The sequence below is a fragment of the Occallatibacter sp. FHG110214_02 genome, assembly GCF_059115385.1.
On sequence record NZ_JBZYWK010000018.1, the window covers coordinates 1 to 103604 of the forward strand.

A 103604-nucleotide genomic window follows, 5' to 3' on the forward strand; every position below is an offset into this window, starting at 1 on the left:
CACGAAGTTGCGCAGTTCCCATTCTCATTCTCAAAATCTGCTATTGCACCGTCAGCACAGCTACTGCAAATGGAGCCATCGTGAACCGTGCGGCATCAACTCTGCCAGCGCGTGGCGCATCATCGCCCGTCGCATCATCCACGGTAAGAGACGAAGCATTTGCCAACTCACTGCTCAGCGCAAACGCTTTTTCCGTATTCGTCTTGTTCACCAGCAGCACCTTGCGCCCCTGTGGCGTAACAAATCCCTGCACATCCACATCATCCAGCCAGTGAATGTTGTCCACCATCTTGTCGCCTGGATGAAAGTTGTCCTTCAAGAGCTTTAGCACCCAGTAGCGAGCATTCGGCTTGCCGGTGTTGAAGTTGATCATCGACACACTCGGATACTGCGTGGGATAATCACCGTAAAGCTATACTTCTCCGCTCCCGGCTGCAGATCACCAATAATCCGGTTGACCCACGCGTTAATCACCTTCACTTCAATCTGGCTCGCGCCCGGCTTCAACACTCCAGTCACATCCACCCGATACGGCACATGCCACACCACGTCAAGGTCCTTGCCATTAACCTTCACCACGGCAAGGTTCTTCACCTCACCAAGCTCCAGATATAACTTCGCGCCCTTCACAAACCAATCCGCAGACGCATCCAGTATCTTCGTATAAGTGCCCGTGCCGGAGAAGTACTTCACCCCAGCATCCAGACTCTTCGTCCAGTCAATCAGCTTGTCCAGCGTCACCTGCGCAGGCGCGCCGCGGTCCGGCTGGAAGCTCACCGTCCACGGCCCATTCACCGTAGCCAACTGTGTCTCCGCAATCTTCGGTTCCACATGCGAAGTCTCAGAAGTCGTCTTCCTGAAACAACAAACACTGTCCCCCAGGGTTCCAGAGACAATGGAACCGTCGTCTGCCCCTCAGCAATCGTGTACGAAACCGGCTTCGACTTGCCCGTCTCCGCATACCAGAGTTCCGGAGCCTTGCCCGTCACGCGAAACTTCGCATCCACCGTCCGCGCCTGCGTACTGCGATTGTCCACAAAGTAGATATCGCCATCCGTCAGCTTGCGATGTACAAACCCCAAATGCGGCTCGTTATCCCCCACCTTGCCCGCCGGCTCAAAATCAGGCTTCACTTGCAGCACGGCAAACACATCCTCCAGCTTCTGTCCCGCAAACATCTTGCCCTTACCCACGGAATGCGTGCCAGTCCCATCGCCAAACAGCTCCTCATTCAGCCGCGCAAACTCCACCTGGTCATCCGCAAGGCTAGGATCGTCCACAGGCTTCGCACCCACAACCACCGCATCTACGACCCGCCCTTTGGCCGTGGCCGCCAGTTCGAAGCTAACCTGCCCCACGTCCTCGACACCTTCCTCGGTGGCTGTGGGCCCTCACCGGCCTCGCCCACCTCTCAAGCGGCATGCCCTGGGGCCCCTATGACGGCAACGGCTGGAGCACCAACTGGGAATGGAATAGCTGGGATGTTGTAACCGGCCCCATCAAGACAGGCGGACGCTACAACGACGGCGGCTGGCCCAGCGCCGTGAAGGACCGCACCCAGGCAATCGCCAACCTCCGCGCTCCCTATCCCGGAGAAGTCGGTCAGCGTAACGCCTTCCGCGGCGAGCGTTACTTCTCTATGAGCAACGGTCTCACCAAGACACTCCAGGTCTACCGTGACCAGCAGTTGAAATTTGCCTGGGAAGTCGTCAACTCCACCAACGCGGTCACCTTTGACCCCGTCACCGCCACCAGCGACCCCTTCGGAAGCGCCGCTACAACGGCGTGCTTCCGTCAACAGACAACGCCCGTGTAATGCAGTTCTCCCTGTGTTATAGCTTCTAAGCAAACTGGGCAGCCAACAAGAAAGGCCGGCGCAAAGCGCCGGCCTTCTTCTTTTCCCTCATCTGCAATTCAGCAAATCCGTGGCCCAAATCTGCCCGCCGCCAAACCAATTTACAAAGCCTTCTGGAAATTGCCTTCAATTCGGGCTAAGATGTTCGCATGAAAGCGCCCAGCGTCTTTCGCGCTTCTGGACTCCCGGCCTCGCCTGCCCCCGTCAGGGTGCAGGCTCCAACCATGCGCGTCTACTCGCATCAGGTTGTTCAGGGCTCTTTCCGCGGCGGGCTTGGATTAGTCACCGCGCACGCCAACCGGACAGCACAATCCACTTTGCAAATGCACGCAGCAATTCAGCGTCGCCCCGGCTCGGAATCTTTCCAGGTCAATCTCCGCCCAAGATCAGGCGGCTGGCCCCTGCCCCGTGACATTCAGGCAAAAATGGAGTCTGCTCTCGGCGCAAACTTCTCAGACGTCCGCATCTATGTCGGCTCAGAAGCCGCATCTATAGGAGCAGTTGCCTTCACATGGGGATCGGACATCCACTTCGCGCCCGGACAATACAGCCCTCACACGCCCCACGGCCAATTCCTTCTCGGCCACGAGCTAACCCACGTCGTCCAACAGCGCGCAGGCCGCGTCGCCAATCCCTTCGGCACAGGCGTAGCCGTAGTGCAGGACCACGCACTCGAAGCAGAAGCAGACCGCCTGGGCCGCGCTGCTGCTGCCAGTTGCGCGCAGCGCGCGTAAAGCTTCCACCTGCAAAACGTATACCGATAACAGGTTTTGGGATTTTTGAGTTATTCAGGAAAGATCAGCTCTTAGCTTTCATGGTTGCCCCCCAGGGATTTCTCATCCTTGAATCCAAAGAAGATACGTGACGAAAATTTTTCTATACCCCTATGGATACCCCACCAGAAAATTGGCATTCATACCCGGATTACATTGACAAACAAGATTTCCACAATATGTTGTGGTGTTAAAAAATAACCACCAATGTCGAGATGTGTGGTATGTTGAATTCATGCCGATCAATTTCGATCCTTGGCTCGACTACCCACCGCTCACCAAAGAACGCCTTGTAGCCCTCGCAACCGTGATGAGGGAGGCAAGAGACGGAACGGTATTGCTGCACGACCCCGAAGCAGGCGATACTCGCTGGAGTTTGGGATGCCGGATTTATGATCGAATACGGGCAAAGATCAGGAAAGCCACTCTTGAAATGCCTTGGCTCGCGGTAATCCCAGAGAGCCATCAACTTCGGTTCACCTTTGCCATAGATGGATTACCACTGAAATTTTATAAGGGTGAAGCTGAGGATGTGCCAGGCAAGTTTCTAGTGGGAAGTTTTGCAGAGTTACGCCAATTGAAGCTCGTCTTTGGCCCTCAAGATGTGCAATCGACGCATCTTTTACGAATAGCAATCGAACCAGATTCCTCTGGAAACACGAGTTCAGTGAGTCTGGTAGAAGTAGAAGAGTCGGGCGAAGCGGTACGTGTCTATGCAATTCCTCTGGATGCAGAGAACGTGGTGGTAATGAAGCCCAAGCCTATCAACCTAGCCCCTGTTATGCCTGAAATTATTGAAGAGTCTGCGGAGGACGTAAATCGTGAAGAAGATGGAGGCCAACTCGGAGCGTCAGGTACAAAGCTCTAGTGCCGCGTTTTGGGGTGAACGCCTTCAACTTGTTCGAGAGTTTCGTGGATATACGCAGAAAGATATGGGAAGCCTCCTTGGTATTTCTCATGCTCTGATTTCTGACTATGAAAAAGGGAAAAGGTTTCCATCAATAGAATTGCTCAATATATTGAGCACAAAAACTGATTTTTTGTCGGTATTTTTTTTGCGTCGCATCGAAGATCCTTTCCTCGAAACTCAATGCAGCTTCCGTCACAGGCGTAATACGGCAGGTAGACTCAAGGACCAAGTGCGCGCCCAGGCAACGTTGCTCGGAATCATCGTTTCTTCATTTAAGAGCATCATGCGCTTTCCTGAATTCGATGTGCCGTCGATTTCTGCATCTACAACGTCCGAACTGGAAGCTGCAGCGGAACAATGCCGTGTACATTGGGGACTCGACACTAATGCTCCCATTTTGCAAGTAGGCCGCGTCCTTGAGAGAGCCGGAGTTGTTATCGTCCCCAGCAGTGTAGATACAGCAAAGATTGATGCTTTTTCGCGTCACGGCCAAAACGCAATGATTTTTCTGAATCGCGGTGCAGGAACTCGGCCATCTCGATGGAATTTTGACCTTGCTCATGAGTGTGCTCATTTGGTAATCCACAGAGATATGCCAACTGGATCATTGGAGACTGAACGAGCTGCAGATCAGTTTGCAAGCGCCTTTTTACTGCCGGCTAAATCTTTCGGTCGTGAATTCCGCACAAAGCGATTTGATTGGCAGCATGTATTTGAGTTGAAGCAACGTTGGCAGGTTAGCGCTGCCGCAATAGTGCGTCGCGCGCGTGACCTTCACCTCATGGATGAGATGGCATATAGAAAGGCATTTCAGTATATGTCCTTTAAGAAATGGAGGACGACGGGAGAACCTTACGAACCAAAGTTTCAAGAGCCGGAACTTTTTATGGGGGCTGTCAACGCGCTGCTACAAAGCAAAAAGAAAACGCTTGCTGAACTTTGTGCAGAAATAGGCTTCACACAGAAGATATTTTCAGAAATTACAGGGATACGGGTTCAAGAGGCGACACCACAGGCAAATGTCCTGGCGTTCCCCTCGCCCCGTTAATTCAGCATGGCTAATATGCTATCTATCTTTTCGCTTCTGATTTTGCTTCGTTCGGATTGTGCTGTGAATCGGCGGCAGACACCCGCAAAGAGCAACCTTCATTGCACAACTTCTAGCCAAGCTTAGGGTGCTTAGTTTTGATCCAAGATTCAACCAAGACAAGAAATTCCTGCGCCCGTTGCAAGACTTCAGCGGCCTCCGTTGAGGTTGCAATCTGCGCTCCGGTGTAGTCAATGACGTTGCGCTTACGACGGGAAATGTCAAAGAATTGAACAAGCAGATCAGCCTCTTTGCCCAGTGCTAGGCCCGCGCACTCAAGAGTAATCGCATGATGCCCTGGCACAGCCCCAACTCTGTATCCGGCACACGCAATCGCCATCTTTGCGGTTTGCAAAGCGGCATTGTAGGCCGTAGCAAATCTTCGGTCTTCCGAGAGAGCAGGAATAGCTGCATCGGAAAGGTCGCGCCGGATAACTGCTCGCAGCTCATCCAGTTCTTGCTTACTTGTCTTGTGCGCGTGAACCTTACGCGCTGCGAGCAACTGTTTCCAACTCATTCTCAGTTCCTTTCAACATGACTTTCGGCCCCTGCATGACCGTCAACAGGAAGTGATTCTTTTGAGCGATGTTTTTCCTGAAATCTTCTTTGGTGAAAATCGTCGGATTGATTGCGCGGCCTGCAACCCCTTCGAGCTGCCGCAGCACAGGAACCATGTCCATCATGCTCACAGTCCCGATCAGCATAAGGTCTACATCGCTTTGCGCGCTCTCTTCCCCACGAGCCAGCGACCCATACATAAATGCCAACTGAATTTTCTTGCCCAATTTAGCGATAGCCTCCTGAAGCATTGGCACGATACCGCTGGTTTTCTCAATAAGACTGTGAAGCTCTGAGAAAATGGGAGATTCAGGGTTTGCCTTGATGTAGCTGCGACGACCATCGAGACGCTTTTCAAGGATGCCAACGCTCACGAGAGAATCAACATCTCTCTGCAAAGTGGAGGGTCTTGTCCCAAGATGCGTAGCCAATTCGCTCAAGTACCAGGACTTTTCAGGGCGCAGGAACGTTGCCGACAGCACAGCCTGACGGGTCGGGCTGAAGAGAGCCGAAAGCGTCGATTCCTTACGCATAATGCGTAAATATTTACGCATTATGCGTACATTGTCAAGCGGAATTTACCGCATTGCAATGATGCTCTTGCTGCCTACAGCTTGCTTAGAAGCCTACTTTTCAGCCTTATTCTGTTCAGAATACGCTATGGATTGACGGAAGTACGGTATAAGAACGCAACCGGCTTCTGTGAGCCTTAGTTCTTCCTGCGTTGACTGAAAAAGAAAACAGCAAAGCCGTTCTTCTAAAGCATGTATCCAGCTTTCCAGTTCGGAGCGAGTGATTTTCAATTTTTCAGCCGCACGCGCATAGTTCAACTCATCCGCGAGTGCAACTAAAATGCGCTGTGAATCAATATCGATAAATTCCAGTCCACCTCTGCTTACAGGTTTCACTTGGTCTGCTTTGCAAATCTGCACATCGAGAGGTCCGCCGACACCACACTTAGGGCAGTAATATATGCCCGTTGTAAGCGCTCTTCCCTCAAACTCTTCTCTGCGGAATGCACTTCCGCAATGGGCACATACGTGAACATGAACCAAGGGACTGCCTGAAGATTCTGGATGAAAGCTCACTGCATTTGCTTCCAGTTCTTTATTGCAATGTAATTTTGGCATTTCAATCCTCAGCTCTTAGTGATCCAACCGTAAACTAATTAACAAGGGCTCGTTTTCTTCCTCAAAGATCAGAACATTTTGTGTTTTTTCTATCTTGGATAAGTACCAGCGAAACGCTAAAACGATGGCGCATAATCCAGTCAGCAGCCATATCCATCCCCATTGCATTTGTAGCAATTCAGACTCGTATTTTCCTGCGCACATTGCGAGTGGTAAACCAACAATAATGCCACCGAAAAAGATGACTACCAAATGCGCTTGTTTGGGCATCCATGAACACACAAATGGCAGCTTTCTCAGAGTGAGCACGGAAAGGTCTGTAAGCATCGTGCCTACTAGTCCCAAAGCCACGAGGTGTACAGCCACCAGCCAATCATGCTTCATCCATAACGTCAGTCCCGCGATTACGATCCAAATTGGCAGCACACCAATGGTGAACAGGGCCTTCCGTCCGGCAGTTAGGTAAGTGTTTGTCGAACGGATTTGCGTTAGCTGGAATATCCAATTTGCTTTTAGCATCACCGGAATGCTTGCAACTGCGCGCGCACCCAACACGGCCAACGACAAAACAATTAGGGATGCCGCGAGAAATCCAACATCGAGAGCGCCATTATGACTGGGAGTTTGCTGATGCCCTGTCGGGACATTCAAATACAGCAGCAGCACGGTAAGACCAACGCTCAGAAAGAACCCCATTACGAGTCTGTGTTGTCGGCTGCGCGTGAGTGTTCTCCAGCTAAAGGTCAATACCGCCTGCTGAATCGGATTACCCACATCCGGGAGGTTCCGCATCCACTTGTGCATAAGAGGTTGAATCTCAGGCTCCTCAATGATTTGGGGCATAATGCGAAAATAAGCGGTCAAAATGGAAATCAAAGAACCTGCCACTGCAAGTGTCAATCCAACCCATGCGTATTGTGATAGCGCGGCGAACTCTGTGTGGACTGTTTCCTCCACGGAACCATTCAGATACTGAAACAATGCCAAAAACCAATAAGAAGGCAGGCAGTGCAATAGATGTTGATTCCGAGCATCCGCAAGGGCTGAAATTGATTCAAGTGATGGCTCAAGGATGAAATCTCCGAGGATTAGAACGAGACCAGCCATTTGCATAACTCCTGAGAGGCGAAGGAATAGCTGGCGTGGCAAGAGTAGCGAAGAGAGACCCTGGACAGTCAGGACGCCACAGAAAACGAAAGCACCCGCTAAACCTACCGTCAGCCAGTACGCAGCTATTGAACGCATAAGCCCGAATATGCCTCCGTGCTCTGGCTCAAACATGAGCGCCCAACCCACTCCTGTAAAGCAGTTAAGGGAAAAGACAGCCAACCCTAATGCTGTTGTGAGAGCAGAGAGTTTAGCCAGAAACAATGTCGAATGCTTTACTGGAAGCGGCCCCATAATCAGAACATCTTTTCGTTCAGGAAAGACGGATTCCCAACTCATTATGGAGAAGAGTCCAACCAGAACCATAGTGATCGCAATAAGAAAGTGTTCCATGCCCCAGAGTGACTCTTGTGGCAACCCGTTAATGAGAATCAACGGGGCAGTAATGGCAAAGCTGATGCCAGCCAGTACAGTGGCAAATCCACCGACGAGTTTTGAACTGTCCCCGTCCACAGCAAGCAGTTCAATATCAACCAAGCGTGTGAGAAATGTTCGCAACAATGCTTGAAATGTACTAGGCAATTCGCGATTAGGCATGGATCACATCTACAATCTGTCGCGCAATCGCAGCGGTATCCTGCTCTATTGCCAACTGGGCAAATATCCCCTCAAGTGTCGGGAGTTCCATTAGCTCTTGAAGCTGTCGAATGTCGTTATCCGCTACAATTTTCCCCTTATGCAGAATCACTACCCGAGTGCATAACCGTTCAACCGTTTCCAATTCGTGCGAGCTAAACAGTAGTGTTTTGCCTCTCGCTGCCAACTCCGCAATAAGGTCACGCAGGGTCAGAGCAGACCCCACATCAAGCCCAGAAAAAGGTTCATCCAGAAGAATCAGATCGGGATTATGCAGCAGCGCCGCAGACAATAACACTCTTTGCCTCATGCCTTTTGAGTAGCCGGAAATCGAGGCATCGCGGCTTCCCTCTAGACCGAAGAGTCTCAAAAGTTCCTCAATGCGCTGTCGGGCCATCTTCATTGGCAAGCTGCGAAGTTGCGCTACCATCGTTAAGTATTCCCTTCCGCTTAAATGCGTGTAGAGCTGCGGCTCTTCTGGGACGTAGCCTAGCTTTTCCTTGAAATTGCGCAAGTTTGCATGGATTGACTGGCCAGCAAATAGGATTTCGCCTGAGTCTGGTCGAATCAGTCCTGTAATCATCTTCATCGTGGTGGACTTCCCGGAACCGTTGGGGCCAAGATAGCCGGTTACTTGTCCGGCGCAGACCGTAAAACTCGCATTTGAGACCGCCGAAATTCCTGAGTAGCTCTTCGAGATGTTGCGGATTTCAAGCGCAAAAGGCATACCCCTATGTAGCACACTTCCTAGTTGGCTTGTCAAGTAGGACACTACATAGCTAAACTTTTACCCATGGCGGTGGAAATCAAACTCTCTCACACGGCTACGATGATTTTGCAAGCCATCAGCGTGGGATATGTTTATGGCCTCAGTGTGATGCAAGCGACCGGCCTTCCCAGCGGCACGGTCTACCCAGCAATGCGCCGTCTCGAACGTGACGGACTCATTGTGTCCAAGTGGGAAAAGTCGTCCATTGCAGAAGCAGAGCAAAGACCATTACGCAAGTATTACAAGCTCTGTGCGGCGGGCAAAGAAACTTTGGAATCGGCTCGTAAGCGCTATCCGCTTCTCTCAAAAATTATCGCCCCGTTTGAAATGGAGCAAGTATGAAGCGGCAGCACAATCAGAGGCTTGCTCAAACAATGCTGCTGATTGCGGCCTGCGTGGTGCCAACAAACCAGCGCCATGAGTGGCTGATGGAATGGCAGGGGGAACTATCTCAGCTTATACAGGAAAGCAGTACCGAGGAACTGGTAGAAGACTCGCCAGCGCGTTTTGCACTTGGATCCTTCCTCGATGCTTTTTGGCTCAGAAGAAATAGCTTTGACTCTGGGGTTAATCTGGCATTGATTCTCGCGCGGCCTGCAAAATGTTTGGGCGTTTTGGTTGTTTTAACGGTCGCGATTGTTTCGACGCTTCTTGCCTTTTCCGATCTCAGGCAACAAATCTTCCCATCCTCATTTCAGGGACCACATAACATCCAAATTGTGGCACAGACCTCTGTCTTACGAGACTCGAATCTTCTGGTCTCTGCGCAGAACTATCAGGTATGGCGCAGCAGCAACAATCCAGTTCTGGATAAGAGTATCTATTACCAGATTGGGAGCACTACCCTGTCGACTTCCACGGAGTCCAGTGAGCTTTTGATCGGATGGTCAGAAAGCGCGCCATCGCTATTCGATGCGAAGTCACTTTCCTCGGCTGTTCACCTTGCCAAACGATCCAATGCCACAGCACTTGTCCTTAGCTATGGTTTATGGAAACGCCGATTCGCCGGTGATTCTCACGTTATAGGAAGTCGGGTGTCGATTGCGGGTGCGCAGGCGATTATCGTCGGTATTGCTCCTCAATGGGCCACTGATCTTCCTGGCTCGGTTGATGTCTGGGGAATCGCAGATGCACAGAGAATGCAGGTTCTTGAGGCCCAGCATTTTGCTTATGGCTATGTCATAGCGCAAACGTCGTTTTCTGGCAAGAAAACTCACTACGAAGGCAATTCTTTGAATGTCCGCGATGTCGATGGATTGACGGAGCGGGTGGAAGTTTGCTCGCTGGACGCTCTAGCGAGCGAACACCGCAAACATTCACTTCAAACCTTCTTGGGTTCAATCAAAATCACAACGATTCTGATGCCCTTCATATTGACCATCTGGCCGATTTCATTTGCGTATTTTCGTAATTCTCAAATGGTGAATTGCCGATTCTTTGGATTTCTGTTGGCAAAGGCGATGCTGCTTATCCCGCTGATCTATTGCATACCTGTGAGCATCGCTACCTTCTGCGCTGGCAGTTCACTGGACGCAAGGGTGATTCTTCAAGCCACCATTACCGACACTATGGTTTTGTTATGTGGCTATTGGTGTTTCCACGACCAGGCGCAGCGTTGTCCGAATTGCTTGCATTTGCTGAGCAATCCGGCGCACGTCGGGGAAGTCTCGCGCAGCTTTCTTGCATGGAGTGGAACGGAGTTCATGTGTAGGGAAGGACATGGTCTCTTGCATGTGCCGGATTACTCTACAAGCTGGTATCCAAAGGCTTATTGGCTGAATCTGGACGCATCATGGAAGCACCTATTTCAAGCCTGAAACCCTCTAAATGTGTTTCCCATTATCTTTACGCACGGGACGTAATCCCCTGAGAACTATGGGAAGTTCGGCGTGGCCATGGTCGAAGTGCCGTATTTTACCTATGGCATCTGTAAGCTACAAGAGCTTCGTGTCAAGCGAGAATAGCCGTGCTATATAAACTGCTTTTCGCCCGTAAATAGACGGACGTATTTGCCGCTTATTCCATGCGGATTACGCGACGCTTTCCGACACGGTGCTTCGCACCGGATGTATCTCGACACTCCACCCCTTGTAGGGAACTGTGAGGAAACCTGAGAGCGCCGTAGAGCAACTTCTGTTGCATCCAAGAGATAGCAAGATGTAGGGTTCCCTAGGGAAACTTCGGTTTTCACGCAATTTCAGCCACAAGGAGGCTTAAAACGATGGCTTTGCTCGACAAAGAAAACCTCGCTGCGATGAAGGCAAGACGTGAAAAGTTTCGGCTGAATCATGTCGGAACCAAGCTGAATAATGCGGAGTTGAAGGAATTCACTGCGCTTGTCGAGAAGCGCAAGCAGACTCCTTCGGAGCTGATTCGAGAGCTGGTTTTCCGAGAGATTCAGCGAGACAAAGAAGGAGTACAGGCGAGTCCTGAATTAACCGAAATCATCGGGACAAGGCTGCTTCTTGTAAATACATTACACCCTCTTCTTACCACTACAAACGCCATGTCAACGGAGAGGTTCAACGACCTGCTCAACCAGATTGCAAAAGTCAAAAACGAACTCGCGCAAAAGATGGCACAAGGGGCGCAAAAGAAGCCGTAATACCCTCCGCTCCAACGCCCGTCAAGGCTCTGCGCTTCGCTCCGATGAACGCGCCACAAACTCGCGGCCTTGACTGTCGCTTCCGCTCCAGGTTCCTCCCAATTAAGAGGAGCATATATGCTCCTCTTTCTCTCGACGGAGAAGCACGGTTAAGCGAGCCTTCAGACCACTCAATCACACTGCAAAACTCTCTCTTTGTCCCATACAAAGCGGGTTCAAATCAAGGCGCATATTGCGCGGGATTCGTTAGCCTTTGTTCGGCTTCCGCTCTCCCTTCCACGCACTTATTCTCACAGCGAATAGAAGAGTAAGCAGGTAACGAATCAGGATGCGATTGTCGGAAGAAAGCGCAAGCGATTGCGTCATAGATGCTGGATGCAATCAAGTTGGATAAGCGATTCGCCTGCGTTCTCTAATCGCATCGCAATTCATCAGACAATCGAAATCTCCAGTGTTTATGCGGTTTTTTCGCGAATTTTATTGTTGACATAAAAGCGAGCGCTGCACATACTGAGCGAAGTTTAGTTGCCGGTGCATGAATACCTCTGCGCTAAGGAACAATGTCATGGCCTTCATTCACGTCTCGCCAAGAAAGTCATCGTCATTCCTGCACGGAATAACGCTCTCCCGAAAAGTCATTGGAGAGCGTAATCCGTCAATGCCTATGATTAGCGGTGAATGGAGCGCAACCGGCAAACTCAACTTCATCGCCCAGGAGAACCTTATATGGGAACGCGATTCTTATCTGGATCAAGAGCCGTAGAACAGCCATACGGCAAATGGGAAAATCACGAAAACATCGCCCAGCATCTCGATGACGTGATCTTCTTGCGCCTGCCAGAAGTGAGAGCCATCACGGGTCTGTCAAAGACAAGTCTGTATGAGTTGATCCGCGCCAAGGACTTTCCCGCTCCTATTCGGCTTGCTCCTCGTGCGGTCGCCTGGATCAAATCAGAAGTAACGCAGTGGGCGGAAGAACGTATCCTGGCCTCACGATCAAACTCTGAGCATCACGCTGGCAAGCGAACAGTGCAGCGAGTTCCATCGCAGGCATGGGCTTCATCGAAGAAATTCGCTTAGGCTGCGATTACAGTCCGGCCCTTAGCGAGTTGCGCGTCCAGATAGTCCGCCCACCACTGCATCATGGCCGTGCGCTGCGTCAGATACTTTGCATGGTTGTGCGCTGCGGCGACCTTATTCCGCTTCATGTGCGCAAGCTGCAACTCAATGTGCGCTTCTTCAAAGCTGTTTTCATGCAGGATGGTCGATGCCAGCCCGCGAAACCCATGCCCCGTCATGCGGCCCCGATAGCCCATTCTATATAACGCGAACAAGATAGTGTTTTACTCATAGGCTTGCTCTTGTCGAGAGCACCACGGAATACAAGCCGACCATTTCCAGTGAGCAGTTTGAGCGCCCGCAACACTTCCACGGATTGACGCGCCAGGGGAACGATATGCGGCGTATCCATCTTCATGCGTTCCGGCGGAATGACCCAACGTGCATTTTCCAGATCAAACTCCGTCCAAGGTGCTTCGATCAGTTCGCTGGTACGCACAAAGGTATAGGCGATCAGCTTCAGGGCAAAGCGCGTGATGGCATCACCATCGTAGTCATCCATTTGGGACAGGAGTTTCGGCAACTCTTTGGCATCCACACGGGCAAAGTTTTCCTCTTTAGCAGCCCTGAGAACGTCCGAAGGCTTAAAATCCATCGCAGGATTTCGCTTTGCCAGTCCATTGGCAACTCCGTACCTGAAGATTTGCCCCGTCGTTTCGTGAGAACGCTTAGCAACATCACGCGCCCCGCGTGTTTCAATCTCAAGCATCAGCTCTCGAATATCCGCAGCCGTTACCTCATCAATGAACTTGTGACCGAATGCCGGGAAGACATCGGCTTCCAAGCGCCGCAAGACTGTATCGGTATGGCGGGGAGATTTGCCGACAGACCACCACTCCCACCATTTGCGGGCTACCTTTTCAAATGAGTTCTCCGCCTCACGTTGGCGCTCTTCGGCCTCTCTTTGCTTGGCCTCCGCTTCGGCTTTCCGTTCAGCCATCGGATCAGTACCGGCGGCTAACATTTTGCGTGCCGCCAAGTGAAGTTCGCGGGCCTGGGCAAGACCCACCACGGGATACTCGCCCAACGCCATGAGCTTTTCTTTGCCATCGACACGATAGCGCCAGCGCCACAGTTTCGACCCGCCGGGGTTGACCAGCAGGAACAGACCATCACGGTCGTACATCTTGAATGGCTTTTTCCCCGGCTTCATTCCCCGGATTGCGGTATCCGTCAGCGCCATTCGCCACCTCTCCGGTGGGGTATCTCGTCGTACCCCACTTTTGAGGGAATTGTACCCCAATCCGTACCCCACTTTTTGAATGGCTCCAGACGCACGACTACACACGTCTTCGGACGGAAAATCCAAATAAATCTTTTATTTTCATTGGTTTTGATTAGTCTAGAAGGTTCAGAGAAGTGCGAAGAAGTGCATATTTGGTTGCCCCCCAGGGATTCGAACCCCGATATGCTGCTCCAGAGGCAGCTGTCCTACCATTGAACGAGGGGGCAACTAGCGCATAAAATGCGACTTGCAGCCTTTTTGTCAGCAGCGCCTCATCTGGCGACGGGCGTAATCAGCCAACTTGTTCATCATAAGGTATAAGCACGCCTAGGTCAAACAGCGCACACGCATAACATTCCCTTCAGTAAACACCGTGCCGTTTTCTCTTTTGCGCCACTTATAAACATCAATGCGCTGTTTTTATACCCCTATTACGCCATTACGTGCACAATCTGGATATAAGACACTGATTCCGGGAAAGTAGCGGAGAATTCCCCGAATCCGCTGGTAGGATAAGGCTGAGCATACGAGTGGAAATCCTTCTCAATCTCGCATGGTTTGCATCGGCAGTCGCACTTGTCGTCCTCTGGTTCCGTACCGGAGGCATCAACGGCAGCGACCGCCGTGGTCAGATAATCGCCATCGTAATGCTCATCGCAATTCTATTTCCAGTCATTTCCGTCAGCGATGACTTGATGACAGCGCAATGCCCCAGCGAGCCAGACAACTGCGTCAGGAGATACCACCTCTTCTCCTCGGACGCGCCCCAGGTTCTGCCGGTAACAGCCAGGGTCCCTCCCTCGGTCTTCACGCCCATTACGCTCAGTTTTTTGCATTACGTATCCCCAGTCTGGGCCGTAGGCCACCTTGCCCAGGCGCCCAAGCTGGCTTCCATTCAAAATCGTCCGCCACCAGAGGCATAATTCTCTCCGCCTGATTTTTCTCTGAAAGTTTTTTGTCAATATTCTCCTGAGTTCACCGTGAAATCACGGTGCAAGGCATGTGTATGAACAGAGTCCTCCCTGCCCTTGCTGCATCTGCAGCGGCAATATTATTTGCATTTGTTCCCATCCCCGCTGCCGCGCAGCAAAGCCTCACCTGGGACCAGGTAAAAGCTCGCTTTGAGAGTTCCAACCCGGCTCTGAAGGCGGATGCGGACAGCGTCAACGAGATGAAGGCCGCGGAAATCACCGCCAATCTACGCCCCAATCCGCAGATGACCATGACGCTCGACCAGACCTACCCGTTCGGCCAGCACTATGACCCGAACATCCCCGGCAGCGCCTACCGCCCGCTCTCCGATGCCCTCACCACAGGCAACATCAGCTACCTGCACGAGCGCGAGCACAAGCGTGAGCTTCGCCTCGAAAGCGCAAAAGAAGGCACCCGCATCACGCAATCGCAGCATGACGACCTCGAGCGCAACCTCCTCTTCAACCTGCGCTCAGCCTTCGTCACCACGCTCCAGGCAAGATACATCCTCGACATCGCCCACTCCGATCTCGCCTACTACGACAAGATCATCGAAACCAGCCGCGCCCGCTTCCACGCCGGCGACATCGCCCAAATCGATCTCGACCGCATCGAGTTGCAGCGCGTGCAATACGAGTCCGAGATTCAATCCGCTCTCGTCAACCTGCGCACCGCAAAAATCCAGCTCCTGCAGCTCCTCAATGACCGCACGCCGGTAGACCAGTTCAACGTTTCCGGCACATTCGACTTCAACGAAACGCTGGACCCGTTGCAAACCTATCGTGACGCCGCCATCACCTCGCGCCCTGACCTTCAGGCCGCCCTGCAAACCATCCAGCAGTCGCAGACCAACCACAAGCTCGCCATCGCCAACGGCTCCACTGACCCCACCTTCACCGTGGATGGTGGCGCAAACCCGCCGCTCGGCCCCTATGCAGGCGTAGGCTTCAGCATCCCGCTCCGCATCTTCGACCGCAACCAGGGCGAAAAGCAGCGCACGCAAATCGACATTGACCGCGCCACGCAAGCCAGTGAAGCTACCCGCGCACAAGTCTTCAGTGATGTGGACTCCGCCTACGCGCAGCTCGAAAGCACCATCGCCCTGCTCAAGCCATATAAAGCCAAGTACAACGATCAGGCCGTCCGCGTGCGTGACACCGTCAGTTACTCCTACCTGCACGGAGGCGCTTCCCTGATGGACTTTCTGAACGCACAAAGCGATTACCGCCAGGTTCAGCTTGCCTATGCGCAACTGATTGGCACATATCTAACCGCCGCTGGGCAACTGAATCTTGCCGTCGGACGCGAGGTGATTCCATGAAGCTGTCTCTGCTCGTCAATCAACGTTCCACAGCCGTCGCATCACTCGCCTGCGCCGCCGCATTGTTCGCTGGCTGCAAGTCCAAAGAGCAGCCAAAAGGAGACGGTGCGCCCCCGCCCGCACAGGTCGTTCAGCTCGCCGACATGAACCTCCTCACCATCGACAGCAAAGACGTCAGTAAGTTCCCTCTCGTCTCTGCCGACAAAATCGAATCCGCGCCAGACCTGAACGCTACCGGAACCGTCACGCCCGACATATCCCGCGAAGTCCCCGTCATCTCGCTTGCCAATGGCCGCGTTGTCGATATTCGCGCACGCCTCGATGACCACGTAAAGAAGGGCCAGATACTCTTCCAGGTGCAAAGCCCCGACATCACTAACGCATTCAACGCATACCTCAAGGCCTCTAACGACGAACAGCTAGCAAACAAAGCCGACGCGCGCGCCAAAGACCTCTTCGCGCACGGAGCCATCTCGCAGGCCATGCTGGAACAGGCTGATGATGCGGAGAACAACGCCAAGTCAGACCTCAACTCTGCCGAAGAACAACTGAAAATCTACGGCGTCAGCAAAGAGCACCCCAGCAGCCTCGCCAGCATCACCGCGCCAATCTCCGGCGTCATCGTCAGCCAGAACATCACCAACGCTGCCGCCGCAGGCGTCTCGCTCTCCGGTTCCGCAACAGCATTCACCATCGCAGACCTCTCTACCCTCTGGGTTCTCTGCGACGTATACGAAAACGACATCTCGAAAATCGCACTCGGGCAGGAAGCTCACATCAAGGTCAACGCCTATCCTGACAAGCCCCTGCTCGGCTACGTCAGCGACATCGGCCCCGTCCTCGACCCACAGCTCCGCACCGCCAAGGTCCGCATTCAACTCGACAACCCCGGCTTCCTCAAGCTCGGCATGTTCGTCACTGCAACCTTCACCAGCAAAAAGGCCGAGCAACACGCCGTTGTTCCCGCCGACGCAGTCCTCCATCTGCACGACCGCGAATGGGTCTTCGTACCCTCTGGCGAAAACCACTTCAAGCGCGTAGAAGTCCACTCCGGCCAGACGCTCCCCGGCAACCGCCAGGTCATTCTCTCCGGCATTGACCCCGGCCAGCAGGTCGTCACCAACGCACTCATGCTTGAAACCGCGGGGAACCAGTAATGATTCGCGCTCTTGTTGATTTCGCGCTCAAAAGCCGCTGGATTGTTCTCGGTGGAACACTCCTCCTGACCATATGGGGCGTCATTGCCTTCCGTGATCTGCCCATCGAAGCATACCCAGACGTCGCCAACAACTACGTGCAGATCATCACGCAGTGGCCCGGACGCTCCGCGGAAGAAATCGAGCGTCAGGTCACCGTGCCGGTTGAAATCCAGATGGCCGGCATCCCGCACCTCACGCACCTGCGCTCCAGCACGCTCGCCGGCATCTCCAGCCTCATGCTCATCTTCGACGACAACTCCATCGGAGACGTCAATCGCGAGCATGTCCTCGAACGCCTCAACCAGGTCAGCCTTCCTCCCGGCATCGTGCCGCAGATGGGCAGCGACTGGAGCCCCGTTGGCCAAATCTTCTGGTACACCGTCGAAAGCACTAACCCCGCTTACGATGCCATGGAGAAAAAATCGCTCGAAGACTGGACACTCGAAAAGAACTTCAAGAGTGTCACCGGCGTCGTAGACGTATCCAGCTTCGGCGGCCCAACGCGTGAATATCAGGTCAAGCTCGATCCGGAAAAACTCGTATCCTACGGCCTCTCAACCTCGCAGGTTGAACAGCAACTCGCCAACAACAACACCAACGGCGGCGGAAGCTTCATCGAGCAGGGTGCGCAACAAATCAACGTACAGTCGCTCGGACTCTACAAGAGCACGCAGGACATCGAAAACACCGTCATCAAAACAGCAAACGGCGCAGCCATTCGCATCAAGGACATTGCCACCGTCGAACAAGGCCCAAGGATTCGCCTCGGACAAATCGGTCGCTCATGGCACAACGCCAACGGCACCATCACCGACAATCCCGACACCGTCGAAGGCATCGTTCTTCTCCAGAAGGGCAGCGACTCCGACCCCGTTCTTCGCGGCATTCATGACGAAGTCAACAAACTCAACAACGGCATCCTGCCCAAAGGCGTAAAGGTCGAGCCATTCCTCGACCGCTCCAAGCTCGTCGCCTTCACCGTCGATACCGTCAAGGACAACCTCACCGTAGGCATGATCCTTGTCTCCCTCATCCTCTTTCTCTTCCTCGGTAACGTGCGCGGAGCCATCATCGTGGCGCTCACCATTCCCTTCGCGCTCATGTTCGCCGCCATCTGCCTCGACCTCACCCACACGCCCGCCAACCTGCTCTCTCTCGGCGCGCTGGACTTCGGCATGGTCGTCGATGGCTCAGTCGTCATGATTGAAAACGTCGTCCGCCACCTCGCGCACAAGGACGACACCCGCACGCCCATTCAAAAAATCCGCGACGCCACGCATGAAGTCCAGCGCCCCGTCTTCTTCGCGCGCGGCATCATCATCACTTCGTATCTACCCATCTTCACGCTGCAAGCCGTCGAAGGCCGCCTCTTCAAGCCTCTCGCGTGGACCGTCACCTTCGCACTCGTGGGTGCGCTCGTCTTCGCCATGCTCGTTGCGCCGGTAATGGCCAGCCTCTTCTTCCGCAAAGGCGCCAAGGAGTGGGAAAACCCGCTCATGCACTGGCTCATCCTGCGTTACCGGACAGCCGTTCGCGCCGCCATCGTTCATCGCAATCTCACCGTTGGCATCAGCTCGGTGCTTTTCGCTATCGCCCTCTATCTCACCTTCGGTGGCCCCATCGGCTCCGAGTTCCTGCCCCACCTCGACGAAGGCTCCATCTGGATTCGCGGCACGCTTCCGCCCAGCGAAGGCCCCTCTGCCTCCATCGACTTCGCCAACAAAACACGCGTCATCATCGCATCCTTCCCTGAGGTTATTCAGGTCATAAGCCAGGTAGGCCGCCCCGATGACGGCACCGACACCGCCGGCTTCTTCAACACTGAATACTTCGTTGATCTCAAGCAGAAAAAAGACTGGCGTCCCGTCTTCCATCAAAACAAGGAAGAGCTAATCGCCGCCATCGACAAGCAACTCTCCCGCTCTCCCGGCGTGCTGTGGAACTACTCGCAGCCCATCAGCGACAACATGGAAGAAGCCGTCTCCGGCGTCAAAGGCGAGCTCGCCGTCAAGCTCTACGGAGATGACCTGCGCACGCTAGAACACAAAGCTGAAGAGATCCAAAGCCAGCTCGCCGCCGTGCGCGGCGTAGGTGACCTCGGCATCTTCCGCATCGTCGGCCAGCCCAACCTCAACTACACCGTGGACCGCGCCGCCGCCGCACGCTGGGGCATCAACGTCTCGGATATTCAGGACGCAATCCAGACAGCCGTCGGCTCCAACGCCGTCACGCAGGTGCAGCAGGGCGAAGCCCGCTACGACGTAACGCTGCGCTATCAAAAGCAGTACCGCGACACGCGCGAAGCCATCGAGAACGTCCGCCTGCTCTCACCCTCCGGCGAACGCGTCTCCCTCGCACAACTCACCACAGTCTCCACGGACGACGGCGCGGAGCAGATTAACCGCGAAGGCGGCCAGCGCTACATCGCCATCAAGTACTCCGTACGCGACCGCGACCTCGGCTCCACTGTGGAAGAAGCCATCCACAAAGTCGAGCAGAACGTAAAACTCCCCGCTGGCTACCATCTCGAATGGGCAGGCGAATACCAGAGCCAGCAGCGCGCCAACAAGCGCATGGCGATTGTCGTCCCCATCACCATGCTGGCCATCTTCCTCATCCTCTACATGATGTTCAAGTCCTTCAAGTGGGCCATGCTGATTCTCGTCAGCGTTCTCATGGCCTCCATCGGCGGACCGCTTGCACTCTGGATTACCCATACCAACTTCTCGGTCTCATCCGCCGTCGGCTTCCTCGCGCTCTTCGGAGTCTCCGTGCAAACCGGCGTCATCATGATCGAGTTCATCAACCAGCTGCGCTCACGCCGCCTAGGCATGGAAGAGTCAAGCAAGGAGCACATCATTGAAGCCGCCGTCGAAGGCGCCGTCCTTCGTCTGCGTCCCATCATGATGACGATGCTCGTAGCCACGCTCGGACTTCTTCCCGCCGCGCTCTCGCACGCCATCGGGTCTGACTCACAGCGCCCCTTCGCCATCGTCATCGTCGGTGGTCTCATCGCCAACCTCATCATCGGCGTCTTCCTGCTGCCCACACTCTACGTATGGTTCGCGCGTCAAAACGATGACCTTCCAGCCGTAGACCTGAGCGAAGACTTCTAACAATCAGTCGCAAAAAGGTAGGCCGGGGTTTTAACCCGGCCTACCTTTTTGCACAAATAAGAAAGAGGCCTTGCCCCTTGAGGACTCCTACTCTTCCCGCAAAACCTCCAACGGCCTCAACCCAAGAATCCGATAACTCGCAACCCACCCCGTAAGCGTCGCCAGCATCGCCGTTCCCACCAGCGCACACAGCAAAGCAATCCACTCAACATGAAACCCAATCTGCATCCGGTGCAGCAACCGCTCCGTCAGCAGATTCGCAAAAATCGCTCCCACCAATCCCGCCAGCAATCCCAGCACGCTGAACTCCACGCTAAACGTGCGAACAATCCGTCCCCGCGTAGCCCCCAGCGTCTTCAGCACCACGGCCTCCCGCATCCTGCGGAACCGCGTGCTCGCAATCGACGAAGCCAGAATCATCAACCCCGCAAAAATCGAGAACCCCGCCAGGAACCGAATCACAAACGTAATCTGATTCACCACCGACTCAATCCGGTCCAGCACATCCGCCAGGTTGATCGTAGTTACCGTCGGATAAGCCGCAAAAAGCGCACGCTCCACAGTCGAAACCTGCTTCGAGTCCACATGCGCCCCACCGTACCATGTTGCCACTTCCCCCTTCAGCAATCCGGAAGGCAGCACAAACGGCACCCGCGCACTCAAATGCTGCCCATCTGCCTTATAAAGCGCAGCCACCGTCAACTTGTGCGTACCATTCACCGCGGTAGTCAGTTCCACCGTCGAGCCTACCTTGAGATGCGTCCTCTGCGCCGTGCCTTCACTCACCGCCATCTCCTGCGCCGACGCATCCGTCCACCACTTCCCTTGCGTAATCTTGTCCCCTGCGGGCAACGCATCCGCCCAACTCAACTCCGCATTCTGCAGCATGTGCAGCGGAAAATGCTGCCCCTTCAACTGCTCCACCGGCGTGCCGTTCAACGACACAAACTCGCCCTTCACCACCGGCATCAAGTCCAGCGGCTCCTTTACTCCCGGCAGCTTGTCAAAGAATGTCTTCAACGCGCCGGCCTCATCCGTCGTAACATCCACCAGAAAAATATTCGGCAGCTTTGGAGAAACCGTCTCGCGTATCTCGCGCAGCACCGACGACTGCATCAGATAAACCGCCAGGATCAGCATCACGCCCGTACCCAGCGCCGCCAGCACCGCAGCCGACTGGTTCCCAGGCCGGTACATATTCGCCAGCCCTTGCCGCAAAAATGAAGGCAAATGCAGCCGCACCCGGTTCAGCAAAAACCGCAGCACACGCAACAAAACCGCAGACAGCGCCAGCAACACCGCAAGCGCTCCTGCAAGCCCAATCGCAAACCAAATACCAACAACTCGCGAATCAGAAAGCGCCCACGCAATCCCACCCAGCGCCGCCAGCACAATCAACGAAAGTCCCAGTTGCAACCGCCGCGCCCACACCCGCGCAAACCAGCCCCGCGCTCCCTCCGGCCCCGACTCCACCAGCCGACGCAGCACCAGCACAGGCCGCACGCCCCGCACATCCAACAGCGGAGGCAAGCAAAACAACAGCGTAGTCAGCAGCCCCGTCCCCAGCCCCGCGCCAACCGACCTCCACGGAAACTGCAACACCGTATGCACCGGCAGCAACCTTCCAAACACCGCCGGAAGCGCTCCCATCACAGCCAACCCGGCAGCCACGCCAAGCAATCCCCCGGCAAGCCCCAGCCCCAGCATCTGCAAAAGAAATATGCGCAACAAATCCGCCGACCCCGCACCAATCGCCTTCAGAATCGCCAGCATATCCATGCGCTGTTCCAGGTGCGCATGCATCGCCATCGCCACGCCAATCGCACCCAGCACCATCGCAACTAAACAAATCAGCGAAAGAATCGCCGTCGCGCGGTCCAGCCCATCCGTCAGCGCCGGATTCCCCTCGCGATAATCCATCACCTGCGCATCCGGCAGCGCCGCTTCCAAATCATGCCGCACCGTCATCGGGGTCACTCCCGCAGGCAACACCGCAGGCAGCTTCAAAAACAATCGCTCCGTCGCACGGCTCCCCGGCGCAAGCAATTGCGTGCTCTCAAGTCCCGCACGCGAAATCATCACACGCGGACCCATCCCCGCACCCGCGCTCATGCGGTCCGGCTCCTGCTTCAGCACTGCGGCAATGCGAAACGGCTTTCCACCCAGTCGTAGCGTCTGACCTACATGCGCATTCAACCGAATCAAAAACTCATCAGCAACAACAACAGAATCCCCGCTCAGCGCCTGCTCCAGCGTCATCGCGGGCTCCAGCTCCGCCGCGCCATAATACGGATACTCCGCCGCATCCACAGCCTTCAAACTCACCAGCAACGGCACAGGGTCCGGCGGCACGCTCGCCATCGAAATCGTCTCCACCACCCACGTAGAACGGCTCCCCGGAATCTTTTTCTCCACCTCTGCAATCTTGCCAAGCTGAGCCTCCGTTGGCGCCCCAAAAATCCGCGCGCTCAAATCCCCGCCCATCAGCGACCGCGCCTCAGCCCCCAGCGTCCCACGAAAACTCTCGCTGAACCCGCGCACGCCCACCAGCGCAGCCACGCCAATCGCCACGCTCAGCACCACAAACACAAACTTCCCCGGAGCCGACTGCAAATCCCGCCACGCAATCGAAGCCGCCCGGCCCCAGCTCAACGCCCGCTTCTGCAACGCAGCCTCACCCATGCTGAACCTGCTCTTCCACATGCACCGCAGCCAGCGTATCCTCCACAACCATCCCGTCGCGCAGCACAATCTTGCGGTCCGCCATCTCCGCCACGCCCGCGTCATGCGTAACCAGCACCAGCGTCGTCCCCGCGCGCTTATTGCGGTCCAGCAGCAAATCCAGCACCAGCCGTCCGTTCGTCGAATCCAGGTTCCCCGTCGGCTCATCCGCCATCACAATCGGCGGCTCAACAACAAACGCCCGCGCCAACGCCACACGCTGCTGTTCCCCGCCAGAAAGCTGAATCGGATAATGATCCATCCGCTCCGCCAGACCAACCGACTTCAGCAGCTCCCGCGCCTTCTCAATCCCGTTTCCACTCGCATTCAGCTCAAACGGCAGCAAAACATTTTCAAGCGCCGTCAGAGTAGGAATTAATTGGTACGACTGAAAAACAAACCCCAGCTTCTTCCCGCGAACTGCCGCAAGCTGCGCCTCCACCATGTTGTGAATAGGCACACCATCCAGCCAGATCTCCCCTTCGCTCGGCGTATCAAGCCCTGCCAGCAACCCAAGCAGCGTGCTCTTCCCACTTCCACTCGCGCCCACAATCGCCACAAACTGCCCCGCCGGAATCGTCAACGAGATTCCTTTCAGAATCTCCACGCGCCGCGCCCCATTCTGAATCACCTTCTTCACATCGCGAACTTCTATCAAGTTGTCGCTCCAATCCGGACTCAAACGGAAATACGCACCTCGCGCGCCGCAGTTCCCCGCCAAACCTATTGAGGCCTGAGCTTTTACACTAATCCTGTGGACGTTCGCCGCGCACTCTTCGTTTCATTTGTCCTTATTCTCATCGCCTGCCCTGCCTTCGCGGCGCAGCGCCGCACGCTCGTCTGCTTCGGAGACAGCATCACCGCAGGCTATGGTCTGCAATCCGGCCAGTCCTACCCCGACGCATTGCAGCTCAAGCTCGACCGCAGCGGCTACAAGTACAAAGTCAGCAACCAAGGCACCAGCGGAGCCACCACCAAAGACGCGGTAGCAAGCCTGCCCACCATTCTCGCACTGCATCCCGAAATCACAATCGTGGAGTTCGGCGGCAACGACGGCCTCCGCGGCCTGCCACTCGATGCCACCCGCCACAACCTCGACACCGTTCTCACAGCCCTTGAAAACGCGCATATCAAGATATTGCTGGCCGGCATCACACTTCCGCCCAACTACGGCCCCGACTACATCCACGCCTTTGAAGCCATCTTCCGCGAAGCCGCCGCCAAGCACCACACCGCTTTTGTGCCGATGATTTACAAAGGCCTCGCCAACACGCCCGGAACCATTCAGGCAGACGGCATCCACCCCACTGCCAAAGGCTCCGAAATCATCGCCGACACACTCATCCCCGCACTACGCCCGCTCCTGAAGCGCTAGGCAATGTCTGACGAATCGTTTTGAAGGGTACGGGCTTTAGCCCGTACATAAGACTCAGCCAAATTCCGTAGGGCTTTAGCCCCTGCGGGATGCCTTTAGATATTGCGGGGGCCCCCGGTCTCTCGCCTTTGGAAACCGGGGATACCACAAAAGCAAACTCCACGCCCTGCTCTTACCCCAGCACAACCACCGGCTGAAACAACGTCCCCGCCACCCGTTGCGCAATCGCAGTCAAATCCCGCTGCCCAGCAAACACCTTCACCATCGCCGCCTGCGAAAACTCCGGCAGATTTGCCTGCGCTCCATTCCGCAACCGTCCCAGTGCCTGCGCATCCGCCGTAACCGCAGGCATCTCCGGCAGCAGAGCCCGCGGATGCACACACATCCCCTCAAGCCCCGCAACATCCCCTGCCAGCTCCTGCAACGCATCCAGCTTCTGCGCCTCCGCAAGCGTAAACACACCCGCCCGCGTTCTCCGCAACCTGCTCAAATGCGCTCCGCAACCCAGCATCGCACCCATCTCATGCGCAATCGAGCGAACATATCCGCCCGCACTGATGCTCAGATCAAAGGAAGCCTCATCACCACGCAGCTCCGTAATTGCAAACGAAACAATCGTCACCAAAGCAGCCTTCAACTCCACCGGCTTCCCTGCCCGCGCCAGCTTATATGCCGGAGTCCCCGCAATCTTCTTCGCCGAGTAAGGCGGCGGTATCTGCTGCATCGTCCCATGGAAGCGCGCCGCAACCAAACGCACCTCATCCAGCGTCAGCTTCGCGCTCACCACATCGCCCACGCGCTCACCCTCAGCATCGTAGGTATCCGTAGCAAACCCAAAGCGAATCGTGCCTGTATACGATTTCTCAGCAGAAGAAAAATACTGCGCCAGCCGCGTAAACTTCCCCAGCAACAGCGGCAACACACCCGTAGCCATTGGGTCCAGAGTGCCCAGGTGCCCAATCGACCGCTCGCCGGTAATCTTGCGCAGCCTGCTCACCACATCGTGGCTCGTCATGCCGCCCGGCTTATCTATTACTAACAATCCGTTCACTTACTTACTCTATCGAACGCGCCGCGCAAACGTCCCAGCGCCTACTCCCGCACCAGCGACAGAAACTCCGTCCGCGTCTCCTTCTGCCGGAAGCATCCCACCATCGCACTCGTTACTGTGGAAGAGTTCTGCTTCTCAATCCCGCGCATCATCATGCAAAGGTGCCGCGCCTCAATCACCACGCCCACACCTTGCGGAGCGATCGCTTCCTGGATCGCATCGGCAATCTGCCGCGTCATCCGCTCCTGCACCTGCAAGCGCCGCGCATACACTTCCACCAACCGCGCAATCTTGCTCAGCCCAATCACCTTGCCATTCGGAATATACGCAACATGCACCCTGCCAAAGAACGGAAGCATATGATGCTCGCACAGCGAGAACATCTCCACATCCTTCACAATCACCATCTCGTCGTAGTCCACATCAAACAACGCGCCGCGCAGAATCTCATTCGGGTCTTCGTTATACCCCTTCGTGAGAAACGCCATCGACTTCTCCACACGCTTCGGCGTAGAAAGCAGCCCATCGCGGCTGGGGTCCTCGCCAATGCGGCTCAGAATCTCGCGATACAAATCCTGCGTGCTTACATCCCCAAGCTCACCCGGCTTCTTCACAGCCTCCAGCATTGGTTTCTTTACTGCACCCGTTTGCGCCATCCCATATCCTTTCTCGAGCCCATGCGCCCTTCTCTCAACTCAGAGCCGGCGCATCATAGCACTGGAAGAAATTATTCTCCGTCTCTTCCACGCGCACATATTCCAATTCGCCAACCTTTAAGCTGCCCTTCAGCAGCCCAAAGATCGCCTTGCATAAATTCTCCGTCGTAGGAACAACCGAAGCAAACAGCGAATCAAGATTCAAGTTCGTATGGTCGAAGCGCTCCAGCACACGCGCCTGAACAGCCGCATCCACATCCACAAGGTTAATCACCATGCCGGTAGCCGCATCCACCTCGCCGCCAATCAGCACTTCCACAATGTAGTTGTGCCCATGCCCATGCGGATTATTGCACTTGCCATACGCATCGCGATTCTGTTCCTCCGTCAGCGAATCACAATGCAGCCGATGGCTCGCACTCATCATGTATCGACGTCCAAAATAAGCCTTCATCTGCCGCCTCGATACTCAGCAAAGATCTCCGGCGTTTCATACACGCGAATCGCAGACAACGTAGCGCCTTTCGCAGCCTTCACCGCGGGCTCCAGCCTGTTCCACGCCGCAATCGCAATATTCTCCGTCGTAGGATTCACGCTCGCAAACTCTGGCACTTCCAGATTCAGATGCCGGTGATCCCACGCCGTCATCACCTCGCTCTGAATCACATCCTTCAGCCACTTCAGGTCCACAACAAAACCCGTCTGCGCATCCGGCTCGCCGGCAACCGTCACCTCAAGCGTGTAGTTGTGCCCATGCCCATTGCGATTCGAGCAGCGCCCAAAGACTTTTTCATTCTCTTCCGCGCTCCACGCCTCGTTCCAATAAAAATGCGCTGCCGAAAACGTAGCCCGCCGCGTAAGAAAAACCATAAGACCCTCAAACTTTAAGATGCCCCAGCTTATTCTCCGGGTTCACCCAACTTTATTTCATACTCCACAACGTCATCCGGAGCAAAAGACACGCGGTTGCATCTCAACCGCGCGCACACGCTGCATCCTGCTCTCCCACGTCCAGCTAAAAGCTAATAGCTAGCAGCTATTAGCTGTTTTTCACTGCGCATAACTCCGGCCCTTCCAGCTTACCCGCTTCAACACACGATGCTGAAACCAGCTCCAGTACAGCAGATAAACCAACAGCGGCAACCCCAGCAGGGCCAGCGCACAATCCACAAAGGGAAAATTCGACTTCCTCACTCGTACATACACCCTCATCAATACCCGCACCCATAGAGCAGCCAACCCCACACATGCAGCCAGAAAACTCATATTGTGCGACCCGGAATACGCGTACCCAAAATACGCCGCCGCAGGCAGCAAAAGAAGCAACAAAACAAAATCCACGGCCCGCCACAACGCCAGCATCAGCGCATCATTAAACAGCAACGCAAGATTCTTCGTCCACCCCTCCATCATTGCCGCCGTCGAGCGATACATCCGCGTAGAAAGCGCATCCGCCGCATACCGAAATCGCAAACCAACCTTGCGCCGCTTCGCCAGCAAGGCAAGCTCCACATCCTCCAGCACGCGTCCCTTCACAGCCGCATGCCCGCCAATACGCCGGTAAGCCTCGCGCTCCACCAGCAGAAACTGCCCATTCGCCGCTGCCACGCGCTGGTTCGGATCAGAAACCTTCACCGGAGGATACGCCAACGCCAACTCGCTAAACACCAGTGGCATCAGCGCCCGCTGTACAGCCCCCGTCACAATCTGTCTCGGCGAATAACTCAGCATCCCCACCTTATGCCGCAGCGCCTCCGTAATCCCGCGATGCAAATCCCCCAACTCATGCACCGTATCGGCATCCGTAAACAACAGCCACTTCCCGCGAGCCTTCCGCGCCGCCGTCCAGATCGCATTTGCCTTCCCTGTCCATCCCGGCTGCAACTTGTCCGCATTCAAAACAGTCACGCCCGCAAAGCCGTGCGCAATCTCCGCCGTCTTATCCGTGGACCCATCATCCACAACAATCAGCTCCCAGTCGCGCCCCAGCAGAAACACATCCTCGCTCTGCGCCACCAGCGACTGCAGACACGCGCCAATGCAATCTTCCTCATCCCGCGCCGGAACAATCACCGTCAACTCAATCAACGGATCGGCCTCAGGCTGGTCAAAAACCGTTCCCGCCCGTGTATGAAACTCCACCGGCTCATCCGACAGCCCAAGCACCGGCTTCCAGTCTCCAGCACTCCGCTCTTCTTTTTCGTTTACCGGCTCGTTCGCCATCGTCCGCGGCCCTTTTCTTCTAAGACTCCCGCTCCGTATTATAAGTATGTGAGTTTCCGTCCCATCACCCTCGGTTTCGCCCAAAGCCTGCTGGCACTAGTGGCACTGGCATCCCTCTCGGCATGCAGCCGCGGAGCCCATCCGGCCCAGGTAGGCAAAACCGCACCCGACTTCACCGTCAAGGACAACACCGACTCCATCCACCTCGCCAGCTATCGCGGCAAAGTCGTCGTACTCAATTTCTGGTGGAGTCAATGTGTTCCCTGTATCGAAGAAACCCCCGGCCTCGAATCGTTGCATCACGACCAGCCCGACCTGGCCATCCTCGGCGTCAGCATCGACGAAAACGAACAGCAATACCGCCACTTCCTCCAGCGCTATCACGTAGATATCGCCACCGTCCGCGACCCCGATGAAACTGCCGCCAAGCTCTACCACACCGAAGCCTGGCCCGAGACCTACATCATCGACCGTCAAGGCATCATCCGCCGCAAAATCGTAGGCAACCCCGACTGGACTAACTCCGAAATCCGCTCCTACCTCAAGAGCCTGTAAAAACAGGGACCGAGGGAACAAGGGAAAAGAGACCAAGGATTTATAAATCAGCAGCAAGCACTATAAAAAACAAAAAATCAAAACCATAGCTATCCCACCCATCCGCAAAACCCGGACAAACAGAGCACCCGAACTTTGTGGAAACCGCATCGCAAGTCTGTCCCCTGTCCCCTGTCCTTGCTATCATCTTCCTATGACGACCGTTGAAATCCTCTATCGCTACGCTGCGCAGCCTTCAGAGCCCGTGCTCTTCGCCCTCTCCGCCGCGCGCGAGGTCTACGGCATCCGCAAGCTCATCTTCGACCGCGAAGCCCAGACCGTCCGCATCGAGTACGACTCCACGCGCCTCAACGCCGCCACAGTCACCAACCTCGTCCGCCGCGCCGGCCTCGACATCGTTGAGGAACTGCCGCTCATTCCGCCGCCTCCACCGGAGCCGGAAGCACTCCCGGAACCAGCCAAGGCGTAACGTTGCGTGAATGCCAAACCTTTGATACTCTTAAAAAGGTTCGTTGATCGGCACGATCCGAACCGCACTGCGCCCGTAGCTCAGCTGGATAGAGCGACTGACTACGAATCAGTAGGCCGGAGGTTCGAATCCTTCCGGGCGCACCATAAAAACCCTTAAAAATCTGAGACTTACGAGCCGCGATTCTCGCGGCGTTTTTATTTGTGCGTTCTGTGTCGCCCTCGTGTCGCCAAATTGAGGGTGGCGCTTTTCCGCGCCGCTGGCCGTGTCGCCGCGCGATGTCCTGACCTCCGGTTCTACAGGCGACCAGCTGACAAATTATTTTTCACAGGGCGAAAAATAAGCGAATGAGCGCCGGGAACCCTACTGCAATCAGCAGTTATGTACACTCATAAACGTTCAAACGTTTATAAATCCTTATATATCATATACTTACGTCTTGACGAGCGCCCCCGCCCTCTGCCATCCTGCGAGCATTGGAGGACAGACGGACGATGGCCGACACGCTCACAAATGACTTCGCAGCCGACCTTGCCGCTGAGTTCGTAGACAAGCCCACTTTGTGCGCGGGAATCGGAATTTCCACGCGCACACTGGACCGCTTAGAAGTGGCCCGTATTGGGCCGCCTAAGACCAAGATTGGCAAGCGCGTCCTGTACCGCAAGGCCGCCGTGCGCGAATGGCTCGCAAGCCGCGAACAGGGCAACGCAACGCGCGCAGCACGGGCGCGGCGCTAGGGCATCCATCGGCGGCGCTGGTGCGCCACCCCACACAGTCACTCACACGGGCGGCCAATGATAAACGGGAAGACAAAAGCCAAACCGAAAGACAAGCGCCGCACGCCGCGCAAGCCGAATCGGGCACAGACGCGGGCGGCGAAGGACGCGCGCGCATGGATGCTAGAAGACTGCGCCAAGAGCGGCCTTACAGCCGCAGACGTAAAGGCGCTAGGTTTTAAGGCGCTCGCGGATGAGGAATGGGAGTCACTAGGGCTGCCGCAGCGCCGTGACAAGAAGAGCGGCGCACCGTTGAACCTGTCACGGGACGGCTACCTGTTGCCGTACTCCAGCACCAGCGGCAAGCCGCTGCCCATGTTCCGCTTTCGCTACCGCGAGACAGAGCGCACGATTGCGAGCGGGTTTCTGCGCGGGCACACGCAAGTGGCCGCCAAGTACGCGCAGCCCGCAGGCTCTCCAGTTGAGGCATACTTCGCGGCGCTGCCCGGTGTCGAGTGGGGCAAGGTCGAAGCGGACCCGCTCTCGCCACTCTGGATTACAGAAGGTGAGAAAAAAGCGGCCATGCTGTGCAAACTGGGGCTTACCGCGATTGGACTGGGCGGCGTGTGGTCGTTTGGCTCGAAGGCCCATCTGCAAAAGCTGATTCCCTCGCTGCAAGCGTTCGCATGGCGCGGGCGCGACGTGACTATATGTTTTGACTCTGACATCGTGCGCGAAGACCTGATGCCTGCCTTGCTGCGGCTTGCGGACGCGCTCAAAAGTGAGGGCGCTACTGTGCGCCTGCTGCTACTGCCCGCAAAGGCGGACGGCGCAAGGCAAGGCGTTGACGATTACGCGGCGGGGCTCGGTTTCGGAGATGCCGCGCGCGACGCGCTCAAGAAACTGGAAGACGCGACGCCCGTACTCGACTCTTGCCGGGCGCTGCTCCAGATAAATTCTGAAGCGGTCTTCGTGGAAGACCCGCCCGGTGTTGTGCTCTTGCCGACAGCGGCGGACCCGAAGCCGCGCCGCTTGCGCACGGATGCCTTCGTGCGTGAAGTCTTTGCCAACCGCAAGCACTTGAAAGCTGTACCGGGCGCGGACAAGCCGCGCGAAGTATCGACGGCGCGGGAGTGGGTTGAGTGGCCCGCGCGCGCAACCGTGCGCCGTGAGACCTACGCGCCCGGCGAGCCGCTTATAGTGGGCGCACAGCTTAACCTTTGGCTGCCCAGTGGCATCGTGGCGCGCAAGGGCAGCACGGAGCCATTCGACAGGCTCCTTGAGCGTCTCGTCCCAAATGCAGACGAGCGCGGCCATGTGCTGAGGTGGGCCGCGTACCCGCTCCAGTATCCGGGCAGGCGGTCCAACTGGGCCGTTTTGTTATGGTCCACGGCGCAGGGCACGGGCAAGAGTGAGCTAGGCCGTATTCTCGGCGCGCTGCACGGCGCTTCTAACTTTGCCGTCATCGGACAAGCACAGCTTGCGGCGGTTTTCAATGACTGGCTAAAAGGCAAGACATTCATCATGGGCAGTGAACTGTGCGGCGACTCCATGCGTGACGCGCGAACATTCGCAGATACGTTGAAGCCGCTTGTCAGTGACTCGCCGTTGCCCATTAACGAGAAGTTTCAACCAACTCTGTGGCTGCCGAATGTTTGCAGCTTCTACCTCACGAGCAACCACGCAACCGCGCTGCATTTGACCGCTGAGGCGCGGCGCTACATGGTCATAGAAGGCACAGGCGAAAAGATGGTACCCGCCGAATACGCGGAGCTTGACCGCTGGCGCAAGAGCGGCGGTCTGGGCGCGTTGCTGTATGCGCTACAAGAGCTTTCGTTATCTGACTACCAGCCGGGCGCGGATGCTCCGCAGACTGCCGCGCGCGAAGACATGATTCAAGCAACCCGCAGCGATGAACAGCAATGGGCGCACGAGCTTGCCGAAGACCCCGCAGCGGTACTGGAGCGCGACGGCGCGAACCTGCGTGCGGAGCAATGGACGGTTGCGACGGCGCACGACTTGCTGCACCTTTTGAAGTCGAGAATCCCTGATACGCGCTGCACAGCGCAGCGGCTTGGTGGCTACCTCGCAGATGCACGACTGCCGAAGTTGAACAGCGGGAAGTTGATTCGACTGCCCGCGCCACTTGGCCGTGAGCGCATCTGGTGGGTGGGCGGCGCGCTGCGCGCGGCGAATGTAGACAACATGGAGCCGAAGGAAATCGCGGCCCTGTATGCGAAGCAGCGCCCGCAGCGGAAGGTGGGTAAATATGCCTGATAAAGCCTGTCACAATGTCACGCGTCACAACCCGTTTCTGAGGCAGTTGCGTGTGTGCGTGCGTGCGCGTGTAGTGCTTATATGTAATTTATGTTGTGACATTGTGACAGAAAATGAGAAATCACCGGTGTTTATGCGGGTCCGGGGCTTGTCACAACCCATGTCACAACCCTGCCATTTGTCACAGCCTTTGGTTGTGACAGCGGCCCAGATGGGGCTTACGCAATGACGACACGCGAGCAGGTATGGATGAGTTTCGCAAGCGGCGTGCTCGGCGCGATGCTGATGGGCCGCCAGTTGCCCCTTCGTCCCGACGAAGACGGACATTTTTCCGCAGACCTGGCCGCGATGTCTGCGAAGTTTGCAGATGCGGCAGTCAACGAGTGGGAGAGACGATTCAACTCTCGCCCGAAACATCAACGCACCCGCAACCCAAAGGAATCGAGGTAGAGATGTTAACGACTCGAATAGGCCCTTACGCTGGTTCACGCAAAACCGAGGATTCCCTCCGCGACTATGTGCCCGCCCCCGCTTGTGACAAGAAATTGCGAGCCTGCCGCTTGCGTTCGCGAGATGAGGCTTTTGAAGCGGGCTTGAATGAACCGGGAAGTCGTGTAGGCCACGAACGCAATCGTCATGCGCCTGTTGGCGCGAGCGATTCCGACCTCGACGATGGACCACTCGACGAAAATATGAACCCGAACGTGGATTCCGCAGGCTTATGCCAGTGCACATGCTGCCGCAAACGCCGCGCTGCCGCTGCCGCTGCCGCAGGTACAGCCGATGATGATGACGAACTTCCGATTGAGAACAGTATGGGTAATTTTTCCGCCGAGCGGGCAGGCGTTCGCGCCGACCAGTACAACGCTTACGGAATCGTTCCGGGGCCGCGTGACATTCCGCCTGGGCGCTTAGGAATCGCACTCAAAGCCAACGGGCGCGGCTCCAACTATCTCGAAGGCCCCGCCGACAAGACGCCGATCAACATAGCGGCGAAGATTAACTCACTCGACTCGCTGCGAGCAATCAACACTTTCAACCGCCGTCGCCACGGCCAGAAAGGTTAGTCACTATGCCCACCGTATCCGTTGAATCTCTTGAGGCCGACAGGCTCGAAGCGCTCGCTAAAAATTTGCTCGAAGAGGTCGCGCGATTCCGCACGGCAACCGCTCTTCCGAAGGCCGCTGCAACGCGCACCAAGAGCCTCTTGAATCTCGAAGCCATCATCGAGCAGTCGCGGAAGTCGGTTGCCAAGTTCGACGAGGCAGTCGCGCAGATATTCGCTGACATGCGGGCCGTGGCGAATGGTTCCGCAGTCCAGACGGTAGGCTTCGATGGCAAGCCCGGTTTGGTGCGGAACGAAGACGATGCTGCGGCAAAAATCATGCAATTGGCGGAGGATGCAAAAACAAACCTCTTGGCCGCTGCCCGCGCACGGCTCCAACTTCAATCACTTGAAGAGCGGCTGGCACAGTCAGCGCCTCCACCACCCGCATATTTGCCGTCGAGTGAAGGCGAACCTTCGGCAGACTGAGTTTGACGTTGACTCGCTGTGTTCTTACCTCCTTTCTGGCACAGCGAGCAGCCGCCGAGGTTCAGTCAGCGTTGCCTCGGCGAAACATTGCCAGCGCTTCCAAGGCCGTTGGCGATCGTGGAGCACGGGAGCTTGGCCGCCACCGTGCTCCACGTCAAAGATTGAAATTGCGGCGAGATTGGCGTCGCGCCGCAATCACGCACAGCAGACGTTTCGCTCCTGTTCCGTCGTGCTGTGCAACCCGTGCGGGAATCAAGTTGAGTCTAGTCCGCTCGACTTGATTCCCTCACTTTGAGGTTATCGATGGAAAAGCGCGTTGCACCGCCACTGAGATTCGTCATCGCCCGCTGCGTCCTCGACGAGCTGTGGTGCTCTAACTTAATCGACCCGGCAAAGATGAAGCAGTTTGCAACCGTTGCCGAGCGGATACTTACGCGGTACGCGCCCCGTGACTACGAGCGGGTGCTACCCAGAAGGAGGGAAGATGCAAAAGAAGTTGAGTAAAAGTGAGCGCAGCGCACGCATTGCAGCGGGACAACGCGCGAGGAAAGAACAACGCCAAGCGATGCTGCGCACACTCAAACTTATGCGTGAGCGTTGGGAAGCTGGCCTCATACCGTTCATACAATGGCAAGCGTTCGGCTATGTCTTCGGCGCGTTGCAAGCGAAGCTCTGGGGTTGGCAAGGCCCCATCAATGTCTCGTTTTGTGCCTGCCCTGACCCGCTGGCGATGCGCGCGCAAGTCTCGCGCCAGAATCCACCTGTGGGCGGTGAGCACCGCGCGCTTTGCATCGCGTTTTTCTATAAGCCGAAGGTGCGGAAGAAAAGGAGGGCCCGCTGATGGCATGGTCAAACCGAGTTACTCTGCCACGCCCCGCAAAGATGAGGCCCCGCGTGGTCTTCGTGCCGAAGGCGATGCGCAAGCAGATGGCAAAGCAGACGCGCAAGAAGTGAATCCGCAGCTATGGAGCGACAAATGGGAAAGCGCACAAACAAGAATCCAATCGAGATTGTGAAGCGCAAACGCACAACGCCGCGTACAGCGTTCCAAAAGGGAGCCCCGAATCCTCACGCATTTAAGCCGGGGCAAAGTGGCAACCCAACGGGCCGTGCCGCGAACGACTTGCGCCTCGTCTCTCGCTCATTGCGGGAGCAGCTTGCCTTGCGAGCACCGGGCACTATATGCAAGGGCCTCGGCCTGCCCATCACGTCATCATGGGGGCAGTGCGTGGCGGCATCGCTCATCCGCTCATCTGTCAGCGGTGACGTGCAGGCCGCGCGTCTGCTCTCCGAGTTGACTGAGGGCAAGGCTGGTGTGTCATTCCACCTTGGCATCACAGAGGATGAGCACACAGGCGAGCGCCCGCTTATCAACATTCAATTCACCGAGTCAGACGGTAACGGACGGCCTGTCTTCGATGACGTGCCCACCATCGACGCGGAGACAGCCGAGACCCGCTTGCTAGGCCCTGAGTGACTCGGCAGTGAGTGGCATCGAATGACAATGAGCGGCGGCCAACTGAATGTGTATCTGGCCGCCGCGTCTTTGTGTATTCCAAGTAAATGATTGATTCAAAACAATTTTATGCGACAAATTCCTTAGTTTTCTCCCCGCATCACCGTTCTGTGTCTCCGCAGTGTCTCCAAGATGCCCATTCCTGCCATTTGCAGCCCCGTAGAGAGGCCGCCGCGTCTCTGGTGGGCCTTGGGTGGGCCGTCTGGTACGTCCTAGCGCCTCTACGCGGCTACCTCTGCGCGGCAAGAGATGACTTCATCGAGCACCGGAGGCCCCTCGCAGTCTGCATCAAAGATCAAGCTGTCGATGATGGCCTCGGCCTCAGCGCCTCCGATTGTCTTCCGCTCGATTAACACGGCGGCGAAGCCCTGAATGGCAGGCCAGTATTGTGCGACAGCCAGCCGGGTCACCCGCTTGAAAGCCGTAAAGTGTTGCTCTGAAGGCATAAGGCTGTTCTCGCCGCCTGTGAGTGTGCGCAGGTGATATAAGTCAAGGCTAAAACCCTGCATATCGACATGCCCCCCTCCCAACGTGTCAATGCTGCGGTGGGCATAGCGTGCTTGCGCGATGCCACCCGCAAGGGTGTAGACCATACGTGCTGCGATGATGCGGGGTTTATTCTTCGATGAACCGCCGATGACATCCATATACCCGCCATAGCCCTCCGTTTCGGAAGCAACAATAGTTACCTCCTTTAAGACAAAGCCATACGCGCAGGCGATTACAGCGTGGCCTGCTTCATGGTGTGCAAACTGTTTCAGCGACCTGTGCATCGGCTTCATTGCCCACCTCCGTTGTGCTGCGCCTTCCGGTAGTTGCTGCCAGCGCGCGACAAGCGCCGCACTGCTGCGCGGCGTATGTCGTTCAGGCACACGCCACCGCGCTTTGCTGTACCTTCACAGGCGAGCGCCGCCGTCCATGTGTGGATGGCCTCGCCCCGCGCGCCGCTGTGTTGGTTCCACGTCCGCAGCTTGACCTTGCCGCTGGCCTCTAGGTTGTCCAACAAGACGAAGCCCGCAGCGTCCAGCGCGGCCCCGATGCTCTCACGCTCGCCCCATCCCATAGCTTGCCCGCAAGCGCATCGAACGGCGATAGCGCGGCGCACGATGTCCGCATAGCTTGTCTTGCGCTCAACGTCAAAGTTGACAAAATGCTTGAGGGCCGCCGCTCTACCGTTCACCATGTCAGCCCACCTTTGCAAACGGCAAGATGTCTGCAATCTTGTTAGTTGCCGCGCGCCGCGCGTCATCGTGCGCGTGTGCATAACGCTGTGTTGTGGCGGCCTGTGTGTGGCCTAGCAGACTGCCCACCACTTGTAGCGGTACGCCGTTCGACACAAGAAAGCTCGCATAGGAATGGCGCAGGTCGTGGACGCGCACAGTGGGCCGCCAGCGCGTAAGCATGATGGGCTTGCCCGTTTTCTTGTCTATGCGCGGCTGCCCTGCCCGCTTCCCTTTTGCCCACAGGCTCGGAACCTCTTGCTTCTCTGCAAGCCCCGCAAGGACGCAGACCTGCAACCAAGGACGGTCATACGACTTGCGCGCTTCGCCGCCCGTGACCTGGCCCCGCTTTCCTGTGACCTTGCGCTGTGTACCGTGAAACAACGGCCCCGTTGCGCCATTGGGCCTCATGCTCTTGAGCAGTGCGAGCGCCGCGTCATTCAAAGGGAAGCTCGCCGTGCGCTTCTGCTTTGTGTGCGCGCTCGGCTTGGTCCATACGCCGCGCTGCAAGTCAAACTCACTCCACTCGGCGGCCAACACTTCGCCAACGCGCGCGCCCGTGAGGATGAGCAACCGCAAGAGGTTCGCCCCGTCTGCATTGCTCTCGCCGTACTCATTCAAGGCCGCGTCAAGGTTCCGCATCTGCTCCACTGTCAACCATGCTTCGCGCTTCGCTTCGTAGTAACGCGCGACGCCCTTGGTGGGATTCTCAGACGCGACGCCCTCGCTGATGGCGTAAGAGAAAATCGTAGAGAGCAGCGCAAGCACGCGGTTAGCCCTGTACGGCGTCCGCTCCATCTTGCCGTGCAAATCTTCGACGTGCTTGCGCGTGACCTCAAGAACGCGGCGCTTGCCGAGCGCGGGCAGGATGATTTTCTCAACCATCGAACGGTCATCCCGCTTTGAGCTTTCCCGCTTCTTACGGAATCGCGCGCTGCCAAGGTATGCAGTACAAAGCTCATCCACCGTGGGAGCTTTCCGCATCGCGGCCTTGACCTCTAACGGGTCAACGCCGTTGCGGATTCCGTCACACAGCTTGAGAGCTTCGCTACGTGCCTTGTCGAGTGACAGCGCGGGATGCTGCCCGATGGTGTAGCGCCGCTTTGCGCCCTCGACTAGCGAGCCGTCAGCGGTCTTGACCCGTGCCTTGTACTCAAGCACGAATGACAGAACGCCGCCCGCAGTGATGCGCGCGCCGAATCCGCGAAGCTCGCTGTCCCACAGAATCACGTTGCCCTCTGCGGGCGGATTCCGCTTGAGGTCTTTCAGTGCCTTGTCAGTCAACCTGCTCATGCTGTGTCGCTCCTGTGTCGCAAAAAGTTGGCGATTGAGTGTCTCTCACAGTCTCTATTGTCAGCACGGTGACGGTGTATGTCAAAGATTTTTGTCTATTTATAAAATAAGCTCTGATTCTATGTCGCTTATGTTCGCGCCAAGGTGAGACTACGAATCAGTAGGCCGGAGGTTCGAATCCTTCCGGGCGCACCATTCCTCTCCCGATAGCACCAAATTCCCTACCCAACCTTAATCAACACCAACGCATTCGGCGTCAGTGTCAGGTGCAGTTCCCCATTCCGTAGCTGCGTCTCTTTCGGCGCGCCCAGTGCGGTATCCCGGTTCAATTCCTCAACCTGTGCCGCTGTCGGACTCACCGGACTCCCCATCTTCCGGTAAAACGGCATCACGTTGCCATGCGTGTCATCCACCACCTGCACAGACACCTTCGCATCCGGCTTCACGCCGCTGAAGGAAACCGTCATCTCCTTGTCATGCCCTTTCGCCTCTGGGTCTACCAGGTTCCAGAGAGCAATCGCCAGAGATCCATCCGCCGCCGTAGTCACCAGCGCATCCTTCGCCGGATTCGCAAGCCGCTTGTCGCCTAGCTGATGCAGCAGCGCGTAATCATAGAAGGCAGGCTTGTTAATCCCACCCATCGCCCGGATGCCGAAGTTCTGAAACGGCGCGGTCGCCGGCCCACCCTCTTCAAACACCTCGGAGAAAGTCCAGAAGGACAGATAATCCGCCAACCCGTCGCACTCGCGAATAGCCGTCGCAACCGCCGGCCCCACATACGGAGTCTCCCGCGCATCCTTCACCGGATACACATTCCACTCCGTCCACAACAGCGGCAAATGTGGCGTAGGCGACGCATCAATCTGCCGCCGTACCTTTGCCACCACCGCGCCCACGCGGTCCTCCGGCGCAATCACCTCATCCGTGCCCAGCAGCCGCTTCACCGGCTCATCCGCATATCCATGCGTGGAAACAAAATCCACCGGAACATGGTTGTCATGCGCATACTGCAGAAACTCCGGAATCCACGCCGCAGCCGCCGTAGCCGGGCCTCCCACACGCAGCCGCGAGCTCACCGACTTCACATCCCGCGCCGTATGCGCATACAGGTCAAAGTAGGATTCGTCACGCGGAATACCACCCCAGAAATCAATATTAGGCTCGTTCCAAACCTCGAAGTACCACTTGGAAACCTCATCAATCCCGTAGCGGTCCACCAGGTGCCGCACAAAATGCACCATCAGGTCATCCCACTTCTCCATGCTCTTCGGCGGAGAAACATTCTGCTTGTACCAGAAAGGATGAAGCGCATCCGGATTGAAGGCCAGCTTCTTAGGCATAAAGCTGATCTCCACCACCGGCCGGACCCCGTTCTGCAGCAGTCCGTCATACACCTGGTCCACGTAATTGAAGTTGTAGACCGCGTTCCCGTGCTCGTCCTCGTTGTAAACACCCAGTTCGTCATGCAGAATGGCGTGAAAACGAACATACTGCAGATTGGTAACCTGCTTCACCGCGCGCAAGTCGCTGCGATAGCTCTCCCGCAGCGAAAGAATCGCCCTGCCGGAGCCAAACATCTCTTCCCAGAAATGCGGAAACGGAGTAGCCGTCGCATGGGCATCCACATGAACCGTGCTCTGCGTAGCCTGCGCCCTCGCAAACCCCGTATTAGCTACCACAGCAAAAAAAGCAACCAGCACAAATACCGCATCACGCATGCACTTCGATGAAAACATACACCCACTCCCGGCTTTAACAAGACACTATCGAATTGTAGCCGCCCTCCCACATCCATTCCCCCCCTGTCCCGCCTGCCCCTGTTTCCGAGCGCAACATTTCCCTCACACGTCTATAAAGTTGTAGGATTGGGGACGAACGGGCCCCATCCAGCCCCGCAGAGGACAAAAAAATCTCAATGAAGCGCACATCCTTTTTCAGCCGCCGGCAGCAGAGCCAAATCAGCCGCGCCAACGGCTTTACGCTGATGGAACTCCTCATCGTGATGGCCATCATCACGGTGCTTATGCTCATCGCCATTCCGTCGTATCTCAACTACGTGCGCCTGGCCAATGAAACCTCGGCCATCAAGTCCATCCAGACCATCTCGCAGGCGCAGACGCAGTTCTCCATGCAGTACCCCGTCAGCGGCTACTCCTGCACGCTTGGCGCACTCGGCGGCGACCCGCACTCCGGTCCGCCATCGGCCACCAATGCGGAAATCCTGCCGCCCGACCTCAGCTCCGGCATCAAGTCCGGCTACCAGTTCACCATCTCCAACTGCGTCAAGAACTCGAACAACGGCAACGACCGCGTAACCGGCTTCACCATCACCGCGCAGCCCATCACCGTTGGCAAAACCGGCAACCGCACCTTCTGCAGTGACGAGTCCGGCCTCATCAAGTTCGACCCCACCGGCGGAACCAACTGCACGCAGTCCCTGGGCCAATAAATATCGCAATGAATCGAATCGTACGCATCACACGCGGCTGCCTCTTGGCAGCCGCGCTCTTCTCTCCAAGCCTCCACGCACAGCAGCCTGACGTGCACTCCATCGCTCAGCGTGTAGACAAGCACTACAACCAGCTCCACACCCTCAAAGCGCAGTTCACCGAGACCTATGAAGGCCTCGGTATGAAGCGCAGCGAGAGCGGCACGCTCCTGCTTCTCAAGCCAGGCCGCATGCGCTGGGACTACACCTCTCCCGCCGGCAAGCTCTTCCTCCTCGATGGCAAATACGCGTGGTTCTATACCCGCGGCGACGCCCAGGTGCAGCGTCTCGAAGCCAAAAAGCTCGACGACCTGCGCTCTCCCCTGCGCTTCCTGCTGGGCCACACGCAGCTTGAAAAGGAACTGACCAACCTGACCGTCACCCCCGCGCCTAACGGCCACTTCACCATCTCCGGCCAGCCAAAAGGTCAGGAGAAGCGCATCCCAAAGCTATCGCTGACAGTCACAGCCGAAGGCTCCATCTCAGCCATCGAAATCGACGAAGCTGACGGCGCCACCACCCGCTTCCTATTCGCGGACGAAGCCCCCAACGCCGCCATCCCCGAATCCGCCTTCCACTTCACGCCTCCCGCAGGAGTCCCAGTAGTAGACGCATTGCCACCAGTGTAAAAAACAGGGACTAAGGGCATAGGGACTAGAAAAACATGAAGTGAAACAATAAAGATGGGCTGCCGAGCGATACACGGCAGCCCATCTTTAAAGCTTGATTCCTAGTCCCTATGTCCCTGGTCCCTCACTCATATCTCAACGCCTCAATCGGGTCCAGATTCGCCGCCCGTATCGCCGGAATCATCCCGCTCACCAGCCCCGTCACAATCAAAATTCCCGTAGCCACCACCACACTCGTCGGCGAAATCAGCAGCCGGATATCCGCATCCTCCGCGTGCAGCGCAAGCTCGCTATAAAACGGAATCCGCCCCACCAACGCGGAAATCAGATATGCCAGCCCAATCCCGCCCGCGCCGCCAAGCCCCGTAATCACCAGCGCCTCGCTCACAAACTGCGTCAGGATATGCCACCGCTGCGCCCCCAATGCCTTCTCCACGCCAATCTCGCGCGTCCGCTGCTGCACGGCCACCAGCATAATGTTCATCAACCCAATGCCCGCAATCCCCAGTGTCAGTGCGCCCACCATGCTCAGCAACACCTGCAGCGCAATCGACAAAATCGTAAACTGGTGCAACTGCGTCATCAGGTTCGCCACAAAGACAGCGTTGTGATCCGAAGCCCGGAAGTGATGCGCCGCGGCCAGCGCCGTCCGTGTATTCTGCTCCACCAGTTGATAGTCGCCCGAGTAGTTAAACCACATCCCGCTCAGATACGTTGTATCTGCAAGGTCGCTCATTGTGCTGAACGGAATATAAATCTGCCGGTTGACGTCGTTATTCGCGCCGCCCTCCTGCATCTTCGGCGTCATCACGCCCACAATCGTAAACAGCACGCCATTCAGCCGAATCGTCTCGCCCACAGCCCACGCGCCGGAAAACAGCTTCGTCTTCGCCTCCGACCCAATTACGCAAACATGCGCCCGCTGCTGATCTTCCTGCCCGTTGAAAAACCTTCCCTGCTCAATCGTGATGTTCTGAATATCCTGCATCGTCGCGCGAACACCATTCACGCTCCACGTATACGAATGCAAATCGTTCCGCACCGTCACATCTTTCCAAACCACCGGCGTAATGTGATTGAGCCCCGGCACAGAACTACTCAGCCGGTCCACATCGTCCAACGTAAACTGCACCTTCACGCCAGCCTTATCGCCACCGGCTTGCTCGCTCGTCTTCCCCGGAAAAACTCCAATAATCTGCGTGCCCCACTGCGCAAAAATCGCTTCAAATGCCCGCTCAAACCCCGCGCCATAAGCCAGCAGCAGCACAACCGTAGCAATCCCCCAGGCCATCCCAACCATGGTGATAGCCGTGCGCCGCCGATTATAAACCATCGCCTCCCAGGCCTGCCCCAGAATGTCCTTCAACATCAGCTTCTAGCTCCTAGCCTCTAGCCTTTAGCTAAAGCAAATCCCACTCGCATTTCTACTGAGCAAACAAGCTGGCAGCTAGAAGCTAGCGGCTAGAAGCTAGCGGCTAGAAGCTGCCTTATCAATCCCACCGCAGCGCCTCAATCGGATCCATCTTCGCCGCCTTGCTCGCCGGATAAAGACCCGCCACAACCCCGCACAACACCAGCGCGCCCATCGCCATCGCCGCACTCCACGGAACAAGCCGCGGAGGGTCAAAACCATTCAGCCCCTTCAGCAGCGCCTGCAGCGCTCCCATAAACAGCGCCGAACCCACAATCCCAATCATTCCACTAACGCCCGTCAACAGCAGCCCTTCCCAGAAGAACTGCGTCAGGATACTCCGCTGCGTCGCACCAATCGCTTTTCGGAGTCCAATCTCCCGCGTCCGCTCTGTCACAGAGACCAGCATGATGTTCACAATCCCCACTGCACCAAGCGCCAGCGTTACCAGTCCCACACCACCCAGAAAGACATCCATCGCCGTAAAAATCGCGCCCACCATCTTCTCTTCGCGAATCATGTCGAACTCGCCAAAAGCGTCCTCCATCGACGCATCAAATCCATGGTTCGCCGCAATCACGCGATGCACCGCCGCCTTCGCTGCCGTCGCATCCCCCTGCTTCACCGGCTGATACTCAATGTTCGTCAGCGCATCCTTCGCAATGTTGTCACCCTTTACCGGATACATCTCCAGCATCGTCGTCACCGGAACAAAAATCCTCTGGTCGTCCGAATCGTTGTTCCCACGCGCCACGCTCTCCACCGTCCCAATCACATGGAACTCCGTGCCGTTAATCGTGATGGACTCGCCCAGCAGCGGACGCCCCGGAAACAACTGCCGTGCCGCCTTCCATCCCAGCACCGCCACGCGCCGCCGCTCGTCCAAATCCGACTGGTTAAGAAACCGCCCCTGCCCCATCGGAATAAACCGCACCGTCGGATAATTTGGGTCCGTTCCCACCACGCTGCCCGAGATGTTGCTCCACTGGCTCACCTCGTACAGGTCCGAGCGGTAAAGTTCCACCGTCAGCGCATGCACCTCCGGCAGTTTCTGAATCGCGTCCGCATCGCGCACTGTCAGTTGATAAGGCCGCATCCCCGTATGCTGGTTCGCCACGGCGGGAATTGTGCCGTTCCACATAATTACGAGGTTGTTTCCAATCCGCGCCAGGTTTTTATGTTGCCCCGAACGAAACCCCTCGCCCAGCCCCACCAGCACCAGCAGCGACCCCACTCCCCAAGCAATCCCAAACATGGTGAGAAATGAGCGCAGCTTATTCGCCATAATCGCGCGATAGACCTGCCCGAGCGTGTCAGCGAAACTCTGCATAACGGTGAGACGCGCCAAAGCACAATTCGCCCATGCGCGCTTGCAGAGAGATACGCTGTGCATAGCGGAATGGTTCCGTTTTGGCGGCTACTTGTTGTAGATGTAGAAGCCACGGCCGGATTTGCGGCCCAGCCATCCCGCATCCACCATCCGCACCAGCAGCGGGCAAGGCCGAAACTTGGGGTCGCCGTGGCCTTCCTGCAATACCCTCAAAATGTCTACGCAAACATCCAGCCCAATAAAATCCGCCAGCGTCAACGGCCCCATCGGATGCGCCATGCCCAGCTTGAACACCTCGTCTACGGCTTCCGGTGTGGCTACGCCTTCCATGACTGCATAAGCGGCCTCGTTGATGAGCGGCATCAGGACGCGGTTGGAGACGAAGCCGGGCGCGTCGTTCACCTCTACTGGCGTTTTGCCCAGTTTTACAGCGAGGTCGCGGACGGCAATAAAGGCTGCGTCGCTTGTAGCCATGCCACGAATCACCTCCACCAGCGCCATCACCGGAACCGGGTTGAAGAAGTGCATGCCGATGACCTGCTCGGGGCGTTTGGTGAGTGCGGCCAGCTTCGTTATTGAGATGGATGAGGTATTAGTGGCGAGGATTGCAGTTGCAGGCAGGATTGCGTCGAGCGAACGAAAAATCTCAGCTTTCAAGTCGTACTGCTCAGTTGCGGCTTCTATGGCAAAGTCGGCTTCGGCGAGCGCGTCACGGTCGATTGTAGCCGTGATGCGGGCAAGTATCGGCTCGATTTCGGATTCGGGCAGTTTGCCCTTGGCGGCTTCCTTGCCGAGACTGGCACGGATGGATGGAAGCGCACGGTCGAGCGCCGGTTGCGCCACGTCGCAGAGCAGGACGCGGAAGTCCGAGCGGGCAAAGACATGGGCGATTCCTGAGCCCATGGTTCCGGCTCCGATGACTGCTACAGTTGCAATCCCTGGCAAGCTGCCTCCTGACCAATGTGGAGTGTATCAGGGGACTTGCCGTCCAGGCGATTGCGCCTTCGACACCATTTTCAGCCGGTTGCACCGAGATATGTGCAGAAATGAGGTGCTTTCAGGTGTGATTTATTTCGATTAAATAATTGATTTTATTAAGTTTAACATGCTATTTTTCAGGAGTTTCGGGGGGGAGGGGGGGGGGTAGGTTCCTGCCGGAAAGCCAACGGCCCGATTCCATGGTGGAATCGGGCCGCTTTCTTTACTGAAGATAGTGTGGCACAAAAGGGGTTAAATGAGCGCAAAAGTTATCCACAGGTTCGGGATTTATTTTTGCGGAGCTACTTTTGAACCGGAACGCGAAGATCGCCCCCGGTCATCTCCTTCGGCAAGCCGAGGTCGAGCAGGCTGAGAAGCGTGGGCGAGATGTCGCGGAGGGCTCCGTCGGGACGCAGGCGGAAGTGCTCAGAGTTTTCCCCCACATAAATAAACGGCACCGGGTTGGTGGTGTGCGCTGTGTGCGGGCCACCGGTTGCGGGGTCCACCATCAGCTCGGCGTTGCCGTGGTCGGCGGTGATGAGCCAGTTTCCGTTGCGCTTCCGCACCGCGTCATAGATGCGGCCCAACTGTGCGTCCACAGCCTCGCAGGCCTTGATAGTCGGCTCCAGCTTGCCGCTGTGGCCCACCATATCGGCATTCGCAAAGTTCGCCACAATCAGGTCAAACGCAGTATCGTTCACCGCCTTCACAATCGTGTCGCCAATAGCTTCCGCCTTCATCTCCGGGGCAAGGTCGTAGGTAGCAACTTTCAGCGACGGCTGCAAAATGCGCTCTTCCCCAGGAAATGGAGTTTCAATCCCACCATTGAAAAAGTAGGTAACGTGCGCAAACTTCTCCGTCTCCGCAACGCGCAGGTTGCGCAGGTTATGCGCCGAGAGAATGTTCGCGAGGATGTTGTCCATCGACTCAGGCAGAATCACCAGCGGCAGCGAATAGAGCTTGTCATACTGCGTCATGCAAACGTAGTGCAGATTCTTCGGAATCTCACTGCGAGGAATAATCTCATCCAGCGACTCCCACGCATCCAGGTTGCGGCCACCCTGCTTGTTCAGGCCGGATTCGCGGGCAAGAACGCGAGTAATCTGCCGCGCACGGTCGGCGCGATAGTTGAAGTTGATGCAAACATCCTCATCGCGAATCTGCGTAACAGCCTTGCCCGCGGCATCCGTCACCACAAACGGAATAAGAAACTCGTCCGTAACGCCGTTGTTGTAGCTCTCCTTGACCTTGGCAACCGGATCAGCCGTCGAGCCGCCCTCCGCCTTGCCCGTAACCATCGCGTCAAAAGCCTTGCGCTCGCGCTCCCAGCGTTTGTCACGGTCCATAGCGTAGTAACGTCCGCTCACCGAAGCCAGCTTGCCCACGCCATACTCGCGAAACTTCTGCTGCAGCGCCTCGATGTAGCCCGCACCGGACGTAGGCAGAGTATCGCGCCCATCCATGAAAGCATGGACGTAAACACGCTCCAGCTTGGCCTCACGCGCCGCACGCAGCAAAGCATACAAATGATTCTGATGCGAGTGCACCCCGCCGTCTGACAGCAGACCAAAGAGATGAAGCTGGCGATTATTCTCCCGCGCGCGCTTGAGGGCATCCACAATAGCAGGATTGTTCTTGAACTCGTCATCGGCAATCAGCGCATCAATGCGCGTAATATCCATGCGCACCACGCGCCCCGCGCCGATGTTCAAGTGGCCAACCTCCGAGTTGCCCATCTGCCCATCCGGCAGCCCGACAAAATGCTCCGAAGCGCGAATCAGCGTATTTGGAAACTCACGCAGAAGCTTGTCGTAAGTAGGCTTGCGAGCCAGCGCAATAGCATTGTTAGCGGTTTCAGCACGATAGCCCCATCCGTCAAGGATGGTAAGAACGAGAGGACGCTTGGACACGACAGAGTGCTCCTAAATCGAACTTGGTTGCAGTGTCAGGATAAATGGTGGGTAGGGTTGGTGCGGTGCTGCGGCTCACAGGGCGTGAGTTGCGGAGATTATGCGACTGCAAGTGTGCGACTGCCGACTGGTTTCTTTGCCGGATGCACCTTGATTTCGATGTCGTAGCCAAGTTTGTTGAGACACTCCATTAACTTAGTCTCGGAAAGGTTGGTAAAGTCGCCGCGGATAATACCAGAAACTTTAGCTTGTGAAATCCCCATCTGTTTAGCAGCCTGCTGCTGCGTGAGACCAAGACGGCGCATCGCTAGAGTGATTTCAATGGCGAGGCCAGATTTAATCAGGAGCTCTTCAGCATCGGGAAAGCCGAGATCAGCAAATACGTTGCCGGAGCTTACTTCGTATTCAATTTTCTCCACTGTGCGCTTTGCCATCTCCTTTGCGAGTCTCCCTTGCTGCTATCAACCTGCTTGCGTGTCACCAATTCAGAATTTCCAAGTTGAACCGCAGTTATCACAGTGCGCTCGCGTTACCCACTCTTTTCTTGATAGTCCAGTGGCCAGTAGTGAAACTCCACCTGTCAACGCAGCCGCTGTTGCTTTCTTGCCAGAAATTCCAGCGTCTCTCCGAATTGCTTTCTTTCGGACGGTTCCCTGGGTCTGGCAATGCGGACAAATCATGTGTGGACTTAGTGGCCCATATGCCGCAACTTTAGGGTCTATCTTCGACCCTTGATTACCGAACCAAATAGCAATCCCAATACCTATCGGGATGCAACTCAGGAAGGAGTAGAACATCCCCTTTGAAAAACCAAAGGATGCAATCAGGATGGTTGGAAGAAAAACGAAGCCGATCATGCCTAGAGCTAACAGTAGACATCCCAAAAGGGTTTTGCTCTCTTGAACCTGGAAACACGCTGGACAAAGAGTGCGCTTTGAATCAGCAGGAATATCGACACCACACTTTCGACATTGCATTGTGTGATTCCTCGCCTACAAGCTACGATTTCCCTTGCCCCAACTATCGTTTGTTCCGCCGCATAGGGTCGGATTTCCATGCGCGTCCAGAAGGATTGCTCGGGTTTGGCGATCACGTTTCGGCAGCTTCTCAAGATGGCGCCGGAAACCTTGTCCTACCTTGTCTTGTGCAAAACCGCTGCTGCAATCTGGGCATAGTTCATCGGACAACTGATCGATTTCCTGATTGGAAGCCATAGCAAAAACTCTCCCCGAACATGGAAATGCGCGGCAGTACTCGCAGGCGAGACTAATCTGCCAATTGAAAACAATTAGTTAATGAATCTTCATTTGAATAAATACTAGGGTGGGAAATTATAAACGTCAATTTCTTTATATGGAGATTGGCATGTAGCTTTAGCAAAAAATTGCAGTTGATGGCGACGAACGCAACCGCAGATCCTTCACTCCGCCTGAAAACGGCTTCGCTCAGGATGACACGGCTATTTTTTGTGGCGGACCAGAGATGGGAAAACTGGCAGTATGGATATCCCAAGTCTCCAAAAGAAGGAGACCTGGGGCACCCAGCATTTGTGCAATGCCCTGCGGCTTTTTCTGCCGCAGGGTATGGATGGCACGGAGTTAGTTGCAGCACGGATGGCGCGCGGAGCGCGCAGTGGCTGCATGCAATGCTAGCCGTTGTAGTTGAGGCTTTCGATGCCGAGGAATTCAGCCCCCGATCCCAGCTCTTCCTCAATGCGAAGAAGCTGGTTGTACTTAGCGATGCGATCAGTACGGCTCGCGGAGCCAGTCTTAATCTGGCCCACCCCCGTAGCCACAGCCAAGTCAGCAATGAACGTATCTTCCGTTTCACCCGAGCGGTGGCTCATGACCGACGTGTAGCCGTAGCGGCTGGCGAGCGTGATAGCGTCCAGCGTTTCCGTCAGCGTACCAATCTGGTTGACCTTGATGAGAATCGAGTTACCCACACCCTCTTCAATGCCGCGCTGCAGGCGCTGCACGTTCGTCACGAAGATATCGTCGCCGACAAGCTGGATGCGGTTGCCAAGCTTTTCCGTCAACACACGCCAGCCGGCCCAGTCGTCTTCCGCAAGGCCGTCTTCCAGCGAAACGATGGGGTACTGCCGCGCCCAGTTGGCCCAGAAGTCCACAAGCTGCTCGCTGGTGTACTCGCTCTTGTCGCCCTTCTTGAAAACGTACTTGTTCTTTTCCTTGTCGTAGAACTCGCTGGCGGCGGGGTCGAGAGCGATGCTGATCTGCTCGCCGGGCTTGTAACCTGCGGCCTCAATCGCCTCAAGAATCAGCTCAACAGCCTCGTCATTCGACTTGAGCGAAGGAGCAAAGCCGCCTTCATCCCCAACAGCCGTGTTGTAGCCCTTCTTCTTGAGCACCGCCTTGAGCGCGTGGAAGGTCTCCGCCGACCAGCGCAGCGCATCGCTGAAGCGTTCCGCGCCGACGGGCATCACCATGAACTCCTGGAAGTCCACGTTGGAATCGGCATGCGCGCCGCCGTTCATCACGTTGAGCATCGGCGTGGGCAGGATGGCAGCATTCACGCCGCCAAGATAACGGTAGAGCGGAATCTCAAGCGTCTGCGCAACAGCGCGGGCCGAAGCCAGCGAAACAGCCAGAATTGCATTCGCGCCCAGCTTGCCCTTGTTCGGCGTGCCGTCGAGCGCAATCATTGTCTGGTCGATGAGGCGCTGGTTGGCGGCGTCCATGCCCTCAAGCTCAGGAGCAATCACGCTCTCCACATTGTCCACGGCCTGCAGAACGCCCTTACCGCCGTAAACGCTCTTGTCGCCGTCGCGAAGTTCGACAGCCTCATGCTCGCCCGTCGAGGCGCCGGAGGGAACAATGGCGCGGCCCAGCGCGCCGGATTCGAGGATAACGTCAGCTTCAACGGTAGGGTTTCCGCGGGAATCAAGCACTTCGCGTGCACGAATAGCAGCAATCTCAGTCATATCAGTCCTCGCAATGCGATGCAGCAGCCGGTCATTCAGTTTGGGACGGCGGTCAACAGGCACGGAGTTACCGGCAAGACTCTGAATCGTCGTCAGAAGCTCTGGTCCGCGCGCCATTATTCACTATCCCCAAGATGATTTCAGTTGAATTCAGTAAATGTTTCCACGGGCATTCTAACAAACCGAGCTTTACAGCTTGATGTGGCAGAGATCACTGCTTTGTGACCGCATGGCGCCAGTCCGCATAGAACCAGTCCGCGGGGTGACAAGGATGATTCTTGCCACAGAGGGAACTTCGCACGCAGGATTCCACGCGCAGGGATTTACACAGGGCTAAGCTCAATTTGGTGAGTTAGATTTCTGGATTCCCGCGCTTTTGCCACCACAACCGGGCTGCGGAAGCGGGGTCCAACTAGATCAAAGAAGAGCTTGGGCGGCATTGGTCCGCCGTGGATGCGGAGGAATTGGCAATGAGTTTTGAGATGCGGAGAACCGTTTTGCTGGGATGCACGATGGCTGCGCTGACCGTAACGGCACGGGCGCAGCAGCCTGCCCAGCCGGCGCAGAACGATCAGCAGGACCAGTACCAGGGGCAGTCTAACCCTCCCGTCGATGACGTGATTACAGTGGCTCCGCCGGCACAGATGAAGCCGAAGCCCGCGCCCGGCAAGCCTATGGCCGCGCCCACGCCGCAGGCGGACGCGAACAATCCCATCGTGAACGGAGCGGACCCGAATGCCGGAATGCCCGCCACGCAAGCCGCACAGGCCCCGCAGAATGCCGTAGCGTATCCCTCGCCTGCCCCGGACAATGGGCAGGATAACGGCACCGTGCAGGTAGCTCCTCCCTCGCCGCAGCCCGTGCTTCAAACGCGTGCATCTGGATATGACCCGGACGGTGACATCGTGCATCCCGCGGCCCTGCCTCCGGGAACGCTGGAGGAAGGTACGCAGCTTCGCGTACGCCTGCTGACAGAGCTTTCTTCCACCCGCAGCATCAAGGGCGACAGCTTCCGTGGTCGCGTGGATTCCGACGTAATGCAAGACGGCCAGGTGCTGATTCCTGCAGGCTCAGAGATTGTGGGCAAGGTGGTGGATGCCTCCGGCGGTCACTTTGCAGGCCACGGAACGCTGCGCCTGCGTCCGGAAACGGTGATTCTGCCGAATGGGCAGCAGTACATGCTGGTGGCGCGGCTGGCGAGCGCGGAAAACACGCGCATGCGCGTAGACCGCGAAGGAACCATTGAAGCAGGCACACGGTACAAGCGCGACGGCGTGGAATATGCAGGTGGCGTGGGTACCGGCGTAGTAGCCGGAGCCGTGCTTGGCGGCCCCGTGGGCGCTCTGGCTGGCGGACTGGTGGGTGCAACGCTTGTAACGGCTCACCTGATGCTCGACCATCCGCAGGCAACGCTGGAACCGGGCTCCACGCTGCTGTTCACGCTCAGCAACCGCCTCAGCCTGGTATCGGCAGCCTCCACAGGAAATTAAATAACTATAAAAAGTTCACAGGCTCGGTTTTTGCGCTGCGGGGTGGTGCAAAACCGGGCCTTTTCTTTTGTTTGCGCCTAGGATTTTTTCGCATCGAAATAGCCATTAGAAGAAAGAGTTTACCGGCCCTGTTAGGCTGAAAACTGAAGATAGATTCCGGCAGGAGATAGCTTGAAAAAGAACCAACTGATTCTGAGCCTTGTTGTGGCTGCGTTGCTAGTCGTTCTGGGCATATGGGCGTGGCATAAGACTCAATTTGATTTTGGAACGTTTCGCGCGCAGCTTGCGCAGGCTGACTGGAGCAGGATTGGCTGGGCGCTGGCGTGCATTTACGCCGGATACATCATTCGTTCCATCCGCTGGGCGCTGCTCATGCGCCACAACCGGCGTGTAGGCCTCTTCTCCTTGCTCGGCACGCAAGTAATTGGCTTTACCGCCGTGGCGCTGATTGGGCGCGTGGCTGACCTGGTCCGGCCATATCTGGTCGCCAAGAAGACAGATACACCCGTCAGCTCGCAGATTGCCGTATACATCGTGGAGCGGCTTTCCGATGCAGGCGCAATGGCGCTGATCTTCTCTGCCGTGATTGTGTTTTCACCCAACTCCTCGCTGGTGCACCCGGAGCTTGTACGCAAGGCAGGCTATTGGGGATTGGCCGCAACCATCGCCGGAGCCCTGTTCCTCGTAGGCTTGCGCCTTTCTGGAAATGTTCTCGCCTCCCTCATCGAACACGCACTGGGCGTTGTCTCGAAAAAAATGGCAGCCGCAGTCGGAGACAAAATCCGAACCTTCCGCACAGGCTTGGACACCATCCGCTCGTTCTCTGATTTTGCGGCCCTGATTTCGCTTTCCGTGGTGATGTGGCTGCTAATTGCAGGCTCGTATCTGCTCACCATGCTGGCCTTTGTAAAGAGCCCCGAGTTGGCCGCCATGACGCCCGGCAAAGGTGTTCTGCTGATGGTTATAAGCGGCGGAGCCAGTGCCCTGCAGTTGCCCGTAGTCGGATGGTTCACGCAAATCGGCATCGTAGCCGCTGCCATTCATAACTTCCTGAATGCCTCCATTGAGGCCTCCACGGCAAGCGCCGCTACCTTGCTGCTGGTTACGTTTCTCGGCATTGTTCCGGTTGGACTCATCTGGGCGCAGTTCCAGCATGTAAACCTGCGCGGTGTAGCCGAAGAAAGCGAGCATGCGGCAGAAGTTACCGAGGCGGATATCGCCACAGGAACCACGGAGTAAATCACAGCTTCATAAGCGTCCAATTCGCTATATAGTGGATGGAAACGAACGCATCTCATACACGGAGCCATGCCATGAGTCTGATCCCTACAGACAAGTTTGAGCAGAATGATCCGTTGGATATCGAAGGCGTAAAGGCCGAGGTTGTACGCAATGAGCGCGCAGCGGCCAGCGTATCCCCGATTAACGAGGCAGCACCCGCACGGCGCAGCCGCAGCGGACTGACAGTGACCGCTTCTCCTGACGACAGCACCCCCATCAGTTCTCCCCTGAACTCATCCTTGCCCGCAGGCTCTCCCCTTCCGGCTGGCGCGGGAAGCGGTAGAGGCAGAGAGATTGGCCGGGGCAACCCACCCGCGCGGGCATTGGTTGCAGCGCAGGACGATGCTCCGGAAGATGTCTCAAAGGCCCAGCGCGCGCTGAACTCCATGAAGCAGGCGTTGCCGCTGGTGCAAAAGCTCTTGCCGCTGCTGGATGGCAATGTGCTCGCAGCCGTCAGCAACCTGCTTGCCCCCAAGCCGCATGTTCCGCAGCAGGTAAACCTGGCTCCGCTTGAGTCGCACATGACCGAGATGCAGTTGATGCACCACGACCTGCGCAGCACAGTGTCCGAGCAAAACACCAGCCTCAAGCGAGTGGAAGACCAGCTTGAGATGGTCAAGGAAGCCACCGACCGCAACACGCTGGAACAGCAGGAGCTTCTCGAAGACCTGCGCAACCTGGGCAACAAGTTCAACCTGGTCGCAGCACTGATTTTCGGCCTGCTCATTATCTCGGTGGTTCTGAATGCCCTGCTGTTCATGCACCTGAAGCAGGCCCTCCCATAGAGCCGTCCGGGCGGCTGTGGAAATCTCTTGTCAAGCCCCAACCCGAAAAGTATTTTCTAACTCCTTTATCATCAACACAAAAATCTTCAAACAGTTTGCGCTCAATTACGCAAAACCTGCCACAATAGAATCAGCAGCAGAAAACGGCCCGATTCCCAAGGAATCGGGCCGTTTTATTTTTCGCAACAAATCCGCCACAAATCCACGGAGGCCTCGGCCTCTGCAGTTGGAGACCGGGGATACTCATACCGCGAGTTCCCCCATTTCCAGCTATCCCACAAAGAAAGGAGAACCCAATGCCGTCAATGGCAGGCACAATCCCCTGTACCCTAAATCCCATACCCTATCCCCTGCCTTTGCACAGTTCCGGAATAAAGATTCTGCACAGTCCCTGTGCAATCCCCCGCAACCAACACAAAACAAACAACCTGGGGAAGCACCCCACTGTGCGCATACACACGGCGTTGCACACAACCTGCGCAACCCCGCCAATTACACTCAAGAAGATGACTCGCCGCGAACAGGAACCGGCTCAGATGGGCCTGCTTTTCGGAGCAGAAGAGCCCATTCCCCCGCCGGAACCTCCCCAGGACGCGCCCGCAGATGCACCGCTCAAACGCCGCATCTGGCCTGTGCATGAACTGGTGGAGCGCGCCCGCGAACTGGTAGAGCGCGAGTTCGCAGACGTGTGGGTAGAAGGTGAAATCTCCAACCTCCGCCCCGCCCCCTCCGGCCATCTCTACTTCACGCTAAAGGACGCTGACGCGCAGCTACCCGTAGTTCTCTTCCGCAGGCAGGCAACGCTGCTGCGCTTCCGCCCCGAAGATGGAATGCACGTCCTGGCACGCGGCCGCGTCAGCATCTATGACCAGCGCGGCCAGATGCAGCTCGTAGCAGAGACGCTGGAGCCTGTTGGAACCGGCTCGTTGCAGCTAGCCTTTGAACAGTTGCGCAACAAGCTTCGCGCAGAAGGCCTGTTTGAAACAGACCGCAAGCGCCCGCTGCCTGCATTTCCCCGCACTGTAGGCATCGTCACCTCGCCAACAGGCGCGGTAATTCGCGACTTCCTCAACGTAGCCGGGCGCAGGCACTCCGGGCTGAATGTGCTGCTCTTCTCCGTCACCGTTCAGGGCGACTCCGCCGAAAACGAAATTGCAAATGCCATTGCGAGCCTGAATGAAGCACGCCTCGCAGATGTAATCGTAGTAGCCCGCGGTGGCGGTTCGCTGGAAGACATGGCCGCATTCAACAGCGAACGCGTTGCGCGAGCCATTGCAGCATCGAAGATTCCAGTAGTCTCCGCCGTAGGCCACGAAACAGACTTCACAATCGCAGACTTCGTAGCCGACCTGCGAGCCCCAACGCCTTCCGCAGCAGCCGAGCTGATTACCGAAGCACAATTCAGCATCGCAGAGCGAATGGCGCGCCTTGACCACCGCTTGATTCGCGGAGCGCAGTTTCAGCTACTGCAATCCCGCCAGCGCATGACGCGAATTTCGACAAGCAGCATGGAAGCCCGCATTACGATGCTGCTGCACAGGCTTGCGCAGCGGGTGGATGATGCAGCGCTGCGCACGGAAGACGCACTGCGCAAGCAGACTCGCGAAAATGCCCGGCACGTAGATAGTCTGTCGGCAACGGTAATTCGGCACGACCCACGCCAGCAGCTTGGACTCACAAGACACAGACTGGTTGCGGGCTTTACGCGATTGGAGCGCGCGCTGGAACGCAGTGTAGACAGCAAGCACGCTCGACTGGATAAGTTGACGGCTCGACTCAATTCCCTTTCGCCAATGGCCGTGCTGGAACGCGGATACGCCCTGGTAATGAATGCTGAAGGAAAGCTGGTACGCTCAGCAAGCCAGTTAGCTGCGGGAGACACAGTGACAACACATCTGAACGACGGCACATTTACAAGCCGCGTGGAATCGACGGAAGCAGCAACGCACAACAAGAGACGGAGAAAATGAGCGCAACCAACGCACGAAAATTATTCGGAACGGACGGCATCCGCGCCGTTGCCGGAGAAGCGCCACTCGACGCACGCACAATCTACGCAACGGGGTTGGCATTGGGCCACTCGCTTGCAAAGAAGACGGCAGCACCGCGCGTGATTCTTGGACGCGATACACGCGAGTCAAGCCCATGGATTGCGGCAACAATTTCCGCCGGATTACGCGAAGCCGGCGTCACAATCGAGAGCGCGGGCGTAGTGCCAACGCCGGCGATTGCATTGCTGGCGCGCAAGCATGGCTTCGATGCAGGCGCGGTGATTTCCGCTTCGCATAATCCGTGGCGCGATAACGGCATCAAGCTCTTCGGCGGCGATGGATTCAAACTTCCGGACACGGTTGAGCTTGGCATAGAAGAAGAGATTCTGGAGCGTGTCGGTTCCGTTGCCGTCCCTGATGTTGCTTCCCTGCCCCCTGTTGAAGACAACGCCGCGCTCAAGCATGACTACATCGAATTTTTGCTGCAGTGCGTCCCCGGATTAAATCTCAACGGATTAAAAATCGTAGCCGACTGCGCAAATGGCGCAGCAGCAGCGGTTGCTCCAGAACTCTTCGCACATCTTGGCGGCAATGTTGCGCTTGAAAACATTCAGCCAAATGGACGAAACATCAATGAAGGCATTGGCGCGCTACATCCGCAGTGGGTTGCGGCACAAGTAAAAGAGCGCGGCGCAGATATTGGGCTAACGTTGGATGGCGATGCGGACCGCTGCATGCTGGCAGGGCCGCGTGGAACTGTGGTGAATGGCGATTCCATCCTGCTAGTGACAGGCCGCGATTTGAAGTCGCGCGGACTACTTACTGGCGATATTGTTGTCGCAACCACCATGTCCAACATGGGCCTCGAAGCAGCATTGAAGCGTTCGGATATCAAGATGCTGCGCGCCCCGGTAGGCGACCGCTACGTTCTCGAAATGATGCAGAAGAACGATGCAGCCCTGGGCGGCGAGCAATCAGGGCACATTCTCTTTCCGCATCTTGCAACAACCGGCGATGGATTGCTTACATCTCTTGTGGTGCTAGACCTGATTGCACGCAGCGGCAAAAGCATCGACGAACTGACCGCAGACCTGAAGACCTTCCCGCAGGTAATTGTGAATGTAAAAGTGCGCGAGAAGAAGCCGCTGGAGTCGATTGCTTCCGTCGCCGCAAAAATTAAAGCAGCCGAAGAAGAGCTGCAGGACTCTGGACGCGTAGTGATTCGCTATTCCGGCACAGAGCCGCTGGCACGCGTAATGATTGAGGCCGAAAACGAAGAAGCCATGAAGCGCAATGCCGATGCGATTGCCGATGCGATTCGTGCCGAGTTGGGTGTTTAAGCTGGCGCGATTACAAATCGCGCCAGTTAGGACCAAAGCCGAGGTCTGCTACAAGCGGCACCTTGAGCTTGATGACGCCTTCCATCTCGGCTCGTACTAAAGCCTCCACTTCTTCCCGTTCGTCATCGGGAACTTCAAAGAGAAGTTCGTCGTGAACCTGCAGCACCATGCGCGTTTTCAGCTTGCGCTCGGTAAGCTTACGGTCAAGCGCTATCATCGCCAGCTTGATCAAGTCTGCCGCAGTGCCTTGCAGCGGCGTATTGATAGCAGTGCGTTCAGCAAAGCCGCGCTGGTTGGGATTGCGGCTTTCCATGTCGGGAATAGGGCGCAAGCGGCCAAAGAGCGTGCGCACGCTGCCACTGCGGCGTGTCTCTTCCAGCGTTTTTTCAATGAATGCCTGCACGCCCTGATAGCGGGCGAAATAACGGTCAATATAGCTGCGTGCTTCCGCTTGCGGAATGCCTAACTGCGCAGCGAGACCGAAGGGCGAGATGCCGTAAACAATGCCGAAGTTGACAGCCTTGGCGCGGCTGCGCGTCTCCTTGTCCATTGTGTCGGCAGGCACGCCGAAGACTTCGCTTGCGGTGAGCGTGTGGATATCAATGTCGTTTTGATAAGCATGGATGAGGAGCGGGTCTTCGCTGAAGTGTGCAAGCAGGCGCAGCTCGATCTGTGAGTAGTCCGCAGAGAGAAGCTGCGTGCCGGGCGCGGAGATAAAGGCTGCGCGAATCTCGCGGCCAAGTTCCGTGCGGATGGGAATGTTCTGCAGGTTCGGGTTGATCGAAGATAAGCGCCCAGTTGCGGTGGCCGCGGCCTGAAATGTTGTGTGCACGCGTGAGTCTGCGTCAGCAAGCAAAGGAAGCTGATCGATATAAGTGGATTTCAGTTTCGACAGATGGCGGTATTCGAGGACAAGACGCGGAACTTCATGCTTTTCTGCAAGGTTTTCCAGCACATCCTGCGCGGTGGAAATGGCTTTGCCTTTGCCGCGAACGTTGGGCGCGGGAAGGCCAAGGTCTGTAAAGAGAACGACGCCAAGCTGTTTGGGCGAGTTGATATTGAAGCGCTTGCCGGACAGCTCGTAGATGCGCTCACCGATGCGATTGATTTCTCCTGCAAAGCGTTCGGAGAGGCTGCTGAGCAAGGCTTTGTCGATGCGGACGCCGGCTTGCTCCATGCGATAGAGAACCGGCGCGAGTGGCAGGTCGATGTCGGTGTAAACAGAAGCAACTTGATACTCGTTGGCGTGTGCGCGAAGTGCAGGGATAAGTGCGTGAATAGCGGCTGCGGCGGCAGCAAGCGATGCGGGCGGCGTTTGCCCATTGCGCGCTGCCACGTCTGCGATGGATTGCGTAGAGTGCGTGGGATTCAGCGCGTAGGAGAGCAGCATGGTGTCATCTGCCGAGCCATGCAGCTCCACTCCGTTGTCATGCAGCAAATGCAAAGACTGTTTCAAGTCGTGCGCTTGCTTGTGGATGGATTTGTCTTCTAAGAGATTGCGCAACTCTGGCGTGAGTTCGAGCGAAAGAGCGGTTCCCTGCTCCGCGCACGCGCCTACGTGGAATTCATTTTTCTTTTCGACGGCTTCCGCAAGATCGAGTAGCGAGAGTGTCTGCGGCTCTTCTGATTCCTCTTCCGAGACTTGCGATGCAGAGGCTGTTGCATCAAGAGCAAAAGCAAAACCGTTTTGTTTGGCTGCACCGTAGAAGGCTGCGATTTGCTCGCTGGTCGGTGAGTCGAGAAGCTCTACTTCGATAGCTGGTGGCGCGGGAGCCAGCTCTTTCAGCATCGAGGTGAATTCAAGCTCGGTGAAGAGCTCGCGGCAGGCATCCACATCAAGATCCTGCGTTTGCATGGTCGCAAGGTCCAGCGTGAGCGGAACGTTCTGGTCGATGGTAACAAGCTCTTTTGAAAGCAGAACAGCATCGCGATTTTGTTCGAGCGATTCGCGATAGCTTTTACGCTTCACTTCTGCGGCGCGATCGAGGACAGCCTCTACGCTGCCAAATTCTTTAATGAGATCAACACTGCCCTTGTCGCCGATGCCTGGTGCGCCGGGAACGTTGTCGATGGTGTCGCCACGCAGAGCCATCACGTCGATGACTTTCTCCGGAGGCACGCCAAGGGTTTCTTCCACCTTGGCCGAATCAAGGATGAGATTGTCCTTTTGTGGGTTGAGGATTTTCACATGCGCGTTGACGAGCTGCATCATGTCCTTGTCGCCGGAGACGATGAAGACTTCGTGGCCTTGCTCGGATGCCTGGCGCGAGAGTGTGCCGATGACGTCGTCGGCTTCAAAGCCCTCGGCTTCAAGGATGGGAATGCGGAAGGCTTCGAGTGCGCGGCGGATGTAAGGAATCTGGCGGCGCAGGTCCTCGGGCATGGCTTCGCGTTTGGCTTTGTAGCCGTCGTAGCTGACTTCTTCAAAGGCTTGCAGCTTGCTGTTCCACTTGCGCAGCGTGCCGATGGCCAGAGCACGCTCGTCGCGGAAGACCTTGCCGCTGACATCGAAGACCGCAGCGAAGTAATGCGGCGCAAAGTCCTGGCGCAGCTTGTTAATCATGTTCACAAAAACATAGGTGGCCGCAGTGGGCAGGCCGGAGCGCGTGGACATGGGGCGCGAACGCTGCATGGCGTGGTACGCGCGGAAGATGAACGACATAGTGTCGAGCAGGAAGACGGGTTGTTGCACTTCGGTTGGCACGTTGCTCAGTTTATCAGCGAAGGAACATGCAGTCGCCATAGCTGAAGAAACGATATTTTTGCGCGACGGCGTGATTGTAAGCGGCAAGCACGTTTTCGCGCCCGGCAAAGGCGCTAACCAGCATTAACAGGCTCGATTGCGGCAGATGGAAGTTGGTGAGCAATGCGCCTACGAGACGAAACTGATAGCCGGGGGAGAGGAAGATTTGCGTTGTACCGCTGTGCGGCTGCAGCGGCATGCCGTTGGCTTGCTGCGCACAATGCTCCAGCGTGCGAACGGTTGTTGTACCAACAGCTACGATGCGCCGGTTGCTGCGCACAGCGGCGTTAATGGCATCTGCGGTTTGAGCGGAAAGTGTGTAGCGTTCGCGGTGGAGATGGACCTCATCGATTCGCTCAACGCGCAAGGGCGCAAAGGTGCCGAGACCAACGTGGAGGGTGACGCGGGTTGTTTCTACACCGCGTGCGGCGATGGCCTCAAGAATTTGTGGCGTGAAGTGCAGGCCCGCTGTTGGCGCGGCTACTGAGCCGCGTTCGTGTGAGTAGACAGTCTGGTAGCGCTCGCGATCGGTATTGGCATCGTCGCGGTGAATGTAAGGCGGCAGCGGCATGTGGCCGATGCGTTCCAGCGCTGCGTAGAAATCATCTGGCGGCGCAAACTGCAAAAGACGCTCTCCGAATTCGCCTCGGTCTAATACTTCGGCTTCCAGTTCGACCTGGCCGGATGCGGATGAGAATGCGAGGTGTTCCCCTACAGCTACTTTTTTGCCGGGGCGGACGAGGGCTCGCCATCTGTTTTCCCCTTCGGGTTCGGTGAGCATGACTTCGATGCGGCCCGTGGCGGCCTCACGGTCGCGGATGGTCGTGCGCTGTGCGTAGAGACGAGCGGGAATGACGCGGCTGTCGTTCATTACAAGCAGATCGCTGGGGTTGAGTTGATTCACGAAGTTTGCAAATAAGGAGTCAGTTAACTCGCCGGTGGTGCGGTCCATCACGAGCATGCGGCTTGTGCCGCGCTCGGCAGGCGGCTGCTGCGCAATTAGCTCTTGCGGAAGATGGAAGTCAAAGTCGGAGACTTTGAGATTGCTCATGATGCCGCCTTATCCTGAGCCTTGTTGAAATGCTTCAGAGCGCGCAGACGCGCGGTTTCAATGGCGGCGTTCAGCTCTTCGCGCTTAGGCTCAAACTGATCGGCAGACGTGTCGGTTGGTACGTGGGTCCAGGGACCCCAGCTCACTACGATTTTCGTGAAGGGCTTGGGAATGAGGAAGCGGTCCCAGGAGTTCATGACCCAGGCATTTTCCGGCTCAAGATGGAAGGCGCCGATGCGTGCGCCGGTGAGTTGTGCCAGCTTGATGGGGCCCATTTTTGTTTGATAGATGGGACCACGTGGACCGTCAGCGGTGAAGATTGCTGGCTTTCCTTCTTCGAGAACCTTCTTGAGTCCAAGCAGCCCTTCGCGACCAGAGCGCGAACTGGAGCCTCGCACGGCATCAAAGCCAAACATGCGCAGAATGCGGGTAATCAACTCACCGTCAAAGCTTTGGCTGATTAGAATGACAGCGCCGGTACGGCGGAAGTAATGCGCACAAGGCAGAACGCACTGATGCCAGAAGCCGAAGATTTCCGCGCCGGCTCCGCGGCCATCAATGAGCGGGGTCACGCCTTCCGGCGCGATGACCTCGTAACGCCAGGTAAGACCCATGAGCCAGAGCAGCGTCCAGACGGTACGCGGAACGATGGCGAGGATAATACGCTGGCCGAGGGTAAAGTTTGTTGCGGAGCTTGCGGTCACTCTCTTGATTTTATCCGTTGAGTGACCGCAACTCTAGCTGTAACGCAGCCAACGCAGCAGTTCAGGCAACGTGGCGCGTTTGCCGTACATGAGGATGCCGACGCGGTAGAGGCGCGCGGAGACCCACAGAATGGCCCATACGCTGAGAATCATGATTGCGATGGAGGCGGCGAACTGCCATATGGGCGGCGTGGCCGCGCCCATGCGCAGCATCATGATGATGGGCGCGGTGAGCGGAAAGAGCGACGCGGCAATGGACCAGATGGAGTTGGGATTATTCAGGATAAAAACGATGAACGAAAAGCTGAGAGCTATCGGCACGGAGACCAGCGGCGTATACATCTGCAGCTCCTGCTCGGTTTCGCAGCTTGCGGCAAGGCCGGCGAAGATGGAAGAGTTCAGCAGGTAGCCAAGGAGGAAGTAGACAAGAAAGATCACGGCTTCCAGCCATGAAAGATGAATCGACAACTTCCCGGAGAGCACGGCCGCAGCGGTGGGATAAGTAGCAATGGCCGCGCCGGCAACGCCCCAGATGGCAAGCTGCGTGATGCCAACGGCGCCAATTCCAATGAGTTTTCCTGCAAGCAGGTCACTGGCTTTGACCGAGGAAAGCATGACCTCGAAGATGCGCGAGGTCTTTTCCTGAATGATGGAGCGGCCCACATTCATGCCGTAGAGCAGACTGGTCATCATCAGCAGTAACGCCATGACGTATCCCTTCAGATAAGAACCCACGCCGCTGCTTTTCACTTCCTTGCCAGCTTTGTCTACTTGCAACGTATCCACGGAAACGGTCTTCATGATGGCATCGACATCGGCCTTGCTCATGCCTCGTGCGTTGAGCCGCTCTGCAGAAAGCGCGTGGTTAAGCGCGGATTCCACGCGGTCAGCAATCAGGAAGTCGCCGGAGGACTGCGAAGTATAGCTAGCGGCGATTTTTCCGGATGGGTCCACGTCGAGCCAGAGCAGGCCATCCACCTCTTTGCTCCGCACCTTGTTTACAAGGCTGTCGCGCTCGGCTGCCGAGGACGGGAGAATCACATCTACGGTGGTTTGAGATTCTTTATCCGATGTAAGCTGCGTCTCGATGTCGCCGGCAAGCCTGGTATCTGTGGTGGCGATAAGGATATGTTTGCCGACGCCTGAGTTTTTGCCCGCCAGAACGCTTACGCCGATGACGGCAGCGAAGATAACCGGCACAAGAATGGTGGAAAAGCGGAAGGCGCGTCCGCGAACCTGCTCAAGATACTCGCGCTTTGCGACCAGAAAGATATTACGCATCGGCCTTGCCTCCCACAGTTTGGATAAAGATTTCTTCAAGTGACGGCTCAACCAGCTCAAAGCGGTAGATGGTAGCTTTGGACGCCGCTTCATGAAGCAGCTTTTGCGCATCGCCCTCGGGCTTGAGCTTGATTTCTGCGTGACCGGAAAAGTTGTTCGCTTCGGCAATTTCCGGGCTCTGCAGGAAGGACGAGTCGCCTTCAAACTCGATGAGCACGCGGTCGCGGTTGTAGCGGGATTTAATCTCGCGAACGCGGCCTGCAAGCACCGCTTCCCCTCTGTTCACAAGGCAGATGGAGTCGCAGAGTTTTTCCACCTGGTCCATGCGATGCGTGGAGAAGAGGATAGCTTTGCCCTGGTCCTTCAGCTCAAGCAAGGTGCGCTCCAGCAGCGTGGCGTTGACGGGGTCGAGGCCAGAGAATGGCTCGTCCATGATGATGAGGCCGGGGTCGTGAAGCAGAGAGGAGATGAACTGAATCTTCTGCTGCATGCCCTTCGACAGCTCTTCTGTTTTCTTTTGCAGGGCGTCGGCGATTTCTAATCGCTTGGACCACGCTACAGCGCGGGTCTGCGCATCGGCTGGCGCAACTCCATGAAGCTCGCCAAAAAAGACAAGCTGGTCAATGACCTTCATCTTCTTATAGAGGCCGCGTTCTTCCGGCAGATAGCCGACACGCTCCAGGCTTTTGCGTTCAAAGGGCTTGCCGAAGAGGTTGACCTGGCCGGAGTCAGGCATGGTGATGCCCATCATCATACGGATGGAGCTGGTTTTTCCGGCTCCGTTGGGGCCGAGCAGGCCAAACATCTGGCCGGCTTCAATAGACAGGCTGAGGTTGTTGACGGCGACCTTGTTTTCGTAGGCCTTGGTCACTCCCGCGAGTTCGACAACTGGCATGGATTCTCCCGAAGGATCTGCTGCGTTGCTAAAAAAATACGTGCGTGGGGCAGACTGGGTTTGCGAACTGCGAGCAGTTTAGCAAAACTCCCAAATTACCCCCGCACGTAATACGCAATGGGCTTCAAATAGTTCCGTCGGCTTATAGCAGTTTCATGGCCTCGGGGTCCCAGCGGACAACCTGGCCGCGGTCAACACTGAGGTTGGCAAGCAGAGCTGCTCCGGCTGCGCGATAGCCGAAGGTCGCATCTTCTACTGGCTGCTGGCGCGTACGGACGGAGTTGAAGAAGTTTTTGAAGTGCTCGTGGCTGTCATCCGAGCCTTCCGGCGCGTTGTAGCGCTCCACGCCGCCATCGGGAGCGGTGTCAAAGCCGCTCTCGGGATACTTGGCTTTATAAGCAGCGAGGATTTTTTCCTGCATGGCTTCCGGGAAGGTATCAACGGTGTAGCCCGGCGCTTTCTGGCGCGGAACGCGACGGACGCGAACACTGCCGCTGCTGACTTCCATGGTGCCTTCGGAGCCGGTGAAGGTGAGGCCTTCGCCCTCGCTGCCGCCGTCTACAAAGTTGACGCGCAAGCTGAGATTGAAGCCTTCGGAGTAGTCGAAGAGACCGAGAACAACATCATTCGCATCGCGACCGTCCTTCCAGAAACGGATAGCGCCGGTGGCCATGGCACGCGTGGGGCCGTGCGAGCCAGTAATGAAGTGCGTGCCGCTGAAGAGATGCACGAAGAGGTCGCCGGCAACGCCGGAGCCGTAAGCCTTCCACTTGCGCCACTGGAAGAAGTGCTCGGCGTTGAAGGGAATTTTCGGCGCGGTGCCGAGAAAGCGCGTCCAGTCGCAGGTTTCCGGGCTGGCGTCGAGCGGAACTGTGTAGTTCCACGCGCCGATAGATGTATTGCGGTCCCAGTAGGCGGTAACCATATTGAGCTGGCCGATGGCTCCGGACGCCAGCAGTTCCTTTGCCTTGATGTACGTGGGCGCGCTGACGCGCTGGCTGCCAATCTGCAGAATGCGCTTGGTCTCGCTGGCGGCCTTAATCATCTCCGGTCCGTCAGCGTACTCGTGAATCATGGGCTTTTCGCAGTAAACGTCTTTGCCGGCCTTCATGGCATCAATGGAGACCTGCTTATGCCAGTGATCGGGCGTTCCGACGATGACAGCATCGATATCTTTGCGGGCAAGAACTTCGCGGTAGTCGCGCGTGGTGAAGACGTCATTGCCCCACTTCTCTTTCGAGCGCGCAAGACGGCCACCATAGCAGTCGGCAACGGCAACAAGCTTGACGCCGGGAATGGAGACGGCCACGCCGGTGTCGCCCTGCCCCTGACCTCCCGCGCCAATGAGGGCAATCTGGATGTGGTCGTTAGCGGCAACGGGTTTTGTGTCTGTTTCCTGCGCGGACAGCAAGGGAATACCGGGGAGGGATGAGGCTACGGAGACAACTCCGGCAGCGCGAAGAAAGTTACGGCGGTTCCAGATGACCATGAACAGGCTCCAACAGTTCGATTTGTTTTGCCGTACTCCACGATAACGCATGAGGCGCGGCTTGAGTTATTCCCACACTTCAGCAAAGCGCAATGCTTTAGCATCCATGATGAGATAACTGACGTGATGGAGCTTAAGACAGAGGTAATGTATGCACGCGGCGTGGGGCCGCGCGTGGCAGAGATGCTGGCGGCCAAGGGCATTGTGACTGCCGAGGACCTGCTCTATCACCTGCCCTTTCGCTATGAAGACCGGCAGAATCCCCGCAGCTTGGACGAGCTGAAGCCGGGCGAGATGGCCAGCGTGATTGCGGAGGTGCGCGGGACGGCCCTGTTGCGCACGCGCAAAGCGCCCATCTTCGAACTGACTTTAGGCCAGGGCCGGTTCGCCATGAAGTGCATGTGGTTCAACGGAACTTATCTGCAGGGCAAGTTTGAGCCGGGGCAGACGGTGGCCGTCTTTGGCAAGGTAGAGCCTTCGCGTTCCACTTCCAACATGAAGATGATTAACCCGCAGTGGGAGTTGCTGCCTGACGCAACGGACGACGCGGAGACGCATCTGCTGGAAGTTGGGCGGATTACTCCCGTGTATGAATCGCTGGGAACGCGGCTGGCTTCGCGGTGGCAGCGCAAAGTTATCTTCAACCTGCTGGAAGCCATGCGTGGCGCGATGCCGGAGTGCCTGCCCGCCGCAATGGTGGAGCGGCTTGGTCTTCCGGACCGCGAGACTTCGCTGCGCGAGGTGCATTATCCGCTGGAAGGCACTTCGATGGCGGACCTGCAGGCGTGGGCAACGCCTGCGCACAAGCGGCTGATTTTTGAGGAGCTGTTTTTCCTGGAGCTTGGGTTGGAGCTGAAGCGGCGCAGGCTGCGCGAGCGCGCCGGTATTGGCTTTGAGACCAATGACAAGGTGCGCGAAGCCATTCGCGAGGTGCTGCCGTTTCATCCCACAACGGCGCAGAAGCGCGCGCTCGGCGAGATTGTTGCCGACATGAAGCATCCTTCGCCGATGCGGCGTCTGCTGCAGGGCGATGTAGGCAGCGGCAAAACGATTGTGGCTCTGCAGGCAATGCTGGTGGCAATGGAGAACGGCTATCAAGCCGCGCTGATGGCTCCCACGGAGATTCTGGCCACGCAGCATTTTCTTGCGGCGCGCAAGCTGCTGGAAAAATCCTCGCGCAAGTACCGGATCGTTCTGCTGACCGGCTCGCAGGATGAGGACCGCAAGCGATCGAATCGCGGGCTTATCAATCGCGGCGAGGCGAATCTGGTAATTGGCACACATGCGCTGATTGAAGAAAAGGTAGAGTTCGACAAGCTTGGCCTCGTCGTTGTCGATGAACAGCATCGCTTTGGTGTTCTGCAGCGCTTCCGGCTGATGAAAAAGCCGAACCAGGCCGAACCCGATGTGCTGGTGATGACCGCAACGCCGATTCCGCGCACGCTGGCGCTTTCACTCTATGGCGATTTGGATTTAAGCGTGCTGGATGAGCTTCCGCCGGGGCGCACTCCGATTGTGACGCGTCGCGTAACCGATGAGCGCGCCGAGGATGTGTGGAATTTTGTGCGCAAGCAGGTGAAGCAGGGACGGCAGGCTTACGTTGTCTATCCCGTGATTGAAGGCTCGCGGGATGACCAGCCGGAGCTGGATTTCTCGCAAGACACAGCACAGGCGGCAGTAGCAGTCGAAGCCGCAAAACCGCGCAAGGTTGCGAAGAAGGGCAAAACCGCGGACCTGTTCCCTTCCGCAGCGAAAGGAACTCGCTCGAAAACAAAGTCGAACCTGAAGTCCGCCACGGATATGTATGACAAGCTGCGCAGCGGGCCGCTGAATGACTTGCGCATTGCCTTGCTGCATGGGCGGCTCAGCGCAGACGACAAGGAAGTCATCATGCGGCGCTTTCAACGCGGCGAGATTGACGTGCTCATCTCAACAACCGTGATTGAAGTTGGCGTGGACGTGCCAAATGCAAGCGTAATGGTGATTGAGCATGCGGAGCGATTCGGGCTGGCCCAGTTGCACCAGTTGCGCGGACGCGTAGGACGTGGAGCGGCGAAGAGCTATTGCATCCTGATGACCGGCGCTCGCGTGAGCGAAGAAGCGGAAGAGCGATTGAACGCGATGGTTCGCACTCAGGATGGCTTTGAACTAGCCGAGCTGGACCTTTCCATGCGCGGGCCCGGAGAGTTCTTCGGCACGCGGCAGGCGGGGCTCCCTGATTTCCGCGTTGCTAATCTTGTACGCGATCGCAAACTGCTGGAGATTGCCAAGATGGAAGCGGCACGTTTTGCAAAACCCGACCCGAAAAATTCCGAAGGAACAGAAGCGGAGCGGGCGCGCGTGTGGGCAAGACTCAAGGAAGCATGGCAGCGCAAGTATGGCCTGGTAGAAGCAGGCTGAGGCTCAGGCAACCCCCTTGGACGGGGCTCCGCTCGCGGAGGAGTTCTGCGCAGCCTTGTTCGGCATGGTTTGCACCTGCAAATCAATGCTGGCAATTTCCATTCCGCAATCCTCCACATGGTTGCGGGTGCAGTGGCAAAGTTCGGTCATGCGGATGTGGCCGCTCTGGCTCAGCTCAACTCCAGCAGCAACCATTACGCTGTAAATCTCCAGGCACGATTGCCGTTCAAACTCGAACAGCATACTGACGCGGCCCGTGTCACTGGCGCTGCGGCTCAGCACCCATCCGCCACAGCCAAGAATGGCTCCGCTGAGCGTGCGCACCAGGTGCAACGGGTCAACTCGAGAGATGGCTTGCATCTCCAAGGCCCATGGCACGCTGACCGGCTGCACCAACTCGCGTTGTGGAAGATTAAATCGCACACTCGGTTTATCGGGGCACACGTGCACAACATGATTCCTGTTCGGGAGTTGAACGCTCGCCCGGCATGCTTTGACCGCCTTTGGTACAAGGATAAGAAAAAGCATACGATCCGGTTAACGGATGTACCGAAGCGCGACTGGATGCCGGTAACCGACGCGCCACGCAGGGTCATTAGCAAATTCTCATCTGCATCCGGGCAGCGGGATTTGCCGCGTGGGGTTTCGGCAGCAGCCGAAATCATGTAGCTTCATATCTATGATTGTCGGCTCGGGAATTGACCTGATTGAGATTGAGCGAATTCAGGAGTCGCTTGACCGCTACGGGGCACGCTTTCTCAACCGTATCTACACGCCCGCGGAGCAGGCCTATTGCATGCGGAAGAAGAATGCCGCCGAGAGTCTGGCCGCGCGTTTTGCCGCAAAAGAAGCCGGGGCAAAAGCGCTGGGTACGGGCATCAGCCACGGCGTTAACTGGCTTGAAATTGAAGTAGTTCGCGAACCCGGCGGCAGGCCGGCGGTCCTCTTTCATGGCCGCGCCGCGGAGCGGGCCACGCAGATGGGCGTGCGGCACTCCGCGCTATCTCTCACGCATTCAAGGACTACCGCCATGGCCAGCGTTGTGCTGGAGAATGAACCCTGAGTTCAGAGCCAATCGGCCTGCCGGGATGGCCCATTCTGGTATCCTCAAAGAGATTACTGTAGGTTGAGCGTTCCACCCGAGGAGCATCGTGCCAAGCCGCAAAGAGATACAGTGGTCGCAACTTAAAGTCGGTGCGTTGGTCGTCGTAAGCGCGGCCATCCTTATCTTTCTTATCTTTCTGATGTCGGGCTCCACGGGCGGCCTGTTCTCAAAGAAGCTGAAGCTGCGTACCTACTTCACTGGCGCATCAGGCTTGAAAAAGGGTGCACCCGTCACGATTGAAGACGTAACCGTGGGCAATATCACGGCCATTACCCTTGTGCCTTCCCACAATCCCACTCCCGTGGAAATCACCATGCAGATTGGTGGCGACGCGGCCAAGATGGTGCATACGGATTCCATTGCGTCGATTGCGCAAGCCGGCGTGCTGGGCGATAGCTACGTCAACATCACTTCCTCGCATGCAACAGGGCCGGAACCTGCGAACAATGCGGAGCTTCCGGCACGCACGGTTTCTACCATTCAGCAAGTGGTGGACACCAGCCAGGATGCACTGCAGCAAGCCACGCTGGTGATGAAGAAACTCAATACGCTGATGGATTCGCTGAACTCATCCGAGGGCTCGGCAGGCAAGCTGATTCACGATCCGGCGCTGTATAACCATCTCACGCAGCTCACTACCAATCTCGAAGGAGTAACAGCGTCCATCAACAAGGGCAACGGCACGCTGGGCAAGCTGCTAAAGGATGACACCCTTTACACCAAGCTGAATTCGACGGTAGACCAGTTGCACGATTTGACTGCCGGCCTGAACGAAGGCAAAGGCACAGCAGGCAAGCTGCTCAAGGACGACTCGCTGTACAACAATCTGAACTCATCCGCAGCAAGCCTGAACAAACTGCTCGCAGGCGTGAATAACGGCGAAGGCGCGCTGGGCAAAATTGCCAAGGACCCGAAGTTTGCGACGCAACTGAATGGCGCAGTGACGAATCTCAACTCCCTGCTCTCCGGCATCAACGACGGCAAGGGAACGCTTGGACAACTGGCCGTCAATCGTTCCGCCTATGACAACCTGAACGCGACACTGGACCAGTCGAAACAGTTGATTCAGGCCATTCGTGAGAATCCAAAGAAGTATTTCGTGATTCACCTCAAGCTTTTCTAACTGCAAACAACAAAAATAACGTTGGCAGGTGGAACTTTCGGTATGCTGGATGCGTTTCTTCCAGCATCGGAGGCCACCGTGCGTTGGAATCTTTTTGCCCTGTCGTCAGGCGCAGTCTGTCTCACCGCAGCTTTACTCATTTTTGGCTTGCGCCCTCTAAAAGTGGCACAGGCCGCTTCTGCCAATGCACCTGCGTACACGCCAGCTGGCGAGATGCTGCCGCCAACCAATTATCGCGAGTGGATTTATCTGAGCTCTGGAATCGATATGAGCTACAACGCGAAGCCTGCGGACATGACCATGTTCGACAACGTGTTCGTCACCCCGGAAGCGTACCGCAGTTTTCTGGCAACGGGCACATGGCCGGATAAAACAGTAATGGTGCTGGAGACTCGCGAGGCGCGTGGAAATGGTTCCATCAACAAGCATGGGCATTTTCAGGGCGCGGATGTCATGGGCATGGAAGTGCACGTAAAGGATGAGTCGCGTTTTCCCGGCAAGTGGGCGTTTTTCGACTTTGAAAAGCCCACGAGCAAGGGCACGCTGATTCCACAAGGCGCTGCTTGCTATACATGCCATAGTGCCCATGCGGCGGTGGACACTACGTTTGTGCAGTTTTATCCAACACTGCTGCCGGTGGCAAAAGAGAAGCACACACTAAGCGCTGATTTTTTGAAAGAGGAAGCGCTGTCTGCGGATCCTGCAAAGTAAGGAGCTCAGCTAATCCTTAGAATCGGCTCGAAAAACGCGCCAGAATTCAATAAAGCTCTTAAGGCGGACGACCTGGAAGTAGTCGCTGGCGATGAAGTAGAAGAGCGAAACAATCAGCCATTCGGTATGCAGCGCGCTCACGCCCACTTCATCGCTGAACGGGATAAGCACCGCGGAGAAGACCATTGCCAGCACAATCAGCATGAGTTTGACGATGCCCATGACTAAATTGACTTCGACCAGCTTGCCGGTGAATGCTCTCCCAAGGGTGAGACTTGATCCAAGCGCGGAGAGGCTGGAACACTTTTCGAGCAACACCAGCATGGGCGCGATGGCTACAGCCCAACTGATGAATGCCCAGAGAGTGAAGAATCCCAGCGAGAGGAAAACAGCCCATATTGTGTAGCCAACAAGATCAGGCTCGCCGGTAGCGCTGATGTGTGTGCTGGCGGTCCAACGGATGGACTGCCACCATGCCCATCCGGTGAATGCGAGCAGCGCCAGCCATGCGGCTTGCAGAGCGATCATGGAAAACGGGCGGAATGGGAGCCTGGGTTCCATTCGCTTGAGAACGACATTACGCCCGATGGCGGAGAGGACGACCCATGCAACGGCAGCAACGGGAGCAAGCCACGTAACCACACTAACGACGTGCGGACGATAGGCTTCCCAGGCTGCGGCGAGCTTGAGCGCGGCCACCCAGGGATTTTGCCAATTGATGGTGGTGAGACCCGTGGATTCCGGGGGAACCGCAGCGAGGATTTTCTGCAACTGCTGCCAGCATATCCACAGAACCGGCGCGCCGATAAGCCAGCGCCATGCAACTTCCAGCACTGTAAGCAGCGGCCGCACGAAAACCCAGCCCATCTGTTCCACAAGGGACTGGGTTCCGCGAACCGGCGTGCTACTTGACGACAAGGTTCACCGTTTTGCCGGGAATCACGATAATTTTCACAACGTTCTTTCCAGCGATGCGGGCCTGCACTTTTTCATCCGCAAGCGCTGCTGCTTCGATTGCCTTAGCGTCGGCATCTGCGGGAATGCGAATGACCGTAATGAGCTTTCCATTGGCCTGCACGGAGATTTCAATTTCATCCTCCTTCGCAAGGTCAGCGTTGCTTACGGGCCATGCGGCGCGCAGCACTGCGGACTCCTCACCAAGCTCCGCCCATAGTTCGGCAGCGATGAATGGCGCGAAGGGCGCAAGCAGCAGGATAAGAGATGTGAGCAGTTCGCGAATGACCGGCGCAGGAACTTCTCCCGATGCAAGTTGCGCGTCGGCAGCGGTGATTTCGTTGACCAGTTCCATAATGGCCGCGACGCAGGTGTTGAAGTGCCAGCGGCCTTCAAAGTCCTGCGTAATTTTGGCGATGGTCTGATGCAGCTTGCGCAACAGCTTAAGCGAAACGCCGCTGGGCTCAGCAACAGACTGGCCGTTGGCTTCGCGAGCCGTTTCCGCATACTTCATCACCAGGCGGTAGACGCGGCCAAGGAAACGGCTGACTCCTGCCACACCATCTTCCTGCCAATCGAGATCGCGATCCGGCGGCGCGGCAAAGAGCGCATACATGCGCGTAGCATCCGCACCATATTTCTTAATCATGTCGTCCGGCGAAACCACATTGCCTTTCGACTTCGACATCTTGGCGCCGTCTTTGATGACCATGCCCTGCGTAAAGAGCCGCCGCGCTGGTTCATCGTTCTTGATGAGGCCGAGATCGCGCATCACCTTCGTCCAGAAGCGCGAGTAGATGAGGTGCAGAATGGCGTGTTCCACACCGCCGATGTACTGGTCGATAGGGAACCAGTGCTGCGCCTTCGCAGGCTCGAAGGGCCCCTTGTCATTCTTCGCATCGGTGTAGCGATAGAAGTACCAGCTTGAATCGACAAAGGTGTCCATCGTGTCGGTTTCGCGCCGTGCGGGACCGCCGCACTTGGGGCACGTAACGTTGACAAACTCCGGCACACGGCTCAGCGGCGAGCCACCAGTCTGCGTAATCTCCACACTCTCAGGGAGCAGCACGGGGAGCTGATCGTCAGGCACAGGAACAATGCCATCGCGCTCGCAGTGGATGAACGGAATCGGCGTGCCCCAGTAGCGCTGGCGGCTTACGCCCCAGTCTTTCAGACGGAAGGTTATCGTCGCTTCGCCAATGCCCTTCTCTGCCGCAATCTGCTGCAGCTTCTTCTGAGCCTGTTCACACGTCAGCCCGTTGAAGTCGCCGGAGTTGATGAGCACGCCATCCTCAGAGATGAATGGCAGCGCTGGTTCTTCGGCGTTCGGGTCCGCGGGCGCAATCACGCGATGCACGGGAATACCGTACTTCTCAGCGAATTCAAAATCGCGCTCGTCGTGGCCGGGAACGCTCATAATGGCGCCGGTGCCGTAGTCGGCAAGGATGTAGTTAGCCACCCAGATGGGCACCTTTTCGCCGTTATACGGATTGATAGCGAAATGTCCCGTCGGCACGCCGTGTTTTTCAATCGCACCAATGTCGCCAGCCTCGCGAGCCTTCTTCTGCTCGTCAATCAGCTCGGTGACCTTGGCCTTCAGGTCAGCGTCGGTAGCCGTGAACTGCGCTACGATCGCGTGTTCGGGCGCGAGCTGCACGCTGGTCGCGCCGAAGATGGTATCGACGCGCGTAGTAAAAACGCGAATCTTCTCGCCGCTTGCTTCCTCGGTGAAATCAACCTCGGTGCCCTCGCTGCGGCCGATCCAGTTGCGCTGCATGGTGCGCACTTTTTCCGGCCAGCCTTCGAGCTTGTCCAGGCCGTCGAGCAGTTCCTGCGCATACGCGGTAATGCGGAAGAACCACTGCTCCAGATCACGCAGCTCCACGATGGTGTTTTCATGCCGCCAGCAGCGGCCATTGATGACCTGCTCGTTGGCCAGCACCGTAGCGCAATCGGGACACCAGTTCACCTTGCTCTTCTTGCGATAAACGAGGTTCTTTTCGTACATGCGCAGGAAGAACCACTGGTTCCAGCGGTAGTAGTCGGGCAGGCAGGTGGTAACTTCTGTCGCCCAGTCGTAGCCCAGGCCGAGGCGCTGCATCTGCCGCTTCATCGCAGCGATGTTCGAAAGTGTCCACTCACGCGGGGGCGTATTGTTTTTGAGCGCTGCGTTTTCCGCGGGCAGGCCGAAGGCGTCCCAGCCCATCGGATGCAAAACGTTGTAGCCGCGCATCCACTGGTGGCGCGCAAGGGCATCGCCAATGGAGTAGTTGCGCACGTGGCCCATGTGGAGCTGGCCGCTCGGGTAAGGCAACATCTCCAGCACGTAGTACTTGGGCTTGCCGCTGTCTACCGCGTCCGCCGCGTACAAATTGGGGTCGCTCGCCCAGCGCTCCTGCCATTTCGGCTCGATGGCTGCCGGGTCGTATCTCAGTTCTTTCTCTTCCGCCATAGCTCTTTCTAGTGTAAATGGCGCGGCGATTGCAGAAGAATTACTACGCGCAGGGAACCTGGTGTAACTCTATGTTTTTCACTTCATAGCCGTCAGGCGGCTGAAATAGCGCAGGATCAGGTTCGCCTTCGGTGAAAGTGACGATTTCGCGCGTAGTTGTGGTTGAAATCATCGGCTCAACCTGTATGGAGCGCAGGAGGACGTGTGTCCCACTCGTTGCTTGCCAGGTTTCGAAAGTCGTCAGGATTGGCTGGTCGTTGCCGATCTCACCGGCAGCAATTGTCTGAATATTGCGGACGCCTACGGCTTCTATGCCCTGGATAGTGGTTTTGCCGAGATCTTCGGAAGTGTGTTTGGGCTGTACTCCCGGAGGTTGAACGGCAGCATGAGGCCGCGGGTTTGCGGGGTCCGGCCATTCCATGCGGGTTCTTCCCATCTCATCTGCCCAGCATCCGTGCTGTTGATCTTTGGGTGGTTGTTGGGTAATAAAGGCTTTTTTTGAGTGCGAATCCCAATTTGCCTGTGTTTCTCGGCTAAAAACCCTGCCGGAGGTGTGAGGCACTGCCCATAATTGAGGCGTCAACTCTGTTGTAGATGTCAAACGACGTCCCGTCGAATCCAGCGCATCGGTTTCCGAGGACTCACGGGTGATGGTGATGTTGTTGGGAAGCGTCTGCACGGTGGTGATTTTGTACTCTGCCGTGTAGGGCTTGGGCGGTTCGGGCTTATGCAGCTTGGCCTGCACCGCCGCGCTCTGTGCGGCAGCGGGAAGCGCAAATGTGCCTAACGCCAAGACCACAGGAAACCGAAGGGAGAACAGAAACATCGCGGACCTCCGATTGACAGGCTTACGCGACCATCTTACCTTGACGTCATTCATCATGCGCAAACCTGCTGCCGGATTTTCACACGCGGTTAGCCGACCAGGCTCAGAAGCGTTTTCACATTCCGCTCGTCGTCGCCGGGCTCGTCTACCGGCGTTTCCGCGATAAACGCAGCATGCGCAAACCGCTTGTCATTCAGCAGCCTGCGAAAAGGCTCAATCCCAATCGTTCCCTGCCCGATGTTTTCATGGCGATCGAGCTTGCTGCCCATGGCGGCCTTGGCGTCGTTCACATGCCACACGCGGACAGATTCAAACGTGACCGTCGCGGCAATCTGCTTCATCGTCTCTTCGTAGCCTTCGTCGCTAACAAGGTCGTAACCGGCAACATGGGTATGGCAGGTATCAAGACAAACGCCAACCGGCGCGTGGGCGCGCAGACGATGCACTAACTCGGCAACCTGCTCGAAGCTGCCGCCCAGCGAGAACTCGGCTCCGGCGGTGTTTTCGATGAGGATGTGGAAAGGCGTTCCTTGCCACGGCAAGCCGTCAATAGCTTGCTCAATGGATTCCGCAGCAGCGGTAAGCCCTTCTTCACGCGTAAGCCCCTTCCAGGAGCCGGGATGCAGCACCAGATACTCCGCTCCCCAGTCCAGCGCCCGCTCAATTTCCCCGCGAAAGGCATCGACACTCTTTTTACGGGTTTCGATGTTCTGGCTTGCGAGATTCACCAGGTAGCTGGTGTGAATCACCGCCGGATTCACGTCATGCGCGGCACGCAGCTCGCGCATTTTTTCGGCATGCGCCGGGTTAACCTTCGGAGCCTTCCACATGCGCGGGCTCGACGAGAAAAACTGAAAGGTGTTCGCGCCAATTTCCGTGGCGCGCAGGACGGCGTTAAAAGCACCGCCGGCAGTGCCGAGGTGGATGCCGATGCGCTTTTCCGACTGCTTGCTCATAAAGCAAGTTTAGTCCCTTAAACAGCGCGAGCCTGCCCTCCGATAGCCGGATCGCTGGTGCTGGGCTTGCCGGTTTCCAGATGCCCCGCCAGATGACGGCGGAACCCCTGCTTGCTTTCTTCTTCAACAAGCAAGTCATACCAGCCGGAAGAGTCCGTCAGCGCCCATGTCTGCTGCCACGCCCTACCCGCCTCCACAGACTGCCGAAGCGTCTTACCGCTGTAGCCATCATGGATTCGCGCCTGAAAAGCCGCCGCACCATGATTGTGAATGTGCAAACGCACGCTGCCAGTAGCCCGGTCATAATCCAGCGCAGTCTCTACCGCGTGGCCGGAGCTACCCTTAAATACCCGCAGAAACCCATTCGGCCCATAGACAGACAAATCGTATCCACCCGCCGAATCCCACGTATCCGACAACTCCGCACCAGCGCTAACGGTATAAGTGCGCGGAGCCGCCCCACAGGCAGAGCGCACCTGAAAGACCGCCGCCTGTTTACCCGTATTGCGGAAGTGGAGCCGGAAGGCCGCAGCCTCCGCTTCACCCACAACGTGCAGCTCATACGGCAGAGCGCGTGCAGGCCGAGTTCCCTGCTCCTGCACAGGCATGGACTGCTCCTTCGGCGGCTCCCGGTAAAAGCCGGGGTTGCGCTTGTTGTCCTTGGGAACATAAGCAATCGTATGCGGCAGCGAGACCATCCTGGTATCCGGCACGGAGAAATCAAAGGCCGAAGTCAGGTCTCCGCAAACAGCACGCCGCCACGGAGTAATGTTCGGCTCATGCACACCAAAGCGCTGCTCGATAAAGCGAATCATCGAGGTATGGTCAAAGAGCTGCGAGTTCACCCAGCCGCCCTTGCTCCACGGCGAAATTACAAACATCGGCACGCGCAATCCCAGCCCGTACGGCCCAGCGGGCTCTTTCTCGTGGCCGGGAAAGAACTCATGCTCCGTCGGAACAGTCGAAAGCCCCTGCTCGCGAGTAGCCGCAGCAACCGGCGGCGGCATGTGGTCGAAGAACCCATCGTTTTCGTCGTAAGTAAGCAACAGCGCCGTCTTGCTCCACACCTCTGGACTCGCCGTCAGCGCGTCGAGAATCTGCGAAATATACCACGCGCCAAAATTCGCCGCCCAGTTGGGGTGCTCCGAGTAGGCCTCCGGAGCAACCACCCACGAAACCTGCGGCAAATTTCCAGAGAGAACATCCTGCCGGAAGTGGTCAAAGAGCGTGCCGCCCTCCGCAATGTTGGTCCCGGCCTTGGCACGCTGATGCAACACGCTGCCCGGCTCGGCATTCTGAAACTGCTTGAAGAAGAGCAGTGAGTTGTCGCCGTAGGTGCCAATATAGGCGTCCTCTGTCTCTCCCCATCCGGCCTTCTGGTTCAGCCCGGCGCCAATGTCCTGATAAATCTTCCAGTGAATGCCCGCGGACTCAAGCCGCTCAGGATACGTCGTCCAGCTATATCCAGCCTCAGCATTGTCCACAACCGGACCGCCGCCCTGCCCGTCATTGCCCACCCAGCCGGACCACATGTAGTAGCGGTTAGGGTCGGTCGGTCCAAGCAGCGAGCAGTGGTACGCATCGCAAAGCGTAAAGGCATCGGCAAGCGCAAAGTGGTAAGGAATATCGCTGCGTACAAGATGCGCCATCGTCTGCAGGCCCTTCGCGGGAACCCACTGGTCATGATGCCCTTGGTTGAAGGCCTTCTGCGTGCTGGCCCAGTCGTGCGGCGTCCCGTCCAGAAACTGCAACCCCAGGCTCGGCCCATCCGCGCCACCCGGATGGAACGGCATCAGGTGGCTGTCTCCATGCGGCTGCCACCACACCGGCTGCCCATTGGGAAGCGTCACTGCACGCGGATCCCCAAAGCCGCGAACACCGCGCAAAGTGCCAAAGTAGTGGTCGAAGGAGCGGTTCTCCTGCATCAGGATGACGATATGCTCAATGTCCGCGATGGAGCCCGTGCGATGATTGGCCGGAATCGCCAGCGCGCGGCGGATGCTTGCAGGAAAGGTGGCCGACAGTGCGCCGGTGCTGAGGAGTTTAAGAAAATTGCGGCGGCTGGTACTCATAGCGCTCTCTTCGATGAAGGGATAAAAACATCATTTCACGAGAAGGTGCAGCCTTGTTTCAATTTGCTGTTACTCGTACCGCGTATACCCGCAGGGCTGCGATAATGGGCAATATGCGCACGGTATTTACGGCAGATCGGCTTTGGGATGGGGCTCGGCTGGTTGAGTCCCCTGTGGTGGTGGTGGAAGACGGACAGATCGCTTCAGTCGCAAGCGCAAAGGAAGCGGAGATTCCCGCCGGAGAGCGCCACGACTTTCCGGGCCTGACGCTCGGACCGGCATTTTTCGACGTGCACATCCACGGCTCCGCCGGGTACGACGTAATGGAAGGCACACCCGAGGCCCTGAATACCATCGGCGGCTTCCTTGCGCAAAAGGGCGTGGGCGCATACCTCGCGACCACGGTCACAGCCCCCATCGACGCCACGCTCAAAGCGCTGAACGGCATCGCCAAGCTCATCGAAAAAGGCGCACCCGATGACCAGACAACCTGGCCCATCGGAATCCACTTTGAAGGCCCATTCCTCTCGCACGCCAAGCGCGGAGTCCACCCACCCGACCTGCTGCTGCCGCCGCAAATCGACACCTTCGACAAAATGTACGAGGCCGCCGAAGGCCACGTCCGCCTGATGACGCTGGCTCCCGAACTGCCCGGAGCAGTCGAGTTGGCAGCGCACGCCGTCAAGAAGGGCGTACGCATCTCCATGGGCCACTCCAACGCCACGGCTGCGGAGACCAAAGCGGTCATCCACGCCGGCGCAACCAGCGCTACGCACACCTTCAACGCCATGCGCCCGCTCGACCACCGCGAGCCCGGCATCCTCGGCGTAGTGCTGGCAGACGACAACCTCTTCGCCGAACTCATCTGCGACGGCATCCACACCGCCCCGGAGCTGGTGCGAATCTGGTGGAAATCCAAGGGCCTCGACCGCGCCATCCTGATTACCGACGGCATGGCCGCCGCAGGCATGCCCGATGGCGAATACACTCTCGGCGGTTTCCCCGTACAGGTGGCCAATGGCCGCGCCATGGCGAATGGAGTGCTCGCCGGAAGCGTGCTCACGCTGGAGCGTGCCCTCAAAAACTTCGTCGAGTTCACCGGCGCTCCGGTAGAAAACGGCCTCAAACTGCTAAGCGCAAATCCCGCCGCCATGACAGGCTATTCCGACCTCGCAGGCTCCGTAGCCGCAGGACAAACCGCCAACCTTGTCGCCGTGGACGCCGCAGGCAAACTCGTGCATTCCATTCACGCCGGCGTACTGCTCTAGCGCGAAGCAGACACCGGCGGCGTAACGTCAGCGCGCACCTGGTCCACCGGAATCTCCAGCGCGCCCACCCGGTCATTGCTAAGGTCGTGAATGCCCACGCGCAAAAAGTAATTCCCCTTCACCGGCACCGCAATCTGCTCTTTCACGGGTAACCCCGTTTGCAGCAGCTTGCGGTAGCTGTCATTGCCGAGGTTAAAGGTGATCGTGCTCTCAATGGAGTTAATCATCTCGCCCTCGGGAGTAAACAGCGCGGTAACAAACATCAGCGAGCCGTGGCGCTTGCCGTCCTGCGACTGCGTAATGTTGAGCGAGTGCGCATCGGTGTGAATCGCAACATCAAAGTTGCGGAACGGCTTCGTTTTGTAATCGTCCTTGAGAAAGTTATCCTTCGGCAGCGGATCATTCTTGCCTAGCTTCGTCACGCTATTGTTAATGCTGAGCGCGGCGGTAAAAACAATCTCCGTAGGCGGCACCGCGCCAAGCTGCATGGCCGCGTCAAACCCTTCCTTGGGCCGCTGGATAAGCGCCCCTTTCTCATCCACATTGGGAGCAGCGGAAACAGCATCCGGCGGAGCCGTCTGCGTCGTCATCTTCGCACGCTTGCGTGCCTCAATATTGGCAAGCTGCCGCTGCTCAAGCAGCGTACGGTCCACGGCATAGTAGCCGGGACGGTACTGCAGCGTTGCTCCGGGGCGGCTCACCGTGAGCTTAATGTGCCGAAACTCCCCCTGCCACTTCTGATTGCCGGTAGCGTAAGCAAGCGTGTAGTAGTTCGAGCCATTGGCCACAATCTCCGCCAGCGTTTCCTTCAGCCCATTGGTGTTGTAGTAGGCCTTGCCGCCGGTGGCTTCCGCCATCTGGTCAAGGTTCATGTGGTTATAAGCCTGTCGGGCGCTGAATCCCCTGATACCCGGCATCGGGCCACTACGCGAGGCAGCATCAAAGCCAGGCAGCGTCTGCAATCCACGTGCGTCAATGGGATAAACAGCCACGCGGCTCAAGCTCAGCGCGTCCGTCATTCCGGCTAGAGCGTCGTCATACACGCTGAAGCTATCGCGAAAAGGATTGCCCGCGCGGCGCTCCACCTCTTCCACAGACGGCGCGCCAGTAGCCCATGTAGGCACGTTGCCCGTAAACCAGACAAGGTTCTTCCGCCCCGGAAAACCGGCAAGATACCGCCCCATCTCCTGCAGCCCCGCGCCAAGAATCTGGTTCTTCATCCGCAGGTAGTAGTCCGGCGTGCCGTAAATAGGCCGCCGCATCGAAATCTGATTGCGCTTGGAGTCCGCTGCGGCCAGCAGAACCTGCGGGTCCGTCGAAAACCCCTGGATCAACCGCATCTCCGTATCAAGCTGGAAGATCGCAATCGGCGTCCCCGGCTGCATGTGCTTCAGGTACGCGATGATCTGCTGGCGGAGATACATCTGCGCCGGAACGGGCGTATTGAGCGCGTCCAGCAAAATCACCGTATAAGCATTGCTGTTCGCAACCGGCGTGAAGTTGGTAAAAGTATTCGGCGGCAGCGGCGGCGCAGATTTCAGCTTGGCCACGTCAGCGGCATTGAGTGAAGAATGCTCCTCCAGGTGCCGGATAGTCTGTGCCTGCCCCTCCTCCGTAACGGTGAAATCGGCAGCGGTAAGGCCGGTGACCGGGTGGCGATGTTCGTCCGTCACCACAATATCCAGCAGTACCTCCCGGCTGGTGACAGTAAGCGTAGGCGTGAGAGCCTGCAGGCTGGTAGCCGGGTCCTGCGCGGCGCAAGCCGCTACGGCAACTCCAAGCACAAGAATAACTTTCGCGGAAAACCTGAAGACGAGCATCAAGGCACGCTCCCTCTGTCTGGTTAATAGACGGAAGCAGGCGTAAGGAAGATGAGAGGAAGATTTAAGACTGCCGGGAGAGGCGGGCCGCGCGCCACAACGCGCCATCAATCCCGTTCACTTCGCCTTCCAGAATCGGCATCTTCGGGGCGGCCTCATGAAGGCGAGCCACAAAGCCCTCCCGCACAATGCGCACCTTGCCAAGGATGCTGCCGATATAGGCAACCGGAACCTCTTCCCTGAGATTGTGCTTGCGGAAAAGCTTGTCGCGAACCAGCAGAACGGAGCTGGCCAAATCCGCAGCGGCCTGGTGCAAAACCCCCAGCGCCACGGGGTCGCCTTCTTCGGCAAGTTGGCTGATCGCCGGAGAAAGCGCGGCAAAATCTGGCCCGGGCGTAGAGTTGCCCAGGTCCACTAGCTCGTCGAGCGTCTTGGTCTCCCACAACTGGCCAACAACATCGAGAACACGCGTCGGCTCCTCGCGGTCCCGGGCATTCAGCGCCCGGCGAATCGCATGCAACCCAATCCAGTATCCGGAGCCTTCATCTCCCAGCCGCGAACTCCAGCCTCCTGCGCTCTCGCGCTCCCCCGTCGGCGTGCGCCCAATACAGTTCGAGCCCGTCCCGGCAATCTGCAGAATCCCCGGCCCACCCTTCACTGCGGCGTCGAGGGCAATCACCTCATCCCCCACCACCTCGCAGCGCGAAACCTTGAAGTCGTTGAAGACGGCGTGAATCCACTCCTGCACGCCGGGCATGGTCGGACTGGCAACCCCGGCACAGGCAGCGGACAGACTCGTCACGCCGGCCTGCTTGTAGATTTCTGCCAGCAGGGCGCGAAGATTTTCCTCCGCAGCCGCGGCCCCTACACGCAACCGCTTGATGGAACCAGCTTCCGCAAAGGCCAGAACATGCCCATCCTGCGCTATGGAGGCGCGAGTACGCGTACCTCCGCCATCTATCCCAAGCACAACTGCTGGACTGGACATGCTGAGAGCTCCGTAAGAACAGTAATTCCAAACACTTCAGATTAGCGCACAAGACGAGAAGCCAAAAAACGGCGCCGCAAAACTGAAACTTCTACTACTCCAACGATAAACCGGCGCGAAGGTTACAAAGGCATCACGGTCGCCTCAAAAAGCAAAGACAAGCCCCATAGTCCCACTATGCAAGCAGGCTCCAGCAACTCGACAGAAGCCGGCCACAACTTCAGACCCGGCGCCTCCCTTCCCGCCCGAATATTTTCCAAAAAAATCCTTGCGCGCTCACTCTTTTCATGTGTTACAGTCAGTAACACTATGGCGCGTAACACTCCACCTGTACCCGATGCAGCCCACGACCCCAGCGAACTGGGTGAGCTTGAGCGAGAGCTGCTTTCCATCGTCTGGCGGTTGGGAACCGTAACAGCAGAGCAGGCCCGCGAAGAGCTTGCGCGGCCACTCAAGGACTCAACCGTACGCACCGTGCTGCGTCGGCTTGAGGAAAAAGGCTATGTGACGCACGCGGTGGAGAACCGAACCTTTCTCTACCGCCCCGCAGAGACGCGCCAGCACGTAGCAGCTCGCGCAGCCAGGCGCATCGTGGACTGGTTCTGCGAAGGCAGCGTCGAGGCGCTGCTCGTCGGCATGGTGGACCAGAAGGTGCTGGACCGCGACGAGCTCGATCGGCTGGCAAAGCGCATTGCAGAGGCACAGAAAGAAGCGGCGAACAAGAAGGAGGCAAGGCGATGATAGCGATTGGCTGGGATTCCGTAGTTGTCATGGGCGATGCGGCATTGCGCGGCGCGGCAGCCGCAGCCGTCGTCGCGGCAGGCCTGTGGGCCCTGCGCGTGCGCGGCGTTGCCGCACAAAAAGCCGCATGGACACTGGTGCTGGCCGGCGCAACTGCCATGCCCTTGCTAACGCCGCTGGCAGCGCGCCTGCCGTGGATGCCTGCATGGATTCCCGACGCAGCCACGATTACCGACGCAGCCAATACACGAATTACGGCAATACGCACACGCCTCGCGGAAGCGGCTGCAGCGCAGACTCCGGCTGGCGCTGCTCCTGTGCTGGAAGACGTAACTCCGCTTCTCCTCGACACAGCCCAAACAAGCGCAGCGCCGGAAGCCTCCTCCGCGCCGCACGAAATGGAGCGAGCACTGGGCCCGCAGTACCCTGCCCCGGAGATGCAGCAACGTCCACAGGCCACGCGTTCCGCAGCCATCGATATAGCTCTCGCACTCTATCTCGGCATAGCGGCAGCGCTGCTGCTCCGGCTTCTCTATGGACTGGCATCGGCAATCCAGCTATGGGCAGAAAGCTATCCCCTCGAAATGGAACTGCCGTATGGCCGCGTGCGCGTGCACAACGAAATCACCTCCCCGATAACAATCGGCTCGGGCATCCTTCTCCCCGCCGAGTTCACCGAGTGGGACAGCGAAAAGCTACGCATCGTACTCGCACATGAAAGCGAGCACGTACGCCAGTTCGACTTCTACCTGCAGCTCGCAGCGGGCATCTACGCGGCCATCTTCTGGTTCAGCCCGCTGGGATGGTGGCTGAAGCGCAAGCTCTCCGACCTTGGTGAAGCCATCAGTGACCACGCCGCCGTACAGCAGGCTGAAAGCCGCACATCCTACGCGCAAATCCTCCTGGAATTTGCAATGCAACCTCATGCAACACAAATGGGAGTAGCCATGGCACGCGGCGGAAAGATGACAGAACGAATGGAACGCCTTCTAAATGAGACACGCTTCCAACAAGCCTTTGCAGGCGGACGCGCACGCGTGCTGACGGCTGCCGTACTGGCTCCGCTGGCAGTCTTTGCCGCCACAACGCTGGCACGCGTAGAAGCAAAAGCGCAGGCCACACAGCAGCCAGCACCACCCACCACGCAGGCTCCCGCAGTCAGCGCACCTCAAAGCGCGCCAACGCAAGCACCGGCAACAGGCGTCTCACACCCGGATTCCGCACCAATTGAAACAGCCCCTGAACCCAACCCGGCACCGGCCCCCGAGCCTGCTCCGGCAGCCCCACCCACTCCTCCGGCACCGGACACATTTGTCCTCGCAATCCCAAAAGTAAGTGCGAACATGCCAACAAGCATGACCATCCAAACCAATCCGGATGTCAACGTGAGTGTCGGTGCAGGGCCGTCGATTGCGTCCACATACTTCTCCGCATACCCGCATGCGTACGACTACTCGTACTCAACCGCACAGGACCGCGACTCCTACGCAGTCATCTCGAAAGACGGCCAGCACGTCCGCTTCTCCGGCGACTACCACACCGGCGCTCTCGACAAAGCCCGCGCACAGGCCCACGGCAGCGAGTTCCTCTGGTTCACCCGCGACGGCAAGCAGTACATCGTGGACGACCCGCAGGTAATGGCGCACATCCACGAGCTCTACCAGCCAATGGAAGCCCTGAGCCAGCAGATGAAAGCCGCAAGCAAACAGCAGAGAGACGAAACCGACCGCCTGCGAGCGGAGTTGAGCGAAAAGCTGGCGGCATCGGGCTTTAACCAACAGGAGTTCGACAGGCAGATGGCCGAGTTCCGCGCACGGCAGCCAGAGTTCAATCGGCAAATGGCCGAACTGCGTCAGGAAATGGCAACCATCTCTGTGCCCCAGAAAGTTGTCATAGACCAGAAGCAACTCGATGACATCAAGCACCAGATGGCGCAGTTACAGGCCACAGAGCCCGACTTTAACGTCAAGCTGAACCAGTTAATCAACCAGATGGCCCAGCTTGAAGCGCCGAAGATTGACCCCATCGACGAAAAGAAGATGGCGGAAATTAATGCAAAGATGAAGGCCCTGACCAAAAACTACGCCAGCGACCAGACGAAAATAGTCATCAATAACGAAGCGTATAAAGCCAGAGCCGAAGCCTACAAAGACATGTCAGACCAGATGGCAAAGATAGGCCAGCAGCAAGGCAAGCTGGGCGGCGAACTGGGCCGCGCAGCCCACGACGCCGACCAGCAAATCCGCTCCATCATCAACGAAAGCCTGAAGAACGGCCAGGCAAAGCCGGTCAACTAGTAACAAAGGACGAGTGACGAAGGACGAAAAAGCCTGCTGATGAATTTCAGCAGGCTTTTTCGTTTTCCAATCAATCCAGTAGGAATGCAGCCACAGTCTCGCAGCACTCCATCTCGTCCCTACTTCAGCAGATTCTTAGCCAGGAAGAGCACGTTCGCAGGCCGCTCCGCCAACCGCCGCATGAAGTACGGATACCATTCGCGCCCAAACGGAATATAAACGCGCACGTTGTATCCATCATGCACAAGCTGCCGCTGCAAATCGCGCCGTACGCCAAACAGCATCTGGAACTCAAAGCGGCTCGGCTCAATGCCATGCTGCGCGGCGTAGTTCTTCGCGGCCTCAATCATCGCCTGGTCATGCGTAGCAAGGCCGTGATAGATCGGGCTTTCCAACAGCTTACACGACAGGCGAATGTAGTTCGCGTCCACATCGTTCTTCGCCGGGAAGGCAACGTTCGCCGACTCCTTGTAAGCGCCCTTGCACAGCCGCACGCGAATTCCTTCCGCAATAAGCTGGTCAATGTCAGCCTGTGAGCGGTACAGATACGCCTGGATCACAACGCCAATCGCGCCCCGCATCCCCGGCTCGGCATGAATGCGCCGCACAATGTCCACCGTAACCTGCGTAAGCGTCGAGTCCTCCATGTCAATGCGCACAAAGGAGCCAATCGAACGCGCATGCTGCGCAAGCTCGCGAGCAATGTTCTCCGCAAGCTTCGGCGAAAGCGCAAGTCCCATCTGCGTAAGCTTCACGCTGACATTGGAGTTCAACTTGCGCGCAGCAATCTCATCCAGCAGCTTGTGATACGTGTCCGCCGCGGCATGCGCCTCGGCGTCATTAGTCACGCTTTCGCCCAGCGCATCCAGCGTCACGGCAATGCCCTGCCGGTTCACCGCTTCGGCAACGCGAAGGGCATCATCGATATCCAGCCCTGCAACAAAACGGGAACTAAGCTTGGTTCCAATACGCGATCGCTCGCCAAAACGGCGCAGGCTGCGATTCTGAGAAAGGGCAATAAAAGTGGACCGTAGAACTGACATATCAATACACTCATTTTCGCATAGCGGCACACAGGTATAGACGCACCCCATATGCCTCTGCCGTACACCAGCATTTTTATTTCACACGAAACAGCGCGCATGCATGCGGCGCAAGATCCACATGCAGCGCCTCCGCCTTAAGAAGGTACTTGCCGGCCCAAACGTCATAAGCCGCATATGGCTTGTTCGCAAGATGAAAGCTTGTCCAGGGAATATCGATGGTCTGCGGCGCATCGCCCGTATTGAAAACAGCGGCATACGTCCTGCCGCCCACGCGGGCATACCACGCACGCTGCGGCGGCTCCGGCTTGTTGTCAACCGGCATAATCGCAGGCCCGCTCTCCGTGGCCTTCTGGTTCATCTCAAACACTTCCCTGTTCATCAGCAGGGAACGCGTAAAGTCGTCGAGTTTCGTAAGATTGCCGCCAAAGATAAGCGGCGAGCGCGAAATAGCCCACAGCGTAATCTCCGTGCGCTGCTCGTCCTGCGTATAGCGCGACTGCCTTGGCTCGCCCCATCCGGGATGCGGCGTCAGCGAACCTTCCGGGAGCATGTCCGCATCCGGCCAGAAGCCGGGCCGCGCATAGCGATTCCATTCTGCAATGCGCTCAAACTCATCCACCAGCCCAAAGTTAAATTCTGATGAAGTGTCCTTGTGCGGATTGTGCCACGTATCCCAGTGATCGTCCGTAATGCGCGTCATCTGCGCATACTTCGCAATATCGGCGGCGAGAGAAATCTTGCTTGGCCCCGGCGAAAGGCTAAGAACAATACGCCGCCCCGTCTTGCGAATCGCCTCCGCAATCTGGCGAATCTCCGTAGGTCGGTAAGGATGGTCGGAGATGCAATCCACCTTGATAAAGTCGATGCCCCATGCCGCATAACGCGCCAGCATGGAGTCGTAATAAGCCTGCCCGGCAGCATTATCCTTCACGCCAAAGTTGGCGTCATCCCAGGGACAAGTCTCGGTAGTATCCGCGGCATCGGCGGCATGCAAAGAGGAGCCCGCAATCGGCAGATTCTCCTTCACCACCTGCTTCGGAATTCCCCGAATAATGTGAATGCCAAATTTCAACCCCTGGCCGTGAACCCAGTCCGCCAGCGGCTTGAAACCAGCATTATTGGCCGAAGAAGGAAAGCGCTCCACCGTTGGCAGCAGCAAACCATTCGCGTCATAAAGGTAATTGCGCTCCGCCAGGTTGCTGCCGAAGGGGTTACGCATGTACCAGCCTTCGTCAATCACGGCATATCGCCATCCAAGCTGCCGCATTCCTGCCAGCACCTGGACGTTTGCCCTGAAATCCTCTTCTGTAATGGTGAGTCCGTAGGCGTCCCAACTGTTCCAGCCCATAGGCGGAGCGGGTGCGAGCCTGCGGGCGTTGGGTGCCGCATGGCTCGTCGCCGCAAGACAGAGAAAGGCAGAAAGCAGAACACAGCAGAAAGCGCGTTTCAAGGGCATGAGCAAACGTATACCATGCCGGATGCCGGCAGGTGTTGCTTCTTTTGTTCGAATCAATTGTGCTGCTTGAAGTTGGAGTTGTTAGAAATGTGCCGGAGTACAGGTTCGGCAACTGAAAGGATCGTATTTATTCACCGGCCTCGGCTCGATGCTCTCTCTTCTTGCGGGAGTATCTGCGGCCACCACGGGAACGATGCAGCGTAACGACTCTGCAATCCGTGCACTCCCATGGGTAAAGACCAAACGAAGGAAGAATCCGTTCCTGCATAAATCCGTCCCGCGAAACACGCTGCAGTTGCTTGCTTCCGCATTTCGGACAGATAATGCCGCGGACGGGTTCCGCCGAGACATTTGCTACTTCTTTTGCCCCCATCTTGTACCTTCTACACTTCCAGGATCGGAAGCGCCTGGAATGAACTGAAATGTAAGGCCCCCCTGATACAGCGCAGCTCGTGCAACGTTCAACCGCAAACGCATCAATTGGTTTCCTTTATACCACTTTGACGTATGAGCCCCCAAGGGATATACAGCGATAGCACTCTTTTAAGTACCAGCACTTCCAAACTGGCAACGCAAGTGTTTACGTCCCAAATCAGGAACGTAAACAATCCATTGCATATACCGCCAATTCGGTTACGGCCCGGGCCAAGGTCTGGGAAGTATTCAGCGACTCAGGACGCTCCAGATGTATACACTTCTCTGCTGCATATTTTTTAAACGCGATATCCACGTCATAGAGAATTTCGACGTGATCGCAGAGAAACCCTATAGGTTGTAGGATGAGGTTCCGCACCGATTGGTTGGCCAACTGGTCAATCGTCTCCTCGACCGTCGGGCCAATCCACGGCCCCCCGCTGGCTCCCTGGCTCTGGAAAGCAAAGTGCCACGCCGGAATCTCAGGAACCAGCGCAGCCACCAGCTCCGCGGTCTTCCGCGCATCTTCCGCGTAGGGGTCCGCGCCCTCTCCCGGCCAATGCCGCGGATGATTCTCATCCGGCGCAGGCGGCTGAATGGTTCGCGTCGGAACCGAGTGCGCCGTAAACAGCACCGGAGCGTACTCGCCAGTTTCCGCCTTGATGCGCTCCTGCGCAGCGCGAAGCCGCTCCGCAAAGGCCTCCGCCAACAGCGGCGAGTCCGCCCAGCTATCCGTAAAGTCAAACCGGATCTTCCCCGCCTCCGCCAGCACCGCCCGGTGATACAGTCCCACACTGGTCCTCGAGTTATGCGGCGCAAGGCAGATAACCGCCACTTCCTCAACACCATCCGCCACCATCTGCTTCACCACATCCGGAATATAAGGCCGCCAGTTGCGCATCCCCACATACACCGGAACCCCGCGTCCCAGCTTCGCCAGCTCGGCCTCCACCAGCTTCCCGTGCTCCATCGTGATTTCCGTAAGCGGGCTCTTGCCAATCAACGAGTAGCGATGCTGAATCTCCTCGACCACATGCTGCGGCATCGGCCTGCCGCTCACAACATTGCGCAGGTATTCAGGAATCTGGTCGATAGTCTCCGGCGTACCGTGAGCCAGCAGAAGAACAGCCAACTTAGACATTCGCACCCTCCTGCAACTTGAATTCGCGAACCATCTTCACCACCGCCTGCACATTCTCCACCGGCGTCCCCGGAACAATCCCGTGCCCAAGGTTGAAAATATGCCCCGGCCTTCCGTTCGCCGAGCGCAAAATCTCCCGCACCCGCGCCTCCAGAATCTCCTGCGGCGCAAACAGCGTAATCGGATCAAGATTCCCCTGCACCGCCCGCGTATGCCCCACCGCAGCCCAGCCATCCGCAAGCGGCTGCCGCCAGTCGAGCCCCAGAACATCCGCCCCGGTCTCCGCCATCTGCCCCAGCAGCCCCGCCGTCTCCACGCCAAAGTAGATAACCGGCACACCCAGATCCTGCACAGCGCGCACAAGCCGCTTCGTCGCCTCAAATGCATAGTCGCGGTAATCAGTCAGAGAAAGCGACCCCACCCAGCTATCGAAAATCTGGATAACGTCCGCCCCGGCCTGCACCTGCTGACGGCAATACTCCACCAGCACCGTAATAATCTTGTCCAGCAGCAGCGACCACGCCGCCGGTTCGCCATACATCAGCTTTTTCGTCTCAATGTAATTCCGCGAGCTGCCGCCCTCAATCATGTAGCTGGCCAGCGTAAACGGCGCGCCGCAAAAGCCTATAATCCCCAGCCGGTCGCGAAAATGCGCCGCCACCTTCTGAATCGCCCGCGCCACATAATCCAAATCACCCGCGCGATCCGTCCGCAGCGCACGAACATCCTCCGCCGTCCGCACAGGCTTATGTACCACCGGCCCCTCGCCCGCCTGAAACTCAAAATCGAGCCCCATCGGCTCCAGCGGCAACAGCAGGTCGGCAAAGATAATCGCCGCATCTACGCCCAGCTTTTCCGCGGCAGTAATCGTCACTTCCGCAGCAAGCTCTGGCTGCTTGCAGATTTCCACCAGCGTATGGTGCTTGCGAACCTCGCGATACTCCGCCATATAGCGCCCCGCCTGCCGCAAAAACCAAACAGGCGTACGGTCAACAGGCTTGCGCAGGCAGGCCCGCACAAAGCGGGTACCGGAAAGTAACGAATCAGATTGCATCTCAGCGTCGGGAAGATTCTCAGTTGTGCTCATTCTCAAGTCGTATCTCTACCCTTGATTCTACCGGGCAAACGCTAAGTTCGAGCACGCGAGCCTCAACTGGTGTGCTCCGCGTCACATTCCATCTCCGGCCCGCGGCAAAGCAGCCTGTGACAAGCACTCCCCCACTGCCACCGCGATTCGGACTGCGCTTCCCCCAGGAACAAGGTATCCTTCTCCTATCGGGATTTCTTTAGGGCAATTATCCATTCAAAATTAAGCCACTACTCGGACGGAGGAGTCATGAAGAAACACTCCAACCCTATCAGTAGTTTAGGAATCATCCTGCTTGTTCTGCTCCTGCAACCGCCACATCTGCGGGCACAATCAGCAAACGAAGACACCTTGCTTCAGCTCCAGCACGACTGGGCCGAAGCAAGAGTCAAGGGCAACATCCCTTTTCTTGAGAACTTCTACGCCAAAGAGTTCACCGTCGGCCTTATGAATGGCGCGGAGTCCTCTCGCGAGGAGGACATCGCCAAATTCTCCTCCGGCGACCTCAAGCCTGCCGTTATTACAGACTCACAGTTGAAGGTAAACATCTACGGTCAGGCTGCCCTGGTCACAGGCGTCGAACATCTGGAAGGAACCTACAAAGGCCATTCCGGACAATTTGACCTGCGCTTCGCCAACGTCTTCGTCTTTCGAGATAACAGGTGGCAACTGGCGCGCCATCAAGCCACGCCCATCAGCCGGTAAGCCTACTCCACCCAGGGGACCACTGCCGATGCTCCTCGAACACCTTCCGTCCTCGCCCGAACTGTGCACGCTCGTCGCCGCCTTTGAGGAGCGAAGCGCGCACTTCGGCAAAGCGAGCCTCACGCACCCCCTCCCGGCCCGCCCCGACCTCTTCATCGAGATTTACCTGGCCGAGCGCTACCGCGTCTCCCACGCGCACGAAGACTTCGACCTCTCCCCCGAAGTCTCCCTCGTCGGCCCGCACGGCGTAGGAACCACGCGCCTCTTCATGGCTGGAGAAATCCGCGCCTTCTCCATCCGCCTCCAGCCCGGCGCCATCCACCGCCTCCTCCGCTTCGACATGAACGCAATCGCCAACCGTGGCGTAGCCATGGCCGACGTATTCGGAAAGATGACCACCGGCCTGCGCGATGTCGTACTCCGCGCGCCAGACTTCCCCAGCCGTATCGCTGCCTCCGAAGCATGGCTCGGAAAACTCGTGCAGAACGTCCGCCCCATCGACCAGGTAGACATGGCCGCCCGCATGCTCCTGCGCTCCGGCGGCCAAACGCGCATCGAAGCACTCGCGCAATGGACCGGCCTCAGCGAGCGCCAGTTCGCCCGCCGCTTCTCTGCACAAATCGGCCTCAATCCCAAACTCTACGCCCGCACCATCCGCCTGAACTCCGTCTTCACCGCCCGGCAAAAACAACCGGAAGTGCTGTGGACCGAGCTAGCCCACGCCGCCGGCTACGCCGACCAGGCACATTTCGTCCGCGAGTGCCGCAACCTCACCGGCCTGCCACCTTCAACCTTCTTCACCAACTGGGCGCGCATTCCCTCAACCTGAGTGCTACCGCCCCATAAGCCGCGTAGCCAGCGCCTGCACCGCCGGATGAAAGGCAATCGGCCCCAGCGCCAGGTTGATTAGAAGCATCGAGCCCATCCCCCACCACCACGCCGGATGCACTCTCCTCCTCTGCGCCAGATCAAAAAACACCCCCACCCACGCAAATGTAAGAATGCTTCCGGTAATCGCCCAGGGGCCAAACGGCCCAAGCAGCGGCATCGGCAACAGCCGCGCAAACGCCGGCGCAGCCAGCACCAGCGCCGCAGAACACATCAGCCTCCGATGCCAGTCCTTCTGCTTCCGCAACGCAACCGCCGCAGCCACCAGCACACCAAAAACAACTATCCCCTCCACATTCACCACAAGAAAAATATTCGACGGAAAGAAATGAGGCACAGCGCCACGCTGCATCGCCATCACCGTCACAGCAATTCCCAGCGGAACCATCACCGCCGACAATACCGTTCCAAACCACCCCAGCGTGCGATGCAGCGCAACCGAGCCCCTGTTCACCAGCCAGCACTGCACAACATAAAGCAGCACCCAGCCGCCAAAAGCCAGCGCATGCAGATACACCTGCACCGGCAACGGCCCCCTCACGCGCCCCAACGCCGCATTCAGGCCAAACCCGGTATACGCCGTCACCGCAATCACAACCGCCATCCAGAAAAAGAAGCTCCGCTCGGTAGCAATCCCCTTTGTTCCCGACACCGCAATCGTCGCCATAGCCCCCTCCAGCCCACGCCCCGCTGAATTGATAGTGAGAATCTAGCGCAACCCTCCTCAGCAGAATTGAACATTTCCGACATAACTCCCCAAACGTCAAAAATGTCCGAAATTTTCAATCGGGCTAGCACAAATCCGCGATATTCATGAACGCAGAGCCCACCCCGCCAACAAAATCGGGCCCATATCAAGGAACCAAGGAGAAAACATGCTCTCTGCCGAAGACACCCAGGCCATCCAGAACACAATAGACACACTCTCCAACGCATGGAACACCAACGACATGCCCGCCTACGCCTCCTGCCTCACCGAAGACTGTGACTGGATCAACATCGTAGGCATGCACTGGCGCGGCAAGCCCGCCGTCATGAAGGCGCACACCGCCTTCCTCTCCACCATCTTCCGCGGAGTCAAGCAGGAAATCCTCGAAACCAACATTGCAGGAATCGCGCCAGGCGTAGCGCTGGCCATCATGACACTAAAAATGGGCGACTTCACCACTCCCGAAGGCCGCCTCGAACAAAACATGCACGACCGCATGTCCTACATCTTCCTCAAGCAGCCCAACGGAAACTGGCTCATCCGCGCCGCCCACAACACCACCATCAACCTCGCAGCCGCCCAGCACAACCCGGCAAAAGAGGACTGAGAAACTCTCAGTCCTCCTTGGGAGCAGTGGTCAAATCAGTAACGCTGAACTCGTCAAAGCGAGCCTCAAAAGATTCCTTGCCGGGAGCAGCCGTAACCATGCCAATCTTCACCGGCACGTTCGGCGGAAAGTAAGCCAGCCGGATCATGGACCACTTCGTCCCATCCAGCGAGTAGGAAATCTGCACCGTATCGTGAAAGCGCTGCAGCCGCATCCAGATGGAGGCGGGATTATCCGTGCGCGGCAATACCGACCAGTCCGAAAACTCCCTTGTCAGCACGGCACTCACGTTCTAATGACCATTCACAAACTCGATGCCCGTCTTGATCCAGTTCTTGTCGTCAATGCGAATCATCAAACCGGCCTGATGATACAGCTCATGGTACTTGCCCGAAATCTTCACCTTCGCTTCAAAGTTTCCGCTGCGCGTCTCATAGCGAAACGGCCCGCTATCGCGAACAAATCCATAGTGAGTAACCCGCCAGTAGTCCGTGCCGGCAGGCACCGTTTCCAGCAGTGAACCACCTTCCTGCTTCCACGTCTTCGGTTGGTTTTCCCATTGCATTGCACTTTTCGCAGTCTACGCCTCAGAGGTCATCGTAAACATGCCAGTGGCAACCGCCACCATGAATAGAGCCGAGAGCAATCGTTTCTGTTTCATCGCCGTCTCTTCCTGCTTCCATTCGCGCCTGCGCAATTACTGCGGGCGGAAAAGCTGCGATGCCGTCTTCGCAAGCCGCACCAGGGATGCACGGCTCATTCCCGCCTTTGCACCCACGCGTATACCGGCCAGCGTAGCTTGAAAAAAATCCGCAAGCGCATCGATCTCAACATCCGCAGATAACTCGCCTTCCTTCAAAGCCCGTTTCAGCGTGGCAATCAAGGCCTGCCGCAAATCCGCTCCACCGCCGCGCATTGACTGCAGAACCTCAACATCCTGCGAGCCAAACTCACAGATTGAGTTGATCCCCATGCACCCATCCGTGCTGGCAATGTCCTTCCGACTGGCAAACAGCATGAGAGCATCATGAACATTCCCCAGCGGCGAACCTGTCTTTCTAAGCTCCTCCACAATCGGCGTTGTGCTTTCACGGGAATACGTCTGAAGCGCTTCCAGAAACAACGCGCGCTTGTCGCCAAACGTGTCGTACATGCTCTGGCGCCCAATCCCCATCGACTGCATCAGATCATCCGTTGAAGTGCCTGCAAATCCCTTCTGTGAAAACGTAGCAATTGCACGGCGCAACGCTTTATCTCGGTCAAACTCCTTCGGGCGTGCCATACCGGATTATCTCTCACAACCACGGCCTGCATCCCCTTCAGAAAGCTTCGCGGCAAGCATCCTCCACGCCAAATTTATTGCATCGCGCAGCCTCGAAATTTCATTTTGGATAATATAATCCAAAATAAAAGGACGGCAAACATCCACCTATGAAAACAGTTCTCATCACAGGCGCATCCAGCGGCATCGGAGAAGCAGCAGCACAATATTTCCTCAAGCGCGGATGGCAAGTCGCTGCCACTGCCCGCAAACCGGAGACGCTGGGAGCGTGGAGCCATTCCCCAAACGCCTTCACGCTGCCTCTGGATGTAACCAGTCCCCAATCCGTCTCATCAGCAATCGCCGCGGTGCTTCAGCGCTTTGGCTCCATCGACGTACTCATCAACAACGCAGGCATCGGACTGGCTGGTCCTCTGGAAGCCATTCCCCTGTCGGAAGTAGAGCAGCACTTTCAGACAAACTTCTTCGGTGCCGTAAGAATGATTCAGGAAACCCTGCCAGCCTTTCGCAAACAAGGGCATGGCGTAATCGTCAATGTCTCATCAATTGTGGGGCGGTTCGGAGTGCCGTTCCTCTCCCCATATTGCGCAGGAAAATTCGCCATGGAAGGCCTGAGCGAATCCCTCTACTACGAACTGCAGCCTCTTCATATACGAATCAAGCTCATAGAACCCGGTGGAATCAAGACTAAGTTCAAACAGGTGTTCGCGCAGCACGGCAGTTATGAACCCGGCTTGAGCGCCGTAAGCAAGCGCATGGAGCAATCGTCTGCGGCAGACTCCAGGCTCCCCGGCCCGGCCAGCGTTGCGGAGGCAATCTTCAAGGCCGCCACAGATAACTCCGACAAACTCCGCTACCCCATCGAAACACAAGGAGCGTCCACACTAATCCGCCTTCTTCCAGCAGCAGCCTGGCGAAAGATAGTGAGCAAATCCTTCGGCCTTTCCTGAGAATCGCCACGAAAAAGACAGGCCGGGATTTCAGTTCCGGCAATAAATCCCAGCTGAATGAAAGGAGGCCTTTAGGCCCTGAGTCATGCTTTTGCCTTTTTATGTATCAACGCCATAATAGCAACACAAAACGCTAATATGGCGCAGATGCCGAAAACTTAGCTTGGTGTCTTGATGCCATGAAAACAGATTGAAAATAAAAGGCTTTTGAGCCTTTTCTGAAATTAGGAATAAAGCCGGCTGCAATAGAAATGGCCGCTATTGTTGGCGGCCATTTCATCTTCCTACCCTCTTCGGGAGCGAGCTCGTCAGGTGCCTGAGTATGGGGTCACCGAAGTCTATGAAAATACTTTACCAGCTTCAGCTACACTCATTCCATTCTGCGGGCATGGCCGATATGCTAAGTCACTACGCTGCCGACTTGTCTTATGGGCGGAGATAGAGGCAAGCTCCGCCGCGATAGAACGGTCGGTTGTGTTTCCCGGTCATGTCCATCATTAGCTGGACATCCGAGCCAGAAAAGATGTAACCAAGATTCTGGTGTTCCTGGACGACAGCACGAATCTGACCTTCCGCGATTGTCCCGAAACGAGCCATCAAGTCTGTAAATTCGTCGATGATGAGCGCAACCGGCCGACCATTCGCTTGTTCTCCAGCCGCTCTATCCAGCCAACCCAATGTCTTCGCCAGGCTGGCAATCTGATGATGACTGTTGACCGAACTGTCAGGAGCGATTGGAGCCCACATCTTCAGTCCTTGCTCTAAGGCAGCCTGCACAATCTCATCGATCAGTTTCCATACGTCCGGCGTGGCCTCTGCGTTGACGTGCAACGCAATGGCTCCCTTGCCGATCATATTTCTCTGCTCAGCGCGTAAAATTGTGGTTTTTCATACCCACGCGGGCCAATGAGAAACAGCCGTGAACCGTCACGGATTGTGTTTTCAACCTGGCGTATCTCGTCTTGTCAAACAACAAGGTTGCTCGGTTTGAAGTTGTTTCCGAATTGGAAGGCATTGCGCGTGATTGTCATTCGTGCGTTTCCAGCTTTCCTGCTTTCTGAACAGATATGTGGCCAGACTACTCGCATGACCAATGTGCTGCATCTGTCCATGTGGGCGTGGATAACCCCTTATGCCCATTAGATCGGGGACCTGTCTTCACTCCATACAGCACCGCCTCAGTCATGCGCCGTGGTGGGTCTTTGCGGGATCTGCATGTCTCAGGCGGCATCACGCAACAACGGTCCCAGCTTCTCCCACTGCCCATCGGTCAAATAGCTCGGAGGGCATGTCATGAACCTAAACACGCTCTTGGACCTCGCATACACCTCCCGGCATTTCTCTACTTGGTTTTTTAGACAGGCTCAGAGCACTGTCATCGCTGTTTCAGGGTAAAGATAACTGTTCGTTTGCCTTTGAAGTGCCGAGGGTACCTGATATCTGTCGGGAAGGCGTGCCGCTTAATTTACACCCTTGATTACTAAAGGGAATTAGACCTTCGTGCTTTGTCATTTTGGCAGATGCGTGCAATTGTATGGCTACTTACGGGGCCTGGGGAGCCCCTTTGAGATGAGATCAATCCAGATAGCATGCACTCTTGCCTTGTTTTCAGGGATCGTGTTCATCAATCAGGGGGAGCAAGCCATCTCGGCTCAGGCGGCCGCTTCTCAGAACATAGTCGAGCAAATAGGCGCGAGATTTTCCGGAGGGCAACCTGTACAGCAGGTTGAGATATCCGGCAATGCGTCGTGGCACATGGGAAGCCTGGAGGATACGGGCACTGTGAGCATGACAGCTTCAGCGAATGGCTCTTCGCAGATGCAGCTTCTACTTGCAAGCAGTGGTATGAAGACCGAGTCCCAGACAGGCATAGGACCGACCACGACATGTAGCTGGACCGGAGCGGACGGAGCGCCTCATGCGATTAGTTCGGATAGCTGCCTGAAGCCTCTCTTGTGGTTTCTGCCTGCATTTTCTCTGCAATCCTCTTTCATGCAGAACTCTTTGAGAGTTTCCGATTTAGGCTTTGATAATCCTGATGGCACAGGCAGCTATCGTCATTTGCGGAGCAATGTGTCTCTAAGCGGCTTACCCGAATCACTAGGCAGCAAGATCAGTTCCGACAGCAGTACTGATCTCTGGCTTGACTCGGCTACGCTGCGCCCTCTTGGCCTGTCTTATTCGGTTCATCCGGATGATGGCGCGCCTACTCAGATAGCCATTGATATTCGTTTCTCGAACTACCGCCAAGTGAATGGAGTGCAGGTGCCTTTTCATATCCAGCGATATGTAAACGGTACGCTTCAGCTTGACATTGTTGTGAGCACGGTACGGATCAATTGACCACAACTTCACGAAGGTGAGCCTTATGCGCACGATGCTCTGGAAGGTCTCTTTTTTCTTTTTTGCTATGGTTCTTGCATTTGTTCCCACGTATGGCCAGGTTGCTACTGGTACGTATGCAAATGGCACCTTCGACACAAAAGGTGTGGATACGATTAACGTCGGGAACCTAAATGTTCATCTCAGCATTCCAGTTCTGAACAAAGCTGGCCGCGGGCTTCCTTTTTATTACAACCTGGGCTATGACAGTTCGATCTGGACGCCTGTCAGTGTCAACGGATCATTGACGTGGCAACCTGCACAGGAGTTTGGATGGCAGGGTGATACCGAAATTATTTCCGGTTATCTTAGCTACTCTCAGGCACAGGTTTCTGGTGACTGCTCGGGGGCTCACACGCATCCTTCAACGCTGACTATTACTGGGACTGTCTATCACGACGCATATGGTGTGTCTCACCCGTTTCCAGGCAGATATATGGAGAATCTCTGCACCGGAGTCACTACAAATACCATTCCGATTAATGCCAGTGATGGATCTGGGTATAAGATCTCGAGCGACGGAACAGGATATGGATACCCAGACGGAATCATAACGGATCGCTTTAAACACACTTTTGATGTTCCTGTCAATACAAATACCGGAACATCAACCGTTACAGACGCGAACGGCAATGAGATCAGCGTAGACGGAAGTGGCCATTTCAAGGATACGACAGGACAGGTAGTACTTACGGTAGCGGGAAGTGCCCCAAGTGCGCATACATTTACCTATACCGACACGGGCGGTACTTCGCGGGCAGTGACTGTAAGCTATGTGACGAGGATGGTGCAGACGAACTTCCAATGCAGTGGCGTGGGGGAGTATGCGGCGACATCAACACCTCTCGTGGATAAGATCACCTTTCCCGACGGCACTTATTACCAGTTTGGCTATGAGTCGACACCTGGGGCCTCGACGAGTGTAACTGGGCGGGTTGCAAGCATACGTCTGCCGCAGGGAGGGACAATTCACTATAGCTACACCGGAGGAAGCAATGGCACCGGCATCGAGTGCGCAGATGGAAGTACATCGGGGCTGACGCGAAAGCTCGACGCAGACTCTAATTCCGATTCCTCCTCCTGGACGTATACGCGCAGTTCCCCGAGCGGTACGGGGACGAGTCATACCGTGGTCCAGGATGGTTTTGGGAATAATCAGGTGTACGACTTCGTCGAGGCAAGCAGTACGACGGTAAATGCTTATTACGAGACACAGCGGAAGATTTATCAAGGGACGACGAGCGGAACACTTTTGCTGACGCGGACGACCTGCTACAACGGGACGGGCACAGCTGCTGCATGCACAAATACCACGGCAGCGCCTACAGCGGCGTTCGCGGAGATCGATACATATGAAACGCTGAATGGGGCCCAAACACACGGCGCGACCACGAAGTACGACGCTTACGGAGACCAGACCGAGGTGGACGTTTATGATTTCGCCTCGGGTGCGACGAATAGAGGTTTACTTCTGAGCCAGAAGAAGATGACATACGGGTACAGCATCGCTGGGCTTCCTACAGAGGTGGACTCTTACGACGGGAGCGGTAACCAGGTAGGGAAGTTGCAATACGCCTACGATGAGAGCACGCCATCTTCGAGTTCAGGGGTGCCGCAGCATGTGTCGGTAAGCGGGGCACGCGGCAATCTGACGACCGCTAAGAGCTATTCCACATCGAGCGCCTATCTCACTTCGACGTATACGTATAAAGATACCGGTTCTGTGCTTACGTACGCAGGGCCCGGGACAGGCACGACGAGCTATGGCTATGACAGCAGTTACGTCTATAACCTAAGTACGACGCTGCCAACGCCTTCGAGTGGAATTGCTCTTAGTTCCTCCGCCGGTTATGACACTTCGCATACCGGCTTGCCCACGAGTTCCACGGATCTGAATGGGCAGACGACAACTTTCTCGTCTTATGATTCGATGCTGAGGCCGCTCGAAACAGATTATCCGGTCGTTGGGAAGACGACCGTGTCGTATGCGGCGAACAGCACGACATCTGAGACCTACCAAAACAGCACCGTTCATGGAACCTCGGAGGTAATCTACGACGGTTATGGCCGGACGAGCCGGGTTCTTGTAGAGAACGGCCAAGGGACCAATCCCTGGTACCAGCAGGACTACTGCTATGACGCGAATGGCAACCTGAAGTACGTTTCTTATCCATACCAGGGAAGCGGTAGCGGTTCTGCGAAAGTCTGTTCCGGAGCGAGTACAGGGGCAAGCTCGACCTACGATGCCCTGGGAAGGCCGTTAACCGTGACGCGTTCGAGTTCGGAGTCTCAATCGTATCTGTACTCGGGACGCGCGACTAAGCTCACAGACGAGAATGGTGCAGCGCGTATTCTGCAAATCGATGGTTTGGGGCGTTCTAAATCAATCTGCGAAGTATCGTCTTCTTCACTACAGGGCAGTGGAACCCCAGTGAGTTGTGGAACGGATATCAGCGCAAACGGCTACCTGACCTCATACTCCTATTCAGTGTCGAGCGGGGCGACCGTTACTACCGTTACGCAGGGGGCACAGACGCGGACTTTCAAGGCAGACTGGCTGGGAAGAACAATTTCTGTTACAGAGCCGGAGACTGGCACGGCAAGTTATTCCTACGCGATCAACAGCACGGGCTTGCAGGTTGTTCGTACCAAGCCAAGAGCCAACCAGACTAGCGCATCGACGACTACCACCACGACAACACAATATGATCTTCTCGGGCGAGTCGTCAGCATTACGTATAACGATGGAGTGACTCCGACCAAGACCTTCAGCTACGACGCGAGCGCCAGTTGGAGTGATCTAACGCAGGCGAACCTGAAGGGCCGCTTATCGAAGGCTGCCGTCTCAAATGCGCAGACCATCTATAGCTACGACCAGATGGGCAGAGTGACGGACCTCGATCAGTGCCTGCCTGCGGGTTGCGGGACGGCGAGCCTTAATCACAAACTGCACTATAGCTATGACTGGGCGGGCAACCTTCTGACCTCGACGGATGGCACAGGCGTGCAGAGTACATATACGGTTTCCGTGGCAAATGAGGTAATGACGCTTACCAGTTCCCTCAATGATACGAACGATCCGCCAGCAATCCTCTCGGGTATTACCAACGGAGTTGCCGGTCCGCTGAGCTTCTCGCTCGGTAACGGTCTCAAAGGTGTCTATAGCTATGACACGCTGGGGCGTGCCAATGGTGGATGGGTGTGCTCGAATAGCACTTCAGCTTCCTGCACGGGAGGGACAACGGTATACGGCTTCACGGCTGGCTGGAAAGGCGTCCGAATGACGAATTCAATGGATTCCGTGCAGGGCCAGAGTGTGAACTATACGTATGATGAGTTCAATCGACTTACAGGGCGGACGGTGACCTCGGGTACGACGCAGAACTTTACCTATGACTATGACCGTTACGGAAACCGCTGGCACCAGAATGTGACGAGCGGCAGCGGCCCTGCTCCGCAATACAGCTTCACGGCGTCCAACAACCAGATCAGCGGTTACACTTATGACGCGGCCGGCAATATGACCTACGACGGTCTGCACCACTACACGTACGATGCAGAAGGAAACATTACTGCGGTAGACACGACGGCGGCGACATATGTATATGACGCACTGAACCATCGTATTGAGACTACTAACAGCGCGGGGACGACGGGGTATGTTTTCAATGCCAACGGGCAGCGTGTCTCGATCTGGACATTGAGCGGGACGACGCAGACTCAGCTTCAAGGACAGTATTACTGGGGCGCGAAGCCGGTTGCCTATCACAAGGCGGGCGCAGTGCACTTCCAGCACCAGGACTGGCAGGGTACGGAACGTGTGCGTACCTCCTATAATGGCACGGTGGAAGGCAAGTACAGTTCGCTGCCCTTTGGCGATTCGCAGACGATAGTTTCAGGCTCTGACACTGATACTTATCACTATGCCGGGCTTGACTCGGACAGCGATTCGGGAACCGACCATGCGCAGTTCCGGCAGTACAGCAGCACGCAGGGGCGCTGGTTGTCTCCTGACCCCTATTCTGGGAGCTATGATGCCACCAATCCGCAGAGCTTCAACCGCTATGTGTATGTGTTGAATAATCCACTGCACTATGTTGATTCGTCGGGACTGGATGAAAGCGGTGATTGTTTAGATTATGACGATCCGGGGGATTGTGATGGTGGTGGAGATGGCGGCGGTTATGGTGGAGATGGCGGCGGTTATGGTGGAGATGGCGGCGGCTATGATGGTGGCATAGATAGCGGTCCTTGTGGTGCTGATGGTAGCGGATGTAACCCTATAGTGCAGATCCCATGCCCTGATGGGGTTGATGGCCCCTGTTTTGGCACGTCAATGTCTGGAGGAGGATCACCGGATACTTGTAATATGAGCGATCCTATGTGCCAGCTTCTGTACCAACAATTATTCTCGAACATCCCATATCAACTTCCTAGTGGGGGCGGTGGTGCCCCAAGTAGTGAGACAATGTACTACCTGAAGCAGTGGTGGAAGGACGTAAAGAATTGTGTTGGGAATGTTGGAATCCCGACGCTGCTCGCCGACCTGAATCCTATCCCTGGGCCGGATGCAAATGGAGCTGTTGGAGTCATACAGGGCTACATTGATTCACAAACCCAAGCGGCCTATCAAGCCGCTGCTGCCTGGAGTGTTTCAAGGGGTCTTACTGTACCACTTCGCTCAAGCATCGTACGAGCAGGGCTTACTAGAGCTGAGGGGTTTGCGAAGGTGTCAGATGGATTATTGGCCTTGAATTTTGGAATAGCAGCCGTTGACTCAATCATTGCTGAAGCCAGAGGATGCCAATGAAATCTATTGCGAAATCTCGTCCCCACACCGCCAGACTGCGTGATTTCACACTGTATTTGTTGATTTCACTGACCATGGTCTGTTTAGCGCTAGTGCTCGCCCAAACTTCTTTAACCCACGATGAATTAATTCGATGGGGAGGCTTGGCGGCGAATACGCTATTTCTCTTCGGCTTCTTCATCTCTCGGAGCAGAGAGGCGTTTATAAATTGGAGATTCTGGGGATTGCTTATACTTCTTTTGGCGGCGCACCTCGCGGTCTTCATTACACTGCTGATTCACATCCAAGAGTGGAGGCTAATCTGGTTTGCAGGCATGGCAATTGAATACCCGCTTTTCGTTTACCTTCGGGACATGACGGGGATTTGGCCGCGGAGGAGATCAAGCGATCTCAACATGTATCGCCCCAAATAACACGACTCAAAATCCTTGGAAGAAGTTCGGTAAAGCAATCGTTTCATGCGCGACCGGCTCGGCTGGTACCGCCGGTGCAGGTGCGGGTTTACTAGCTGCTGGTTCGAATATTCTCTCTACTGGAACCAAGATCGGTAACTTTACACCTGGAACCTCTATAGCATCGCAATTCTTCCGATCCGTTTTGCCTCAAACGATCCCATCAACATGGGCTCCGACGCTTATAAATCCCCTTGCAGAATCCAGCGTTCTTGGTGGGGTCGTAGGAAGGTGGGTTCCTGTAGTCGGAGAGGCGTTGCTAATCAAGAGTGGCGCTGATTTTCTGTCGTGCGTTTGGCCGGATGATGCTGACTACTAAAATCAGGAGAATGCACCTATGTCGGTAGCAGAGGAAGTGCTCGCTCTGGTAGCCAAGAAGACTGGTAGACCGGAAAGTAGCATTACGCCAGAGAAGACTTTTTATCAGCTTGGCATCGACGGCGATGACGCGGTTGAGTTGATCGGCGAGCTGTGCAGGCGATACGAAGTGCCTACGGAGAAGATCAATCTGAGCAAGTACATCGGCCCTGAGGGGAGCGGAATACTAAATCACATCCTCTACGCCTTCAGCCGCAAGAACACGCAGAGCACCGAAGAACGCGTGGAGTTGCGAATCGGCGACCTCATCCATACCGCCGAAGATCGCCGCTGGTTCGATCTGCCCGCCGACTCGCAATGACGCCATCGTCGAGCAAGGCCGTCCCCGAAGGGACGGCCTGCCTGCATCTATGGCGGTAGCCAGGGATCACCCTCCCGCATCCCCCAGCAGCATCCCTGCGGCACTGAAATTATCTCTCCTGCCGACATCCCTGAAGAGCGCCATGCTTCGCATGGGAAGTAAGGTGACACGTCACCCCAGAATGGGAGCTGTGGAGTAACCTGAAGTTCCCCGCCGGGAACGTCTCTGGAATGAGCGGCGTACAGCCGATGACCGCGAAAACGCTGGTGTTTGCAAGTTGCTGTGCGTGAACGTCTGTGGAATTGATCTGCTCCCAAATTTCCGCACAGACCGGAATATGATTTTCGTATTCAGAGGGTGAGCGGGAGATGTCGAAGAGCAAGCACAGTGAAGCGCGGATGATTGGTGCGCTGAAGCAGTTGGAGGCGGGCCGGAAGGCCGAGGATGTAGCCCGCGAGATGGGCGTATCCAAGCATACGATATGCATCGCGGCGCGCCGCTATCGATTCGCTGCGATAATGGCCCGGAGCTGACGAGTCGCCATTTCCTGGCCTGGGC

Annotated in this window: 94 protein-coding genes, 2 tRNA genes and 2 pseudogenes; 48 read left to right on the forward strand and 50 right to left on the reverse strand. The window is 56.8% G+C overall.

Annotated features, from left to right (window positions below; genetic code table 11):
- Positions 1-40: 40 nt before the first annotated feature.
- The 3 genes from AC5S3R_RS14930 to AC5S3R_RS14940 are packed head-to-tail and all read right to left on the reverse strand — an operon-like array spanning position 41 to position 1358.
- On the reverse strand, positions 41-373 hold the full coding sequence (locus tag AC5S3R_RS14930; RefSeq protein WP_494267998.1) for a hypothetical protein: 333 nt from the start codon (positions 371-373) through the stop codon (positions 41-43).
- Positions 370-831, reverse strand: coding sequence for a glycosylhydrolase-like jelly roll fold domain-containing protein (locus AC5S3R_RS14935; RefSeq protein ID WP_494267897.1), 462 nt, complete (start codon positions 829-831; stop codon positions 370-372). Before AC5S3R_RS14935 ends, AC5S3R_RS14930 begins: the two co-directional genes overlap by 4 nt.
- Positions 792-1358, reverse strand: coding sequence for a glycosyl hydrolase (locus AC5S3R_RS14940; protein WP_494267899.1), 567 nt, complete (start codon positions 1356-1358; stop codon positions 792-794). Before AC5S3R_RS14940 ends, AC5S3R_RS14935 begins: the two co-directional genes overlap by 40 nt.
- Before the next feature lie 62 nt (positions 1359-1420).
- On the opposite strand from AC5S3R_RS14940, the gene AC5S3R_RS14945 reads away from it, so the two are divergent.
- From AC5S3R_RS14945 to AC5S3R_RS14960, 4 genes are all read left to right on the forward strand, one after another.
- Complete coding sequence (locus tag AC5S3R_RS14945; protein WP_494267900.1) at positions 1421-1816, forward strand: hypothetical protein; 396 nt, start codon at positions 1421-1423, stop codon at positions 1814-1816.
- A gap of 188 nt (positions 1817-2004) precedes the next feature.
- The gene (locus AC5S3R_RS14950) at positions 2005-2589 is read left to right on the forward strand and encodes an eCIS core domain-containing protein (RefSeq protein WP_494267901.1); all 585 of its coding nucleotides are present in this window, start codon (positions 2005-2007) and stop codon (positions 2587-2589) included.
- A 274-nt stretch (positions 2590-2863) separates the two neighbouring features.
- Entirely contained in the window at positions 2864-3496 is a 633-nt protein-coding gene (locus tag AC5S3R_RS14955; protein WP_494267902.1) for a hypothetical protein, read from the forward strand.
- Positions 3459-4586, forward strand: coding sequence for a helix-turn-helix domain-containing protein (locus AC5S3R_RS14960; RefSeq protein WP_494268000.1), 1128 nt, complete (start codon positions 3459-3461; stop codon positions 4584-4586). The genes AC5S3R_RS14955 and AC5S3R_RS14960 overlap by 38 nt, the downstream gene beginning before the upstream one ends.
- Positions 4587-4698: 112 nt before the next feature.
- Here the strand turns inward: AC5S3R_RS14960 and AC5S3R_RS14965 are convergent, their stop codons facing one another.
- From AC5S3R_RS14965 to AC5S3R_RS14985, 5 genes are all read right to left on the reverse strand, one after another.
- Positions 4699-5142: a hypothetical protein gene (locus AC5S3R_RS14965; protein WP_494267903.1), complete on the reverse strand. Its 444-nt coding sequence runs from the start codon at positions 5140-5142 to the stop codon at positions 4699-4701.
- Positions 5111-5716: a helix-turn-helix domain-containing protein gene (locus AC5S3R_RS14970; protein ID WP_494267904.1), complete on the reverse strand. Its 606-nt coding sequence runs from the start codon at positions 5714-5716 to the stop codon at positions 5111-5113. Before AC5S3R_RS14970 ends, AC5S3R_RS14965 begins: the two co-directional genes overlap by 32 nt.
- Positions 5717-5809: 93 nt before the next feature.
- Positions 5810-6313 carry a helix-turn-helix domain-containing protein gene (locus AC5S3R_RS14975; RefSeq protein WP_494267905.1) on the reverse strand — a complete coding sequence of 168 codons (504 nt, stop codon included), beginning with the start codon at positions 6311-6313 and terminating at the stop codon, positions 5810-5812.
- 15 nt (positions 6314-6328) lie between these two features.
- The gene (locus AC5S3R_RS14980) at positions 6329-8017 is read right to left on the reverse strand and encodes a hypothetical protein (RefSeq protein ID WP_494267906.1); all 1689 of its coding nucleotides are present in this window, start codon (positions 8015-8017) and stop codon (positions 6329-6331) included.
- A complete protein-coding gene (locus tag AC5S3R_RS14985; RefSeq protein ID WP_494267907.1) occupies positions 8010-8783 on the reverse strand; it encodes an ABC transporter ATP-binding protein in 774 nt (257 codons plus the stop codon). Before AC5S3R_RS14985 ends, AC5S3R_RS14980 begins: the two co-directional genes overlap by 8 nt.
- A 66-nt stretch (positions 8784-8849) precedes the next feature.
- Here AC5S3R_RS14985 and AC5S3R_RS14990 point away from each other — a divergent pair, with 66 nt between their 5' ends.
- The 4 genes from AC5S3R_RS14990 (at position 8850) to AC5S3R_RS15005 (ending at position 12510) form a co-directional block, all read left to right on the forward strand.
- Positions 8850-9167: a PadR family transcriptional regulator gene (locus AC5S3R_RS14990; protein WP_494267908.1), complete on the forward strand. Its 318-nt coding sequence runs from the start codon at positions 8850-8852 to the stop codon at positions 9165-9167.
- The gene (locus AC5S3R_RS14995; RefSeq protein WP_494267910.1) at positions 9164-10642 is read left to right on the forward strand and encodes an ABC transporter permease; all 1479 of its coding nucleotides are present in this window, start codon (positions 9164-9166) and stop codon (positions 10640-10642) included. Before AC5S3R_RS14990 ends, AC5S3R_RS14995 begins: the two co-directional genes overlap by 4 nt.
- Positions 10643-11046: 404 nt before the next feature.
- Complete coding sequence (locus tag AC5S3R_RS15000; RefSeq protein ID WP_494267912.1) at positions 11047-11430, forward strand: hypothetical protein; 384 nt, start codon at positions 11047-11049, stop codon at positions 11428-11430.
- Between the two features lie 726 nt (positions 11431-12156).
- Positions 12157-12510 carry a helix-turn-helix transcriptional regulator gene (locus AC5S3R_RS15005; protein WP_494267913.1) on the forward strand — a complete coding sequence of 118 codons (354 nt, stop codon included), beginning with the start codon at positions 12157-12159 and terminating at the stop codon, positions 12508-12510.
- On the opposite strand, the gene AC5S3R_RS15010 is transcribed toward AC5S3R_RS15005, so the two are convergent.
- From AC5S3R_RS15010 to AC5S3R_RS15020, 3 genes are all read right to left on the reverse strand, one after another.
- Positions 12507-12746 carry a tyrosine-type recombinase/integrase gene (locus tag AC5S3R_RS15010; protein WP_494267914.1) on the reverse strand — a complete coding sequence of 80 codons (240 nt, stop codon included), beginning with the start codon at positions 12744-12746 and terminating at the stop codon, positions 12507-12509. The genes AC5S3R_RS15005 and AC5S3R_RS15010 overlap by 4 nt on opposite strands.
- Positions 12725-13732 carry a tyrosine-type recombinase/integrase gene (locus AC5S3R_RS15015; protein WP_494267915.1) on the reverse strand — a complete coding sequence of 336 codons (1008 nt, stop codon included), beginning with the start codon at positions 13730-13732 and terminating at the stop codon, positions 12725-12727. Before AC5S3R_RS15015 ends, AC5S3R_RS15010 begins: the two co-directional genes overlap by 22 nt.
- Positions 13733-13927: 195 nt before the next feature.
- Positions 13928-14001, reverse strand: a tRNA-Gln gene (locus AC5S3R_RS15020).
- 303 nt (positions 14002-14304) lie between these two features.
- Here AC5S3R_RS15020 and AC5S3R_RS15025 point away from each other — a divergent pair.
- The 4 genes from AC5S3R_RS15025 to AC5S3R_RS15040 all read left to right on the forward strand — a co-directional run bounded on the left by AC5S3R_RS15025 (position 14305) and on the right by AC5S3R_RS15040 (position 20382).
- Positions 14305-14697: a hypothetical protein gene (locus tag AC5S3R_RS15025; protein WP_494267916.1), complete on the forward strand. Its 393-nt coding sequence runs from the start codon at positions 14305-14307 to the stop codon at positions 14695-14697.
- An 83-nt stretch (positions 14698-14780) separates the two neighbouring features.
- Positions 14781-16067 carry a TolC family protein gene (locus tag AC5S3R_RS15030; protein ID WP_494267917.1) on the forward strand — a complete coding sequence of 429 codons (1287 nt, stop codon included), beginning with the start codon at positions 14781-14783 and terminating at the stop codon, positions 16065-16067.
- Positions 16064-17224 carry an efflux RND transporter periplasmic adaptor subunit gene (locus AC5S3R_RS15035; RefSeq protein ID WP_494267918.1) on the forward strand — a complete coding sequence of 387 codons (1161 nt, stop codon included), beginning with the start codon at positions 16064-16066 and terminating at the stop codon, positions 17222-17224. The genes AC5S3R_RS15030 and AC5S3R_RS15035 overlap by 4 nt, the downstream gene beginning before the upstream one ends.
- Positions 17224-20382, forward strand: coding sequence for an efflux RND transporter permease subunit (locus AC5S3R_RS15040; protein WP_494267919.1), 3159 nt, complete (start codon positions 17224-17226; stop codon positions 20380-20382). The genes AC5S3R_RS15035 and AC5S3R_RS15040 overlap by 1 nt, the downstream gene beginning before the upstream one ends.
- A gap of 87 nt (positions 20383-20469) precedes the next feature.
- On the opposite strand, the gene AC5S3R_RS15045 is transcribed toward AC5S3R_RS15040, so the two are convergent.
- Complete coding sequence (locus AC5S3R_RS15045) at positions 20470-23064, reverse strand: ABC transporter permease (RefSeq protein WP_494267920.1); 2595 nt, start codon at positions 23062-23064, stop codon at positions 20470-20472.
- Positions 23057-23761, reverse strand: a complete 705-nt coding sequence (locus AC5S3R_RS15050) for an ABC transporter ATP-binding protein (RefSeq protein ID WP_494267921.1) — start codon at positions 23759-23761, stop codon at positions 23057-23059. The genes AC5S3R_RS15045 and AC5S3R_RS15050 overlap by 8 nt, the downstream gene beginning before the upstream one ends.
- Positions 23762-23857: 96 nt before the next feature.
- Here AC5S3R_RS15050 and AC5S3R_RS15055 point away from each other — a divergent pair, with 96 nt between their 5' ends.
- The gene (locus AC5S3R_RS15055; protein WP_494267922.1) at positions 23858-24478 is read left to right on the forward strand and encodes an arylesterase; all 621 of its coding nucleotides are present in this window, start codon (positions 23858-23860) and stop codon (positions 24476-24478) included.
- A 172-nt stretch (positions 24479-24650) separates the two neighbouring features.
- On the opposite strand, the gene truB is transcribed toward AC5S3R_RS15055, so the two are convergent.
- The 5 genes from truB to AC5S3R_RS15080 form a co-directional block, all read right to left on the reverse strand.
- Complete coding sequence (truB, locus tag AC5S3R_RS15060) at positions 24651-25529, reverse strand: tRNA pseudouridine(55) synthase TruB (protein ID WP_494267923.1); 879 nt, start codon at positions 25527-25529, stop codon at positions 24651-24653.
- Positions 25530-25570: 41 nt separating this feature from the next.
- Entirely contained in the window at positions 25571-26155 is a 585-nt protein-coding gene (folE, locus tag AC5S3R_RS15065; protein WP_494268001.1) for a GTP cyclohydrolase I FolE, read from the reverse strand.
- Positions 26156-26219: 64 nt separating this feature from the next.
- Positions 26220-26639 carry a 6-carboxytetrahydropterin synthase gene (locus AC5S3R_RS15070; protein ID WP_494267924.1) on the reverse strand — a complete coding sequence of 140 codons (420 nt, stop codon included), beginning with the start codon at positions 26637-26639 and terminating at the stop codon, positions 26220-26222.
- The gene (locus AC5S3R_RS15075; protein WP_494267925.1) at positions 26636-27055 is read right to left on the reverse strand and encodes a 6-pyruvoyl trahydropterin synthase family protein; all 420 of its coding nucleotides are present in this window, start codon (positions 27053-27055) and stop codon (positions 26636-26638) included. Before AC5S3R_RS15075 ends, AC5S3R_RS15070 begins: the two co-directional genes overlap by 4 nt.
- Positions 27056-27235: 180 nt before the next feature.
- Positions 27236-28408 carry a glycosyltransferase family 2 protein gene (locus tag AC5S3R_RS15080; protein ID WP_494267926.1) on the reverse strand — a complete coding sequence of 391 codons (1173 nt, stop codon included), beginning with the start codon at positions 28406-28408 and terminating at the stop codon, positions 27236-27238.
- Between the two features lie 48 nt (positions 28409-28456).
- Here AC5S3R_RS15080 and AC5S3R_RS15085 point away from each other — a divergent pair, with 48 nt between their 5' ends.
- The 11 genes from AC5S3R_RS15085 (at position 28457) to AC5S3R_RS15135 (ending at position 35436) form a co-directional block, all read left to right on the forward strand.
- Positions 28457-28963 (forward strand): TlpA family protein disulfide reductase, encoded by a 507-nt coding sequence (locus tag AC5S3R_RS15085; RefSeq protein WP_494267927.1) that lies wholly within the window; start codon positions 28457-28459, stop codon positions 28961-28963.
- Between the two features lie 193 nt (positions 28964-29156).
- A complete protein-coding gene (locus AC5S3R_RS15090) occupies positions 29157-29432 on the forward strand; it encodes a hypothetical protein (RefSeq protein WP_494267928.1) in 276 nt (91 codons plus the stop codon).
- A gap of 69 nt (positions 29433-29501) precedes the next feature.
- Positions 29502-29578 (forward strand) — tRNA-Arg (locus AC5S3R_RS15095).
- 348 nt (positions 29579-29926) lie between these two features.
- Complete coding sequence (locus tag AC5S3R_RS15100; RefSeq protein WP_494267929.1) at positions 29927-30169, forward strand: helix-turn-helix transcriptional regulator; 243 nt, start codon at positions 29927-29929, stop codon at positions 30167-30169.
- A gap of 57 nt (positions 30170-30226) precedes the next feature.
- Positions 30227-32425, forward strand: a complete 2199-nt coding sequence (locus tag AC5S3R_RS15105) for a DUF3854 domain-containing protein (RefSeq protein ID WP_494267931.1) — start codon at positions 30227-30229, stop codon at positions 32423-32425.
- Between the two features lie 249 nt (positions 32426-32674).
- Entirely contained in the window at positions 32675-32875 is a 201-nt protein-coding gene (locus tag AC5S3R_RS15110; protein ID WP_494267932.1) for a hypothetical protein, read from the forward strand.
- A 2-nt stretch (positions 32876-32877) separates the two neighbouring features.
- Complete coding sequence (locus AC5S3R_RS15115; RefSeq protein WP_494267933.1) at positions 32878-33492, forward strand: hypothetical protein; 615 nt, start codon at positions 32878-32880, stop codon at positions 33490-33492.
- Positions 33493-33497: 5 nt separating this feature from the next.
- Complete coding sequence (locus AC5S3R_RS15120; protein ID WP_494267934.1) at positions 33498-33959, forward strand: hypothetical protein; 462 nt, start codon at positions 33498-33500, stop codon at positions 33957-33959.
- A gap of 303 nt (positions 33960-34262) precedes the next feature.
- A complete protein-coding gene (locus AC5S3R_RS15125; protein WP_494267935.1) occupies positions 34263-34463 on the forward strand; it encodes a hypothetical protein in 201 nt (66 codons plus the stop codon).
- Complete coding sequence (locus tag AC5S3R_RS15130; RefSeq protein WP_494267936.1) at positions 34444-34800, forward strand: hypothetical protein; 357 nt, start codon at positions 34444-34446, stop codon at positions 34798-34800. Before AC5S3R_RS15125 ends, AC5S3R_RS15130 begins: the two co-directional genes overlap by 20 nt.
- Positions 34801-34935: 135 nt before the next feature.
- Complete coding sequence (locus tag AC5S3R_RS15135) at positions 34936-35436, forward strand: DUF5681 domain-containing protein (protein ID WP_494267937.1); 501 nt, start codon at positions 34936-34938, stop codon at positions 35434-35436.
- A gap of 260 nt (positions 35437-35696) precedes the next feature.
- On the opposite strand, the gene AC5S3R_RS15140 is transcribed toward AC5S3R_RS15135, so the two are convergent.
- The 4 genes from AC5S3R_RS15140 to AC5S3R_RS15155 form a co-directional block, all read right to left on the reverse strand.
- Positions 35697-36257: a hypothetical protein gene (locus AC5S3R_RS15140; RefSeq protein ID WP_494267938.1), complete on the reverse strand. Its 561-nt coding sequence runs from the start codon at positions 36255-36257 to the stop codon at positions 35697-35699.
- Positions 36254-36658, reverse strand: coding sequence for a hypothetical protein (locus tag AC5S3R_RS15145; protein WP_494267939.1), 405 nt, complete (start codon positions 36656-36658; stop codon positions 36254-36256). The genes AC5S3R_RS15140 and AC5S3R_RS15145 overlap by 4 nt, the downstream gene beginning before the upstream one ends.
- Before the next feature lies 1 nt (position 36659).
- Positions 36660-37988 (reverse strand): tyrosine-type recombinase/integrase, encoded by a 1329-nt coding sequence (locus tag AC5S3R_RS15150; RefSeq protein WP_494267940.1) that lies wholly within the window; start codon positions 37986-37988, stop codon positions 36660-36662.
- Between the two features lie 221 nt (positions 37989-38209).
- Positions 38210-39724: a GH39 family glycosyl hydrolase gene (locus AC5S3R_RS15155; RefSeq protein ID WP_494267941.1), complete on the reverse strand. Its 1515-nt coding sequence runs from the start codon at positions 39722-39724 to the stop codon at positions 38210-38212.
- Between the two features lie 179 nt (positions 39725-39903).
- Between AC5S3R_RS15155 and AC5S3R_RS15160 the strand changes: the two genes are divergently transcribed.
- Both AC5S3R_RS15160 and AC5S3R_RS15165 read left to right on the forward strand, forming a co-directional pair.
- Entirely contained in the window at positions 39904-40437 is a 534-nt protein-coding gene (locus tag AC5S3R_RS15160) for a type IV pilin protein (protein ID WP_494267942.1), read from the forward strand.
- Positions 40438-40445: 8 nt separating this feature from the next.
- Positions 40446-41105, forward strand: a complete 660-nt coding sequence (locus AC5S3R_RS15165) for a LolA family protein (protein ID WP_494267943.1) — start codon at positions 40446-40448, stop codon at positions 41103-41105.
- 124 nt (positions 41106-41229) lie between these two features.
- Here AC5S3R_RS15165 and AC5S3R_RS15170 read toward each other — a convergent pair whose 3' ends face one another.
- The 6 genes from AC5S3R_RS15170 to eno all read right to left on the reverse strand — a co-directional run bounded on the left by AC5S3R_RS15170 (position 41230) and on the right by eno (position 49792).
- Positions 41230-42474: an ABC transporter permease gene (locus AC5S3R_RS15170; RefSeq protein WP_494267944.1), complete on the reverse strand. Its 1245-nt coding sequence runs from the start codon at positions 42472-42474 to the stop codon at positions 41230-41232.
- Positions 42475-42595: 121 nt separating this feature from the next.
- Positions 42596-43909 (reverse strand): ABC transporter permease, encoded by a 1314-nt coding sequence (locus AC5S3R_RS15175; protein ID WP_494267945.1) that lies wholly within the window; start codon positions 43907-43909, stop codon positions 42596-42598.
- Positions 43910-43933: 24 nt separating this feature from the next.
- Positions 43934-44791 carry a 3-hydroxybutyryl-CoA dehydrogenase gene (locus AC5S3R_RS15180; RefSeq protein ID WP_494267946.1) on the reverse strand — a complete coding sequence of 286 codons (858 nt, stop codon included), beginning with the start codon at positions 44789-44791 and terminating at the stop codon, positions 43934-43936.
- A gap of 335 nt (positions 44792-45126) precedes the next feature.
- Entirely contained in the window at positions 45127-46734 is a 1608-nt protein-coding gene (gene gpmI / locus AC5S3R_RS15185; protein WP_494267948.1) for a 2,3-bisphosphoglycerate-independent phosphoglycerate mutase, read from the reverse strand.
- Between the two features lie 98 nt (positions 46735-46832).
- Positions 46833-47168, reverse strand: coding sequence for a helix-turn-helix domain-containing protein (locus tag AC5S3R_RS15190; protein ID WP_494267949.1), 336 nt, complete (start codon positions 47166-47168; stop codon positions 46833-46835).
- A gap of 1214 nt (positions 47169-48382) precedes the next feature.
- Complete coding sequence (eno, locus tag AC5S3R_RS15195; RefSeq protein WP_494267950.1) at positions 48383-49792, reverse strand: phosphopyruvate hydratase; 1410 nt, start codon at positions 49790-49792, stop codon at positions 48383-48385.
- Between the two features lie 353 nt (positions 49793-50145).
- On the opposite strand from eno, the gene AC5S3R_RS15200 reads away from it, so the two are divergent.
- From AC5S3R_RS15200 to glmM, 5 genes are all read left to right on the forward strand, one after another.
- Complete coding sequence (locus AC5S3R_RS15200; protein WP_494267951.1) at positions 50146-51165, forward strand: hypothetical protein; 1020 nt, start codon at positions 50146-50148, stop codon at positions 51163-51165.
- 171 nt (positions 51166-51336) lie between these two features.
- A complete protein-coding gene (locus tag AC5S3R_RS15205) occupies positions 51337-52404 on the forward strand; it encodes a lysylphosphatidylglycerol synthase transmembrane domain-containing protein (RefSeq protein WP_494267952.1) in 1068 nt (355 codons plus the stop codon).
- Between the two features lie 74 nt (positions 52405-52478).
- Complete coding sequence (locus AC5S3R_RS15210) at positions 52479-53231, forward strand: hypothetical protein (RefSeq protein ID WP_494267953.1); 753 nt, start codon at positions 52479-52481, stop codon at positions 53229-53231.
- Positions 53232-53767: 536 nt separating this feature from the next.
- Positions 53768-55201, forward strand: coding sequence for an exodeoxyribonuclease VII large subunit (xseA, locus tag AC5S3R_RS15215; RefSeq protein WP_494267954.1), 1434 nt, complete (start codon positions 53768-53770; stop codon positions 55199-55201).
- The gene (glmM, locus tag AC5S3R_RS15220; RefSeq protein WP_494267955.1) at positions 55198-56562 is read left to right on the forward strand and encodes a phosphoglucosamine mutase; all 1365 of its coding nucleotides are present in this window, start codon (positions 55198-55200) and stop codon (positions 56560-56562) included. The genes xseA and glmM overlap by 4 nt, the downstream gene beginning before the upstream one ends.
- 10 nt (positions 56563-56572) lie before the next feature.
- Here glmM and polA read toward each other — a convergent pair whose 3' ends face one another.
- From polA to AC5S3R_RS15250, 6 genes are all read right to left on the reverse strand, one after another.
- The gene (polA, locus tag AC5S3R_RS15225) at positions 56573-59266 is read right to left on the reverse strand and encodes a DNA polymerase I (protein WP_494267956.1); all 2694 of its coding nucleotides are present in this window, start codon (positions 59264-59266) and stop codon (positions 56573-56575) included.
- Positions 59267-59279: 13 nt separating this feature from the next.
- Positions 59280-60356 carry a tRNA preQ1(34) S-adenosylmethionine ribosyltransferase-isomerase QueA gene (gene queA / locus AC5S3R_RS15230; RefSeq protein WP_494267957.1) on the reverse strand — a complete coding sequence of 359 codons (1077 nt, stop codon included), beginning with the start codon at positions 60354-60356 and terminating at the stop codon, positions 59280-59282.
- A complete protein-coding gene (locus AC5S3R_RS15235; protein WP_494267959.1) occupies positions 60353-61060 on the reverse strand; it encodes a lysophospholipid acyltransferase family protein in 708 nt (235 codons plus the stop codon). Before AC5S3R_RS15235 ends, queA begins: the two co-directional genes overlap by 4 nt.
- A 33-nt stretch (positions 61061-61093) precedes the next feature.
- Complete coding sequence (locus tag AC5S3R_RS15240) at positions 61094-62341, reverse strand: ABC transporter permease (protein ID WP_494267960.1); 1248 nt, start codon at positions 62339-62341, stop codon at positions 61094-61096.
- On the reverse strand, positions 62334-63236 hold the full coding sequence (locus AC5S3R_RS15245) for an ABC transporter ATP-binding protein (protein WP_494267961.1): 903 nt from the start codon (positions 63234-63236) through the stop codon (positions 62334-62336). The genes AC5S3R_RS15240 and AC5S3R_RS15245 overlap by 8 nt, the downstream gene beginning before the upstream one ends.
- Positions 63237-63378: 142 nt before the next feature.
- Entirely contained in the window at positions 63379-64725 is a 1347-nt protein-coding gene (locus tag AC5S3R_RS15250) for a Gfo/Idh/MocA family protein (RefSeq protein WP_494267962.1), read from the reverse strand.
- Positions 64726-64851: 126 nt separating this feature from the next.
- Here AC5S3R_RS15250 and recG point away from each other — a divergent pair, with 126 nt between their 5' ends.
- Positions 64852-67125, forward strand: a complete 2274-nt coding sequence (recG, locus tag AC5S3R_RS15255; protein ID WP_494267963.1) for an ATP-dependent DNA helicase RecG — start codon at positions 64852-64854, stop codon at positions 67123-67125.
- A 3-nt stretch (positions 67126-67128) separates the two neighbouring features.
- Here recG and AC5S3R_RS15260 read toward each other — a convergent pair whose 3' ends face one another.
- Positions 67129-67548, reverse strand: coding sequence for a hypothetical protein (locus AC5S3R_RS15260; RefSeq protein ID WP_494267964.1), 420 nt, complete (start codon positions 67546-67548; stop codon positions 67129-67131).
- A 256-nt stretch (positions 67549-67804) separates the two neighbouring features.
- On the opposite strand from AC5S3R_RS15260, the gene acpS reads away from it, so the two are divergent.
- The 3 genes from acpS to AC5S3R_RS15275 all read left to right on the forward strand — a co-directional run bounded on the left by acpS (position 67805) and on the right by AC5S3R_RS15275 (position 70064).
- On the forward strand, positions 67805-68188 hold the full coding sequence (gene acpS / locus AC5S3R_RS15265) for a holo-ACP synthase (protein WP_494267965.1): 384 nt from the start codon (positions 67805-67807) through the stop codon (positions 68186-68188).
- A gap of 88 nt (positions 68189-68276) precedes the next feature.
- Positions 68277-69353: an MlaD family protein gene (locus tag AC5S3R_RS15270; protein WP_494267967.1), complete on the forward strand. Its 1077-nt coding sequence runs from the start codon at positions 68277-68279 to the stop codon at positions 69351-69353.
- A 78-nt stretch (positions 69354-69431) separates the two neighbouring features.
- Positions 69432-70064 (forward strand): cytochrome P460 family protein, encoded by a 633-nt coding sequence (locus tag AC5S3R_RS15275; RefSeq protein ID WP_494267968.1) that lies wholly within the window; start codon positions 69432-69434, stop codon positions 70062-70064.
- Positions 70065-70073: 9 nt separating this feature from the next.
- Here AC5S3R_RS15275 and AC5S3R_RS15280 read toward each other — a convergent pair whose 3' ends face one another.
- From AC5S3R_RS15280 to AC5S3R_RS15300, 5 genes are all read right to left on the reverse strand, one after another.
- Positions 70074-70982, reverse strand: a complete 909-nt coding sequence (locus AC5S3R_RS15280; protein WP_494267969.1) for a hypothetical protein — start codon at positions 70980-70982, stop codon at positions 70074-70076.
- Positions 70969-73470, reverse strand: coding sequence for a leucine--tRNA ligase (leuS, locus tag AC5S3R_RS15285; RefSeq protein WP_494267970.1), 2502 nt, complete (start codon positions 73468-73470; stop codon positions 70969-70971). Before leuS ends, AC5S3R_RS15280 begins: the two co-directional genes overlap by 14 nt.
- Positions 73471-73513: 43 nt before the next feature.
- Complete coding sequence (locus AC5S3R_RS15290) at positions 73514-74296, reverse strand: hypothetical protein (RefSeq protein ID WP_494267971.1); 783 nt, start codon at positions 74294-74296, stop codon at positions 73514-73516.
- A gap of 89 nt (positions 74297-74385) precedes the next feature.
- Entirely contained in the window at positions 74386-75252 is an 867-nt protein-coding gene (locus tag AC5S3R_RS15295; protein WP_494267972.1) for a deoxyribonuclease IV, read from the reverse strand.
- A 17-nt stretch (positions 75253-75269) separates the two neighbouring features.
- Complete coding sequence (locus AC5S3R_RS15300; RefSeq protein ID WP_494267973.1) at positions 75270-77324, reverse strand: phosphocholine-specific phospholipase C; 2055 nt, start codon at positions 77322-77324, stop codon at positions 75270-75272.
- Between the two features lie 113 nt (positions 77325-77437).
- On the opposite strand from AC5S3R_RS15300, the gene nagA reads away from it, so the two are divergent.
- Positions 77438-78592, forward strand: a complete 1155-nt coding sequence (gene nagA / locus AC5S3R_RS15305; protein WP_494267974.1) for an N-acetylglucosamine-6-phosphate deacetylase — start codon at positions 77438-77440, stop codon at positions 78590-78592.
- On the opposite strand, the gene AC5S3R_RS15310 is transcribed toward nagA, so the two are convergent.
- Positions 78589-80412 carry a VWA domain-containing protein gene (locus AC5S3R_RS15310; RefSeq protein ID WP_494267976.1) on the reverse strand — a complete coding sequence of 608 codons (1824 nt, stop codon included), beginning with the start codon at positions 80410-80412 and terminating at the stop codon, positions 78589-78591. The two genes, nagA and AC5S3R_RS15310, sit on opposite strands and share 4 nt — an antisense overlap.
- A gap of 64 nt (positions 80413-80476) precedes the next feature.
- A complete protein-coding gene (locus AC5S3R_RS15315; protein ID WP_494267977.1) occupies positions 80477-81400 on the reverse strand; it encodes an N-acetylglucosamine kinase in 924 nt (307 codons plus the stop codon).
- 309 nt (positions 81401-81709) lie between these two features.
- Between AC5S3R_RS15315 and AC5S3R_RS15320 the strand changes: the two genes are divergently transcribed.
- Both AC5S3R_RS15320 and AC5S3R_RS15325 read left to right on the forward strand, forming a co-directional pair.
- Positions 81710-82141 carry a BlaI/MecI/CopY family transcriptional regulator gene (locus AC5S3R_RS15320; protein WP_494267978.1) on the forward strand — a complete coding sequence of 144 codons (432 nt, stop codon included), beginning with the start codon at positions 81710-81712 and terminating at the stop codon, positions 82139-82141.
- On the forward strand, positions 82138-84438 hold the full coding sequence (locus AC5S3R_RS15325; RefSeq protein WP_494267979.1) for a M56 family metallopeptidase: 2301 nt from the start codon (positions 82138-82140) through the stop codon (positions 84436-84438). Before AC5S3R_RS15320 ends, AC5S3R_RS15325 begins: the two co-directional genes overlap by 4 nt.
- A gap of 119 nt (positions 84439-84557) precedes the next feature.
- Here AC5S3R_RS15325 and AC5S3R_RS15330 read toward each other — a convergent pair whose 3' ends face one another.
- The 4 genes from AC5S3R_RS15330 to hemE form a co-directional block, all read right to left on the reverse strand.
- Positions 84558-85481 carry a proline dehydrogenase family protein gene (locus AC5S3R_RS15330; protein ID WP_494267980.1) on the reverse strand — a complete coding sequence of 308 codons (924 nt, stop codon included), beginning with the start codon at positions 85479-85481 and terminating at the stop codon, positions 84558-84560.
- A gap of 76 nt (positions 85482-85557) precedes the next feature.
- Positions 85558-86940, reverse strand: a complete 1383-nt coding sequence (locus tag AC5S3R_RS15335; protein ID WP_494267981.1) for a glycoside hydrolase family 27 protein — start codon at positions 86938-86940, stop codon at positions 85558-85560.
- Between the two features lie 592 nt (positions 86941-87532).
- Positions 87533-88495 (reverse strand): ferrochelatase, encoded by a 963-nt coding sequence (gene hemH / locus AC5S3R_RS15340; RefSeq protein ID WP_494267982.1) that lies wholly within the window; start codon positions 88493-88495, stop codon positions 87533-87535.
- Positions 88488-89582 (reverse strand): uroporphyrinogen decarboxylase, encoded by a 1095-nt coding sequence (gene hemE, locus AC5S3R_RS15345; RefSeq protein ID WP_494267984.1) that lies wholly within the window; start codon positions 89580-89582, stop codon positions 88488-88490. The genes hemH and hemE overlap by 8 nt, the downstream gene beginning before the upstream one ends.
- A 249-nt stretch (positions 89583-89831) precedes the next feature.
- Between hemE and AC5S3R_RS15350 the strand changes: the two genes are divergently transcribed.
- Together AC5S3R_RS15350 and AC5S3R_RS15355 are read left to right on the forward strand one after the other, a co-directional pair.
- Positions 89832-90287: a nuclear transport factor 2 family protein gene (locus AC5S3R_RS15350; RefSeq protein WP_494267985.1), complete on the forward strand. Its 456-nt coding sequence runs from the start codon at positions 89832-89834 to the stop codon at positions 90285-90287.
- A gap of 28 nt (positions 90288-90315) precedes the next feature.
- The gene (locus AC5S3R_RS15355; RefSeq protein ID WP_494267986.1) at positions 90316-91116 is read left to right on the forward strand and encodes a helix-turn-helix domain-containing protein; all 801 of its coding nucleotides are present in this window, start codon (positions 90316-90318) and stop codon (positions 91114-91116) included.
- Positions 91117-91119: 3 nt separating this feature from the next.
- Here AC5S3R_RS15355 and AC5S3R_RS15360 read toward each other — a convergent pair whose 3' ends face one another.
- Positions 91120-91842, reverse strand: a complete 723-nt coding sequence (locus AC5S3R_RS15360) for a hypothetical protein (RefSeq protein WP_494267987.1) — start codon at positions 91840-91842, stop codon at positions 91120-91122.
- 208 nt (positions 91843-92050) lie between these two features.
- Between AC5S3R_RS15360 and AC5S3R_RS15365 the strand changes: the two genes are divergently transcribed.
- Complete coding sequence (locus tag AC5S3R_RS15365) at positions 92051-92491, forward strand: SgcJ/EcaC family oxidoreductase (protein WP_494267988.1); 441 nt, start codon at positions 92051-92053, stop codon at positions 92489-92491.
- Between the two features lie 7 nt (positions 92492-92498).
- Here the strand turns inward: AC5S3R_RS15365 and AC5S3R_RS15370 are convergent.
- A pseudogene (locus AC5S3R_RS15370) lies at positions 92499-93056 on the reverse strand (DUF1349 domain-containing protein).
- 132 nt (positions 93057-93188) lie between these two features.
- Complete coding sequence (locus tag AC5S3R_RS15375; RefSeq protein WP_494267989.1) at positions 93189-93773, reverse strand: TetR/AcrR family transcriptional regulator; 585 nt, start codon at positions 93771-93773, stop codon at positions 93189-93191.
- Between the two features lie 149 nt (positions 93774-93922).
- Here AC5S3R_RS15375 and AC5S3R_RS15380 point away from each other — a divergent pair, with 149 nt between their 5' ends.
- Positions 93923-94723, forward strand: a complete 801-nt coding sequence (locus tag AC5S3R_RS15380) for an SDR family oxidoreductase (protein ID WP_494267990.1) — start codon at positions 93923-93925, stop codon at positions 94721-94723.
- Between the two features lie 426 nt (positions 94724-95149).
- Here the strand turns inward: AC5S3R_RS15380 and AC5S3R_RS15385 are convergent, their stop codons facing one another.
- A complete protein-coding gene (locus AC5S3R_RS15385) occupies positions 95150-95578 on the reverse strand; it encodes a hypothetical protein (RefSeq protein ID WP_494267991.1) in 429 nt (142 codons plus the stop codon).
- Between the two features lie 714 nt (positions 95579-96292).
- On the opposite strand from AC5S3R_RS15385, the gene AC5S3R_RS15390 reads away from it, so the two are divergent.
- The 6 genes and pseudogenes from AC5S3R_RS15390 to AC5S3R_RS15415 all read left to right on the forward strand — a co-directional run.
- A complete protein-coding gene (locus AC5S3R_RS15390; protein ID WP_494267993.1) occupies positions 96293-97066 on the forward strand; it encodes a hypothetical protein in 774 nt (257 codons plus the stop codon).
- Between the two features lie 25 nt (positions 97067-97091).
- The gene (locus AC5S3R_RS15395; protein ID WP_494267995.1) at positions 97092-101915 is read left to right on the forward strand and encodes an RHS repeat domain-containing protein; all 4824 of its coding nucleotides are present in this window, start codon (positions 97092-97094) and stop codon (positions 101913-101915) included.
- On the forward strand, positions 101912-102328 hold the full coding sequence (locus AC5S3R_RS15400) for a hypothetical protein (protein WP_494267996.1): 417 nt from the start codon (positions 101912-101914) through the stop codon (positions 102326-102328). Before AC5S3R_RS15395 ends, AC5S3R_RS15400 begins: the two co-directional genes overlap by 4 nt.
- A 37-nt stretch (positions 102329-102365) precedes the next feature.
- A complete protein-coding gene (locus AC5S3R_RS15405; protein ID WP_494268002.1) occupies positions 102366-102686 on the forward strand; it encodes an STM2901 family protein in 321 nt (106 codons plus the stop codon).
- An 18-nt stretch (positions 102687-102704) separates the two neighbouring features.
- Positions 102705-103046, forward strand: coding sequence for an acyl carrier protein (locus AC5S3R_RS15410; protein WP_494267997.1), 342 nt, complete (start codon positions 102705-102707; stop codon positions 103044-103046).
- A gap of 398 nt (positions 103047-103444) precedes the next feature.
- Positions 103445-103504 (forward strand): annotated as a pseudogene (locus AC5S3R_RS15415) (hypothetical protein); the annotation flags it as partial.
- Between the last annotated feature and the right edge of the window lie 100 nt (positions 103505-103604).

Bases quoted from the DNA above. Each gene is read 5' to 3' on its own strand.
- AC5S3R_RS15075 (WP_494267925.1), bottom strand. From the start codon at position 27,055: ATGGTTTTTCTTACGCGGCGGGCTACGTTTTCGGCAGCGCATTTTTAT.
- hemH (WP_494267982.1), bottom strand. From the start codon at position 88,495: ATGTCTAAGTTGGCTGTTCTTCTGCTGGCTCACGGTACGCCGGAGACT.
- leuS (WP_494267970.1), bottom strand. From the start codon at position 73,470: ATGGCGGAAGAGAAAGAACTGAGATACGACCCGGCAGCCATCGAGCCG.
- AC5S3R_RS15325 (WP_494267979.1), top strand. From the start codon at position 82,138: ATGATAGCGATTGGCTGGGATTCCGTAGTTGTCATGGGCGATGCGGCA.
- AC5S3R_RS15150 (WP_494267940.1), bottom strand. From the start codon at position 37,988: ATGAGCAGGTTGACTGACAAGGCACTGAAAGACCTCAAGCGGAATCCG.
- AC5S3R_RS14990 (WP_494267908.1), top strand. From the start codon at position 8,850: ATGGCGGTGGAAATCAAACTCTCTCACACGGCTACGATGATTTTGCAA.
- AC5S3R_RS14950 (WP_494267901.1), top strand. From the start codon at position 2,005: ATGAAAGCGCCCAGCGTCTTTCGCGCTTCTGGACTCCCGGCCTCGCCT.
- AC5S3R_RS15365 (WP_494267988.1), top strand. From the start codon at position 92,051: ATGCTCTCTGCCGAAGACACCCAGGCCATCCAGAACACAATAGACACA.
- AC5S3R_RS15030 (WP_494267917.1), top strand. From the start codon at position 14,781: ATGAACAGAGTCCTCCCTGCCCTTGCTGCATCTGCAGCGGCAATATTA.
- AC5S3R_RS15380 (WP_494267990.1), top strand. From the start codon at position 93,923: ATGAAAACAGTTCTCATCACAGGCGCATCCAGCGGCATCGGAGAAGCA.
- AC5S3R_RS15035 (WP_494267918.1), top strand. From the start codon at position 16,064: ATGAAGCTGTCTCTGCTCGTCAATCAACGTTCCACAGCCGTCGCATCA.
- AC5S3R_RS14955 (WP_494267902.1), top strand. From the start codon at position 2,864: ATGCCGATCAATTTCGATCCTTGGCTCGACTACCCACCGCTCACCAAA.
- AC5S3R_RS15395 (WP_494267995.1), top strand. From the start codon at position 97,092: ATGCGCACGATGCTCTGGAAGGTCTCTTTTTTCTTTTTTGCTATGGTT.
- AC5S3R_RS15315 (WP_494267977.1), bottom strand. From the start codon at position 81,400: ATGTCCAGTCCAGCAGTTGTGCTTGGGATAGATGGCGGAGGTACGCGT.
- nagA (WP_494267974.1), top strand. From the start codon at position 77,438: ATGCGCACGGTATTTACGGCAGATCGGCTTTGGGATGGGGCTCGGCTG.
- AC5S3R_RS15090 (WP_494267928.1), top strand. From the start codon at position 29,157: ATGACGACCGTTGAAATCCTCTATCGCTACGCTGCGCAGCCTTCAGAG.
- AC5S3R_RS15390 (WP_494267993.1), top strand. From the start codon at position 96,293: ATGAGATCAATCCAGATAGCATGCACTCTTGCCTTGTTTTCAGGGATC.
- recG (WP_494267963.1), top strand. From the start codon at position 64,852: ATGGAGCTTAAGACAGAGGTAATGTATGCACGCGGCGTGGGGCCGCGC.
- AC5S3R_RS15155 (WP_494267941.1), bottom strand. From the start codon at position 39,724: ATGTTTTCATCGAAGTGCATGCGTGATGCGGTATTTGTGCTGGTTGCT.
- AC5S3R_RS15100 (WP_494267929.1), top strand. From the start codon at position 29,927: ATGGCCGACACGCTCACAAATGACTTCGCAGCCGACCTTGCCGCTGAG.
- AC5S3R_RS15250 (WP_494267962.1), bottom strand. From the start codon at position 64,725: ATGGTCATCTGGAACCGCCGTAACTTTCTTCGCGCTGCCGGAGTTGTC.
- AC5S3R_RS15165 (WP_494267943.1), top strand. From the start codon at position 40,446: ATGAATCGAATCGTACGCATCACACGCGGCTGCCTCTTGGCAGCCGCG.
- AC5S3R_RS15350 (WP_494267985.1), top strand. From the start codon at position 89,832: ATGAAGAAACACTCCAACCCTATCAGTAGTTTAGGAATCATCCTGCTT.
- hemE (WP_494267984.1), bottom strand. From the start codon at position 89,582: ATGAGCACAACTGAGAATCTTCCCGACGCTGAGATGCAATCTGATTCG.
- AC5S3R_RS15115 (WP_494267933.1), top strand. From the start codon at position 32,878: ATGTTAACGACTCGAATAGGCCCTTACGCTGGTTCACGCAAAACCGAG.
- AC5S3R_RS15355 (WP_494267986.1), top strand. From the start codon at position 90,316: ATGCTCCTCGAACACCTTCCGTCCTCGCCCGAACTGTGCACGCTCGTC.
- AC5S3R_RS15040 (WP_494267919.1), top strand. From the start codon at position 17,224: ATGATTCGCGCTCTTGTTGATTTCGCGCTCAAAAGCCGCTGGATTGTT.
- AC5S3R_RS15175 (WP_494267945.1), bottom strand. From the start codon at position 43,909: ATGCACAGCGTATCTCTCTGCAAGCGCGCATGGGCGAATTGTGCTTTG.
- AC5S3R_RS15320 (WP_494267978.1), top strand. From the start codon at position 81,710: ATGGCGCGTAACACTCCACCTGTACCCGATGCAGCCCACGACCCCAGC.
- AC5S3R_RS15170 (WP_494267944.1), bottom strand. From the start codon at position 42,474: ATGTTGAAGGACATTCTGGGGCAGGCCTGGGAGGCGATGGTTTATAAT.
- AC5S3R_RS15070 (WP_494267924.1), bottom strand. From the start codon at position 26,639: ATGAAGGCTTATTTTGGACGTCGATACATGATGAGTGCGAGCCATCGG.
- eno (WP_494267950.1), bottom strand. From the start codon at position 49,792: ATGGCGCGCGGACCAGAGCTTCTGACGACGATTCAGAGTCTTGCCGGT.
- AC5S3R_RS14980 (WP_494267906.1), bottom strand. From the start codon at position 8,017: ATGCCTAATCGCGAATTGCCTAGTACATTTCAAGCATTGTTGCGAACA.
- xseA (WP_494267954.1), top strand. From the start codon at position 53,768: ATGGGCCTGCTTTTCGGAGCAGAAGAGCCCATTCCCCCGCCGGAACCT.
- AC5S3R_RS15240 (WP_494267960.1), bottom strand. From the start codon at position 62,341: ATGCGTAATATCTTTCTGGTCGCAAAGCGCGAGTATCTTGAGCAGGTT.
- AC5S3R_RS15080 (WP_494267926.1), bottom strand. From the start codon at position 28,408: ATGGCGAACGAGCCGGTAAACGAAAAAGAAGAGCGGAGTGCTGGAGAC.
- AC5S3R_RS14930 (WP_494267998.1), bottom strand. From the start codon at position 373: ATGATCAACTTCAACACCGGCAAGCCGAATGCTCGCTACTGGGTGCTA.
- AC5S3R_RS15120 (WP_494267934.1), top strand. From the start codon at position 33,498: ATGCCCACCGTATCCGTTGAATCTCTTGAGGCCGACAGGCTCGAAGCG.
- AC5S3R_RS15375 (WP_494267989.1), bottom strand. From the start codon at position 93,773: ATGGCACGCCCGAAGGAGTTTGACCGAGATAAAGCGTTGCGCCGTGCA.
- glmM (WP_494267955.1), top strand. From the start codon at position 55,198: ATGAGCGCAACCAACGCACGAAAATTATTCGGAACGGACGGCATCCGC.
- AC5S3R_RS14985 (WP_494267907.1), bottom strand. From the start codon at position 8,783: ATGCCTTTTGCGCTTGAAATCCGCAACATCTCGAAGAGCTACTCAGGA.
- AC5S3R_RS15140 (WP_494267938.1), bottom strand. From the start codon at position 36,257: ATGAAGCCGATGCACAGGTCGCTGAAACAGTTTGCACACCATGAAGCA.
- AC5S3R_RS15125 (WP_494267935.1), top strand. From the start codon at position 34,263: ATGGAAAAGCGCGTTGCACCGCCACTGAGATTCGTCATCGCCCGCTGC.
- folE (WP_494268001.1), bottom strand. From the start codon at position 26,155: ATGCTGGAGGCTGTGAAGAAGCCGGGTGAGCTTGGGGATGTAAGCACG.
- queA (WP_494267957.1), bottom strand. From the start codon at position 60,356: ATGAGCAATCTCAAAGTCTCCGACTTTGACTTCCATCTTCCGCAAGAG.
- AC5S3R_RS15290 (WP_494267971.1), bottom strand. From the start codon at position 74,296: ATGTTTCTGTTCTCCCTTCGGTTTCCTGTGGTCTTGGCGTTAGGCACA.
- AC5S3R_RS15110 (WP_494267932.1), top strand. From the start codon at position 32,675: ATGAGTTTCGCAAGCGGCGTGCTCGGCGCGATGCTGATGGGCCGCCAG.
- AC5S3R_RS15200 (WP_494267951.1), top strand. From the start codon at position 50,146: ATGAGTTTTGAGATGCGGAGAACCGTTTTGCTGGGATGCACGATGGCT.
- AC5S3R_RS15160 (WP_494267942.1), top strand. From the start codon at position 39,904: ATGAAGCGCACATCCTTTTTCAGCCGCCGGCAGCAGAGCCAAATCAGC.
- AC5S3R_RS14960 (WP_494268000.1), top strand. From the start codon at position 3,459: ATGGAGGCCAACTCGGAGCGTCAGGTACAAAGCTCTAGTGCCGCGTTT.
- AC5S3R_RS15310 (WP_494267976.1), bottom strand. From the start codon at position 80,412: ATGCTCGTCTTCAGGTTTTCCGCGAAAGTTATTCTTGTGCTTGGAGTT.
- AC5S3R_RS15190 (WP_494267949.1), bottom strand. From the start codon at position 47,168: ATGGCAAAGCGCACAGTGGAGAAAATTGAATACGAAGTAAGCTCCGGC.
- AC5S3R_RS15005 (WP_494267913.1), top strand. From the start codon at position 12,157: ATGGGAACGCGATTCTTATCTGGATCAAGAGCCGTAGAACAGCCATAC.
- AC5S3R_RS15045 (WP_494267920.1), bottom strand. From the start codon at position 23,064: ATGGGTGAGGCTGCGTTGCAGAAGCGGGCGTTGAGCTGGGGCCGGGCG.
- AC5S3R_RS15105 (WP_494267931.1), top strand. From the start codon at position 30,227: ATGATAAACGGGAAGACAAAAGCCAAACCGAAAGACAAGCGCCGCACG.
- AC5S3R_RS15410 (WP_494267997.1), top strand. From the start codon at position 102,705: ATGTCGGTAGCAGAGGAAGTGCTCGCTCTGGTAGCCAAGAAGACTGGT.
- AC5S3R_RS15335 (WP_494267981.1), bottom strand. From the start codon at position 86,940: ATGCCCTTGAAACGCGCTTTCTGCTGTGTTCTGCTTTCTGCCTTTCTC.
- AC5S3R_RS15000 (WP_494267912.1), top strand. From the start codon at position 11,047: ATGGCTTTGCTCGACAAAGAAAACCTCGCTGCGATGAAGGCAAGACGT.
- AC5S3R_RS15385 (WP_494267991.1), bottom strand. From the start codon at position 95,578: ATGATCGGCAAGGGAGCCATTGCGTTGCACGTCAACGCAGAGGCCACG.
- AC5S3R_RS15295 (WP_494267972.1), bottom strand. From the start codon at position 75,252: ATGAGCAAGCAGTCGGAAAAGCGCATCGGCATCCACCTCGGCACTGCC.
- AC5S3R_RS14945 (WP_494267900.1), top strand. From the start codon at position 1,421: ATGCCCTGGGGCCCCTATGACGGCAACGGCTGGAGCACCAACTGGGAA.
- AC5S3R_RS15360 (WP_494267987.1), bottom strand. From the start codon at position 91,842: ATGGCGACGATTGCGGTGTCGGGAACAAAGGGGATTGCTACCGAGCGG.
- AC5S3R_RS15245 (WP_494267961.1), bottom strand. From the start codon at position 63,236: ATGCCAGTTGTCGAACTCGCGGGAGTGACCAAGGCCTACGAAAACAAG.
- AC5S3R_RS15330 (WP_494267980.1), bottom strand. From the start codon at position 85,481: ATGTCAGTTCTACGGTCCACTTTTATTGCCCTTTCTCAGAATCGCAGC.
- AC5S3R_RS14965 (WP_494267903.1), bottom strand. From the start codon at position 5,142: ATGAGTTGGAAACAGTTGCTCGCAGCGCGTAAGGTTCACGCGCACAAG.
- acpS (WP_494267965.1), top strand. From the start codon at position 67,805: ATGATTGTCGGCTCGGGAATTGACCTGATTGAGATTGAGCGAATTCAG.
- AC5S3R_RS15010 (WP_494267914.1), bottom strand. From the start codon at position 12,746: ATGGGCTATCGGGGCCGCATGACGGGGCATGGGTTTCGCGGGCTGGCA.
- AC5S3R_RS15400 (WP_494267996.1), top strand. From the start codon at position 101,912: ATGAAATCTATTGCGAAATCTCGTCCCCACACCGCCAGACTGCGTGAT.
- AC5S3R_RS15015 (WP_494267915.1), bottom strand. From the start codon at position 13,732: ATGGCGCTGACGGATACCGCAATCCGGGGAATGAAGCCGGGGAAAAAG.
- AC5S3R_RS14995 (WP_494267910.1), top strand. From the start codon at position 9,164: ATGAAGCGGCAGCACAATCAGAGGCTTGCTCAAACAATGCTGCTGATT.
- AC5S3R_RS15130 (WP_494267936.1), top strand. From the start codon at position 34,444: ATGCAAAAGAAGTTGAGTAAAAGTGAGCGCAGCGCACGCATTGCAGCG.
- AC5S3R_RS14970 (WP_494267904.1), bottom strand. From the start codon at position 5,716: ATGCGTAAGGAATCGACGCTTTCGGCTCTCTTCAGCCCGACCCGTCAG.
- AC5S3R_RS15210 (WP_494267953.1), top strand. From the start codon at position 52,479: ATGAGTCTGATCCCTACAGACAAGTTTGAGCAGAATGATCCGTTGGAT.
- AC5S3R_RS15300 (WP_494267973.1), bottom strand. From the start codon at position 77,324: ATGAGTACCAGCCGCCGCAATTTTCTTAAACTCCTCAGCACCGGCGCA.
- AC5S3R_RS15145 (WP_494267939.1), bottom strand. From the start codon at position 36,658: ATGGTGAACGGTAGAGCGGCGGCCCTCAAGCATTTTGTCAACTTTGAC.
- AC5S3R_RS14975 (WP_494267905.1), bottom strand. From the start codon at position 6,313: ATGCCAAAATTACATTGCAATAAAGAACTGGAAGCAAATGCAGTGAGC.
- AC5S3R_RS15135 (WP_494267937.1), top strand. From the start codon at position 34,936: ATGGGAAAGCGCACAAACAAGAATCCAATCGAGATTGTGAAGCGCAAA.